General features: G+C 67.2%; 101 protein-coding genes, 2 tRNA genes and 2 pseudogenes (2 of these 105 cut by a window edge). 45 read left to right on the top strand and 60 right to left on the bottom strand.

The genetic code is table 11. The annotated features are described in order from the left end of the window. From ASG43_RS02260 to ASG43_RS02275, 4 genes are all read left to right on the top strand, one after another. A protein-coding gene (locus ASG43_RS02260) for a sigma-54 dependent transcriptional regulator (RefSeq protein ID WP_056499708.1) crosses the window boundary here: on the top strand, nucleotides 1-161 show its end. Its footprint begins 1,360 nt before the window's first position; only the last 161 of its 1,521 coding nucleotides appear in the window; the start codon falls outside the window, past its left edge; its stop codon occupies nucleotides 159-161. Nucleotides 162-370: 209 nt separating this feature from the next. Further along, entirely contained in the window at nucleotides 371-2,077 is a 1,707-nt protein-coding gene (locus tag ASG43_RS02265; protein ID WP_056499710.1) for a DUF882 domain-containing protein, read from the top strand. Nucleotides 2,078-2,750: 673 nt separating this feature from the next. Further along, complete coding sequence (locus ASG43_RS02270; protein ID WP_056499713.1) at nucleotides 2,751-3,179, top strand: MucR family transcriptional regulator; 429 nt, start codon at nucleotides 2,751-2,753, stop codon at nucleotides 3,177-3,179. Nucleotides 3,180-3,505: 326 nt separating this feature from the next. Beyond that, nucleotides 3,506-4,852, top strand: coding sequence for an Nramp family divalent metal transporter (locus ASG43_RS02275; RefSeq protein ID WP_056499715.1), 1,347 nt, complete (start codon nucleotides 3,506-3,508; stop codon nucleotides 4,850-4,852). Between the two features lie 46 nt (nucleotides 4,853-4,898). Here ASG43_RS02275 and ASG43_RS02280 read toward each other — a convergent pair whose 3' ends face one another. Both ASG43_RS02280 and ASG43_RS02285 read right to left on the bottom strand, forming a co-directional pair. Then, complete coding sequence (locus tag ASG43_RS02280; RefSeq protein WP_056499717.1) at nucleotides 4,899-5,153, bottom strand: DUF2312 domain-containing protein; 255 nt, start codon at nucleotides 5,151-5,153, stop codon at nucleotides 4,899-4,901. A 140-nt stretch (nucleotides 5,154-5,293) separates the two neighbouring features. Then, a complete protein-coding gene (locus ASG43_RS02285; protein WP_056499719.1) occupies nucleotides 5,294-5,596 on the bottom strand; it encodes a DUF1244 domain-containing protein in 303 nt (100 codons plus the stop codon). A 128-nt stretch (nucleotides 5,597-5,724) separates the two neighbouring features. Here ASG43_RS02285 and ASG43_RS02290 point away from each other — a divergent pair, with 128 nt between their 5' ends. Continuing rightward, the gene (locus ASG43_RS02290) at nucleotides 5,725-6,681 is read left to right on the top strand and encodes a DMT family transporter (protein WP_056499721.1); all 957 of its coding nucleotides are present in this window, start codon (nucleotides 5,725-5,727) and stop codon (nucleotides 6,679-6,681) included. A 193-nt stretch (nucleotides 6,682-6,874) separates the two neighbouring features. After that, nucleotides 6,875-8,647 carry an outer membrane beta-barrel protein gene (locus tag ASG43_RS02295; protein ID WP_056499723.1) on the top strand — a complete coding sequence of 591 codons (1,773 nt, stop codon included), beginning with the start codon at nucleotides 6,875-6,877 and terminating at the stop codon, nucleotides 8,645-8,647. A gap of 66 nt (nucleotides 8,648-8,713) precedes the next feature. Here ASG43_RS02295 and galU read toward each other — a convergent pair whose 3' ends face one another. After that, complete coding sequence (gene galU, locus ASG43_RS02300) at nucleotides 8,714-9,610, bottom strand: UTP--glucose-1-phosphate uridylyltransferase GalU (protein WP_056499725.1); 897 nt, start codon at nucleotides 9,608-9,610, stop codon at nucleotides 8,714-8,716. Nucleotides 9,611-9,900: 290 nt separating this feature from the next. Here galU and ASG43_RS02305 point away from each other — a divergent pair, with 290 nt between their 5' ends. After that, nucleotides 9,901-11,130, top strand: a complete 1,230-nt coding sequence (locus tag ASG43_RS02305) for a lytic murein transglycosylase (protein WP_056500994.1) — start codon at nucleotides 9,901-9,903, stop codon at nucleotides 11,128-11,130. 7 nt (nucleotides 11,131-11,137) lie between these two features. Beyond that, the gene (locus ASG43_RS02310; protein WP_056499727.1) at nucleotides 11,138-12,715 is read left to right on the top strand and encodes an SGNH family hydrolase; all 1,578 of its coding nucleotides are present in this window, start codon (nucleotides 11,138-11,140) and stop codon (nucleotides 12,713-12,715) included. 129 nt (nucleotides 12,716-12,844) lie between these two features. Here ASG43_RS02310 and ASG43_RS02315 read toward each other — a convergent pair whose 3' ends face one another. Continuing rightward, the gene (locus ASG43_RS02315; RefSeq protein WP_056499730.1) at nucleotides 12,845-14,299 is read right to left on the bottom strand and encodes a glutamate synthase subunit beta; all 1,455 of its coding nucleotides are present in this window, start codon (nucleotides 14,297-14,299) and stop codon (nucleotides 12,845-12,847) included. A 383-nt stretch (nucleotides 14,300-14,682) separates the two neighbouring features. Then, nucleotides 14,683-19,335, bottom strand: a pseudogene (gltB, locus tag ASG43_RS02320) (glutamate synthase large subunit); the annotation flags it as partial. Nucleotides 19,336-19,735: 400 nt separating this feature from the next. Between gltB and ASG43_RS02325 the strand changes: the two are divergent. Together ASG43_RS02325 and ASG43_RS02330 are read left to right on the top strand one after the other, a co-directional pair. Then, the gene (locus ASG43_RS02325) at nucleotides 19,736-20,785 is read left to right on the top strand and encodes a low specificity L-threonine aldolase (protein ID WP_056499734.1); all 1,050 of its coding nucleotides are present in this window, start codon (nucleotides 19,736-19,738) and stop codon (nucleotides 20,783-20,785) included. Between the two features lie 83 nt (nucleotides 20,786-20,868). After that, nucleotides 20,869-21,228: a hypothetical protein gene (locus ASG43_RS02330; RefSeq protein ID WP_056499735.1), complete on the top strand. Its 360-nt coding sequence runs from the start codon at nucleotides 20,869-20,871 to the stop codon at nucleotides 21,226-21,228. A gap of 125 nt (nucleotides 21,229-21,353) precedes the next feature. Here ASG43_RS02330 and ASG43_RS02335 read toward each other — a convergent pair whose 3' ends face one another. Continuing rightward, nucleotides 21,354-21,632 (bottom strand): XRE family transcriptional regulator, encoded by a 279-nt coding sequence (locus tag ASG43_RS02335; protein ID WP_056499737.1) that lies wholly within the window; start codon nucleotides 21,630-21,632, stop codon nucleotides 21,354-21,356. Further along, the gene (locus ASG43_RS21955; RefSeq protein WP_244487973.1) at nucleotides 21,601-21,870 is read right to left on the bottom strand and encodes a BrnT family toxin; all 270 of its coding nucleotides are present in this window, start codon (nucleotides 21,868-21,870) and stop codon (nucleotides 21,601-21,603) included. The genes ASG43_RS02335 and ASG43_RS21955 overlap by 32 nt, the downstream gene beginning before the upstream one ends. Here ASG43_RS21955 and ASG43_RS23035 point away from each other — a divergent pair. Further along, nucleotides 21,775-21,972, top strand: coding sequence for a hypothetical protein (locus tag ASG43_RS23035; protein ID WP_056499740.1), 198 nt, complete (start codon nucleotides 21,775-21,777; stop codon nucleotides 21,970-21,972). The genes ASG43_RS21955 and ASG43_RS23035 overlap by 96 nt on opposite strands. Before the next feature lie 195 nt (nucleotides 21,973-22,167). Here ASG43_RS23035 and ASG43_RS02345 read toward each other — a convergent pair whose 3' ends face one another. Further along, complete coding sequence (locus tag ASG43_RS02345; protein WP_056499741.1) at nucleotides 22,168-22,638, bottom strand: Hsp20 family protein; 471 nt, start codon at nucleotides 22,636-22,638, stop codon at nucleotides 22,168-22,170. 301 nt (nucleotides 22,639-22,939) lie between these two features. On the opposite strand from ASG43_RS02345, the gene ASG43_RS22485 reads away from it, so the two are divergent. Then, nucleotides 22,940-23,437 carry a hypothetical protein gene (locus ASG43_RS22485; RefSeq protein WP_056499743.1) on the top strand — a complete coding sequence of 166 codons (498 nt, stop codon included), beginning with the start codon at nucleotides 22,940-22,942 and terminating at the stop codon, nucleotides 23,435-23,437. Between the two features lie 239 nt (nucleotides 23,438-23,676). Then, nucleotides 23,677-24,648 carry an alpha/beta hydrolase gene (locus ASG43_RS02355; protein ID WP_056499745.1) on the top strand — a complete coding sequence of 324 codons (972 nt, stop codon included), beginning with the start codon at nucleotides 23,677-23,679 and terminating at the stop codon, nucleotides 24,646-24,648. A 13-nt stretch (nucleotides 24,649-24,661) separates the two neighbouring features. Here ASG43_RS02355 and hisN read toward each other — a convergent pair whose 3' ends face one another. Then, nucleotides 24,662-25,438, bottom strand: a complete 777-nt coding sequence (hisN, locus tag ASG43_RS02360; protein WP_056499747.1) for a histidinol-phosphatase — start codon at nucleotides 25,436-25,438, stop codon at nucleotides 24,662-24,664. Between the two features lie 302 nt (nucleotides 25,439-25,740). After that, nucleotides 25,741-26,643, bottom strand: a complete 903-nt coding sequence (locus ASG43_RS02365; protein WP_156386356.1) for an N-formylglutamate amidohydrolase — start codon at nucleotides 26,641-26,643, stop codon at nucleotides 25,741-25,743. Nucleotides 26,644-26,828: 185 nt separating this feature from the next. Here ASG43_RS02365 and ASG43_RS02370 point away from each other — a divergent pair, with 185 nt between their 5' ends. Both ASG43_RS02370 and ASG43_RS02375 read left to right on the top strand, forming a co-directional pair. Next, entirely contained in the window at nucleotides 26,829-27,194 is a 366-nt protein-coding gene (locus ASG43_RS02370) for a response regulator (RefSeq protein ID WP_056499749.1), read from the top strand. 112 nt (nucleotides 27,195-27,306) lie between these two features. Then, a tRNA-Val gene (locus ASG43_RS02375) sits at nucleotides 27,307-27,381 on the top strand. Between the two features lie 679 nt (nucleotides 27,382-28,060). On the opposite strand, the gene ASG43_RS02385 is transcribed toward ASG43_RS02375, so the two are convergent. The 12 genes from ASG43_RS02385 to ASG43_RS02440 form a co-directional block, all read right to left on the bottom strand. Then, a complete protein-coding gene (locus tag ASG43_RS02385) occupies nucleotides 28,061-28,903 on the bottom strand; it encodes a Cof-type HAD-IIB family hydrolase (RefSeq protein ID WP_056499754.1) in 843 nt (280 codons plus the stop codon). Further along, on the bottom strand, nucleotides 28,900-30,372 hold the full coding sequence (gene zwf, locus ASG43_RS02390; protein ID WP_056499756.1) for a glucose-6-phosphate dehydrogenase: 1,473 nt from the start codon (nucleotides 30,370-30,372) through the stop codon (nucleotides 28,900-28,902). Before zwf ends, ASG43_RS02385 begins: the two co-directional genes overlap by 4 nt. Next, nucleotides 30,372-31,367 carry a phosphogluconate dehydrogenase (NAD(+)-dependent, decarboxylating) gene (gnd, locus tag ASG43_RS02395; RefSeq protein ID WP_156386358.1) on the bottom strand — a complete coding sequence of 332 codons (996 nt, stop codon included), beginning with the start codon at nucleotides 31,365-31,367 and terminating at the stop codon, nucleotides 30,372-30,374. Before gnd ends, zwf begins: the two co-directional genes overlap by 1 nt. 47 nt (nucleotides 31,368-31,414) lie before the next feature. Beyond that, nucleotides 31,415-33,517, bottom strand: a complete 2,103-nt coding sequence (gene tkt, locus ASG43_RS02400; RefSeq protein WP_200939465.1) for a transketolase — start codon at nucleotides 33,515-33,517, stop codon at nucleotides 31,415-31,417. 187 nt (nucleotides 33,518-33,704) lie between these two features. Then, nucleotides 33,705-34,934 (bottom strand): amidohydrolase family protein, encoded by a 1,230-nt coding sequence (locus tag ASG43_RS02405; RefSeq protein WP_056499760.1) that lies wholly within the window; start codon nucleotides 34,932-34,934, stop codon nucleotides 33,705-33,707. Continuing rightward, a complete protein-coding gene (locus ASG43_RS02410) occupies nucleotides 34,931-36,469 on the bottom strand; it encodes a gamma-glutamyltransferase (RefSeq protein WP_056500999.1) in 1,539 nt (512 codons plus the stop codon). Before ASG43_RS02410 ends, ASG43_RS02405 begins: the two co-directional genes overlap by 4 nt. Before the next feature lie 160 nt (nucleotides 36,470-36,629). Continuing rightward, on the bottom strand, nucleotides 36,630-36,821 hold the full coding sequence (locus ASG43_RS02415; RefSeq protein ID WP_056499762.1) for a hypothetical protein: 192 nt from the start codon (nucleotides 36,819-36,821) through the stop codon (nucleotides 36,630-36,632). A 212-nt stretch (nucleotides 36,822-37,033) separates the two neighbouring features. Further along, nucleotides 37,034-38,203: a PHB depolymerase family esterase gene (locus ASG43_RS21965; RefSeq protein ID WP_082490627.1), complete on the bottom strand. Its 1,170-nt coding sequence runs from the start codon at nucleotides 38,201-38,203 to the stop codon at nucleotides 37,034-37,036. A 25-nt stretch (nucleotides 38,204-38,228) separates the two neighbouring features. Continuing rightward, nucleotides 38,229-38,645: a hypothetical protein gene (locus ASG43_RS02425; RefSeq protein WP_056499764.1), complete on the bottom strand. Its 417-nt coding sequence runs from the start codon at nucleotides 38,643-38,645 to the stop codon at nucleotides 38,229-38,231. 172 nt (nucleotides 38,646-38,817) lie between these two features. Continuing rightward, the gene (locus ASG43_RS02430) at nucleotides 38,818-39,705 is read right to left on the bottom strand and encodes an NAD(P)-dependent oxidoreductase (RefSeq protein WP_200939452.1); all 888 of its coding nucleotides are present in this window, start codon (nucleotides 39,703-39,705) and stop codon (nucleotides 38,818-38,820) included. 85 nt (nucleotides 39,706-39,790) lie between these two features. After that, the gene (locus ASG43_RS02435; protein WP_056499766.1) at nucleotides 39,791-40,789 is read right to left on the bottom strand and encodes an ABC transporter permease; all 999 of its coding nucleotides are present in this window, start codon (nucleotides 40,787-40,789) and stop codon (nucleotides 39,791-39,793) included. A 47-nt stretch (nucleotides 40,790-40,836) separates the two neighbouring features. After that, entirely contained in the window at nucleotides 40,837-41,577 is a 741-nt protein-coding gene (locus tag ASG43_RS02440; protein ID WP_056499767.1) for an ATP-binding cassette domain-containing protein, read from the bottom strand. Between the two features lie 479 nt (nucleotides 41,578-42,056). On the opposite strand from ASG43_RS02440, the gene ASG43_RS02445 reads away from it, so the two are divergent. The 4 genes and pseudogenes from ASG43_RS02445 (at nucleotide 42,057) to ASG43_RS02460 (ending at nucleotide 46,905) form a co-directional block, all read left to right on the top strand. Continuing rightward, nucleotides 42,057-43,046: a substrate-binding domain-containing protein gene (locus tag ASG43_RS02445; RefSeq protein WP_056499769.1), complete on the top strand. Its 990-nt coding sequence runs from the start codon at nucleotides 42,057-42,059 to the stop codon at nucleotides 43,044-43,046. Nucleotides 43,047-43,227: 181 nt separating this feature from the next. Further along, a pseudogene (locus tag ASG43_RS02450) lies at nucleotides 43,228-43,905 on the top strand (FCD domain-containing protein); the annotation flags it as partial. A 112-nt stretch (nucleotides 43,906-44,017) separates the two neighbouring features. After that, nucleotides 44,018-45,238, top strand: a complete 1,221-nt coding sequence (locus tag ASG43_RS02455) for a mandelate racemase/muconate lactonizing enzyme family protein (RefSeq protein WP_056499773.1) — start codon at nucleotides 44,018-44,020, stop codon at nucleotides 45,236-45,238. A 5-nt stretch (nucleotides 45,239-45,243) separates the two neighbouring features. Further along, nucleotides 45,244-46,905: a GMC family oxidoreductase N-terminal domain-containing protein gene (locus ASG43_RS02460; protein WP_056499774.1), complete on the top strand. Its 1,662-nt coding sequence runs from the start codon at nucleotides 45,244-45,246 to the stop codon at nucleotides 46,903-46,905. Between the two features lie 80 nt (nucleotides 46,906-46,985). On the opposite strand, the gene ASG43_RS02465 is transcribed toward ASG43_RS02460, so the two are convergent. The 4 genes from ASG43_RS02465 to ASG43_RS02480 form a co-directional block, all read right to left on the bottom strand. After that, on the bottom strand, nucleotides 46,986-47,738 hold the full coding sequence (locus ASG43_RS02465; protein WP_056499776.1) for a TIM barrel protein: 753 nt from the start codon (nucleotides 47,736-47,738) through the stop codon (nucleotides 46,986-46,988). Nucleotides 47,739-47,761: 23 nt separating this feature from the next. After that, a complete protein-coding gene (gene otnK / locus ASG43_RS02470) occupies nucleotides 47,762-49,036 on the bottom strand; it encodes a 3-oxo-tetronate kinase (RefSeq protein WP_056499778.1) in 1,275 nt (424 codons plus the stop codon). A 5-nt stretch (nucleotides 49,037-49,041) separates the two neighbouring features. Beyond that, the gene (denD, locus tag ASG43_RS02475; RefSeq protein WP_056499780.1) at nucleotides 49,042-50,031 is read right to left on the bottom strand and encodes a D-erythronate dehydrogenase; all 990 of its coding nucleotides are present in this window, start codon (nucleotides 50,029-50,031) and stop codon (nucleotides 49,042-49,044) included. Nucleotides 50,032-50,110: 79 nt separating this feature from the next. Next, nucleotides 50,111-50,878 (bottom strand): FadR/GntR family transcriptional regulator, encoded by a 768-nt coding sequence (locus tag ASG43_RS02480; protein ID WP_056499781.1) that lies wholly within the window; start codon nucleotides 50,876-50,878, stop codon nucleotides 50,111-50,113. A 279-nt stretch (nucleotides 50,879-51,157) separates the two neighbouring features. Between ASG43_RS02480 and ASG43_RS02485 the strand changes: the two genes are divergently transcribed. Next, nucleotides 51,158-51,349, top strand: a complete 192-nt coding sequence (locus tag ASG43_RS02485; protein ID WP_056499783.1) for a hypothetical protein — start codon at nucleotides 51,158-51,160, stop codon at nucleotides 51,347-51,349. 67 nt (nucleotides 51,350-51,416) lie between these two features. On the opposite strand, the gene ASG43_RS02490 is transcribed toward ASG43_RS02485, so the two are convergent. Together ASG43_RS02490 and ASG43_RS02495 are read right to left on the bottom strand one after the other, a co-directional pair. Further along, a complete protein-coding gene (locus ASG43_RS02490; protein WP_056499785.1) occupies nucleotides 51,417-51,863 on the bottom strand; it encodes a response regulator in 447 nt (148 codons plus the stop codon). Further along, a complete protein-coding gene (locus tag ASG43_RS02495) occupies nucleotides 51,860-52,981 on the bottom strand; it encodes a PAS domain-containing protein (RefSeq protein ID WP_244487952.1) in 1,122 nt (373 codons plus the stop codon). Before ASG43_RS02495 ends, ASG43_RS02490 begins: the two co-directional genes overlap by 4 nt. A gap of 395 nt (nucleotides 52,982-53,376) precedes the next feature. Here ASG43_RS02495 and ASG43_RS22490 point away from each other — a divergent pair, with 395 nt between their 5' ends. The 6 genes from ASG43_RS22490 to ASG43_RS02525 all read left to right on the top strand — a co-directional run bounded on the left by ASG43_RS22490 (nucleotide 53,377) and on the right by ASG43_RS02525 (nucleotide 58,774). After that, entirely contained in the window at nucleotides 53,377-54,009 is a 633-nt protein-coding gene (locus tag ASG43_RS22490) for a CDP-alcohol phosphatidyltransferase family protein (RefSeq protein WP_056499786.1), read from the top strand. Then, on the top strand, nucleotides 54,006-54,632 hold the full coding sequence (locus ASG43_RS22495; protein WP_200939453.1) for a lysophospholipid acyltransferase family protein: 627 nt from the start codon (nucleotides 54,006-54,008) through the stop codon (nucleotides 54,630-54,632). The genes ASG43_RS22490 and ASG43_RS22495 overlap by 4 nt, the downstream gene beginning before the upstream one ends. Nucleotides 54,633-54,662: 30 nt before the next feature. Then, nucleotides 54,663-55,601, top strand: a complete 939-nt coding sequence (locus tag ASG43_RS02510) for a phosphatidate cytidylyltransferase (RefSeq protein WP_056499789.1) — start codon at nucleotides 54,663-54,665, stop codon at nucleotides 55,599-55,601. Between the two features lie 8 nt (nucleotides 55,602-55,609). Beyond that, complete coding sequence (locus ASG43_RS02515; RefSeq protein WP_056499790.1) at nucleotides 55,610-56,140, top strand: hypothetical protein; 531 nt, start codon at nucleotides 55,610-55,612, stop codon at nucleotides 56,138-56,140. A 174-nt stretch (nucleotides 56,141-56,314) separates the two neighbouring features. Continuing rightward, nucleotides 56,315-56,683 carry a DUF6481 family protein gene (locus ASG43_RS02520; protein WP_056499793.1) on the top strand — a complete coding sequence of 123 codons (369 nt, stop codon included), beginning with the start codon at nucleotides 56,315-56,317 and terminating at the stop codon, nucleotides 56,681-56,683. 297 nt (nucleotides 56,684-56,980) lie between these two features. Further along, nucleotides 56,981-58,774 carry a DEAD/DEAH box helicase gene (locus ASG43_RS02525; RefSeq protein WP_056501013.1) on the top strand — a complete coding sequence of 598 codons (1,794 nt, stop codon included), beginning with the start codon at nucleotides 56,981-56,983 and terminating at the stop codon, nucleotides 58,772-58,774. Nucleotides 58,775-58,844: 70 nt separating this feature from the next. Here the strand turns inward: ASG43_RS02525 and ASG43_RS02530 are convergent, their stop codons facing one another. Then, nucleotides 58,845-60,470 carry a peptide chain release factor 3 gene (locus ASG43_RS02530; RefSeq protein WP_082490549.1) on the bottom strand — a complete coding sequence of 542 codons (1,626 nt, stop codon included), beginning with the start codon at nucleotides 60,468-60,470 and terminating at the stop codon, nucleotides 58,845-58,847. A gap of 279 nt (nucleotides 60,471-60,749) precedes the next feature. Between ASG43_RS02530 and ASG43_RS02535 the strand changes: the two genes are divergently transcribed. From ASG43_RS02535 to ASG43_RS02545, 3 genes are all read left to right on the top strand, one after another. Then, complete coding sequence (locus ASG43_RS02535; protein WP_162244659.1) at nucleotides 60,750-61,250, top strand: MarR family winged helix-turn-helix transcriptional regulator; 501 nt, start codon at nucleotides 60,750-60,752, stop codon at nucleotides 61,248-61,250. 132 nt (nucleotides 61,251-61,382) lie between these two features. Beyond that, on the top strand, nucleotides 61,383-63,668 hold the full coding sequence (locus ASG43_RS02540) for a sensor histidine kinase (RefSeq protein WP_056499797.1): 2,286 nt from the start codon (nucleotides 61,383-61,385) through the stop codon (nucleotides 63,666-63,668). Nucleotides 63,669-63,678: 10 nt separating this feature from the next. After that, entirely contained in the window at nucleotides 63,679-64,044 is a 366-nt protein-coding gene (locus tag ASG43_RS02545; protein WP_162244660.1) for a response regulator, read from the top strand. A gap of 33 nt (nucleotides 64,045-64,077) precedes the next feature. Here the strand turns inward: ASG43_RS02545 and ASG43_RS02550 are convergent, their stop codons facing one another. After that, nucleotides 64,078-64,797, bottom strand: a complete 720-nt coding sequence (locus ASG43_RS02550) for an endonuclease/exonuclease/phosphatase family protein (protein ID WP_056499800.1) — start codon at nucleotides 64,795-64,797, stop codon at nucleotides 64,078-64,080. Between the two features lie 10 nt (nucleotides 64,798-64,807). Beyond that, the gene (locus tag ASG43_RS02555) at nucleotides 64,808-66,130 is read right to left on the bottom strand and encodes a homoserine dehydrogenase (RefSeq protein WP_056499802.1); all 1,323 of its coding nucleotides are present in this window, start codon (nucleotides 66,128-66,130) and stop codon (nucleotides 64,808-64,810) included. Between the two features lie 214 nt (nucleotides 66,131-66,344). Here ASG43_RS02555 and ASG43_RS23200 point away from each other — a divergent pair, with 214 nt between their 5' ends. Beyond that, entirely contained in the window at nucleotides 66,345-66,521 is a 177-nt protein-coding gene (locus ASG43_RS23200; protein WP_200939454.1) for a hypothetical protein, read from the top strand. 73 nt (nucleotides 66,522-66,594) lie between these two features. Here ASG43_RS23200 and galE read toward each other — a convergent pair whose 3' ends face one another. Further along, entirely contained in the window at nucleotides 66,595-67,581 is a 987-nt protein-coding gene (gene galE, locus ASG43_RS02560) for a UDP-glucose 4-epimerase GalE (RefSeq protein ID WP_056499805.1), read from the bottom strand. Nucleotides 67,582-67,777: 196 nt separating this feature from the next. Between galE and hemA the strand changes: the two genes are divergently transcribed. After that, the gene (gene hemA / locus ASG43_RS02565; protein WP_056501020.1) at nucleotides 67,778-69,055 is read left to right on the top strand and encodes a 5-aminolevulinate synthase; all 1,278 of its coding nucleotides are present in this window, start codon (nucleotides 67,778-67,780) and stop codon (nucleotides 69,053-69,055) included. Nucleotides 69,056-69,145: 90 nt separating this feature from the next. Here the strand turns inward: hemA and ASG43_RS02570 are convergent, their stop codons facing one another. The 3 genes from ASG43_RS02570 to mscL all read right to left on the bottom strand — a co-directional run bounded on the left by ASG43_RS02570 (nucleotide 69,146) and on the right by mscL (nucleotide 71,965). Continuing rightward, on the bottom strand, nucleotides 69,146-70,189 hold the full coding sequence (locus tag ASG43_RS02570) for an AbrB family transcriptional regulator (RefSeq protein ID WP_056499807.1): 1,044 nt from the start codon (nucleotides 70,187-70,189) through the stop codon (nucleotides 69,146-69,148). 3 nt (nucleotides 70,190-70,192) lie between these two features. Next, nucleotides 70,193-71,359: a pyridoxal phosphate-dependent aminotransferase gene (locus ASG43_RS02575; RefSeq protein WP_056499809.1), complete on the bottom strand. Its 1,167-nt coding sequence runs from the start codon at nucleotides 71,357-71,359 to the stop codon at nucleotides 70,193-70,195. A 135-nt stretch (nucleotides 71,360-71,494) separates the two neighbouring features. Then, nucleotides 71,495-71,965, bottom strand: a complete 471-nt coding sequence (gene mscL / locus ASG43_RS02580; RefSeq protein WP_056499811.1) for a large conductance mechanosensitive channel protein MscL — start codon at nucleotides 71,963-71,965, stop codon at nucleotides 71,495-71,497. A 152-nt stretch (nucleotides 71,966-72,117) separates the two neighbouring features. Here mscL and ASG43_RS02585 point away from each other — a divergent pair, with 152 nt between their 5' ends. After that, nucleotides 72,118-75,594, top strand: a complete 3,477-nt coding sequence (locus ASG43_RS02585) for a PAS domain-containing hybrid sensor histidine kinase/response regulator (protein ID WP_056499813.1) — start codon at nucleotides 72,118-72,120, stop codon at nucleotides 75,592-75,594. 14 nt (nucleotides 75,595-75,608) lie between these two features. Here the strand turns inward: ASG43_RS02585 and ASG43_RS02590 are convergent, their stop codons facing one another. After that, the gene (locus tag ASG43_RS02590) at nucleotides 75,609-76,265 is read right to left on the bottom strand and encodes a response regulator transcription factor (RefSeq protein ID WP_162244675.1); all 657 of its coding nucleotides are present in this window, start codon (nucleotides 76,263-76,265) and stop codon (nucleotides 75,609-75,611) included. A gap of 7 nt (nucleotides 76,266-76,272) precedes the next feature. Further along, complete coding sequence (locus tag ASG43_RS02595; RefSeq protein ID WP_056499818.1) at nucleotides 76,273-76,740, bottom strand: secondary thiamine-phosphate synthase enzyme YjbQ; 468 nt, start codon at nucleotides 76,738-76,740, stop codon at nucleotides 76,273-76,275. A gap of 206 nt (nucleotides 76,741-76,946) precedes the next feature. Here ASG43_RS02595 and ASG43_RS02600 point away from each other — a divergent pair, with 206 nt between their 5' ends. Continuing rightward, nucleotides 76,947-77,960, top strand: a complete 1,014-nt coding sequence (locus tag ASG43_RS02600) for an alpha/beta hydrolase (RefSeq protein WP_056499819.1) — start codon at nucleotides 76,947-76,949, stop codon at nucleotides 77,958-77,960. A gap of 4 nt (nucleotides 77,961-77,964) precedes the next feature. On the opposite strand, the gene ASG43_RS02605 is transcribed toward ASG43_RS02600, so the two are convergent. Next, nucleotides 77,965-78,378, bottom strand: coding sequence for a hypothetical protein (locus tag ASG43_RS02605; protein WP_056499821.1), 414 nt, complete (start codon nucleotides 78,376-78,378; stop codon nucleotides 77,965-77,967). Between the two features lie 131 nt (nucleotides 78,379-78,509). Here ASG43_RS02605 and ASG43_RS02610 point away from each other — a divergent pair, with 131 nt between their 5' ends. Together ASG43_RS02610 and ASG43_RS02615 are read left to right on the top strand one after the other, a co-directional pair. Further along, entirely contained in the window at nucleotides 78,510-78,860 is a 351-nt protein-coding gene (locus ASG43_RS02610; protein ID WP_156386458.1) for a DUF952 domain-containing protein, read from the top strand. Continuing rightward, entirely contained in the window at nucleotides 78,857-79,954 is a 1,098-nt protein-coding gene (locus ASG43_RS02615; RefSeq protein WP_056499825.1) for a quinone-dependent dihydroorotate dehydrogenase, read from the top strand. The genes ASG43_RS02610 and ASG43_RS02615 overlap by 4 nt, the downstream gene beginning before the upstream one ends. Before the next feature lie 6 nt (nucleotides 79,955-79,960). Here ASG43_RS02615 and ASG43_RS02620 read toward each other — a convergent pair whose 3' ends face one another. After that, nucleotides 79,961-81,313: an MATE family efflux transporter gene (locus ASG43_RS02620; RefSeq protein WP_056499827.1), complete on the bottom strand. Its 1,353-nt coding sequence runs from the start codon at nucleotides 81,311-81,313 to the stop codon at nucleotides 79,961-79,963. A 117-nt stretch (nucleotides 81,314-81,430) separates the two neighbouring features. Here ASG43_RS02620 and ASG43_RS02625 point away from each other — a divergent pair, with 117 nt between their 5' ends. Further along, on the top strand, nucleotides 81,431-82,333 hold the full coding sequence (locus ASG43_RS02625) for a histone deacetylase (RefSeq protein WP_056499830.1): 903 nt from the start codon (nucleotides 81,431-81,433) through the stop codon (nucleotides 82,331-82,333). Nucleotides 82,334-82,441: 108 nt separating this feature from the next. Continuing rightward, nucleotides 82,442-83,605: a YihY/virulence factor BrkB family protein gene (locus ASG43_RS02630; protein WP_056499831.1), complete on the top strand. Its 1,164-nt coding sequence runs from the start codon at nucleotides 82,442-82,444 to the stop codon at nucleotides 83,603-83,605. A gap of 6 nt (nucleotides 83,606-83,611) precedes the next feature. Here the strand turns inward: ASG43_RS02630 and ASG43_RS02635 are convergent, their stop codons facing one another. From ASG43_RS02635 to ASG43_RS02645, 3 genes are all read right to left on the bottom strand, one after another. Beyond that, the gene (locus ASG43_RS02635) at nucleotides 83,612-83,887 is read right to left on the bottom strand and encodes a DUF6460 domain-containing protein (protein WP_056499832.1); all 276 of its coding nucleotides are present in this window, start codon (nucleotides 83,885-83,887) and stop codon (nucleotides 83,612-83,614) included. Between the two features lie 118 nt (nucleotides 83,888-84,005). Beyond that, nucleotides 84,006-85,664 carry a cisplatin damage response ATP-dependent DNA ligase gene (locus ASG43_RS02640; protein ID WP_056499834.1) on the bottom strand — a complete coding sequence of 553 codons (1,659 nt, stop codon included), beginning with the start codon at nucleotides 85,662-85,664 and terminating at the stop codon, nucleotides 84,006-84,008. Nucleotides 85,665-85,700: 36 nt separating this feature from the next. Further along, entirely contained in the window at nucleotides 85,701-86,507 is an 807-nt protein-coding gene (locus ASG43_RS02645) for an exonuclease domain-containing protein (RefSeq protein WP_056499836.1), read from the bottom strand. A 161-nt stretch (nucleotides 86,508-86,668) separates the two neighbouring features. Here ASG43_RS02645 and ASG43_RS02650 point away from each other — a divergent pair, with 161 nt between their 5' ends. From ASG43_RS02650 to ASG43_RS02660, 3 genes are all read left to right on the top strand, one after another. Next, nucleotides 86,669-87,634: a nitronate monooxygenase family protein gene (locus tag ASG43_RS02650; RefSeq protein ID WP_056499837.1), complete on the top strand. Its 966-nt coding sequence runs from the start codon at nucleotides 86,669-86,671 to the stop codon at nucleotides 87,632-87,634. An 88-nt stretch (nucleotides 87,635-87,722) separates the two neighbouring features. Continuing rightward, nucleotides 87,723-87,798, top strand: a tRNA-Thr gene (locus ASG43_RS02655). Between the two features lie 537 nt (nucleotides 87,799-88,335). Continuing rightward, nucleotides 88,336-88,551 carry a DUF6719 family protein gene (locus ASG43_RS02660; protein ID WP_156386362.1) on the top strand — a complete coding sequence of 72 codons (216 nt, stop codon included), beginning with the start codon at nucleotides 88,336-88,338 and terminating at the stop codon, nucleotides 88,549-88,551. A gap of 723 nt (nucleotides 88,552-89,274) precedes the next feature. On the opposite strand, the gene ASG43_RS21975 is transcribed toward ASG43_RS02660, so the two are convergent. Continuing rightward, a complete protein-coding gene (locus ASG43_RS21975; RefSeq protein ID WP_082490551.1) occupies nucleotides 89,275-89,451 on the bottom strand; it encodes a DUF2934 domain-containing protein in 177 nt (58 codons plus the stop codon). Nucleotides 89,452-89,532: 81 nt separating this feature from the next. On the opposite strand from ASG43_RS21975, the gene ASG43_RS02665 reads away from it, so the two are divergent. Together ASG43_RS02665 and ASG43_RS02670 are read left to right on the top strand one after the other, a co-directional pair. After that, nucleotides 89,533-89,727 carry a hypothetical protein gene (locus ASG43_RS02665; protein ID WP_056499841.1) on the top strand — a complete coding sequence of 65 codons (195 nt, stop codon included), beginning with the start codon at nucleotides 89,533-89,535 and terminating at the stop codon, nucleotides 89,725-89,727. Nucleotides 89,728-90,307: 580 nt separating this feature from the next. Then, nucleotides 90,308-91,411 (top strand): hypothetical protein, encoded by a 1,104-nt coding sequence (locus ASG43_RS02670; protein WP_056499843.1) that lies wholly within the window; start codon nucleotides 90,308-90,310, stop codon nucleotides 91,409-91,411. 392 nt (nucleotides 91,412-91,803) lie between these two features. On the opposite strand, the gene ASG43_RS02675 is transcribed toward ASG43_RS02670, so the two are convergent. From ASG43_RS02675 to ASG43_RS02695, 5 genes are all read right to left on the bottom strand, one after another. Next, nucleotides 91,804-92,565, bottom strand: a complete 762-nt coding sequence (locus ASG43_RS02675; RefSeq protein WP_056499846.1) for an SDR family oxidoreductase — start codon at nucleotides 92,563-92,565, stop codon at nucleotides 91,804-91,806. Further along, nucleotides 92,562-93,395 carry an ABC transporter permease gene (locus ASG43_RS02680; protein WP_056499848.1) on the bottom strand — a complete coding sequence of 278 codons (834 nt, stop codon included), beginning with the start codon at nucleotides 93,393-93,395 and terminating at the stop codon, nucleotides 92,562-92,564. The genes ASG43_RS02675 and ASG43_RS02680 overlap by 4 nt, the downstream gene beginning before the upstream one ends. Further along, nucleotides 93,395-94,261, bottom strand: coding sequence for an ABC transporter permease (locus ASG43_RS02685; protein WP_056499850.1), 867 nt, complete (start codon nucleotides 94,259-94,261; stop codon nucleotides 93,395-93,397). The genes ASG43_RS02680 and ASG43_RS02685 overlap by 1 nt, the downstream gene beginning before the upstream one ends. Before the next feature lie 76 nt (nucleotides 94,262-94,337). Continuing rightward, complete coding sequence (locus ASG43_RS02690) at nucleotides 94,338-95,498, bottom strand: spermidine/putrescine ABC transporter substrate-binding protein (RefSeq protein ID WP_056499851.1); 1,161 nt, start codon at nucleotides 95,496-95,498, stop codon at nucleotides 94,338-94,340. Between the two features lie 37 nt (nucleotides 95,499-95,535). Next, complete coding sequence (locus ASG43_RS02695; RefSeq protein WP_056499853.1) at nucleotides 95,536-96,621, bottom strand: ABC transporter ATP-binding protein; 1,086 nt, start codon at nucleotides 96,619-96,621, stop codon at nucleotides 95,536-95,538. 163 nt (nucleotides 96,622-96,784) lie between these two features. Here ASG43_RS02695 and ASG43_RS02700 point away from each other — a divergent pair, with 163 nt between their 5' ends. The 3 genes from ASG43_RS02700 to ASG43_RS02710 all read left to right on the top strand — a co-directional run bounded on the left by ASG43_RS02700 (nucleotide 96,785) and on the right by ASG43_RS02710 (nucleotide 101,479). After that, on the top strand, nucleotides 96,785-97,585 hold the full coding sequence (locus ASG43_RS02700) for a helix-turn-helix transcriptional regulator (protein ID WP_056499855.1): 801 nt from the start codon (nucleotides 96,785-96,787) through the stop codon (nucleotides 97,583-97,585). A gap of 397 nt (nucleotides 97,586-97,982) precedes the next feature. Then, nucleotides 97,983-99,242: a pilus assembly protein gene (locus ASG43_RS02705; RefSeq protein WP_082490552.1), complete on the top strand. Its 1,260-nt coding sequence runs from the start codon at nucleotides 97,983-97,985 to the stop codon at nucleotides 99,240-99,242. Between the two features lie 380 nt (nucleotides 99,243-99,622). Beyond that, nucleotides 99,623-101,479, top strand: coding sequence for a pilus assembly protein TadG-related protein (locus ASG43_RS02710; protein WP_056499858.1), 1,857 nt, complete (start codon nucleotides 99,623-99,625; stop codon nucleotides 101,477-101,479). Between the two features lie 66 nt (nucleotides 101,480-101,545). On the opposite strand, the gene ASG43_RS02715 is transcribed toward ASG43_RS02710, so the two are convergent. The 12 genes from ASG43_RS02715 to ASG43_RS02765 form a co-directional block, all read right to left on the bottom strand. Beyond that, on the bottom strand, nucleotides 101,546-101,785 hold the full coding sequence (locus ASG43_RS02715; RefSeq protein WP_056499859.1) for a hypothetical protein: 240 nt from the start codon (nucleotides 101,783-101,785) through the stop codon (nucleotides 101,546-101,548). Nucleotides 101,786-101,886: 101 nt separating this feature from the next. Then, the gene (locus tag ASG43_RS02720; RefSeq protein WP_056499861.1) at nucleotides 101,887-102,594 is read right to left on the bottom strand and encodes a fumarylacetoacetate hydrolase family protein; all 708 of its coding nucleotides are present in this window, start codon (nucleotides 102,592-102,594) and stop codon (nucleotides 101,887-101,889) included. 72 nt (nucleotides 102,595-102,666) lie between these two features. After that, nucleotides 102,667-102,837: a hypothetical protein gene (locus tag ASG43_RS22500; protein WP_156386364.1), complete on the bottom strand. Its 171-nt coding sequence runs from the start codon at nucleotides 102,835-102,837 to the stop codon at nucleotides 102,667-102,669. 13 nt (nucleotides 102,838-102,850) lie between these two features. After that, entirely contained in the window at nucleotides 102,851-103,636 is a 786-nt protein-coding gene (locus ASG43_RS02725) for an SDR family oxidoreductase (RefSeq protein WP_056499863.1), read from the bottom strand. After that, complete coding sequence (locus tag ASG43_RS02730; protein WP_056499866.1) at nucleotides 103,633-104,517, bottom strand: DUF296 domain-containing protein; 885 nt, start codon at nucleotides 104,515-104,517, stop codon at nucleotides 103,633-103,635. The genes ASG43_RS02725 and ASG43_RS02730 overlap by 4 nt, the downstream gene beginning before the upstream one ends. Continuing rightward, the gene (locus ASG43_RS02735) at nucleotides 104,517-106,190 is read right to left on the bottom strand and encodes an acyl-CoA synthetase (RefSeq protein WP_056499870.1); all 1,674 of its coding nucleotides are present in this window, start codon (nucleotides 106,188-106,190) and stop codon (nucleotides 104,517-104,519) included. Before ASG43_RS02735 ends, ASG43_RS02730 begins: the two co-directional genes overlap by 1 nt. Beyond that, nucleotides 106,187-107,356: an acetyl-CoA acetyltransferase gene (locus tag ASG43_RS02740; protein ID WP_056499873.1), complete on the bottom strand. Its 1,170-nt coding sequence runs from the start codon at nucleotides 107,354-107,356 to the stop codon at nucleotides 106,187-106,189. Before ASG43_RS02740 ends, ASG43_RS02735 begins: the two co-directional genes overlap by 4 nt. Nucleotides 107,357-107,453: 97 nt before the next feature. Beyond that, nucleotides 107,454-108,347 (bottom strand): IclR family transcriptional regulator, encoded by an 894-nt coding sequence (locus tag ASG43_RS02745; RefSeq protein WP_082490553.1) that lies wholly within the window; start codon nucleotides 108,345-108,347, stop codon nucleotides 107,454-107,456. Nucleotides 108,348-108,369: 22 nt separating this feature from the next. After that, nucleotides 108,370-109,389: a TRAP transporter substrate-binding protein gene (locus tag ASG43_RS02750; protein ID WP_056499875.1), complete on the bottom strand. Its 1,020-nt coding sequence runs from the start codon at nucleotides 109,387-109,389 to the stop codon at nucleotides 108,370-108,372. A gap of 80 nt (nucleotides 109,390-109,469) precedes the next feature. Next, complete coding sequence (locus ASG43_RS02755) at nucleotides 109,470-111,344, bottom strand: TRAP transporter large permease subunit (protein ID WP_056499877.1); 1,875 nt, start codon at nucleotides 111,342-111,344, stop codon at nucleotides 109,470-109,472. Between the two features lie 341 nt (nucleotides 111,345-111,685). Further along, complete coding sequence (locus tag ASG43_RS02760; RefSeq protein WP_056499879.1) at nucleotides 111,686-112,492, bottom strand: SDR family NAD(P)-dependent oxidoreductase; 807 nt, start codon at nucleotides 112,490-112,492, stop codon at nucleotides 111,686-111,688. Nucleotides 112,493-112,502: 10 nt separating this feature from the next. Next, a protein-coding gene (locus ASG43_RS02765) for a 3-hydroxyisobutyryl-CoA hydrolase (protein WP_156386366.1) crosses the window boundary here: on the bottom strand, nucleotides 112,503-112,707 show its 3' portion. It continues 971 nt past the right edge of the window; only the last 205 of its 1,176 coding nucleotides appear in the window; its start codon lies beyond the right edge, outside the window — the gene reads right to left on this strand; its stop codon occupies nucleotides 112,503-112,505.

Raw genomic sequence — 112,707 nt, forward strand, 5'->3', positions numbered from 1 at the left:
GACTCGCCCTGCAGCGCTACCAAGGCCGCATGAGCGAGGTGGCGCGACGCCTCGGCATAGGGCGGTCGACGCTGTATCGAAAGCTGCGAGCCTATGGATTTCAGGCCGATAGCATCGAGGAGGACGGCGGCGACCCCGCCCCTCCGGAGCCCGATCGTTAGGCCGCTGGCGAAAGTCGCCGGCCTTTTCTTTTGCACGGGAAGAAAAATGGGCTAATCGTCATCTTCGTGCCGCAGTCTCGATGGAGATCAGATCTCGCCTTGCAGGCAGTGCGACTTAACAGTTAAGAGCCTCTTAACCATTCGAGAGCTATTGGTGAAAGGCCGGGATTGACACCCGCCCGAACCGATATTTGAGGGACTAGGACCGGATGATCGGACTGAACGACCTGCTCGGCCGCATGTCGATGCGCGTTGCTTCCGTGGCGGCCCTGGGTCTGCTGTCGTTCACCTTATCGACCGGGAGCGCGGCCGCAGAAACGCGTGTCCTGAAGCTCTACAACCTTCACACCAAGGAGAAGGTCTCGATCGCCTTCAAGAAGGATGGTCGCTACCTTCCGCAGGGTTTGAAGGATCTGAACTGGTTCCTGCGCGACTGGCGCAAGAAGGAGCCGACGCAGATGGACAAGCGCCTTCTCGACCTGATCTGGGAGGCCTACCGCCAGTCCGGTTCGCGCGATTACATCAACGTCATCTGCGGTTATCGCTCCGCCGGCACGAACAACATGTTGCGCTCGCGCTCCTCGGGCGTCGCCAAGGAAAGCCAGCACACGCTCGGCCGCGCCATGGACTTCTTCATCCCGGACGTGCCGCTGAAGAAGATGCGCGAGATCGGTCTTCGCATGGAGGTCGGCGGCGTCGGCTACTACCCGAAATCCGGTTCGCCCTTCGTCCACTTCGATGTCGGAAATGCCCGTCACTGGCCGCGGATGAGCCGCAAGGAACTCGTTGCGGTCTTTCCGAAGGGCAATACGATCCACGTTCCGTCCGACGGCAAGCCGCTGCCGGGCTACGAGCAGGCCTTGGCAGCCTACAAGCAGCGTAAGGGTTCCTCCGCCACGACCATGATGGCGGCAGCATCCTCGAGGGGCGGCGGCAAGACGCTCTTCGCGGCCCTCTTCGGCGGCGGTGCCGACGAGGAAGAGGATGTCGCGAATGTCGAGGTTGCGGCTGCCCAGCGCGCGCCGCGCCCCGAACCGGTCGCGAAGACGCCGGCCAAGGCCGTGGAACCGCCGGTCGCCGTCGCGGCGCTGGTGCCGACCGAAAAGCCCAAGCTCCTTTCGAACGGCGTGCCTCTGCCGATCCGCGATACGTTCGACACGACGGCGCCGACGCCGCCGGCCGCCATCGCAGAGCGCCCGGCCGCCGAGCAGCCGGAGTCCAGCGAGTTCGCCGCTCTCGTGCCGGCGCGCGTTCCGCTGCCGCAATGGGCGCCGCAGCGTGCCGCTCCTGCGGTCATCGCTCCCTCCGTCGCTGTCGCCAGCGTCGCGTCTCCCGCGCAGCGTGACGATGTTTCGGCTCTGATGGCGGCCGTCGAATCGACCTCCGCTGCCCAGGAGATCGCAGCCAGCGCTCCCGCGCAGATGGCCTACGCGGTTCCCACGCCGCGCAGCCGCCCGCCGTTCGAGGCGATCCTGTCGGGCAAGCCGGCGAGCGCCGACGCGATCCGGGACATCGCGAGCGCGAGCGTTCCGATGCCGTCTGAAATGCCGTCGCGTGTTGCTGCAACGACGCCAGCGCCCCATGCGCTCGCCGTCACCCCATCCCAGCGCCCCGTCGCGACCGCCTCTTTGACGCCTCGGACGCAGCCGAAGATCCTGCCCGCGAGCGCTCCGACGGTGGCCAAGGCTGCGGCTCCGCGACAGAACCTTCTCCTGGCGTCGACCGGGTCGGCCAAGCCTCGCGCCGCCAAGCCGGCTGCCCCGCTGGCTGTACCGAAGGGCAAGACAGGCCGCTTCGCCCGCACGTCGCCAGCACCGACCTCGGCTCCCGCTGCCATCGCCGCTGCGGTCGCCCCCAGCCAGGATGCGATCCAGTCGCGCATCGAAATGGCGATGTCGGCCGCGTTCGCCGACTGATCTCGCGGACGTCGCGTCCTCTTTCGATGACCAAGCCTCATGCCGGGACGCGCTCGCCGCTCCCGGCATTTTTGTTGAACCACGAGAACCGTCGAACCCGGATGTGAGCGCGTCCTGCTCATGGGAACGAGATGCGCCTCCGACCATCGGCTTCCCAGGCGGTTTCCGGATCGGCGCGTCGCGCCGCGGCGCTTTTTGAACCTTGGAACGCTCCTCACGGGCCCGCATCCCTGCAAGGCATGTTCGCCGCGATCTTGAATGGGATGTCCTCGATTCCCAATGACCTGCAGTCTCGACGATGCTTGATCTGTCGATCACTTGCGTTTCATCGCCGGTTGGACCAGCGAGCGCATGGAATGATCTCGTTCGACGCTTGAGACAACGAAAATCGAGGTCCGGCGGGAAAGTAGCCTTCAGCAACAAATTGTTATGGACGGCAGACAATTTCGTAAAATCAGGGGCATGCCGGCTTCGGGACCTTGTATATCCCGCACCGCAACTCCCGCTCATCGGTGGAAAATCCACTGACGGGATTGACATTAAGTAGTGGTGTCACAATACCAACTTAACTGCATCGAAAGCAGCAGCCTCATTGCTGAAAACCCAATCATGCATTGCATCGACCACAACGCGTGCGTGAACCCTCCAAGACCTTGAAAAGATTGGATCGAATATGGACCAGATCGATCGGCTCGACGACAGCGAGATGCTGATGGAACTGACCGCGGAAGTCGTTGCAGCTTACGTCAGCAACAATTCCCTGGCCGTGACGGATCTTCCGACCTTGATCACCGAAGTCTACGGCGCGCTCGGGCGCACCCATGTCGGGCCGGCGGCTCCGGTGGCCGAGAAGCCGAAGCCTGCCGTTCCCGTGAAAAAATCGGTCACCGACGATTACATCGTCTGCCTGGAAGACGGAAAGAAGTTCAAGTCGCTGAAGCGGCACCTCATGACCCACTACAACCTGTCGCCCGAGGACTATCGCGACAAGTGGGACCTTCCCGCGGATTATCCGATGGTCGCGCCGAATTATGCGGCGGCGCGGTCGCGGCTCGCCAAGCAGATGGGCCTCGGTCACAAGCGGCGTCGCGGCCGAGCCTGACGCCCTCAGACGATTCGATGCCTTGTAAACCCTCGCCCGCTGGCGGGGGTTTTTTGTTGAGACCGGCACTTCCGCCCCGTTGCGCGAAACGAAGAAGACGCACTCGACGGGACACGGCGGACGGCTCGTCTCGGCTCAAACCTGACCCCTGCGCCGTCGATTTGTCGAAGCTACAAAGTTTGTCACTGGACAACTTTCATGGCCGAGACGTAGGCTCCGTCTCGAACGGGACGCGCGGATCCGAGGTTTCGGGTCGCTTGGATCCCACGACGTCGCGGCACGGGATCGTCGCGGCGGCAGGTCGTGGCGAACGGCAAGGGTTTGAGATGCGAGACGACGGAGCAACGATCGGGACGGAGCGAGGATGGCGACGCTCGCGGGGTGACGGCTCGCTTTCGGACGTCCACCGGTCCGTGAGCGTCGGCGCCGGCGGCCCCAACCTTCGCAAGGCCGCGGCCTTCATGGGTCCAGGTTACCTCGTCGCCGTCGGTTACATGGACCCCGGCAACTGGTCGACCTCGATCGCCGGAGGGTCGAAGTTCGGCTATACGCTCCTCGTCGTCGCGCTCGTCTCGAACATCATGGCGATCGTCCTGCAGTCGCTGTGCGCGCGTCTTGCGATCGCATCCGGCCGCGATCTCGCGCAGGCTTGCCGCGACGCCTATCCCAAGCCTGTCGCCTTCGTCCTCTGGTTCCTGGCCGAAATCGCGATCATCGCGACCGACATCGCCGAGGTGATTGGAACCGCGATCGGCCTCAACCTCATCTTCGGCATCCCGCTCGAGATCGGCGTCATCATCACCGCCCTCGACGTGTTCTTGATCCTCTTCCTGCAGAGGCTGGGCTTTCGCTGGGTGGAGGCGCTGGTCATCACACTGCTCGGCGTCATCGCCGTCTGCTTCGCCGTCCAGATCGTCATGGCGGACCCGAACTGGGGCGACGTCCTTCGGGGTTTCGCACCGACGACGGAGATCGTGACCAATCCCGAGATGCTCTACCTGGCGCTCGGCATCCTCGGCGCGACGGTCATGCCGCACAATCTCTATCTCCATTCCGGGATCGTGCAGACGAGGGCCTTCGGCCGGACGCTTCCGGAGAAGCGACAGGCGCTGACCTTCGCCACGCTGGATTCGACCGTCGCGCTCTGCTTCGCGCTTCTGATCAACGCCTCGATCCTGATCCTCGCCGCCTCCGTCTTCTACACGAGCGGACGCACCGAGGTCGCCGAACTCGGGGAGGCGCATTCAATGCTGGCGCCGCTGCTGGGTCTCGCCATCGCGCCGACGCTGTTCGGCGTGGCGCTCCTGTGCTGCGGCATCAACTCCACCGTGACGGCGACCTTGGCCGGCCAGATCGTCATGGAAGGCTTTCTCGACATCAAGCTCGCGCCCTGGCTTCGCCGGCTCATCACGCGCGGCATCGCCATCGTTCCGGCAGCCGGCGTCACGATCTGGTACGGCGATTCGGGCACGGCCGAGCTTCTGATCTTGACGCAGGTCGTGCTCAGCCTGCAGCTGTCCTTCGCGGTCTTTCCGCTGGTGATGTTCACCTCCAGTCGCGCGAAGATGGGCGACCTCGTCGCGCCGCGATGGCTCATCGCCATCGCGGTGGTCATCGCCGTCGTCATCGCGGCGCTGAACATCAAGCTTCTCTTCGACTTCGTCCTGGGCTGATCGAGCGGGGACGCAAACCGGCGCCGGACCGACGCCCGGCGCCCTGTCACATCATGCCGAGCGCCTGGAGATAAAGCTCGAGGATCGCATCCATCTCGGCGCGTTCGTTCTGGTCCTGCTTGCGGATGGAGACGATCTTGCGCAGCACGCGTGTGTCGTAGCCACGTCCCTTGGCTTCGCCGTATACGTCCTTGATGTCGTCCGCGATCGTCTTCTTCTCTTCCTCCAGGCGCTCGATGCGCTCGATGAAGGCCCGCAGTTCCTCCGCCGCTACGTTCGTCTCGGCGTTAACATCGCTCATGGGTCGTCCTTTGATCTCGTACCCGCCGTCGCACGCCGGACGTCGAGGCTGAGCGTCGACGACGATTCGAAAGCGTCCGACCGCGCAACTAGCAGAAAGCCGCTGCCGTTTGAATGGAGGCCGGATCGGATCGCAACCGGTCAGCCGTGCGGCTTGGAACCTTCGAAGGCGGCCTTGGCCTCCGGCGCCGCTTCGGTCTGGTGCAGCGCGCGCCAGTCGTCGTAAGGCATGCCGTAGACGATTTCGCGCGAGGCGTCCTTCGTCATGGGCTCTCCCGCTTCTTGCGCGGCCTCGCGATACCAGTTGGACAGGCAGTTCCGGCAGAACCCGGCGAGGTTCATGAGATCGATGTTCTGAACGTCGGTCCGCTCGCGCAGATGCTCGACCAGCCGGCGGAACGCCGCCGCCTCGTAGGCGATGCGCGTCTCGTCTGTTCCGTCCATGAGCGGCACTCCTCGTTGCTCTCTCCAAGCCTTTCCGACATATCACGCTCCATCGCCGCCGCTTCAAGCCGTCCCGCGGCGAACGCCGCGTCCAGCGCGACCGGCGGGACCTTCTAGAGATGCCATCCATGAGCCGAGCCGCATCGACCCGGTCGACGACCGCCCTCCCCCTGTCCGCGGCGGGCGCTCTCGCGCTGCTCGTTCTCGGCGCTCTCGCCATGGGCATCTCGCCGGTCTTCGTGCGCCACTCCGACGTCGGCCCCTTCGTCAGCGCCTTCTGGCGCGTGGCGCTCGGCCTGCCCGTTCTCGCCCTCTGGGCCGTTCTGGAACGACCGGTCGCAAGGCCGAAGGGCCAGTCCATGCCCTATGGCGCCGTCGCCCTGGCCGGGCTGTTCTTCACCGCCGATCTGTTCTTCTGGCATCTGGCGATCGTCAACACCTCGATCGCGAACGCCACGTTCTTCGCCTGTCTCGCGCCCGTCTGGGTGGCCATCCTCTCGCCGATCACGCTGGGAGAGGCCGTCGCGCGATCGACCCTCGTCGGCCTCGCCATCTGCGTCCTCGGCGCCGGCCTCCTGATCTTCCATTCCTCCGGACCGGGCGATTCGCGCCTCATCGGCGACCTCTACGGCATCGCGACCTCGTTCTTCTTCGGCCTCTACTTCCTGGCCGCGAGGCGCGCGCGCGGCAGCATCGCGGCCGGTGCGATGACCCTCTCGTCCACCGTCGTGACGACCGCCGGCCTTTTCCTCATCGCCCTTTTCTCCGGCGAGGTCTTCGTCCCCGGCACGCTCTCCGGAGCCGCCAATCTCCTCGCTCTCGGCGTCGTCAGCCATGCCGGAGGACAGGGACTTCTCGCCATGGCGCTGGGCGTTCTCTCGGCGTCCTTCTCCTCGCTGGTGATCTTCATCGAGGCGATCGCCGCCGCTCTCTTCGCCTGGGCGTTCGCGGGTGAGAGCATCGACGCCATGCAGATCGCCGGCGGCCTCCTCGTTCTGGCCGGCGTCTATGTGGCCAGACCGCGGGCCGAGCGACCCGAAACCCCTCCGCGCCCCACCGACGCCCCGCCGAAGACCGAGACGTAAGGGCTGACGGCCCGGACCATCGACCGGGACCGAACGGATGCCGAGCGCTCGGCGGCGCGCCCCCGGCCCGTTCCTTGGAGCGCGTCAGCTTCCCACCATGCTCGCGTCCTAGGGTCCCGCCGAAGGTCTGAGAGGACCAAAGCTTAAGCCCGGTGCCGCGTTGAAAACAGCCCATCGCCTGACAGGCTCCAGATTGCGCCGCGCACGGGCGCTCGGCGTGGCCGGCGCCTGCCTTCTCGCGACCACGGCGGCGATGGCGCAGCAGGCCGATCAAGGCCCCGCCGCACCGGCCGCCCGGCGCGGCATCGAAGGCTCCGGTCTCCGGCTTGGCCTCGGATCGGACCTCACCGACGAGGTTCGGCGTCCCACGGCGTCGGGCCCGAGCAACACGCTGGCGCCGGCTCCCGAGCAGACCTTCTACAAGCCCTTCAGCCGCGGTTCGGAAGACCGGCGCGATGCGGCCGACTCCGGGCGCGACCCGAGCGTCGAGGAGCTCGTCAATCCACCGGACGACGCGGAGCCCGCCTTCGATCTCTTCGAAGGACCGGACGGCGCCCCCGCCCCGCGCAACAATCGCGCCACGCCGCCGGTTCGGGCCGGAGGGGCCTTCGTTGCGCCGGGTGAAGGCCCTCGCCCCGGCTCGCGGACCGACGTCCAGGCGATCCGCGCCAGGGGCGGAACCGCGGAAAGCGATCTGCTGATCGACGTCCAGCGCCGCGGTGTTCCCGCGCTCGACCTCGCATTGCCCGCCAGTCCCTCCACCCTTCGCTCGGGAACGCGCGTCGGCGGCCGGATCAACCTGCCCGTGACCGGGCTCCGGCCGACGGTGCCGCTTGCTGCGGACGATGCCTTCGCGCCGGTGGGCCTCAGAGCCGGCAGCTTCGTTCTCTACTCCACGCTCGACCAGAGCCTCGGCGTCTCCTCGAACCTCAGCCGGGCGCCGAACGGCGCCTCCGGCGCCTTCTCGGAAACGCAGCTGTCCGCCCGCCTTCTGTCGGACTGGTCGCTGCATCAGGCCGAGTTGAACGCGCTCGCATCCTACCGGCGCAATTTCGAAGGCGACGTCGAATCCGAGCCGCTCCTGTCGCTCGACGGTCGCCTGCGTCTCGACGTCGATCGCCTGACGACGGCGACCTTCACCGGCGCCGTCCAGTATCGGCAGGAAGACCCGAGCGAGGTGTCGCCCCTCCAGATCACGTCGGACCGACCCGATATCCTAACCTATTCGGCCGGCGCGAAGCTCGAGCGGGCATTCGGCCGCACCAAGCTCGGCCTCGACGCGACGAGCCTGCGCGAGACCACCTCGAAGGACGATGGCGCCGGCTTCGAGCGGCTCGACGAGAACTACACGACGACGACCGCCGGCCTGCACGCGGGCTACGAGCTGTCTCCCGCGCTCCAGCCCTTCGTCGCGGCCAGCATCGGCAAGCGGGTGTTCGACCAGGAGATCGATCCGATCGGCCGGGACCGGGACTCGTTGATCGAAGCCCTGCGCGGCGGTCTCGCCTTCGATCTCGGCGAGAAATTCCTCGGCGAGATCGGCGCGGGATACGCCTGGAACGTGCCGGACGACGACGCCCTGGAGACCACGGGTTCGCCGACCGTCGACGCGCGCATCGCCTGGTCGCCCCAGCGCGGGACGGACGTCGTCTTTTCCGCCGCCACCACCTTCGATCCCGACACGACGCTCTCCTCGACCTCGACGCTCTATGAGGGCGCGATCGCGGTTCGTCACCGCGTCACGGCACGGACCGACCTGACGGGAACGCTGACGGCCTCCTACCGCGATGCCGACATCCAGCTCGAACGCGAGACGAGCTACGCCGCCGAGGCGGGCTTCGTCCATTGGCTCAACCGGACGCTCGCCTTCACCGGTCTCGTGCGCCACGAACGCCTCGACAGCGAGGCGCCCGGCAGCGACTACGACGCGACCTCCGCCAAGCTCGGACTGCGGCTCCAGCGCTGACGCAGACACAAAAAGGGGCATGGACCTTCGTCCACGCCCCTCCGTCACAACGTCGATTCGCCTCGGTCAGGCCGTCTTGGCAGCCGGCTCCACCGTGTTCAGCAGTTCCTGAAGGTTGCCCATCACCTTGTTGCGGATGTCGGACCGCCAGAGCGCGAAGGCGACGTTCGCCTCGATGAAACCTTCCTTCGAGCCGCAATCGAACGTGCGGCCGGTGAAGTGGTAGCCGTAGAAATCCTGCCGTGCCGCCAGCTTCAGCATGCCGTCCGTCAGCTGGATTTCGTTGCCGGCACCCTTCTCCTGCGTTTCCAGGATGTCGAAGATCTCAGGCTGCAGAATGTAGCGACCGGAGATGAAGAAGTTCGAGGGCGCCTTGTCGGGAGCCGGCTTCTCGACCATGCCGTCGATCTTGAACCCGATGCCGGCATCGGCGCCACGACCGACGATGCCGTACTTGTTGGTCTCGGCGGGATCGCAGGTCTCGACCGAGATGATGTTGCCGCCCGTCTCGTCGTAGAGCTCCACCATCTTCTTGAGGCAGCCCTCTTCGGCCTGCATGATCATGTCCGGCAGCAACAGGGCGAACGGCTCGTTGCCGACGAGCTCGCGCGCGCACCAGACGGCATGGCCGAGACCGAGCGGCGCCTGCTGGCGGGTGAAGCTCGCCGTGCCGGGGCGCGGCTGCAGGGAATCCAGGAGATCGAGTTCGGCCTTCTTGCCGCGCTCGTTCAGCGTTCCCACGAGTTCGACCTGGATGTCGAAATAGTCCTCGATCACACCCTTGTTACGCCCGGTCACGAAGATGAGGTGGTCGATGCCCGCCTGGCGCGCCTCGTCCACCACATACTGGATGACGGGTCGATCGACGACCGTCAGCATTTCCTTCGGGATCGCCTTGGTTGCCGGCAGGAAGCGCGTCCCCAGTCCGGCGACGGGAAACACGGCCTTACGAACTTTCGGCATGCATCTTCTCCAATGGTGGCGCGCGGCCGGTCACGTGGAATTATAACACTCCGCCGGGCAGGCAAAGAGATGCCGTGTTTCCGCCTTGAAATACGTCGACCGTATGAAGAACCGATGGCACGGGAGCGGGGAGCGCGATCGTGGTAAAGGCCGCGTTAAGTTCCTCGCGTTACGGTCGCTCCATCACCATGTCACGGACCGGAAAGATTCCGGAGACGGACCATGCCGAGGTCCACGCGATCGTCATCGCGGATCCCGGCGGTTTCCGGTCCCCAGCAGGAAGGAAGACCATGCGAGCCATTGCCAGCCAGCTGTCCCGACGCGCCGCCGCCGTTTGCCTCGCCGCCGGAGTTCTCGCCGGCTCCTCGCTCCCCGCCTTCGCCGATGCCGGCTTTCGCAATTGGATCGCGACCTTCGAGCAGACGGCGGTCAAGAGCGGCGTCAGCCGCGAGGTCTATCGCGCCGCGTTCGCCGGCGTATCCGAACCCGATCCGGAGGTTTTGGAAAAGGCCCGGTTCCAGCCCGAGTTCAAGGACAAGATCTGGGATTATCTCGACAACCGCGTTCATGAGGAATCCGTCGCGGAAGGCCAGGCCTATCGCGCAAAGCTCAAGCCCTGGCTCGACAAGATCGAGAAGCGCTTCGGCGTGGACCGCGACGTCCTTCTGGCCATCTGGTCGATGGAATCCAATTACGGGCGCATCCTGTCGCGCACGGACGTCGTGAAGAGCGTGCCGCGTTCGCTGGCCACGCTCGCCTATCTCGACAAGAAGCGCGCGAAGTTCGCCCGCTCGCAGCTCATCGCGGCGTTGAAGATCGTACAGGACCGCGACGTCTCGGTCGAAGGGCTGACGGGCTCCTGGGCTGGGGCCATGGGCCACACGCAGTTCATCCCCACGAGCTACCGTCTCTACCGCGCCGACATGGACGGCAACGGTCATGCCGACATCTGGTCGTCGGTTCCGGACGCGCTGGCGACGGCGGCCAATCTCCTCGCCAAGAACGGTTGGCAGAGCGGCCGCACCTGGGGCTACGAGGTCGTGCTGCCCTCGGCGAAGGCCGCCTCGCTCGCCGGCGGCGCCAAGACGGTCGGCCAGTGGTCCAAGCTCGGCCTGCGCCGCGTCGGCGGCCGCGACTTCCCCTCGGCATCCGAGCGCGCGAACCTCTATCTGCCGGCCGGCCCGAACGGTCCCGCCTTCCTGATGACGAAGAACTTCTACGTCCTCAAAGCCTACAACAATGCCGACAAGTACGCGCTGGCCGTCGGACATCTCGCGGACCGCATCGGCGGTGCCGGGACGTTCGCGCAGGATTGGCCGCGGGGCTACAAGCCGCTCTCCATGGAGGAACGCTACGAGGTCCAGCAGCGCCTGACCCATCACGGCCTCTACGACGGCAAGATCGACGGCAAGATCGGCGAAGGTTCCAAAACCGCCATCATGTCCTATCAGAAGCGGGCGGGCGTCGATGCCGACGGCAATGCCTCCAAGGCCTTGCTGGATCTCTTGCGCAGGAACTGAACCGGACATGACGAAGCGGAGCAGCGGCGGCACGACGACACGGCGACGGATACGGCTTCTCCTCGTCCTTCCGCTCGCCGTCGTCATCGGAGCGCCCGAGGTCCCGCTTCTCGGCTCCGTTCGCGTGGCCGCCGCACAGGAGCGGCCGCGCACCATCATGGACATGCTCTTCGGCTCGCCGAGCATCCGTCGCCGGCCGATGCGCGAGATCGATCCGCCGCGCCGCGCCAGCCCCAAGCGCAAGGCCAAGCCGCGCCAGAGCAAGGGGCAGAGCGCCGCGAAGGCTCGCGGCGTGAAGGCGGACCGCTCGACCACGGCGGCCGTCGGAGCGGGCGCCGCCGTCGCCGCGGGCGCGGTCGGGACGGACGACGCGACACCGGTCGAGAAGAAGACCGATGCCAAGACCGTTCTCGTCGTCGGCGATTTCCTGGCCGCTTCGCTCGCCAGCGGCCTCACCGACGCCCTGGCGGGCAATCCCTTCGTTCGCATCGAGAATGTCGCGGACGGCTCGTCCGGCCTGGTCCGCGCCGACCATCTCGATTGGGTCCACAAGATCGGCCCCCTCATCGCGGAGAAGAAGCCGGTCGTCGTGGTCGTGATGATCGGGTCCAACGACCGCCAGCCGATCTCGAACGGCTCCATCACGCTGTCGCCCGGCACCGGCGAATGGGCGGGCGAATATGCTCGCCGCGCCGAATCCCTGGCGAAGGCGATCGAGGAGAGGGACGTTCCGCTCGTCTGGGTCGGCATGCCCTCCTTCAAATACGACCGCATGAGCGCCGACATGGCGACCTTCAACGAAATCTACCGGAAGGCGTCCGGCGGCGTCGGCGGCGAATTCGTCGACGTTTGGGACGGCTTCGTCGATGCGAACGGGGCGTTCAGCTATTCCGGTCCGGACATTTCGGGACAACAGGCGCGGCTGCGCAACGAGGACGGCATCACGATGACGGCGGAGGGCGCGGAGAAGCTGGCCTTCTTCGCCGAGAAGCCCCTCCTCCGGCTGCTCGGGCCCACCGCCTCGATCGGCCCCACGGCGCCCGGGGAGATCGCCTCGGTCCAACCGGCCGTGCGGCCGGCCAACGCCACCTCGGCGCCCCTCGTCGGTCTCAATGATCCCGCCCTCGACGGCGGAGACACGCTGCTGGGCGGATCGCAACCGGTGATCGCATCCGGCGAACCCTCGCCGCGCCAGCAGCTCGTCGTCTCCGGAGAACCGTTGGCGACGCCGATCGGCCGTGCCGACAATTTCAACTGGAGCGGCAAGACGGAAGCCGTGGCCCCGCTGCGCGGGACGGACGACGTGATTTCCCGCGGCAGCGTCGAGCTGCAGGACTTGAAGAAGCAGCAGGGCCTGCAGCCGCCCAAACCCATGCCGAGCCTCGCCGACGCGATCATCGACGACTGGGAAGCGCAGAACGCGGCGCAGGGCAAGCCGTCCGCGTCCGAAGCGGCGGTCCCGCCGCCGGCGGGCGGCGGACCATCCGGCGCGGCGCCGGAACCGTCCGGACGGGCAACGTCGCCCGGGACGGGGCCTGCCCCGTCGAGCGCATCGCCCTTCGCAGCCGACCCGAAGCCCCTCTGATCCCACGACCCGTCCGCGACGCCGCGCGGCGGCGGCGCGATCCGCGACGGTTGCCGCGTTGAAACGCAAGAGGCTCGGCGTTCCGGAGGGACCGCCGAGCCTCTTTCGATGAAACGGAGATCCGTCCGGTCAGCGCGGGAGCGTGGTCGTTCCCATGAGCGAGAGGTCGATCGCGCGCGCGGCCTGACGCCCCTCCCGGATCGCCCAGACGACCAGTGACTGACCGCGACGCACGTCGCCGGCGACGAAGAGCTTGTCGACGGAGGACTTGTAGGTTTCGTCGTCCGCAGCGACGGCGACGTTGCCGCGGCTGTCGGACGTCGTCGCGAGGCGGCTTCCGAGATCGGCGAGAACGCCGGTCTCCATGGGGCCGGCAAAGCCGATGGCGATGAAGGCGAGATCGGCCTTGATGATGAATTCCGTCCCGGGAACGGGCTTGCGCCGCGCGTCGACCTCGGCGCACTTCACGCCGGTCAGGTGACCGTCCTCGCCGGTGAATTCGAGCGTCGCGACCTGGAACTCGCGAATGGCTCCCTCCGCCTGCGACGAGGAGGTGCGCATCTTCGTCGCCCAATAGGGCCAGACTTCGAGCTTGTTCTCGGTCTTGGGCGGCTGCGGCCGGATGTCGAGCTGCGTGACCTTCACGGCGCCCTGGCGAAACGCGGTGCCGACGCAATCGGAGGCCGTATCGCCGCCGCCGACGACGACGACATGCTTGCCGCCCGCCCAGATTTCCTCCGAGGGCCAGCCCGCGCTGTCCACCGGTTCGGCCCCGACGCGCCGGTTCTGCTGCACGAGGTAGGGCATGGCATCGTAGACGCCGGTCAGGCCGCCATGCGGAATTCCGGCATCGCGCGGCTTCTCGGCACCGCCGCAATAGAGCACCGCATCGTAGTCCGCCGTCAACTCGTCGAGCTTGCGATCGACACCGACCTGAACGCCGCAGAAGAAGGTGACGCCCTCGCCCTTCATCTGCTCGACGCGCTTGTCGATCCAGTGCTTCTCCATCTTGAAGTCGGGAATGCCGTAGCGAAGGAGTCCGCCGGGCCGGCTCTCGCGCTCGAAGACATGGACCTCGTGGCCCGCGCGTCCGAGCTGCTGGGCAGCGGCAAGTCCGGCGGGCCCGGAGCCGATCACCGCGACGCGCTTGCCGGACGCGGCCTTGGCGGGCTGAGGCCGGATGAGACCGAGCTTGTAGGCTTTGTCCGCAATCGCCTGCTCGACGGTCTTGATGGCGACCGGCGTGTCCTCGAGATTGAGCGTGCACGCCTCCTCGCAGGGAGCAGGGCAGATGCGTCCGGTGAATTCGGGGAAGTTGTTCGTCGAATGGAGGTTGCGGATCGCGCCCTCCCAGTCGCCGGAATAGACGAGATCGTTCCAATCCGGAATCTGGTTGTGGATCGGGCAGCCCGTCGGGCCATGGCAATAGGGAATGCCGCAATCCATGCAACGCGCCGCCTGCTTGCCGACCTCCTCGTCGGACATGGGCAGGGTGAACTCCCGGAAGTGGCGGATGCGATCCGACGCCGGCTGGTATTTCTGAGTCTGCCGGTCGATCTCGAGGAAGCCCGTCACCTTGCCCATCGTTATCCCACTCGCACTTGTCGCATCGCGACGTTCACGCCTGCCTGCCGGCCAATCCCCGCCTGCAGCGCACAATACGATATTCGGTCGCTCTTAGAAGCGCTCTCGTGTCGCGACGCAAGCGTCCAAGCCCGCTCCCGATCCGCCTCTCATGCGCACCGCTGCGGCCAAGATCGCGCGCAGCGATCCGATCGCGACCGTGCGGATCGACGATCGAGGACGGACATCGGGCCGCCTGTAAAAGGAGGCGAACGCCAAGACCATCCCGAGCATCACGGCTTCGTATCGCAAAAGCCGTTCACCCCGTGGACCGTCGCCGGTACGGCCACGGCTGTGAAAGCCGGGACCGAACCGTGCAGAACCTTACTCGTCCGCATCCGACATCATTCCGCCGCGACGCCCATCCGCATCCGCTCCATCTCCAGCAAGGCTCTGCGGTACTCGACCGGCATCACCTTGACGAACTTGGTGCGGTACTCCGCCCAATGGTCCAGCATGGTCTTGGCGCGCCCCGAACCGGTGTAATGGTGGTGGTTCAGGATGAGCTGGTAGAGCCGTTCGTCGTCATGGCCGGTCATGTCGGAGGAGACGTTGACGCGACCCTTGTGCTGGAGATCGCCGCCATGGTGGTGGAGCTTCTCCAGGAGGTCGTCCTCCTCCGGCACCGGCTCCAGTTCCACCATCGCCATGTTGCAGCGAGCGGCGAAGTCGCCGATCTCGTCGTAGACATAGGCGACGCCGCCGGACATGCCGGCCGCGAAATTGCGGCCGGTGTGGCCGAGAATGACGACGACGCCGCCCGTCATATACTCGCAGCCGTGGTCGCCGACGCCCTCCACGACGGCGATCGCCCCCGAGTTGCGCACCGCGAAGCGCTCGCCCGCAACGCCGCGGAAGTAGCACTCACCGGAGATCGCGCCGTAGAGGACGGTGTTGCCGACGATGATCGATTCCTCCGGCACGATGCGCGTGTTCTCGCGCGGCCGCACGATGATGCGCCCACCCGACAGGCCCTTGCCGACATAGTCGTTGCCCTCTCCGATCAGCTCGAAGGTCACGCCCTTGGCGAGGAACGCGCCGAAGCTCTGCCCGGCCGTGCCGGTCAGCGTCACGGCGATCGTGTCGGTCGCAAGACCCTTGTGCCCGAAACGCTTGGCGACTTCGCCGGACAGCATCGCGCCCGCCGACCGGTCGACGTTCGAGATCGCCGTCTCGATCGAGACCTTCTGGCGTGCCGTCAGCGCCGGTTGGGCCTGCGCGATCAGCCGGCGATCCAGCACGTCCTCGATCGGATGGTTCTGTCGCTCGGTCCAGCGCATCTCGTCCTGCGTCCCCTCCGGCTTGTAGAAGACCTTGGAGAAGTCGAGGCCGCGGGCCTTCCAATGCTCGATCATCGGCTGCTTTTCCAACCGATCGGACTGGCCGATGAGATCGGCGAAGCGGCGAACGCCCATCTCGGCCATGATCATCCGCACCTCTTCCGCGACGTAGAAGAAGAAGTTGATGACGTGCTCCGGCTGGCCCTTGAAGCGCTGGCGCAGCACCGGGTCCTGCGTGGCGACGCCCACCGGACAGGTGTTGAGATGACACTTGCGCATCATGATGCAGCCGGCCGCGATCAGCGGGGCGGTCGAGAAGCCGAACTCGTCGGCCCCGAGCAACGCGCCGACGATGACGTCGCGCCCCGTCTTCAACCCGCCGTCGACCTGCAGCGCCACGCGCGAGCGCAGCCCGTTGAGGACGAGCGTCTGCTGCGTCTCGGCAAGGCCCATCTCCCAGGGAGAGCCGGCATGCTTGATCGAGGTCAGCGGCGAGGCGCCGGTGCCGCCGTCGTAGCCGGCGACGATGATATGGTCCGCACGCGCCTTGGCGACGCCCGCCGCCACCGTTCCGACCCCGACCTCGGAGACCAGCTTGACCGAGATGTCGGCGGCCGGATTGACGTTCTTCAGGTCGTAGATGAGCTGCGCCAGATCCTCGATCGAATAGATGTCGTGATGGGGCGGCGGCGAGATCAGGCCGACGCCCGGCGTGGAATGCCGGGTCTTGGCGATGGTCGCGTCGACCTTGTGGCCGGGCAACTGCCCGCCCTCGCCCGGCTTGGCGCCCTGGCTGACCTTGATCTGCAGCATGTCGCCGTTGACGAGATACTCGGTCGTCACGCCGAAGCGGCCCGACGCCACCTGCTTGATCGCGGAACGCTCGGGGTTCGGCGAACCGTCGGCGAGCGGCTGGAAGCGATCCGGCTCCTCGCCGCCCTCGCCGGTGTTGGACTTGCCGCCGATCCGGTTCATCGCGACGGCGAGCGTGGCATGGGCCTCGCGCGAGATCGAGCCGAAGGACATGGCGCCGGTGCAGAAGCGCCGGACGATGTCGACCGCCGGCTCCACCTCGTCCAGCGGCACCGGCGACAGGCCGACCTCTTCGGCGAGCTTGATGTGGAACAGGCCGCGGATCGCCGACTGCTCGACGGTCGAGCGGTTCACGAGCTTGGAATATTCCTGGAACTTCTCCCAGGAATTGCCGCGCACGGCGTGCTGCAGCGTCGCCACCGCGTCCGGCGACCAGAGATGCGCCTCGCCGCGGATGCGGTAGACGTATTCACCGCCGACCTCCAGCGAGCGCGCCAGGACCGGGTCGTCGGAGAAGGCGAGGCGATGGCGCTCGGCGGTCTCGCGCGCGACCTCCTCCAGTCCCACGCCCTCGATCGTGGTCGCCGTGCCGGTGAAGTAGCGCTGGACGAAGTCGGACTTCAGACCCACCGCGTCGAAGATCTGTGCGCCGCAATAGGACTGGTAGGTCGAGATGCCCATCTTGGACATGACCTTCAGGAGACCCTTGCCCACCGACTTGATGTAGCGCCCGACGAGTTCCTTCTCGTCCACCTCCGGCGGGAATTCCCGGCGGCGATGCATGTCGATCAGCGTGTCGAAGGCGAGATAGGGGTTGATCGCCTCCGCGCCGTAGCCGGCGAGACAGGCGAAGTGATGCACCTCGCGCGGCTCCCCCGATTCCACGACGAGACCGGCGGCCGTGCGCATGCCCTTGCGGATGAGATGATGATGCACGGCCGCGCAGGCCAAGAGCGCCGGGATCGGGATGCGGTCCGGCCCGACCTGCCGGTCAGAGAGGATGATGATGTTGTAGCCGCCGACCACCGCCGCCTCCGCGCGCTCGCAGAGCCGCTCCAGCGCGCCGACCATTCCGGCCGCGCCCTGCTCGGACGGATAGGTTGTGTCGATCGTCTTGGTGTCGAACCGGTCCTCGGTGTGGCCGATCGTGCGGATCTTCTCGAGATCGCCGTTCGTCAGGATCGGCTGGCGGACCTCCAGGCGCTTGCGGCGCGAGGACCCTTCGAGATCGAAGATGTTCGGCCGCGGCCCGATGAAGGAGACGAGCGACATGACCAGTTCCTCGCGGATCGGGTCGATGGCGGGGTTCGTCACCTGGGCGAAGTTCTGCTTGAAATAGGTGTAGAGCAGCTTGGAGCGGGACGACATGGCCGAGATCGGCGTGTCCGTTCCCATCGAGCCGATCGCCTCCTGGCCGGTGGTCGCCATCGGCGCCATCAGCGTGCGGGTGTCCTCGATCGAGTAGCCGAAGGCCTGCTGACGGTCGAGCAACGTGACGTCGGCGCGCGCGGCGCGCGGCGCCACGGGCTTCAGGTCCTCGAGGATCAGCTGCGTGTTGCGCAGCCATTCCTTGTAGGGATTGGCCGTCGCGATGCTGCTCTTGACCTCCTCGTCGGAAACGATGCGGCCCTTCTCGAGATCGATCAGGAGCATGCGGCCCGGCTGCAGGCGCCACTTCTTGACGATGCGCTCTTCCGGCACGTCGAGCGTGCCCGCTTCGGATGCGAGGATCACCAGGTCGTCGTCGGTCACGACGTAGCGCGCGGGCCGGAGGCCGTTGCGGTCGAGCGTCGCGCCGATCTGGCGACCGTCGGTGAAGCAGACGGAGGCCGGCCCGTCCCACGGCTCCATCATCGCGGCGTGATACTCGTAGAAAGCCTTCTGCTCGGGACGCATCTGCGCGTTGCCCGACCAGGCCTCCGGGATCAGCATCATCATGGCATGGGCCAGCGGATAGCCGCCCTCGGTCAGCAGCTCCAGCGCGTTGTCGAAACAGGCCGTGTCCGACTGGCCCTCGTAGGAGATCGGCCAGAGCTTGGAAATGTCGTTGCCGAAGAGCTCGCTGTCGACGCTCGCCTGGCGCGCCGCCATCCAGTTGACGTTGCCGCGCAGCGTGTTGATCTCGCCGTTGTGGGCGACCATCCGGTAGGGATGGGCGAGCTTCCAGGACGGAAACGTGTTGGTCGAGAAGCGCTGGTGGACGAGCGCGAGCGCCGAGGCGAAGCGCGGGTCCTTCAGGTCCTGATAGTAGTCGCCCAGCTGATAGGCGAGGAACATGCCCTTGTAGACGATGGTCCGAGCCGACATCGAGACGATGTAGAAGTCGAGATCCTGCTTGTTGCCGCGCGAATAGATGCGCGAGGACACCACCTTGCGGATGATGTAGAGCTTGCGCTCGAAATCGTCCTCGCTGGCGATGCCGGGCGAGCGCGCGACGAAGACCTGCCGGTGCACCGGCTCGGTCGCGACGATCTCCGGCGCCTGCGACAAGGAGCCGTTGTAGACCGGCACGTCGCGCCAGCCGAGGACGCTCTGCCCCTCCTCCGCGACGATCGTGTCGAACAGCGTCTCGAACTCGGCGCGCTGGCCGGCATCCTGCGGCATGAAGATGTGCGCGACACCGTACTGGCCGGGCACGGGCAAGGCGACGCCCTTGGCCGCCATCTCCGCCTCGAAGAAGGCGTGCGGAATCTGGACGAGCATGCCCGCGCCGTCGCCCATCAGCGGATCCGCGCCGACGGCGCCGCGATGGGTGAGGTTCTGCAGGATGGTCAGGCCCTTCTCGACGATCGAGTGGGACTTCTCGTTCTTCATATGGGCGATGAAGCCGACGCCGCAGCCATCGTGCTCGTTGCGCGGATCGTAGAGCCCCTGGCGTTCGGGCAGGCGGCGGGCGCGCGCTTTGGTCGCGATCGGGCCGGTGGCGGGGGCCGCGATCTCGGCGGTCTCGTTGGATGGCGTCAGCTTCGTCATCGCTTCATCTCCCGTCAGAAGACCCGCCGTCCTGGATGTTCCAGAGGGGCGGCCCGTCGTCTTATCATGTCCGTATCGGTCCGGCCGGTCCGAATCAGCCCGAGGCATCGCGCCGGTATCGCGGACGAATCGGCCCTTCGGCCCATCCGCGCACAAGACGCCTCGCTCCCGGTCGTCTCGAAGAGACCCGAGATAGGGCAGCATTACTGTCCTATCTTTCGGACGATGCCAGAAGTCGCGCGAGTTCGCAAGGCGGCGGCGACATCCGCGCGCCGGTCGCGAGGCATCCGGCCCGCTTGTTCTCGGCACGGGCAGGGTTTAACCCATGCCCATGATCTTCGCCTCCGACAACTGGTCCGGCCCGCATCCGGCCATCACCGCCGCCCTTGCCGAGCACGGCGCGGGCATGGCGTCCGCCTACGGTTCCTCCACCCTCGACAAGACCGTGGAACGACGCTTCGACGAGATCTTCGAGCGCGAGGTCGCCGTCTTTTTCGTCGGCACCGGCACGGCCGCCAACTCTTTGTCCTTCGCCGCGGTCAATCGTCCGGGCGGCGTCGTGCTCTGCCACCGCGAGGCGCATGTCGTGGAGGACGAATGCGGCGCGCCGGAATTCTTCACCCACGGCGCGCGCATGGCCCCCGTCGACGGCGCGGACGGCCTGATCGATCCGGTCAATCTCGCGCGCGAACTGAAGCGCTTCAACCCTGATTTCGTCCATGCCGGCCAGCCGATGGCCGTCACCGTCAGCCAGCCGGGCGAGGCCGGCACGATCTATCCGACCGAGACGCTCGACGCCATCGCCGCCATCGCCCACCGCCACGACCTCTCGCTGCACATGGACGGCGCGAGATTCGCCAACGCGCTGGTGGCGACCGGCCTGTCGCCGGCCGAGATGACCTGGAAGCGCGGGGTCGACATCCTGTCCTTCGGCGCCACCAAGAACGGCTGCTGGTGCGCCGAGGCCGTGATCTTCTTCGACCCGGAGAAGGCGCGGCAGTTTCCCTATATCCGCAAGCGCGGCGCCCAGCTCTTCTCCAAGACGCGCTTCGTCGCGGCGCAGTTCATGGCCTATTTCGAGAACGGCCTCTGGCTCGACCTCGCCGCCCATTCCAACGCCATGGCCGATCGCCTCCGCGCCGGCCTCGACGCCTCCAACCACGCAAGGCAGGCTTGGCCGACCCGCACCAACGAGGTCTTCGCCATCATCGAGAAGGACCGCGCGGCGGAGCTTCGGGCCAAGGGCGCCGTCTTCTACGACTGGAACGCCCCGCACGCGCTGCACGACCTCACCGCCGAGAACGAGACGCTGGTTCGGCTGGTGGCGAGCTGGTCGACGGGCGAAGACGACGTCGACCGGTTCGTGGAACTGATGCGCTAAGAACGGAGGACGCCGGCGCATCGCTGCCGAGAAGGATGGGTCGGCATTTTCGACCGAGGCCACGCACTTTGCGGGTTGATCGATTGTCACGGCTTGTCATCATCGGAAACAGCGGCTCGGGCAAGAGCACTCTGGCAAAGGCTCTCGGCGATGCCTTCCAACTTCCGGTGCATGAATTGGATCTCATTCACTGGCTGGACGGCGGGATCAGGCGAGATCAAAGCGCTGCGAAATCCATGGTCTCGGATTGCGCCGGGGGGGAAAGCTGGATCATCGAGGGCGTCTTCGGATGGCTTGCCGAAATGGCGCTACCCCGCGCAACGGCCCTCGTCTGGACGGACCTGGCATGGAGCGAGTGCCATGACGGGTTGCTTCGTCGCGGGATCCGGCGCGGCATGACGCCGGGCGATCAGCACGAACTGATCGATTGGGCCGGAGGCTAATGGAAACGGTCGACCTCCTCGTCCTTCGATGGCCACGAAAAGCTCTTCCACGGCTTCGAAGGCACGAAACTGAGGCTTCGGACGCGACCGGACGTGACAGGACTGATGTCGGCACGCGCTGAAGGTCAGGCGACGATCGAGGCGACCATGTCGGGGTGGCGTGCGATGACGCGAACATAGGCGATCGCGAAATCCGGGGCAGACGTCCTGGCCTGCTCCCAGTCGCGCAAGGTCCCGATGGGCACCTTGAACCTTCCGGCGAACTCGGCCTGGGAAAGACCCAGCCCGATCCGCGCGGTTCGGATCAGACGCGCCTTTCGACCTCGGTCCAGGCCGTCTGCCGATACGTCGAAATCCTCGGGATCCGCGGGATCAGACGCCAGAACGATAGGCTCGGTCTTCACCTGGATTGCTCCTCCTGACGGATATGAAACGAGGCAGATCGGACCGCCACGTGAAAACGGCCGTGTAGAGCTTGCCTTCGACCAACCCCACGACCTTGAACCGATCCTCCCGATCCGTTGAGCGGATCGAAGCTAGGACGAGATGTTCGATATCTTCGAAGATGCGGTCGCCGAAGATCAGGGGCAACCCGTGACGCTCTCGATTGACGGCATCCTTGGCTGGATCGAACCGCTCCACCATGCGGCGATCATACGGATTCTCCGTACCCGCGCAAGAGTGCCGGTTCGTCAGTGCCGGTTCGTCGCGAAAGGGAAATCGCTCTGGACTTTCATCCAGTGAACGACGAGCGCCCCCTCTCAGCCTCGTCATCCTCGAGCGCCGCGCGAGGATGACGATGCGGAAGGGTCGGTGTCCTCGTAAAGCCGGGTTTGCTCACTGGAGTTTTCGAAGCGATTGCGCTGGTCTTCGCGACATCCCGAACGAAAGCGGCGCCCCGAAGGGCGCCGTCGCACTCACATCCAGGCCGTCGGCCGATCAGGCCACGTTCGCCTCGATCTGGCGCGCGTTGGCGTTGTCCGCCACGGCGATGTCGATCTTGCGGGGCTTCATCGCCTCGGGGATGACCCGGACGAGGTCGATGTGAAGGAGGCCGTTCTTGAGGCTCGCGCCCTTGACCTCGACATGGTCGGCGAGCTGGAACCGGCGCTCGAAGGAGCGGCCGGCAATGCCGCGATAGAGCACCTCGCTCTCTTGGCCGTCCGCCTTCTCGTCGACCTTCTCGCCCTTGACCGCCAGCACGGTCTCGCGGCTTTCGATCGAGAGTTCGGTCTCGGCGAAGCCCGCGACCGCGAGGGTCACGCGATAGGCGTTCTCGCCGGTGCGCTCGATGTTGTAGGGCGGGTAGGACTGAGCGTTTTCGGGCTGGCTCAACTGGTCGAGCTTGGCGAAGAGGCGGTCGAAGCCGACGGTGGAGCGGTAGAGCGGAGCGAAATCGATGGCACGCATGGTATGTTCTCCTTGAGAAGCAACATGGTTTTGCGACGTGGCGCCAGACCTTTTGGCTCCCCGATAGAAGGGCGAACCGGCCGGGCAAGCGGCCCCTTTCGGCGACCGCAAACGACATTTGGTGAGGGGGATTTCGCCCTTCAAGCCGCGATCGCAAGCCGGCTCCCTATTTTTCCGAACCGCGATGGGACGCCGGGCTCCATCGCTGAACGCGGGATGAACATGCCCTTCCGTCATCGTTCATCCCGCCGGGGCTAGGGTCGCCTCATGGTTCGAGGGAACCGCTGAGGAGACCACTTCGATGACGCCCGCCCGCCTCGCTCTCGCATCGCTTGCCGCCGTCCTGACCATCACCGGAACCGCCGCGGCCGGCGGTCGTCACGAGGGCGACGTCGTCATCGTCCGCTCCCTCGACGCGGGGCGCGACGGTGGATGGCGCGCCGGGCGCTTCGACGACGACATCATGCCCGAACGCCGGCTCGTGCGCCGCCTGATGCGCCAGGGCTTCGTCGAGATCGAGGACATCGACCTGCGCCGCGACCGCTACATCGTCCGCGCCGTGCGTCCGAACGGCGCGCTCGTTCGCCTGGCGGTGGATGCCTATGACGGTGAGATTCTCGCCCGCGAACGCATCGGCTGGGTCCGGGACCGCGCCCCGCGCGGTCCCCGGGCGGACTATGGGCGCGGGCCGGACGGCCGCGACGTCGGCGACCGCGACCACGGTCGCGCTCCCCCGCCCCCGCGCGACGGCATCGAATTCGACTTCGGCGGCGGCTCGGTCGGCATCTACACCCGCTGATGTCCGCCGGGGCGACCATCGTCCCGGAACGATCACCGTCCCGGGGGAACCCGGGACACGACATCGGCTGCGGCGTTCCGTCCCTTCCGCCGCGGCCGTCGGGCCGGGAGTCCGTCGAAGGGCTCCCGGCTCAAGGCTTTCCATCGCTCCAACGGTTGCGGCGGATCGCCGTTGACGTCATGGGAACGAAGGCGGCTTAAGGTCCGTCGGGCGCGACGGGCGCGCGGATCTGATCGACGATGAACGAAACGCTGGACCGGACGGGTCTGATTGAGACGCCGGGCAATCCGCTGCCGGAGGGGATCGTCTGCGGCAAGGTGACGACGCCCGACCGCGTGCGCCTGCGCTACGCGGTCAGCCCGGCCCGACACCTGAAGACGCGCGGCACGGTGATTCTTCTCCAGGGCCGCAACGAGACGATCGAGAAGTATTTCGAGACGATCGGCGATCTCACCGCCCTTGGCTACATGGTCGCGACGTTCGACTGGCGCGGACAGGGCGGCTCCGACCGGCTCCTGCGCCGCAGCCGGCTCGGCCATGTCCCCCGCTTCGAGGCCTATGTGGACGATCTCGAGACGATCTTCCGCGAGGTGGTTCTGCCGGACTGTCGCGGCCCCTTCGCCGTTCTGGCCCATTCCATGGGCGGCGCGGTCGCCATGCTCGGCGCTCCTCGCCTTCTCAACCGCGTCGAGCGCATCGTCGCGGCGGCGCCCCTCATCTCGCTGCCCGAAACCGGACCCGACCCGCGACGTCTGGAAATCGGCACCACCTTCCTGCGCTACACGGGGCTCGGCCGCCTGCCCATGCCCTCGCCCCATCGCGCCAAGGGCCTTCCGACGGTCGACACGAGCCTGCTCACGAGCGACGCGCGCCGTCTCCAGCGCAATCTGGCCTTGATGGAGGCGGCGCCCCAGCTCTTCGTCGGCAATCCGACGGCCGGCTGGCTCAACGCGGCGACGACGACCATGCGTCTCCTCGACGATTCCGACGTCATCGCCAAGCTGCAGGTGCCGACGCTCTTCGTGACGGCGGGCGCGGATCGCATCGTGTCCTCGGCAGCCGCCGAGCGGCTGGCCTGGCGGATGCGCTCGGGCCATTCGATCACGCTGCCGGGCGCACGGCACGAAATCCTGCAGGAGGCAGACCGCTACCGCGAACCCTTTCTCGCCGCCTTCGACGCCTTTGCCGGCGGCGCGCTGCCGCTGGAGTAGAGGCGGCGCGGCGTCAGCCGTTGAGAATGGCCATCGCCGCGGCGTGAAGCTCGGGCGTCGCGGCCGCGATCACGTCGCCGCCGCGCTCGGCCCGCTCGCCGGAGAAGGTCGTCACGATCCCGCCGGCCTGCTCGATGATCGGGATCAGCGCCACGATGTCGTAGGGCTTGAGGCCCGGCTCGATCACGAGATCGACCTGTCCCGCGGCGAGCATGGCGAAGGCGTAGCAGTCGGTGCCGAACCGCGTCAGCCTCGCTTGGCTCTCCAGAACTTCGAACCGCTCAAGACGCGATCCCGTGAAGAGTCGCGGCGTCGTCGTGAAGACCGTCGCGGCGGAAAGCGCCGTCACCGGCCGCACCGCCAGACGCCGCAGTCCGCCGGGCCCGTCGCTCCAGGCCGCCGTGCCGTCCGCCCAGAAACGCTCGCCGATATAGGGCTGCGACAGGATCCCGATCCGCGCGATGCCATCCACGGTCAATCCGATCAGCGTGCCCCAGAGCGGCATGCCGGAGATGAAGGACCGCGTGCCGTCGATCGGGTCGATGACCCATTGCAGGGCTCCCTCGCCGGAAATGCCGAACTCCTCGCCGAGGATGGAATGGCTCGGATAGTCTGCCGCGATCAGCGCGCGTATCGCCGTCTCGGCGGCGCGATCGGCTTCGGTCACGGGATCGAAGGCATCGACGAGCTTGTTGTCGACCACCCCGTTCATGCGAAACCGCGGCAGGGTCTCGGCGGCCGCCCTCTCGGCGAGGCGCAAGAGGAAGTTCGCGTCCGGCAGGGCGTTCATCGATGATCTCCTGAGAGGGCACGCCGATCGGGCGCCTCCTCCTAATCCCGCGGTGGCGTCGGCGCAACGCAACGACGCGCCGCGCTGGATCCGGCTTTCGGATCCGGAGACACAGAAATACTTACTTGTTCGCTTAAATCATATTTGTTGACAGATCTTCGCACCGCACATAGTTTTTGCATTGCGGCAGGTCACTCCTGCCGCCGCCCTTCCCGGGGCGTTTCCTCCCTAGACTCAGACCGCGCTGCCCCAACAGTGCGGTTTTTTTTCGCCTGTCGGCGTGGGAGAGAACCGGCATCGGTCTATTCGGCAGCCGCCGCGAACCCGAAATCCGCACCGATGGCCGCTGCGAGTTCCGTCACGAAGGACGCGAGGTCGGCGCGCACGCGATCGAAATTGTCGGTCGGCACGTATCGGCGCTCGTCCGAATAAAGACCGCGATTGATTTCGATCTGGACGGCGTGGAGGCCCAGGGCCGGCTTGCCGTATCGCTCGGTGATGTAGCCGCCGGCATAGGGCTTGTTGCGCGTGACGTCGTAGCCGAGGCGCGACAGCGAGGTGACGACCTGCGCGACGATTCGGCCGGACGCGCTGGTTCCGAACCGGTCCCCGACGACGATGTCGGGCCGCCGGCCGCCAGGCAGCGCCCGCACGGTCGACGGCATGGAATGACAGTCCAGCAGGAGCGCGATGCCGAATCGATCCCGCGTCGCCTGGATCAGTCCTTCGAGGCAGGCGTGAAACGGCTTGTAGATCCTGTCGATCCGGTCGAGCCCCTCCGCGACGGACAGGCGCGCGCGGTAGATGTCCTCCTTCTCCGCGACGATTCGCGGGATCGTCCCGAGCCCGCCCGCCACGCGCACGGAGGCGACATTGGCAAAGACCGGCAGGTCGGCGTCGAACATCTTGGGGTCGAGCTCGTAGGGCTCGCGGTTGACGTCGAGAAAGGCGCGGGGAAAGCGCGCATAGAGGAGCGGCGCACCGAACGCGGGAACGAAGTCGAAGAGCTGATCGACGAAGAGATCCTCAGAGCGGCGGATCGCATCCGGCGAAAGACGCGTCGCCGCCATGAAATCAGAGGGATAGACCCGGCCGCTGTGCGGCGAGGAGAAGACGATCGGCAGATGCTGCACCGGCGGCCGAAGGATCTCGAAGGCAGGGCATGCGCCCGCCGAGGTCTGGAGCGTCGGTATCGTTTCGGACAAAGCGGGCCCTTCACGGTCTCAAGCATCATGGCCGGTCTGGCGGCATCCTTGAAAATATGTCTTGGATGGCCTGCCGTCACTCATTCGTTTTAGAATTTGTCAGAGGGATCTGGTAGAAGAGACGGCGTGCAACATCGAACAGGCCGCCGAGACACGTCGCCGCGGCGCTTAGGGACCTCAAGCGAATGTCCAAGATCCTGCTTGCCGAAGACGACAACGACATGCGGCGCTTCCTCGCCAAGGCACTGGAAAAGGCCGGCTACGAGGTCACGGCCTACGACAATGGCGGCAGCGCCTACGAGCGTTTGCGCGAAGAGCCCTTCTCGCTGCTGCTGACCGACATCGTGATGCCCGAGATGGACGGAATCGAACTGGCCCGCCGCGCCACCGAACTCGACCCGGATCTCAAGGTGATGTTCATCACCGGCTTCGCCGCCGTGGCCCTCAATCCCGATTCCAAGGCTCCCAAGGACGCCAAGATCCTGTCCAAGCCGTTCCACCTGCGCGAGCTGGTCGAGGAAGTCGGCAAGATGCTGGAACAGGCCGCCTGATCTTTCACGCAAGGCGCGGTCGTCCACAGGCCAAATGAGGTCGCTTGCGACTTCTTCTCGAAGGGCACTTGACGGCCGCTCGGGTCCTGTGGTCTACCCCGCTTCGTCGGATGGGCGTGTAGCTCAGCGGGAGAGCACTACGTTGACATCGTAGGGGTCACAGGTTCAATCCCTGTCACGCCCACCATCCTTATCAAGGGCTTAGCTGGAAACGGCTAAGCCCTTTTTCGTGGTCGGTGCCAGATGGTGTCGTCCGGTGGTGCGAGGGAACCGGACCGGGTTTGCCGGAGGCTTCCACACGTCAGCCTGTGGAGCCAGGACGGGCAAGGCGACGGAGACACATCCGCCCGAGGGACGCGAACCCTCCGTGCGGATCGTGCTGGACCTTCACGGCAAGCCCGCCTCGCCATGGGCGGCGATCGGCTCGGCGGCGCCGAAGATCGGATGCAGGGGCTCGACGCTTCGCGGGCGGGTCCGCCAAGCGGAGTGCGGGCAGCGCCTCGAGCCGGCAGGACGAGCGAAGAGCGATGCAGGGGCTGATCGGCGAATCCGGACGCGGGCGATCGGCGCGATTCGGCGGGTGGCCTCAAGCCGGGGCTCCTCGATCGTGCTGGCGCCGATGGGATCGAGCGGGCCTCGTCCCTGCATCCATCGCAGGGCGTCCACCGGGGCGACGATGTCATCCGCGGAACCGCCCATGCGAAGGTGACGATCGCCCCTCGCCCCATGCCCGGATGCTCCCGGTTGTGGTCGACGGATCGGCGGGGACGGTCGGCGTCGCGTCGAAGGATCCCGGCGCCACCGTCGCGACCGGCCGCGCAACCCGGTTCGACCGAACCGGCGCGCCGCGTCGTCCGCTCGTCGCTTCAGTTTCGCGACGAAACGATGCGGTCGAGGAAAGCCGCGACGCCGTCCGCCGAATTCGACAGCGTGGCGGCGTGGGCTTCGGCCTTCACCTCGACCGGAGCCTGGCCCATCGCGACAGCGAGGCCGGCGATGCGAAACATCGGCACGTCGTTCGGCATGTCCCCGAGAACCGCGACGGCGGACAGCGGCACGTCGAAGGCCCCGGCGAGTTGCCGGACGCCGTGCCCCTTGTCCGTCGCCGGTGCCGTCGCATCGAGGTAGTAAGGCTGTGATTTCGCGATCGTCGCGCGCTGTCCGAAGCGCGCGATCAGGATCGCTTCCGCCCGCTCCAGCCGCTCGGGATCGTCGCAGACGCCCTGAACCTTGTCGGCTCGACCCAGCCAGCGGCCGAAGTCCTCGGCGAGGACGGGCTCCTGGGCCGCCGCGACGATCTCCTGGCGGATGTGCGGCATGTCCAGCCTGCGGGTCATCCACCGGCCGTCCGCGAAGAGCCAGACCGGGATGTCGAGACCGTCATAGGCCTCGACGATGCCGCGTGCGACGTCCTCGTCCAGATGATGCGCCTCGACGATCGCCCCGCCCGGCCGGAAGATCGTCGCACCGTTGAAGGCGCCGACGGGGGTCTCGAGCGACAGGGTCTCGATCAATGCGGCGAGGCCGCTCGGCGGTCGCGCGCTGATCAGCGTGAAGCCGATGCCGACCGCCCGCAGCCGGGCCACGGCCTCGACCGTGGCGGGCGCGAGCGACTTGTCCGGCCGCACCAGCGTGCCGTCGATGTCGGACACGACGAGACGGATCGCGGCGAGCCGGCTCTCGTCGAGGCCTGCGCAAGAGCGGATCATCCCAGCCGATGCCATGCGCGGCCCTCGCGGCCGATCAGGCGATCGGCCCCGGCCGGTCCGGCACCACCCGCCTCGTAGGTCTCCACCTCGCCGCCGGACACCCATCCCTCGAGAAAGGGCTGCACCGCGGCCCAGCCGCTTTCGATCATGTCGGCCCGCTGGAACAGCGTCTGGTCGCCGACGAGCATGTCGTAGAGGAGGGTTTCGTAGCCCGTGGAACGTCCGACCTTGAACCGGTCCGCATAGGAAAATGCGAGATCGACGGGGACGATGTCGATCCGTGGCCCCGGCTTCTTCGCCGAGAGGCTGAGCGACAGACCTTCGTCGGGCTGGATCTGGATCGTCATGATGTTCGGCGGGAGGCGGCTCGCCGCCGTATCGTGGAAGAGCGCGTAGGGCGCCGGCTTGAAGGCGACGACGATCTCCGTGTCGCGGGCCGACAGGCGCTTGCCCGTGCGCAGAAAGAACGGCACGCCGGCCCAGCGCCAATTGTCGACATAAAGCTTCAGCGCGACATAGGTCTCGGTCGAGCCAGCGGGATCGACATTCGGCTCCGCATCGTAGGCCACGACCTCCGTCTCGCCGCTGCGGCCGGTTCCGTAGCGTCCGCGGGCGGAGTACTGTTCCGCCTCGTGCGGCTTCACCCGCCGGATGGCCTCGATCACCTTCGCCTTTTCCGTGCGGATCGCCTCCGCGCCGAATGAATTCGGTGGCTCCATCCCGATCGCGGCGAGCAACTGGAACAGATGGTTCGGCACCATGTCGCGCAGCGCGCCCGTGGCGTCGTAATAGCTTCCCCGCTTCTCCACGCCCACCGTTTCGGCGGCCGTGATCTGGACATGATCGATGTAGCGGTGGTTCCAGACGGCTTCGAGCAGGTTGTTGGCGAAACGCGTCACCATGATGTTCTGGACCGTTTCCTTGCCGAGGAAGTGGTCGATCCGGTAGATCTGCGTCTCGTCCGCCACCGCGAGAAGCCGGGCGTTCAGCGCCCGGGCGCTGGCGAGATCGTGCCCGAAGGGCTTCTCGATGCAGATGCGGCGGAAGGCGCCGTCCCGCTCTTCGAGGAGCCCGGCTCTACCGAGCCGCTCCGCGATCTCGCCGAAGAACTTCGGCGCGACGGCGAGATAGAAGCCGGCGGACCCGTGACCGATGTCGGCGAGCTTCGCTCCCACGGCCGCATAGGTCGCGTCGTCGAGGAAGTCGCCCTCGACGTAATGAATCCGCGACTGGAGATCAGACCAGGCCGGGCCGCACTCCTGGCAGAACTCACCGAGCGTCTCTCGCAACCTGAGATCGTCGCCGGGCTCGAAGGAGACGCCGAGAATGGTGAAGTCTCGGGCGAGCAACCCGTCGCGCATCAGGTTGGCGAGCGAGGGCACGAGCAGGCGGCGCGTCAGGTCGCCCGTCGCGCCGAAGATCACGAGCGTCGCGGAAGGGGCGGTCCCCTCGTCGGACACGGCGAACATTATTGCGGGATCTCGACATGCCCGCCGAAGCCGAAGCGCATCGCCGACAGGAGCCGGTCGGCATAGGAATGTTCCTCCCGCGACCGGTAGCGGGCATAGAGAGCGGCCGAAAGGACGTTGACCGGAACCGCCTGCTCCATCGCGGCATGGATCGTCCAGCGTCCCTCGCCGCTATCGGCGACGCGGCCGGAAAACTGCTCCAGCGACGGGTCCGACACCAGCGCCTCCGCGGTGAGATCGAGGAGCCAGGAGGAGACGACGCTGCCGCGCCGCCAGACCTCCGCGATGTCCCGAAGGTCGAGATCGAAGCGCTCGTCCTGCGGGAGCGCATCCGAATTCTTCGTCTTCAGGACGTCGAAGCCTTCCGCATAGGCCTGCATCAGCCCGTATTCGATGCCGTTGTGGACCATTTTCACGAAATGTCCGGAGCCGGCGGGACCGGTGTGGATGTAGCCGCGCTCGGCCCGGTCGTCGGCGACGTCGCGTCCGCGCGTCGGCTGCACGTCGCCCCGGCCGGGCGCGAGGCAGTCGAAGATCGGATCAAGCCGGCGCACCGTCTCGTCCTCGCCCCCGATCATCATGCAATAGCCGCGCTCCAGCCCCCACACGCCGCCGGACGTGCCGACATCGACGTAGTGAAGCCCCTTGTCGGCCAGAAGCTTGGCGCGACGGATGTCGTCCTTGTAGAACGTGTTGCCGCCGTCGATGACGACGTCGCCGGGTGCCGCGATCTGGACGAGGCGCTGGATCGTCGCCTCCGTCGGATCGCCCGCCGGCAGCATGACCCAGAAGATCCGCGGCGCGGCGAGCGCTCCGGCCATCGATTCCAAGGCGTCGACGCCGGTCATGCCCTCGCCGGAGAGAAGCGCGACGGCGTCCGGCGAACGGTCGAAGACGACGCAGTCATGCCCGCCCCGCGCCAGACGGCGCGCGATGTTGGCGCCCATGCGCCCCAGCCCGATGATCCCGATCTGCATGGAAGATGCCCTTTCCATTGATGCCGGAGACGGCGGGGCAGGCCCGCCGCCGCGGATGTCCGAGGTTACGCCTGGCCTTGCGCGGCCCGCGCCGCGATCTGCTCGCGGGCGAGCTTGACGACGTTGTCCGCGGTGAAGCCGTATTTCGCCTGGAGCTTGGCGATCGGCGCGGAGGCGCCAAAGGTCGACATGGTGACGCTCGCGCCCTTCGCGCCGACATAGCGGTCCCAGCCGAGCGAGCCGGCCTGCTCCACCGCGACGCGGGCCATGATCTCCGGCGGCAGGACCGTGTCGCGGTAGGCCGCGTCCTGCTTCTCGAACAGGTGCCAGGACGGCATCGAGACGACGCGCGATCGCACGCCCTCGGCCACCAGCCGCTCATGCGCCTCGAGGCAGAGCGAAATCTCCGATCCGGTTCCGATCAGGATCACCTCCGGCGTCTCGTCCTGGGCGCCCGCCAGAACGTAGGCGCCGCGGACCAAACCGGATGCCGCCGCATAGGTCGAGCGGTCGATGGTCGGCAGCGGCTGGCGCGAGAGGATCAGCGCGGAGGGCTCGTGCGTCTGGCCCATCGCCACCTTCCAGGCCTCCGCCGTCTCGTTGGCGTCGGCCGGCCGGATCGTGTTCAGCCCGGGAATGGCGCGCAGGCTCGCCAGTTGCTCGATCGGCTGATGGGTCGGCCCGTCCTCGCCGACGCCGATCGAATCATGGGTGAACACGAAGACGACGGGAATCTCCATGATGGCGGCCAGCCGGATCGGCGGGCGCATGTAATCGGAGAAGACGAGGAAGGTCGCGGTGTAGGGGCGAAGATAGGACAGCGCCATGCCGTTGGCGATCGAGCCCATCGCATGCTCGCGGATGCCGAAATGCAGATTTCGGCCGCCATAGTTGTCGCCACCGAAGGAGCCGGCCCCTTCGAAGGTCAGCAGCGTCTTCGTCGAGGGCGCGAGGTCCGCCGATCCGCCGGTCACGTAGGCGACCCGCTCGGCGATGGCGTTCAGCACCTTGCCGCCGGCATCACGCGAGGCGACCCCCTTGGCATCGGCCTCGAAGCTCGGAATTGCGGCGTCCCAACCCGCAGGGAGCTTGCCCTGCCGCATCGCCTCGATCTCGGCGCCGAGTTCGGGATGAGCCTCGGTATAGGCGGCATAGCTCGCCTCCCAGGCCTTTCTGAGCTCCCGGCCCCGGTCCGCGACCGCGCCGTGGACGAAGTCGGCGACGCCATCCGGCACGTGGAAGCTCTGGTCTTCCGGCCAGCCATAGGCGCGCTTGGCGCCCTTCACGTCCTCGGCGTCGAAGGCCTCGCCATGCGCCTTGGCCGTGCCCTGCTGCTTCTGGAGTCCATAGCCGATGATGCTGTCGACGACGATCAGCGTCGGCCTGTCGTCGGTGCGGCGGAACGCCTCGAACGCCTGGCCGATCGCGGCGGCGTCGTTGGCGTCGGACACATGGATCGTGTTCCAGCCGTAGCCGCGGAATCGTTCGGCGACGTTTTCCGAGAAGGCGAGTTCGGTCGAGCCCTCGATCGAGACGCGGTTGTTGTCGTAGAGCCAGCAGAGGTTGGATAGCTTGAGATGCCCGGCGAGCGATGCGGCCTCGCCCGACACGCCTTCCATCAAATCGCCGTCGCCGCAGAACACGTAGACGTCGTGATCGAAAAGGGTCGTGCCTCCCACATTGTAGCGCGCCGCCAGGTGACGCTCGGCGATCGCCATGCCGACGGAGGTCGCGCAGCCCTGACCCAGCGGGCCGGTCGTCGTCTCGACGCCCGTCGTCATCCGATATTCGGGATGGCCGGGCGTCTTGGAGTCCAGCTGTCGGAAGGCCTTGATGTCGTCGAGCGACACGGCGGGCTTTCCGGTCGGCTTCCCGTCCGCGTCGATCTCCCGGACGCCCGCGAGATGGAGGAGACCATAGAGAAGCATGGAGCCGTGGCCGACGGACAGAACGAAACGGTCGCGGTTCGGCCAGTCCGGCCGGTCCGGATCGTAGCGCAGGTGCTTCGTCCAGAGTTCGACGCCGGCTGGCGCGAGGCCGAGCGGTGCGCCGACATGTCCGGAATGCGCGTTCAGCACCGCGTCGGGCGTCAATGTCCGAATGGTATTGACCGCCAGCGTTTCGACGGAACCTCCGCCTGGCCGTGTGTCGTTGCCTGTTGCGCTCATCATCGTGCCCTCCGTTCGCAAGGCCAAATAGGCGCAGCACCGACGATGGCGATGGCGAAAAACGAAGGTTTCAATCGATTTGAACGGTGGTAAGGCTGGCTTGCTTGACCGCATCGGTCATCCAAATGCCGGATGCGCCGCTCGTGGAGGTCGCAAGACGGCATGCCGGCGCAAGCGCTCCGGGCTTCTAGGAGCGAAGAAGGCGGGGACGTCCGGCTTCGAACGTCTTCACCCCCGCTTTCCATCCGCGCACCGCCCGCGCAACGGTCCGCACGGCATCAGCGGGTCCTGCAGCGTCGAGCAACACGATGTCCGCAGGTCCCCCGATCCGACATCCGTGCCCGGCGCCGAGAAGCGTCGCGGCGGTCGAGCCGACCATGTCGAAGATGGCGGCCATCTCCTCCTCGCGCGACAGCTGCAGGACGTTGGCATAAAGGTTGGCCATCCGGATCAGCGACGCATCGCCGAACGGCGTGAACGGGTTGAGGATGTTGTTGCTGGCGATCGACGTCACCGCACCCTCGGCCGCGATCCGATGGGCCGGCGCGATTCCGCGCGGCACGAGCCGGTCCGATCCCCGGCCGTTCAGGAAGAGATCGGTCGCGGGAAGCACGGTCAGCGCGATGCCGGTGCGGGCGAGGCGCCGGCCGATCGCGGCGACCTTGTCCGGGGCCATGGCGGAGAGGTTCGTGACGTGGCCGATGGAGACACGGCCGGCCCAGCCGCGCCGTCGCGTCTCCTCGATCACGGCGGGAAGGTTCGTGCTGGCGGGATCGAGGTCGAAGTCGAGGTGGAAATCCACCGCCGTGCCGTGGCGTTCGGCGAGATCGAAGATGTCGGCGATGTGCCGGCGCGGCTCGGGATCGGTATAGGGGCAGCCGCCGACGAGATCGGCACCGCGCGACAGGGCCTCGTCCAGCATACCGATCGTCTCCGGCTCGTTCGTCAGTCCCTCCTGCACGAAGGCCGCGATGTCGATGTCGATGGCGAAGGCATAGTCCCGCTTCACCCGGAGGATCGCCTCGAAAGACCGGAACCCCGCGCGCGGATCGATCTCGACGAAGGTCCGCATCCGGTTGGTGCCGTGGAGGATCGCCGCCTCGACGACGGCGGAGGCGCGGCGGTAGACGTCGGCCTCCTCGAACCCGGCCTTGGCCCGCGCCGTCTCGCGCACCGCCTCGCTGAGCGTGCCTTCGCAAAGGGTGCAGCGGCCGAGAATGCCGGCCTTGTCGAGATGGATATGCGTCTCCACGAAGCCGGAAAAGGCAAAGCAACCCTCCCCGTCGGCCTCATCGGTCGCCTCGCAGCGAAGGTTCGGGCCGATCGCCGCGATCCGGCCGCCTGCGATGGCGATGTCCTGCAGGTCCTCGCCGACGACAAGGCGGACATCGCGCAGGAGAAGATCGAACCTCGTCATGATCCAACCCCGATCGCGCAGCCGTCGCTGCGTGGATCGTGCGCACCCGCGATCGATCCGTCCGCCGCGATGTGGATGATGCCGGCCTGTCCCCCGAGCGGGCTGAAGGACTCGATGGTCGAAATGTCGTGCCCTCGGGCGGCAAGATCGCGAACCACGGTCGCGCCGGCATTCGCTTCGATCTTCAGCGTGTCGCGGCTGTCGGAAAACGTTCGGCCGAGCAGGAAACGCGGCTGGGAGAGCGCCGCGAGCGGATCGAGCCCGCGGTCGATGATGAGGCTGAGAAGGAGCGAAAGGGTCTGCGGCTGGCCGTCGGCGCCTTGCGTTCCGTAAAGGAGAGAGGGCCGGCCGTTGCGCAGCGCGATGCCGGGATTGAGCGTGTAGAACGGCCGCTTGCCCGGCTGCAGCGCGTTGGCGCTTCCCCGGTCGAGACTGAAGGCCGCGCCGCGATTGTGCCAGAGGATCCCGGTATCGCCCACGAGCCAGCCGCTGCCCCAGTCGAAATAGGTGCTCTGCAGCATCGAGACGCAGCGCCCCTTGGCATCGACCGCGCCGAGGAAAGCGGTGTCGCCTGTCTGGAATCGATGCGGCCAGGATGTCGCTCGCGCCGGATCGATCGCCGCTGCCTTCATCGCAAGACGGATCGGATCCAGACATTCGGCAGGCGACACGGTTTCGAAATCGGGATCGCCGATCCCCCCGCGGTCGAGAAAGGCCTGCTTCACCGCCTCGACGAGCCGATGATAGAGGTCCGCGCCCTCGATCCCGGCGGGAGACGGTCCGAGTTCCCGCAGGATGCCCATGATGGCGAGCGTCGTCACCCCTTGGGTCGGCGGCGGCGGCGCTAGCAGCCGGTGATCTCGATAGGCGAGCGAGAGCGGCGGCCCTTCGCGGGTGCGCGTCCGAGCGAGGTCGCGGGCGGTCAGCGGAGAGCCCGCCGCGGCAAGGCCCTTGGCGAGGCTCGCCGCGAGTTCGCCCTCATAGGCGTCGCGAGCGCCGTTCCTCGCGATCTGGTCCAGCGAGCGGGCGAGCGCGGGCTGGCGTTGAAGACCACGCGCGACGAAGGTCTGCGAGAAGCCGGGCCAATCCGCGGCTTCGCGCGCGCGAAACCCGTGCCAGAACGCCTGCGACGAACTGGCGTCGAAGCCGTCCGCGGCCAGCGATATCGCGTCGTCGAGGAGCGCCGGCAGCGTCAGGCGTCCCGCCCATCGCGCCGCGGAATGCTCGAGGACACATCGCCAGCTGTCGACGAGGCCGGCGCCGGTCAGCATGGACAGCGGGCCGCGCACGGAAATCGCCTCGTCCGCGCCGAAATCCGGCAGCATCTCGGCCGCCTGCCCGATGCCGAGGAAGCAGGTCGCCGCCCCATCGCCATCCGCCACGAGCCAGACGGCGTCGCCCCCGAGTCCGCAGAAATGCGGGTAGACCACCGACAGGACGGCGCCAGCCGCGACCACGGCCTCGATCGCCGTCCCGCCCGCTTGCAAGACCTTGGCGCCGGCTTCGCTCGCCAGGACATGCGGCGTGGTCACCATGGCGCGCGTGGACGTCGCGGCGAAAGGACGGGAGGTCTTCGAAGTCAAAATCTCGTTCCGCCAGCATGGATGATCCGCCGACCGAACGTCCGCGACCCCGGATCATCTTCGACGATGACGAGCGCAAGCGCCAGACGGATGGCTCCGGCCGTCCGGCTCTTCAGTGCTGGGTCGACAAGGCTGCCGTCTGCGACGGCCAGACCGTCTCAGCGGCGGCCTGCGAGGGTTCAGGCCTCGCCGTCGATGCCGACGAGGCATGCTGCGGCACGAAGGTCAGAAAGCCCACCATCGCGATGGCGCCGAGGAAGGCTGCCCAGTCGCAACAGGCCGTGATCGTGCGTCTCGTCGTCATGCCGTCCCCTCTCCGCGCAGCCCGAAGGCGACGTCTGGACCGTACTATCTACTCTTTCGATAGACGGTTGAAGGAACGGAAGACCCCTTGCGGCGTCCTTTGCGCAAAATCCGTCGCGCGGTTGTCGATTTCGAGAACGATCCGGTGCGTTTCTGCGCGGATCAGGGTTTCGGGACCGGCACCGGCCCTCCCGGCCCCACGCGACCGCGCCGTCACGACCGGCCGTGGTTCTCCAGAAAGAAGCGCAGCATTTCCCGAGAGGCATCGGGACCGGCGGGATCGCTATGACTGCCGGCCGCGTCGCCGCCCGACCAGGCATGGCCGAGACCGTCGATCCGCCAATATTCCAGCGCCGCGCCACCGCCGCCGCCGGTTGGTCGCGTGAGCCGCGTGTAGGAGCGACCGCCGGCACTGCCGGACTTGACGACGTCCTTGGCGGTGCCGGCCGACGCCGCGCCGGCGACGGCCTCGCCGTTGGCCGGATGCACGGTCCGGTCGCCGTCCCCATGCACCACGATCAGCCGCGGGCCCCTGCCTGCAGGCACCGCGGCCGGCGGGACCCTGCCGCTCCGCATGACCGACAGCGCCGATCCGACATCGCTGGCCGCCCCATGCGGCAGGCCGGAATGGACGCCGACGGCGGCGAAGAGTTCGGGATAGGTGGCCCCGAGGACCGCCGCCATCGCTCCACCCGCCGACAGTCCGGCGACGAAGACGCGGTCGGCGTCCACCGAATGCGCGGACGCGATCTCCGACACGATCCCGGCGAGAATGGCGGGCTCCCCCTCGCCCCTTCGCTGGTGCGAGGGATCGAACCAGTTCCAGCAACGCTGGACGTTCGCGCCCTGCGGCTGCTCTGGATAGGCGACGAGAATGCCCGCCTCCTCGGCCAGCGCGTTCATGCGGGTTCCCCGCGCGAAGTCCTCGGGATTCTGCGTGCAGCCGTGCAGCATCACGAGCAGCGGACGGGGTCCGTCCGGCAGCGCCGCCGGCACGTAGAGCCGGTAGGCGCGCGAGCCCGCCGGCCCCGCATGGACGTGGCTCTCGAACCGTGCGCCCTCCGGCGCGACAGGCGGCTCCGTGCGGCCCGCCGGGGGCGGCGTGAAGCGCGGCCGCCCGGCCAGGATGGGCGCGAGCTTTTCGGCAAGGGCAGCCGTCAGGCCCGCGGGACCCGCCGCACGCCGCGTCGCCTTCGCCGCATCCGTCGTCGTGCTCTCCGCCGTGCCCTCGATCGTCGGACCCCTATGGGACGAGGATCCCGGCGCTGGCGCGGATCGCCCCTGGCCGAGCGCTTCGAGAATCGTGGACGTCGCCTTGCCGAGCTGCTGGCTGGAGACGAGAGCGCGAGCGTCGCGCATCAGATCGGAATAGGTCTTCGTCATGGCCATGTTCCCTCGGGCGATGCCGTCAGCGGATGCGGTCGGACAAGGCCGCCTTGAGTTCACGGCTCGCCTGGAGCGCACCGAGAACGGTGATGGAGCCGATCGCCGAGCGGGCGAGTTCGACCGAGACATCCTCGTCGATGGTGACGAGGCCGAGAACGCGAATGTCGAGGCGCCGACCGGAATCGCGAGCCGCTTCCAGATCCGCGCGTCCAAAGCGCCGAAGCCCCAGATCGAGGGACAGGTGATCGGCGGATTTGCGCAGACGGTCGTCATGGATGTCCAGCTGACGCCGGATGGCGGTCCGGATGAAATCGCTCCGATTGGCGAAGAAGCCCTCGCGCACCAGAAGATCGATGCCGCCCAGATCGACATAGCCGAGATTCAGCGTGAGCTTCTCCGAGTCGGCACAACGCTCCTGAAGCGCGGATTTGCGAGGCATGAGAACTCCAAATACCATCCACTTGGATGATAGGTGGTTCATGCTGCACTGCAGCACAAGAGGGTAATGCGAAAAGGGCCGAAGCGTTGCCGCTCCGGCCCTCTTTCTTCCCGTCGTCACCGCGTGTGGCGAAACCGAGCGATCGGAACGCCGACCCTCGGCTACAGCGCTCTCAGACGTATTGGCGCCAATCGTGCTCCTCGCGGAACCCCAGCATCTCCCGGATCTTCCGGTTCGACAGCGGCGCTTCCCGCTCGCCCATCTCGCGCGTCACCGGAATGTTCGGACAGTGTTTGGCCAGGAACTCGGCCGTCGGCATGTCCGCCGTGATCGTGTCGTTCGTCGCGTTGAAGATCTGGAAGCCGAGACCGTCGGTCTCGATGCAGCGATGCACCATCTGCCCGAGATCGCGCGCGTCGATGTAGCTCCAGGCATTGCGTTTGCGCGACATCGGGTCCGCCATGAAGCCGGGGAACATGCCGTATTCGTGCGGCTCGATCACGTTGCCGATGCGCAGAGCATAGATGTCTGCGCCCGAGCGCATCGCGAAGGCGCGGGCGGTCTTCTCGTTCAGAAGCTTCGACAGGCCGTAGCTGTCCATCGGGTCGCTGTCGTAGGTCTCGTCCAGCGGGAACGAGTGGAAGTCCTTGTCGCCTTCCGCGAAGCAGACGCCGTAGGTCGTCTCAGAGGAGGCGATCACGATCTTCTTCACACCGAGCTTCACCGCCGCCTCGATGACGTTGTAGGTGCCGACCGTGTTGATGCGGAACGTCTCGTTGTCCGGTTTGATGAGGACGCGCGGCACCGCCGCGAAATGAATCACGGCGTCGGGCGCGGCCGGCAGACGGCCGGCATCGTAGCCCTCGAAGCCGAAATGCGTCGACAGCGCGTTGAACATCTGACCGCTGTCGGCGATGTCGGCATAAAGCGTGTTGACGCCGGGAACGTCGATCGGGGCGAGATCGACGTTGAGCACCGTGTGGCCCTGGTCGACGAGATACCGCACCGCGTGGCGGCCGGCCTTGCCGGACCCGCCGGTGAAGACGATTCGCTTGCTCATGATGATGATGGTGTCCCTGCTGGATGCAGCGAGCGGCGAACGCCGTCCCGCGCGAATGTTCATGGGAAAGGTCGTCGACCCCGCCTCAGTTCCGCGAACGGAGCGTCCGGACGCGGTCGAAGAGCACGGCGAGGATGATCGCGCCGCCGATGAAGGTGCCCTGCCAGAACGCGTTGATGCCGAGCAGCCCGAGGCTGTTGCGGATCACCTCGATGAGCGCGGCGCCGACGATCGCACCCGCCGCCGTGCCGATCCCGCCGACGAGGTTGGCGCCGCCGATGACCGAGGCCGCGATCACCTGCAGTTCCATCCCCGTGCCGATATTGGTGGTCACGGCGCCGAGCCAGCCGGTCTGGATGATTCCGGCGATGCCGGCCGAGAGCGACGAGATCATGTAGACCGCGACCTTGATCGGCTTCACCGGAACGCCGGTGAGGGTGGCGGCGTGCTCGTTGCCGCCGATGGCGAAGACGTAGCGGCCGAACCGCGTCCAGCGCAGGACATAGGCGGTGATGAGCGCGAGGACGATCATGTAGATGACGGGATTGGCGATCCCGAAGACATACGCGCCGCCGCCGAGCGAAAGCAGCGTCTGGTGATCCGGCCCGAACTCGAAGACGACCGTGTTGTTGGAGGCGACCATGGCGAGGCTGCGCGCCACCGACAGCATGCCGAGCGTCACCACGAAGGGCGGAAAGCCGAGATAGGCGATCAGCACGCCGTTGAACGCGCCGACGGCCAGCGCGGTCGCGAGCGAGGCAGCGATGCCGGTGCCGATTCCGTAGCCGGCATGCATGGTGACCGCGAGCACCATCGAACAGAGGCAGAGCGTCGAGCCGACGGAGAGGTCGATCCCGCCGGAGATGATGACGACCGTCATCCCGAGCGCGACGATGGCGACGAAGGTGACGTTGCGGGTGATGTTGTAGAGGTTCTTCGTCGTGGCGAAGCTGTCGGTCGCGAACGAGAGGAAGAGACAGGCGCCGAGCACGGCGAGGAGCACCCAGAAGGTCTGGCTCCCCACCTGCGCCGACAGCCAGCTCCGCTCGCGCTGTTGGATGGTCTGGTCGAGGGTAGTGGACATCCGTGCCGTCCTTGGGTTCCGAGCCGCCGCGTCCGGCGGCGTTTGCGTCAGGCTTCCTGGATGGCGCCGGTGATGAGGCCGGTGACCTCTTCCGGCGAACTCGCGTCGATCCGCTTGTCCGCCACCTTGCGCCCGCGCCGCATCACGATCACGCGGTCGGCCACATCGAAGACGTCCGGCATCCGGTGGCTGATGAGCACGACGGTGATGCCCTGGTCGCGCAGCCGTCGGATGAGGTTCAGCACCTCCGCGACCTGGCGCACGGAGATCGCCGCGGTCGGCTCGTCCATGAGCACGATCTTGGCGTCGGACAGGCGCGTGCGCGCGATCGCGACGGCCTGGCGCTGGCCGCCCGACATCTGGCGGACGAGATCGCGGGGCCGCGTTTCGGATTTGAGCTCGGCGAAGAGTTCGCCGGCGCGGGCATACATCCGACCGTAGTCGAGGATGCGGAACGGGAAGAACCCGCGTCGCAGCTCCCGCCCGAGGAACACGTTCGCCGCCGCGGTCAGATTGTTGCAGAGCGCGAGATCCTGGTGAACGATCTCGATTCCGTGCCGGCGCGCTTCGACCGGCTTGTTCATGACGAGCTCCTGCCCGTCCATCCGGATCGCCCCTTCGCTCGGCCTGAAATTGCCGGCGATCATCTTGGCGAGGGTCGACTTTCCCGCCCCGTTGTCGCCCATCAGGCCGACGACCTCGCCCGCCTCCAGCGAGAAGGACACGTCGTTCAGCGCCTGGATGGCGCCGAAATGCTTGGAAACCCGGTCGAGTTCGAGAACCGCCAACGCCTATGCCTCCCGTCCGCGCGCAGCTCTGCCTCGACCGGACGACGCGCCGGACATGGTCGCAAAACTGCGAGCGGTTCCTCCCTGCCCCGGTTTTGTCCGGGTTGTGACGCCATCTGCGCAAACCGTATAGGGAGCGTCAATCCGCTCCGTCGGTAGAACCGTTGTATAACCGGACAAATTCATTGACCGCGTGAAGCGCTGCAGCATAGCTTCCTATCCAGAAAGCGAAGTTGGAAACGCGAACCGCGACGTTGCCTCGAGCGTGCCCCGCATCGGGATCCGCACGAGAGGCCGACGGTCTTCGGCGAGGTCCTCCGAGCCTTCGCAGAGAACGGGACTGGAGATCGCCCGACCGGCGCCTCAAGATCCTGTCAGTGCCGACCCGACCACAAGGCCAAGCAGAACAAGCCGCAAGAGTCGGGACCGGCCCGCAACGAGCGACGCGTCCGTGTCGCTGCATTCCTGGGAGGAACATCGTGAAGAAACTATCGCTTCTATTGACCGCCGCCGTGCTGGCGCTGGGCGCCGGTCCGGCCCTCGCCAAAAAGCAGCTCGTGATCGTGGTGAAGGGTCTCGACAACCCCTTCTTCGAGGCGATCAACCAGGGTTGCCAGAAGTGGAATTCGGAAAACGCATCGTCCGAATACGAATGCTTCTACACGGGTCCCGCCTCGACATCGGACGAGGCCGGCGAGGCGCAGATCGTGCAGGACATGCTCGGCAAGGCCGACACGGTCGCCATGGCGATCTCGCCCTCCAATGCCAAGCTGATCGCGCAGACGCTGAAGACCGCGGCGCCGACCATCCCGATCATGACGCTCGACGCCGATCTCGCGGCCGACGATGCGGCTTTGCGCAAGACCTATCTCGGCACCGACAATTATCTCCTCGGCCAGAAGCTCGGCGAATACATCAAGGAAGCCAAGCCGAACGGCGGCAAGGTCTGCACGATCCAGGGCAATCCCGGCGCCGACAACATCCTGCGCCGCGCGCAGGGCACGCGTGACGCCCTCAGCGGGCAGAAGGGCATCGCGGCCCTCGCCGGCGAAGGCGGCTGGACGGAAGTCTCGGGTTGCCCGGTCTTCACCAATGACGACGGCACGGTCGGCGTCCAGGCGATGACCGACATCCTCGCCGCCAACCCCGACCTCGACGCCTTCGCGATCGAAGGCGGCTGGCCGCTCTTCGGCGCGCCGCAGCCCTATCGCGATCTGTTCAGGCCGCTTGCCGACCGCATCGCGAAGGGCGACTTCGTGGTGGCCGCCGCCGATACGATCGGCGACGAGGTCGCCATCGCGCGCGAGGGCCTCGTCAACGTGCTCGTCGGCCAGCGCCCCTTCGAGATGGGATACAAGGCGCCCGGCGTGATGATCGACCTCATCGAGGGCAAGCCCGTCGAGGACCCGGTCTTCACCGGTCTCGACATCTGTACGAAGGATACAGTCGACACCTGCATCCAGAAGTAGATATTTTTAAGCGCGCCCTGCATCTGTGGGGCGCGTCTCTTCATTGTCCGGTAAATGTCGGGCCATGAAATCCAGGATCATCAAAAGGCGATCGATGCTCAACCGTCTGCCAAACCCGGAACCAATGTCCAGGATGGAATCCGTGCCGTGCCCGCACCTCGCGCGGGGGAACCACAACGGAATCTCGCAGGAAATCGGATTGCGGATCGTTCGCGGCGATCACCCGCCGGGATCGATCCTGCCGAACGAGGCGCAATGGGCGGAGATGTTCCACGCCAGTCGCTCCGTCGTGCGCGAAGCCTTGAAGATGCTGACGGCCAAGGGGCTCATCGCATCCAAGCCGAAGGTCGGGAGCCGCGTCGAGCCGCGCCAGAGGTGGAACCTGCTCGACCGGGACGTGCTCGCCTGGTACGCCGCGGGCCCGGACCAGACGTTCATGCAGATGGTTCAGGAGCTGCGCAAGATGATCGAGCCGGAGGCGAGCGCCTTCGCCGCCGCCCGCCGCAGCGCCGAGGAAGCGGATGCCATCACGCGGGCCTGCCGCGACATGGCCTGCGCGCGCAACGTCTCCGACCGCATCGCTGCGGATGCCCGGTTCCATCTTTCGATCCTGGCGGCATCGGGGAACGACCTCCTCGTGCCGCTCGGCCCGACGATCGAGATCGCGCTGAACCAGTTCATCGGCAAGATCACGCGCATGGACGACGGAATCCGGGAGAACCAGGAGATGCACGATGCGATCGAGCGTGCGATCCGGCTGCGGCGACCGGAAGCTGCGCGGCGCGCGTCGCGCATGCTCCTTCAGAGCACCGACGTCTTCATCCAGCGCGAAGCCTCCATGGCTGAAGCGCGCGCCTGACGGCATCCTTTTCCCGGGGTTGCGCAACGGAACGTCGCATTCAGGCGGGACGACCCACTCGTCCACTGGCGAGATGGACGCTCCGACAACGAACTGCGCACGAGGGCGTTGAATGAAGATCGCGTCTCTTCAAACCCATGTCGTCGCGGTTCCTCCTCCCCATCTCGGCGGCATGTACTGGATCCTCGTCCGCGTGGAGACGGCCTGCGGCATCGAGGGCGTCGGCGAGATCTATGCGACGGCCTTCCACCCCACGGCACTGCTGCCGCTCATCGACGACGTCTTCGAGCGTCACCTTCTCGGCCACGATCCGCACGACATCGAGCGCTTCTGGCGGGCCGCCTATTCCAGCGGCTTCACGCAGCGCCCGGACCCGACGATGATGGGCATCGTCTCCGGCCTCGAGATCGCCTGCTGGGACATCATCGGCAAGGCGGCGGGCAAGCCCGTCCACGCGCTGATCGGCGGCCTCGTCCATGAGCGCCTGAGAGCCTACACCTACCTCTACCCCGTGGGCGCCGACGGCGCCTACGACTACGACGATCCCGATCTCGCCGCCTCCTGCGCGGCCGACATGGTCGAACGCATGGGCTTCACGGCGGTGAAGTTCGATCCGGCCGGTCCCTACACCGCCTATTCCGGCCATCATCTGTCGCTCGGCGTCATGGATCGCTGCGAGACGTTCTGCCGGAAGATCCGCGAGGCCGTCGGCTCGCGGGCCGATCTCCTCTTCGGCACGCATGGCCAGATGGTGCCCTCCTCCGCCATCCGGCTCGCCCGGCGCCTCGAAGCCTACGATCCCCTGTGGCTGGAGGAGCCCGTCCCGCCCGGCCAGGAAGAGGCGATGGCGCGCGTCTCCGGCAAGACCTCCATTCCCGTCTCGACCGGCGAGCGGCTCACCACGAAATACGAGTTCCAGCGGGTTCTCCAGACGGGGGCCGCCTCGATCCTCCAGATGAACGTCGCGCGGGTCGGCGGCATTCTGGAGGCCAAGAAAATCGCCGGAATGGCGGAGGCCTTCTATGCGGAGATCGCGCCCCATCTCTACAACGGACCGGTCGGCGCCGCCGCCTCCATCCAGCTCGCGGCCGCCTCGCCGAACTTCCTCATCCACGAAGCCATCCTCGACTTCTCCGGCTTCCATGCCGAGATCCTGAAGGAGAAGCTCGTCTTCGAGGACGGCTATCTCATCCCGTCCCGCGAACCCGGCCTCGGCATCACCCTCGATCTCGACGCCATCGCGCGCCACAGCCCCTACGACGGCGAGCGGCTGCACCTGCAGATGGCCCCCCGGCCTGCGGACGTGAAGGACTTCGCCCCGGCGAAGGGTTGAACGACATGGCGGAAGATCGGCAGAGCTTCGATTACGTCGTCGTCGGTTCCGGCTCGGCCGGATCGATCGTGGCGAGCCGCCTGTCCGAAGACGGGCGGTACAGCGTCTGCATCGTCGAGGCCGGCGGGTCGGACCGCTCGATCTGGCTGAAGATCCCGGTCGGCTATGCCCGGAGCTACTACGATCCCGCCGTCAACTGGATGTATCGCACCGAACCGGAAGCCGAGCTCGGCGGCCGGCGCATCTACGCGCCGCGGGGCAAGGTTCGCGGCGGATCCGGCGCGATCAACGCGATGATCTTCGTGCGCGGGGCGGCGAGCGACTTCGACGATTGGCGGGCCGCCGGCAGTCCAGGCTGGGGCTTCGATGACGTTCTGCCGGTCTTCAAGCGGCTGGAGCGGCACGCCGGCGGCGCCTCCGCCCATCATGGCGACCGCGGTCCGATCGGCGTGACGCCGATGCGCGGCGAGACCCATCCCGTCTGCGACGCCTTTCTCGACGCCTGCGCCGAGCTGCAGCTGCCGGCGACGCCGGACTTCAACGGCGCATCGATCGAGGGCGCGGGGATCTACGACGTGAACACGCGTCGCGGCCTGCGCTCCTCGTCCGGCGCCGAATATCTGCGCCCGGCCCTCGGGCGCGCCAATGTCGAGATCCTCGACCATGCCCGAGCGGCGCGCGTCGTCCTCGATTCGGAGCGACGCGCGACGGGCGTCGAGATCCTCCGAGGCGGAAAGCGCATCGTGGTGGAGGCGCGGCGCGAGGTGATCGTCTGCGCCGGCGCCGTCGATACGCCGAAGCTCCTCCAATTGTCCGGCATCGGCGACGGCGCGGCGCTCGCCGGCCTGGGCATCGCCGTTCGTCACGACCTGCCTGCCGTCGGTCGCAACCTCCAGGACCATCTCTGCGCGAGCCTCTACTACCGCTCCAAGGTTCCGACCCTCAACGGCGACTTCTCAGGCCTTCTCGGTCAGGCCCGGCTCGCGCTCCGCTACCTCCTGACGCGCAAGGGTCCGTTCGCGATGAGCGTGAACCAGGCCGGGGGCTTCTTCCGCGGCCGTCCGTCCGAGCCGCGCGAGAATATCCAGCTCTACTTCAATCCCCTCTCCTACCGCATTCCCGACGATCCCGGGGCCGGGCTGAAGGCCGAACCCTATCCGGGCTTCCTGCTCGCCTTCAACGCCTGCCGGCCGACCAGCCGGGGCACGGTGACGATCGCATCGCCCGACATCGAGGCGGCCCCCGAGATCCGCCCGAACTATCTGACGACGCAGACCGACCGGGACGAGGCGATCCAGGGGAGCCGGCTCGCCCGCCGGATCATGGACATGCCGGCGCTGCGCGCGATCACCGCCGAGGAGATGCCGCCCTCCGCCGGCGCATCGAGCGACGACGAGCTGCTGGCCTATTTCCGGGAGAATTGCGGGTCGATCTATCATCTCTGCGGTTCAGCAGGGATGGGGCCGGACGCATCGACATCCGTCGTCGACGCGCGTCTTCGCGTTCATGGCGTCGATGCGCTGCGCATCGTCGACGCCTCCATCTTCCCCACCATCACCGCCGGCAACATCAATGCGCCGACCATGATGGTCGCGGAAAAGGGAGCGGCGATGATCCTGGAGGACGCGCGCGCCGACCGGCGCCCGCGCCCGGTCGCGGCGCGATAGGCGAACGTCCGGCGCCGTCGGCCGATCGAGGACCCAGAGGCTCAGGAGTTCAGGAACTCGGGGGTCCGCGGCTCAACAGCTCAACGGAAAGCGTTCATCCAGCCGAGTCCGGCTTCGGTCGACGCGCGCGGCCGGTACTCCGCGCCGATCGGTCCCGGCCAGTCCAGCATCGGCAGAAGGCGATCGAAGGCGACCTCCCCCTCGTCCGGCTCCGCCCGCGAGGGAACGGCGGCGAACTGCACGTGTCCGATCCGGTCGCGGTGACGCTCGAAGCGGCGGAGCAGATCGCCGCCCATGATCTGCTGGTGATAGCAGTCGAACATGATCCGGACCTCGGTCCGGCCGAGCGTTTCGAGGATCGCGGCGGCCTCTTCGACCGTCTGGTGGAAGTAGGACGGGGCATCGCGGGCGTTGAGCGGCTCGATCAGCACCGTCATGCCGTACTTGCCCCCGAGATCGGCGGCATAGGCGAGGTTCTCCTGGAAGCTCTGCGCCGCGCCCTCGACCCCGCGCGAGGCGCCCGCCATGACGTGGACGGCCGAAGCACCGATCTCGGCGCCGTAGTCGAAGGCTTCGTCGATCGCCGCGCGCGCCTCCGACTCGCGGCCGGGCAGCGCGGACAGGCCGTTCTCGCCCTCGCGCCCGCGCCGCGTGTTGAGGCCGAGCATGGGAAGGCCCGTCTCCTCCAGCGCCTGCCGCACCTCCTCGGCCGGGATGTCGTAGGGCCAGTGGCACTCCACCGCGTCGAAGCCCGCAGCCTTCGCCGCGCGGATCGCGTCCGGCAGGGCGCGATCCTTCCACAGGAAGCCGAGATTGGCGGACAGTCGGATCATCCGTGTTCCTCCTTGCGAAGCGGTCATGACGTGACCGTTCCCGTTCCGACGCCAGGGCCGGCGCCGAGAACATCGAGCGCGGTCTCGAAGAAATCCTCGTCGCCGAAATTTCCCGATTTCAGGGTCAGCCAGAGCGGTCGATCCGCCGCCTTCACGGCGGGCACGCCCGGTGCGATCTCCGGACCGATCTGGAGCGCGACGAGGCCGAGCCCTTCGACCACCGCGCCCGACGTCTCCCCGCCGGCGACGACGAGGCGGGCGATGCCCCGTTGGGTCAACTGTCGCGCGAGATCCGCGAAGAATCCCTCGATCCGCGACGCGACCACCTCGCGACCGTGCCTCTCCTGCGCGGCCTTCACCACGGCGGGCTCGGCCGACGTGTAGACGAGCGGCGTGTCGCCACCTGCGCTGAGCACCCAGTCCGCCACGGTTTCGGCGCGGGTCTCGCCGGAGATGAGTTCGTCCGCCTTGATTTCCAGGGCGGCATGGTGCTCGCGATAGCGCGCGACCTGGGCGCGGGTCATGGTCGAGCAGGATCCCGACAGGATCGCCGCCGGCCCGGCCGAGCCGGTGAAGGCGGCGGCATCGCGCCGGTCGGCGCCGAAGATGCGGGGCAGGCCGATCGCGATGCCGGACCCGCCGGTGATGAGGCTGAAATCGCGGCAAGCCTCCCCGAGCGCCACGAGATCCTCGTCGCGCAAGGCGTCGGCGACCATGACCGGCCGGCCGGCCGCGACTTCGCTCTCCATCGCCGCCCGGATCGCCGCCGGTCCGGCGAAGACGGCGCGCGCTGGGATATGGCCGACACCTCGGCGGGTCTGGGGCTTCAGCCAGCGCCGAAGGTCGGGATCGGTCATCGGCGTCAGCGGATGGTTCTCCATCCCGCTTTCGCTGAGCAGCCGGTCGCCGACGAAGAGGTGCCCCTGATAGATCGAGCGCCCCGTCGCGGGAAAGGCGGGACAGACGATCGTGCGGTCCGCACCCAGCCGCTCCATCAAGGCGTCGATCACCGGTCCGATATTGCCCTCGGGCGTGGAATCGAAGGTCGAGCAATATTTGAACAGAAACTGCCGGCAGCCCTGGCGCTCCAGCCAGTCCGCTGCCTTCAGCGAGAGTTCCACCGCCGCCGCGACCGGAATCGTGCGCGATTTCAGAGCGACGATCCCCGCTTCCACCGTGGGATCGGCCGGCTGATCCGGCACGCCGCAATATTGCGTCACCCGGAGCCCGCCCTTGGCCAGCGTGTTGGCAAGGTCCGAGGAGCCGGTGAAGTCGTCGCCGATGCAGCCCAAAAGCATCGCCGTCAGACCTTGGCCCGGCCGCCCATCTCGTCCTCGAGATGCGCCTTGATGATCTCGTCGAAGGATGTCTCGGCGACGAAGCCGAGGTCGCGGGCGCGGCGGCCCTCGATATCGGTCGCCCAGCCGCCGACGATCCGGATGATGGTCGGATCGGGCTCGCGGCGAATGAGCTTCACCGCCTTTTCGCCGACGATCCGGCCGAGCGCGGCGATCTCGTCGCCGACCGTGGCGGACAGTCCGGGAAGGCTGATGTTGCGGCGGGGACCGATGACGGAAAGGTCCATGGTCCCGGCATGGAGGAAGAAGCCGATCGCGGCGCGCGGCGAGGCGAAATAGTGGCGCACGTCCTCCGAGACCGGCAGGACGGCCTCCTCGCCGGCGATCGGCTCGCGAAGGATGTTGGAGAAGAAGCCCGAAGCCGCCTTGTTCGGCTTGCCCGGACGGATGCAGATCGTCGGCAGGCGAAGGCCGATGCCGTCGAAGAAGCCGCGCCGCGTGTAATCGGCGAGCAGCAGTTCGCCGATCGCCTTCTGGGTTCCGTAGCTCGTCAGCGGCGTCAGGGCGAAATCGTCCGGGATCTGCGCCGGGAACGGCGCGCCGAAAACCGCGATCGAGGACGCGAAGACGACGCGCGGCGTGTAGCCGGACGCGGCATGCTCGGCACGGATCGCCTCGAAGAGATCGCGCGTGCCGTCGAGATTGATACTGTAGCCCTTCTCGAAATCGGCCTCGGCCTCGCCGGACACGATGGCCGCGAGATGGAAGATGACGTCGGGCCGGCCCGCCACGAGCGGCTTCGCGGCGCCGGGTGCGGAAATGTCGATCGCCTGCGTCGAGACGTTCGAGATGCGCCCGGCCGGCACCTGCGGCGCAATCACGTCGACGAGAACCATCTCGTCCACGGCCGTTTCACCAAGTCCGCCGTCTGCCGAGATGCGCTCGGCGAGCTTGCGGCCGATCATGCCGGCAGCGCCGATGATGAGAATCTTCATGTCGTCTTCCTCCGTCTGTTCAGGTGCGGCCGGCGCGTCCGGCGCGAAGGCTCGGCCTCCGTCGTCTCGGCCGCGGTCGTCACGGTCCCTGCTGTTCCAATGCCCCTTCCGGCCCTCGGCCGGATGGCCTGAGAATGCTGAGGGTCGTCTGGTAGATGCGGTCGATGTGGATCTCGAACGTCGCGACGACGCCCGCGCGATCCCGTCGTTCCAGCGCGCTCACGATGCGCTGATGATCGCCGAAGCTGCGCTCGATGGCGCCGGGCTCCGAGACCGCCTTGCGGCGATGCTCCATCATGTAGGCATAGAGATCGCCCACGAAGTCGGCGAGGACCGGATTGCCCGAGGCGCGGTAGATCGCCTGGTGGAACTCCCGGTCGATGATGATGAAGCGGACGGGATCGTCGAGCGCGAAGCGCTGGGCTTCTAGCGAGTCGCGCAGGATCGCGAGCGTCTCGTCGTCGATCCGCTCGGCCGCGTCGCCGACGACGGTCCGCTCGACGAGAAGCCGGGCGGCGTGGATATCGTCGATCCCGTAGCTGTTGATGAGGCGGGGTTCGCGCAGCTGCTTGAATTCGGGGCCGAGATCATCCGACACGACGCGCGTGCGGGCGCCCTGGACCACTGCGAGAAGGCCCTTGGCCGACAGGATCTGGATGCCCCCGCGCACCGATTCGCGGCTGACGCGCAGCGCCACCGCCAGATCACGCTCGCTCGGCAGATCGTCGCCGATCTTGAGCAGGCCGGACGCGATGAGATTGGCGATCTTCTGCGCGACGACGTCCCGGATGTTGCGTCGCACGATCGCCTCGCGAAGCTCGGGCGCGTTTTCGAGGACAAAGTTCATCGGGGTCACGCAAATTGATCAACTGGTTCGACCAGCATGCCAGTGACCATTCCACGCCCCGTCCCCAGCTGTCAAGGACGAGCGGATCTGCTCCTTCGCCGGCCGTGACGCGGCGGGGCGCGAGGTTCCGGATCCCGGCTGCGCCGCGCTTCGTCGCAGATCGGCGACAACGCGTCGCCGGAACCTCGAAGCCCCGAGGCGGCTTTCTGCCCACGAAGGCCGGGCCCCAACAGCGAGCCCGAACGACAAGCCCGAACGACGAGCCAAGGGAGCGACCGCATGTCGGACACCAGGAAACCCGATCTTCTCGACAACATGATCCAGCGCACGGACAATGCCTTCCAGGGCGTTGCCGACGACGAGAGCCTGATCGGACGCGATCTCCCCGAGGAGGATGAGGAGATCGACGAACGCGACCTCGACGAGATCGACCGGCCGGTCCCTCGCTCCCGGGATCCCAAGACCCTCTGACGTTGGAGAGCCGTGTGCCTTTCGGGTCGCACGGCTCTTCCCCCTTCCCCTTCGACGATGGAGCGCTTCAGTTCTGCCAGTTCGTGCGGTAGTGCGGCGCGAGCGAGAGACCGGCGGGCGGCTCGTCGGAGGGCGGCGGCGCCAGAACGCCTTCCTGCAGGTAACGTAGCGTTCCCACCAGCCTTGCATGGGTGAAGGGCTTGGCCAGTACGCCGATCGCCCCGCGATAGTCCGGCTGGACCATCGCGGGATTGGCGGTGATGAAGATGAAGTTCGTCTGCCCCTGCATCACCATATGGTCGGCGACATCGATGCCGCTGGTGCCGTTGAGGAGATGGATGTCGAGAAAGACGAGGTCCGCATCGACGGCATCCACCATCGAGATCGCCTCCTCCGCCGACGTCGCCCAGCCCGCGACGACATGGCCCTCGTCCTCCACCGTGGCCTCGATATCCATCGCGATCAGACCTTCGTCCTCCACGATGAGGACGCGCAACGGACGCAGGTCGCTCATGGCCGCGACGCCGCGGAATGGCTCGGAAACCGGATCGTCGCGCGCGTCCCCGGCGCGGCATCGGATAGGGTGAGCGATCCCCGGATCTGTCGGACGAGCGACTGCACGAGCCGATGACCGAAGGTCGACCGCCGCGAGTCCGGCTGGGCCGGCAGTCCGACGCCGTCGTCCTCCACTGTGAGCGTCGCCTCGCCGTCCGCGCTGCGCATCGTCACCCGGATGCGTCCGTTGCAGCGCCCGTCGGGAAAGGCGTGCTTCAAGGCGTTCGTCAGGAGTTCGTTGACGAGCAAGGCCAGCGGGGAGGCGCTCGGGGCGGCCACCTCCACCGGTTCGAGATCGAGGTCGAGCTGGACGCGCGACTGCCCCGTGGAATCCACCAGTCCGACCGAAATCTCCGAGATGAAGTCGCTGAGACTGAACGTCGCGATGTCCTTGGATTCGTAGAGCCGGCGATGGACGGCTCCGAGCGTTTCGACACGGGCCAGTGTCGCCACGAGGGAGGTCTTCACGTCGTCGCTACCGGAAAAGCGCGCCTGATTGCGGATCATCGCGGCGACCATCTGGAGATTGTTCTTCACGCGGTGATCGACCTCGTGGAGCAGCATCGTCTTCTGGGCGAGCGCGGCCTCGAGCTCGGCCGTCCGGTCTCGAACCGCGCGCTCGAAGAACTCACGTCCTTCGAGGGCCGCGAGTTCGCGCTCCTTGCGGTCCGTGACGTCGAATTGCGAGGCGAAGAAGAACTGCAACTCGCCCGCATCGGTGAAGACCGGGCTGATATAGAGCGCGTTCCAGAACGGCTGGCCGTCCTTCTTGTAGTTCAGGAGTTCGACCGAGACGTCGGTCCGCGCCTCGATCGCGATCCGGACGAGCCCGATATCCCCTTGGTCCGTGTCTTCGCCCTGCAGGAAGCGGCAATTGCGGCCGAGCACTTCCTCGCGCCCGTAGCCGGTGAGGTCGCAGAAGGCGTCGTTGCAGAAGACGATCGGATTGTCCTTCTGCCGAGGATCCGTGATGATCATCGGCATGCGCGTCGCGCGGACGGCAGCGGCGAACGGATCGCCCCGCCCCTGTTCCGCATGAAGGCGATCGGTCAGTTCGACGGCGTCGGTGCGCTCCAAAACTCAACTCCACGATCGAACCGCAACCCTGCAGCCTCTGCGCAGGCGAACGCCGATCCATCGGCTTTATCGAGACGCAACCGCCCGCATGAGGTTCCGGAGTCGGCTAAATTGTCGGACTTTACAACCGGATTCTTCGGTGACGAGGACGGCTGCGCAAAACTACGAAGGCGGGAAGAAGAGGACGGGACCATCGCCGACGTCGGCGGCGACGCGAAATCCAGCCGGAGGCCCCGAACGACCGCGAAGACGCAGGCGGGCTGCGGCGCTGCGGCTCCCGTCGTCCACGCCGCCGTCGCGCTTCGGCATTGTCATCGCAGCCGAAACGTCTACACGAGGACGACCGACACCCCTCGATGCCGGAACGGCACGAGGGTCCGCGAGGGAGGCGTCACATGACGGCGAAGGGAGAGCGGCGCCCGTTGGCGTCGCGGCAGACCCGCTGGGCGGCAGCGCTCCTGCGCACCCTCCTCGCGACACCCGTCACGGCCAACGCCCTGTCGTTGATCGGCATCCTCTTCGCGGTCCTGGCCGGCCTCGCCCTCGCCGCGGCGCCGGCCCGCCCCTGGCTCTATCTCCTGGCGGCGCTCGGGGTTCAGCTTCGGCTTCTCTGCAACATGATGGACGGCCTCGTCGCCGTCGAAGGCGGTCGGGGCTCGGCCGTCGGGGCGCTCTACAACGAAGCGCCGGACCGGCTGGAGGACACGGCGATCCTCGTCGGCTTCGGCTATGCCGCGGCTTGGCCGGAACTCGGCTTCGTCGCGGCGATCCTCGCGGTCTTCACGGCCTATGTCCGCATGCTCGGTGGCGCGCTCGGCCTGCCGCAGGACTTCCGCGGCCCGATGGCCAAGCCCCACCGCATGGCCGCGGTCACGCTCGGCTGCATCCTCGCGGCGCTGGAGGCGTGGATCTTCGGCACGTCCCATGCGCTCCGCGCGATCCTCGCCATCGTCGTCGCGGGCACCGCCTGGACGGGACTGCGCCGGCTGATCGTCCTCGGCCGGCTCCTTCGGGAGCGCGCGCCGTGATCGCGGCCGCGCTCGCCCGAACCGCCCTCATCGCGGCCACCCGCTTCCTCGTCGGCGGCCACGCGCGCTGGGTCGGCGCCGAACCGAGTTCGCGCCAGCGGATCTACTTCGCCAATCACGGCAGCCATCTCGACACGATCATGCTCTGGGCCGCCCTGCCGCCTCCGCTGCGAAGCCGGACGCACCCCGTCGCCGCCGCCGACTACTGGGGCAAGACCGCCGGCCGGCGCTTCGTGGCGCTCGACGTGCTCGGCTGCGTGCTGATCGACCGGCAGCGGGCGACGCCCGAAGCCGACCCCCTGGCCCCGGTCGAGGCCCGCCTGGCGACGGGCGGCTCGCTGATCCTCTTTCCCGAGGGCACGCGCGGCACCGAAGCCCTGCCCGGCCCGTTCAAGGCGGGGCTCCACCGCCTCGCCGCCGCCCATCCCGAGGTCGAGCTGGTCCCGGTCTATCTCGACAATCTCGCAAGGGCCTTCCCGAAGGGCGCCTATCTGCCGGCCCCGATCAGTTGCAGCGCGCGCTTCGGGGCGCCGATCGCGCTGCGCCCCGGCGAAGACCGCGGCGCTTTCCTGGAGCGGGCGCGAGCGGCGGTCGCGGCCCTCGCCGGTCCCGCTGTCTCCTGATGCCGCCTTTACCGAACCGGACGACCGCGCATGGATAGAACCGCCGTCATTCTCTTCCTCGGCGTCGGCTCCATTCTTGCCTTCGCCTCGATCCTCGGCGCGATGCTGAAGCGGCGCGCGTCGAGCGACGGCGCCCGCGCGACGGTCGAGAACCTGAACCAGCGGGTGAAGGCCTGGTGGGTCATGGTCGCGATCTTCGGCCTCGCCTTCGCGTTCGGGCAGACGGTGACGCTGATCCTCTTCGCGCTGACGTCCTTCTATTGCCTGCGCGAGTTCGTCACGCTGACGCCGACGCGGCCGGCCGACCATCGCTCGATCGCCGCGGCCTTCTACCTGTTCATCCCGCTGCAATACTATCTCGTCGGCATCGACTGGCTCTCGCTCTTCTCGATCACCATTCCCGTCTACGCCTTCCTGATCCTGCCCGTCCTGTCGGTGCTGGCCGGCGAGACCGAGAACTTTCTGCAGCGAACGGCCAAGATCCAGTGGGGCCTCATGCTGACGGTCTATTGCATCAGCCATGCCCCGGCGCTGCTGATGCTGGACATTCCGGGCTTCGAGGGGCGCAACTTCCTGCTCCTCTTCTTCCTCATCGCCGTCGTCCAGTTGTCGGACGTGCTTCAATATGTGTTCGGAAAGCTCTTCGGACGCCGGAAGGTCGCGCCGAGCGTCAGCCCCTCCAAGACATGGGAGGGTCTCGTCGGCGGCGCCCTCAGCGCGACGGCCATCGGCGCTGCCCTGTTCTGGATCACGCCCTTCGCGCCGTGGCAGGCCGCTCTTCTCGCCTTCGCCATCGTCCTTGCCGGCTTCTGCGGCGGGCTCGTCCTGTCCGCCATCAAGCGTTCGCTTGGCGCCAAGGACTGGGGCACGATGATCGAGGGGCACGGCGGGGCTCTCGACCGGATGGATTCCGTGACCTATGCCGCGCCGATCTTCTTCCATCTCGTCAACTACTACTTCGCGCTCTGATCCCCCGCATGGCGATCGCCGCGCTCTGGGGGCTCGCCGAAGCGACCCTGTTCGTCATCGTCGCCGATGTCTGGATCGGCTTCGTCGCGCTGGAGCGCGGCTGGCGCGCCGGGCTGAAAGCCGCGGTCGCCGCCTCGCTCGGCGCGGCTCTCGGCGGGCTCGCGATGATGCTCTGGTCCCGGTCCGATCCCGGCGGCGTCCAACGCGTGCTCGCCGCCCTCCCCGCCATCGACGGGGCGATGGTGCGGGACGTCGCCGAACGTTATGAAGCGGGCGGTCTCGGCGCCGCCTTCACCGGCTCGTTCTCCGGCATTCCCTACAAGCTCTACGCGGCGGCGGCCGGCGCATCGGGCACGCCGATCGCCGCCTTCGTGCTGTTGACGCCGCTCATCCGCCTGCCGCGGTTCTGTCTCGTCGCGATCGTGGCCGGTCTGGCGGGAGGCGTCCTGCGGGGCCGACGGTCGCGTGCCGCGTCGCGATCGCTCTACGCCGCTTTCTGGTCGGTCTTCTACATCGCCTATTTCAGCGTCATGCCGTGATGCGCATGGGAGCAATGCGCCCTCTTCCTTGACCTTTTGCCGCAAGGGGAATAAGCGAAGGGCTCTCGTGACAGCATGCGACGAGCGGCGCATCCTGCGACGCTTTTCCGGCTTGAACGAGCCTGGGAGGCGGTGATCTCCCCGTTCCCCTCCTTCAAGCGGTATACACAAGCATTGAGCACGCCCAAGGACAACGACTTCGCCGAGCGTCGCAAGACGGCCATCGAGGCCAGGAAGGCGCTTCTGGAAAAGTTCAAGGCCAAGCCTGACGAGAACGATCCCGCAGTGCAGGCCAAGATCGCCGAGCGCAAGGCGATCGCGGAGGCGCGCGAGGCGCGCGCCGAGCAGAAGCGCATCGAGGCCGCCGAGAAGGCCGAGCAGGAGCGCCTGCGCCAGGAGCAGCTGGAACAGGACCGCCTCGCCGAGGAGGCTCGCAAGAAGGCCGAGGCCGATGCGCACATCACGCGCCTTCTGGCCGACGAAGCCGAGCGAAAAGCCGCCCGCGACGCCCGCTACGCCGCGCGCAAGCAGCGCAAGAAGTAAGTCCGGCGCCCTCGACGGGGCGCCGCATCGACCGACGACGAGCGATGGGAACGCGGTGCGCTTCGACCACGAGCGCTTCGCGTCTTCGCCATGGAGCAAACAAAGGGTCCGGAAGGGCGCTGACAAGCTCCGACCGATTGAACCCTGGCATGCATGTCGCCGCGATCCTCGACGGATCCTTCGACCCATGCCGTTCGCCTGCGGGATGCTCCCGAGGCGCTTGCCTCCACCGGTCTGACCGAGGCCGGCTTTGGCCGGGCCGTTCGTGTGCGACCGCTTTTCCGAAGGATTGCCGCCGTGCCGTTTCGCCCGACTCATCCCGCCCTCGAACGGGCCCTCGCCGCCCGGAACTATGCCGACCCGACGCCCGTGCAGGACGCGGTTCTGGATCCCAACACCGAAGGCCGCGACCTTCTCGTTTCCGCCCAGACCGGCTCCGGCAAGACCGTCGCCTACGGCCTCGCGGTCGCCAAGACGCTGCTCGGCGATGCCGAGCGCTTCGAGGAGGCCGGCGCTCCGCTGGCGCTCGTCGTCGCGCCGACCCGCGAACTCGCGCTGCAGGTCCACCGCGAATTCGAATGGCTCTATGCCGAAACGGGCGCACGCATCGTCACCTGCGTCGGCGGCATGGACCCCCGCGCCGAGCAGAAGAAGCTCCAGGCCGGCGCGCACATCGTGGTCGGCACGCCCGGTCGCCTGCGCGACCATCTGGAACGCGGCCGCCTGCAGATCGGTGGCCTTCGCGCCGTCATCCTCGACGAGGCCGACGAGATGCTCGACCTCGGTTTCCGCGAGGATCTCGAATTCATGCTGGAGGCGACGCCGGAAAGCCGTCGCACCCTCCTCTTTTCCGCCACGCTCCCGAAGGCCATCAACGCGATGGCAAAGCGCTACCAGCGCGACGCCCTGCGCATCGAGGCGACGCGCGGAGCCACCGGCCATGTCGACATCGAATACCGCGCGATCCGCATCGCGCCGAACGAGGTCGAGCACGCCGTCGTCAACATGATCCGCTTCACCGAGGCGCCGAGCGCGATCGTCTTCTGCAACACGCGCGAGGCCGTTCGTCACCTGCATTCCGGGCTCCTCGAGCGCGGCTTCTCGGCCGTCGCCCTGTCCGGAGAACTCGGCCAGAACGAGCGCAATGCGGCCATGCAGTCGCTGCGCGACGGGCGGGCGCGCGTTTGCGTGGCGACCGACGTCGCCGCCCGCGGCATCGATCTGCCGAGCCTCGGCCTCGTCATCCATGCCGAGCTCCCGAACGACGCCGAGACCCTGCAGCACCGCTCCGGCCGCACGGGCCGCGCCGGTCGCAAAGGCGTCTCGGTGCTGCTCGTGCCGATCTCGCGCCGCAAGAAGGCCGAGCGGCTGCTCGCCGAGGCGCGCATCACGCCGACCTGGGGCGGCGCTCCGACCGCCGACGACATTCGCCGGCTCGACGAGGAACGGCTGCTCTCCGACCCGATTCTGACGCAGGAGAACGGCGAGGAGGACATCGCCGTCGCCAAGGCGCTTCTGGAGCGCCACTCGGCCGAGGATCTCGCCGCCGCGCTCGCCCGCGTCTGGCGCTCGCATCTGCCCGCGCCGGAAGACGTCTACGATCCCGGCTTCGGCCGCGACACGCGTCCGGTCAAGGACTACGCCGAAAGCCAGGATCGCGGCAGCCGCAAGGAGCGCGACGCCTCGCGCGGCGGTCCGACCGGCGCGACCGTCTGGTTCCAAATGGATATCGGCCGGCGCAACAATGCCGACCCCAAATGGCTGCTTCCGCTGATCTGCCGTCGCGGCAAGGTCACGCGCTCGGAGATCGGCGCGATCCGCATCTTCGACCGGGAGACGAAGTTCGAGATTTCCGAGGATGCCGCCAAGCGCTTCATCGCGAGCGCGGAAGGCACGGACGGCGACGACATCACCATCACGCTCGCCCCCGAATCCTCCGGCGGGGACTTCGCGGCGCCCGCGACCGGCAAGCCCCGCCCCCGCAAGCCCTTCGTCAAGCGCGATGGTCCTGCCACGGGTGCGGCGCCCCGGCCGGCCGGCGGCGACAAGGCCTATGCCAAGCCACGCCGGCCGAAGAAGCCGCAGGCCTGATCGATCGCTCCACGTTTCCAGAAGAAGGCCCGGTCATCCCCGGGCCTTCTTCATTCGGGCAGCGAAATGCTCAGTGCCGCTCCTTCGTGGTGGCGAAGCGCACGGCCGGATAGTTCTTCTGCGCGTAGCCGAGCTCCCAGGAATTGCGGGCGAGAAAGACCGGGCGATCCTCCCGGTCCCGCGCGAGATCGCCCTGGTTCGACTTCACGAAGCGTTCGAGTTCGGCCGGATCGTCGCTGTCCACCCAGCGCGCGGTGTCGAAGGCCGAGTTTTCCAGCATCACCTCGACGCCGTACTCGTTGACGAGCCGCGACTGCAGCACTTCCAGCTGCAGCGCGCCGACGACGCCGACGAGCCAGGCCGCGCCGACGACGGGCCGGAACACCTGCACGACGCCCTCTTCCGCCAGATCGTTCAGAGCCTTGGCGAGCTGCTTGGTCTTCATGGCATCGGGCAGGCGCACGCGGCGGATCAACTCCGGCGCGAAGCTCGGAATGCCCGTCACGTTGAACTCCGAGCCCTCGGTCAGGGTATCGCCGACCGAGAGCGTGCCGTGATTCGGAATGCCGACGATGTCGCCGGCCACCGCCTCGTCGGCGATCTCGCGCTCGCGGGCGAAGAAGAACATCGGGCTCGACACCTTCATGTCCTTGGCGGTCCGCACGTTGCGCAGCCGCATGCCGCGCTTGAAGACCCCCGACGTCAGCCGCACGAAGGCGATGCGGTCGCGGTGGTTGGGATCCATGTTGGCCTGGATCTTCAGGACGAAGCCCGACACCTCCGGGTCCGAGGGCTGGATCGGTGCGGGATTGGCCGGCTGGGGCAGCGGCGAGGGTGCGAATCGGCAGACGGTTTCGAGGAGATCGCGCACGCCGACCTCCCGCATCGCCGAGCCGAACACGACCGGCGTCATGTGACCCTCCCGGTAGGAGGCGAGATCGAAGGCCGGCAGCGACATCCGCGCGATCTCCATCCCTTCGATCGAGGGCGCGAAGACCGGGTCGTCCTTCAGGCGGGGATCGGCCATGAAGGCGTCGAGATCGGCATAGTCCTCGCGCGCGCGGTTGCTCCGCGTCAGCGTCACCGGCCCGTCGTTCAGCGTGACGATGCCCTTGAAGTCGGTGCCCATGCCCATCGGCCAGGTCAGCGGCGTCGCGTCGAGCGCCAGCGACGACATGATCTCGTCCAGCGTCTCCAGCGGATCGCGGCCTTCGCGATCGATCTTGTTGACGAAGGTGATGATCGGAATGTCGCGAAGGCGGCAGACCTCGAAGAGCTTGAGCGTCTGCGCCTCGATGCCCTTGGCGGCGTCGATCACCATGATGGCGGAATCGACGGCGGTGAGGGTTCGGTAGGTATCTTCCGAGAAATCGGCGTGACCCGGCGTGTCCAGAAGGTTGAGGACCAAGCCGTCGTACTCAAATGTCATCACGGAGGAGGAAATCGAAATGCCGCGCTTCTGCTCGATCTCCATCCAGTCGGACCGCGTCCGCCGGCGCTCGCCGCGCTCCTTGACCTGTCCCGCCAGTCGAATGGCGCCGCTTTCGAAGAGAAGCTTTTCCGTCAGCGTCGTCTTGCCGGCATCGGGATGCGAGATGATGGCGAAGGTTCGACGGCGCGTGTGGCCGGAACCGAGGTCGAAGAGGCCATCGTCGATGCGCCCGGCACCGGTGCCACCATCCAGCAGATCGCTCATGAGTTTCCGTCTCGTCGAAGGCCGCGCGTGTCCGGCATGCCTGCTACGATTCGCGCGATCGCGCCGGTCTGCAGGCCGCGGCCGATGGGCTCATATCGTCCGGAACGGGTCCCGGCGCAAGTGTGGGACCCCATCGCCGCGACGGCAGCAAGATAATGTCAGGTTGCCGAACGTTTCGCGGATTGACACGCGGGACGGTTTCCTCCCCTTCTTGAATGCAATGGTCTGTCACTTTTGCGTCAACGGCGGACATGCCGGAACGATCGTGTGGGAGGTTCCTTGAAGCCCGAGGCCATTTCAGCAGCAGCACTGGCAAGCCTTCTCGAGCAGGTGGCCCGCCGCATTCACAGCCAGGGCTATGCCTCGGACCTCTTTCCGGCCCAGTGGGCTGCGATCCGCTATCTCGCATCGGCGCCTCCGCAGCTTCGCACCGCGATCGACCTGGCGCGGTTCCAGGGCCTGGCGTCCGGCGCCGTGGCGCGGACGGTTCGCACGCTCATCACGAAGGGCTTGCTGATCAAGCTGGGAACGATCGGCCGCGGCCGGGCGGAACAGCTCGAACTGACGGCGCTTGGCCGCAGGATCCTCGCTGACGATCCATTGAAATCGGTGGCGCTCGCCCTGGAGGTGCTGCCGGCGACGGATCGCGAAGCGCTCGCCAACGGCCTCGAGATCGCCATCCGGGCGACGATGCCGGGCCTGGCCGAGCCCGACCTTTCGGAGGACGAGGAAGCCGCCGGTTCGAGATCGGGGGCAGAGGCCAGCATCGGCGTGCCTTGAAGAGAGGACACGGCGCTCCGACGCCCTGACGGCACGAGCCGGGGCGGTCCGGGATGGGATATCGACCGTCCGGCCGATGCGCTAGAGATCGGGCGGTGTGATCCGTCTCCGACATGGGAGTGCCGACCGACGATGCGCCGGCTGAGCTGCCTCGTTCTTGTTCTCCTGGCGGTGCTGGCGCTGTCGTCCTGCTCGCACGGGGACGGTGGCTCGGCTTTCGTCTCCCGGAGCGAGATCGCGACCTTCGTCGACGTCGCCGGCGTGCTCAGCTCCGACGAGGTCGACGCGCGACGGGTCGAACTGTTCGAGCCGGATCGCTCCTTCGCGACGCGTTTCACCCCATTGGCGTCGACGAGCACGCAGATCTGGATGCGGATCGACGCGGACGTGTTCCATGCGCTGCCGGAGAGCAGCCTCGTCGAACCCGTCATCCTGATGTTCGACGACAACCGGGTCCGCGAGGCCGAGTTCCACGCCATCGGCCCCGGCGGGCGTCAGAGCCAGACGTGGCAGAAGTTCAGCCGAACCGAGGCCGGACGAGGAACGGGCTTTCGCTACCCGGTCTTCCTCCTGAACCCCGTGCTGCTCGATCAAGCCCGGTTCTACCTCTCCATCCGGACGGATGCCCCGATCCGCGGCAACCTGCGCATCGCCGACTTCCAGGGATTCGCGGCCTTCTACGACCGGGGCACGCGCCTTCTCACGCTGCTGCTGGGGGTGCGAATCGCGGTCTTCGCCTACATCCTCGCCCTCGGGCTTTTCCTGAAGAGCCGCACCAATCTCTGGCTGGCGGCCCTGGTCGGCACCGGACTTCTCCAGGTCTCCGTCGAAAACGGCTTCTTCCAGGCCACGGTGCCCTTCGGCGGGGACGACCTGACGCGGTCTCTCGTCCTCGGCTCGCTCTTTGCCACCTACGTGACCCTCATCGGCTTCACGACGCGCTTCCTGCGCCTCCACGTCCGGGCTCCCCGCATCTTCGCCGCGGCGATCCTCTTCACGAAGTTCCTCGTGGCCCTGACCGTCGTCGCTCTCGTCGACGGCTTTGCCGACGCCGGCATCATGAGCATCGTGGTCCCCTATGCGCGGCTCGCGGTTCTCCTCTTCACGATCGTCGCGATCGCGGCGGCGCTGCAGCGAGGGCCACGGCGCGCGCTCAGCTTCTTCCTCGCCTGGCTTCCCGTCATGGGCGCCGTCGGTCTGCGCGTGCTGCAGGATTTCACGCCGCAATGGGCGCCGGCGGCCATCTCCTACGAAGCGACCATCATCGGGATCACCCTATCGCTCACCCTCTTCGCGATCCTCTCCTCCATGGATGTGCAGCGTCGCGAGTTTCGGCTGAAGGCGAACATCCGTCAGAACGTCGAACGCTTCAAAGCCTTCGCGGAGATTGGAACGGACGCGTCCTGGGAGGTCGACGCGCACGGACGGCTGTCCTTCTTCGCCGGTCGCTCGTCACCCCTGCCCCGGCTTCGGCTGGGCGAGCCCTTCGCCGACCTGATCGAGAGGGTCAGCTCGCCCGAGGCCACCGCGCCCGTTCGCGCGGCGATCGAGGGGAACGTTCCCTTCGACAATGTCAGGCTCCGGCTGACGGCGCCCCGCGACGAGGAGCGGTGGATCAGTCTCAGCGGCCGGCCAATTCCGCCGCTGCTCGGCGAGCGGATGCGAAGTTCCGTCTATCGCGGCCTCATCCGGGACGTGTCCGAAGAGGTGGAGCGGGAAGGACGGCGCATGATGGAGCAACAGGTCTTCGCCCTCGGCCAGCTCGCCGGCAGCGTGGCGCACGAGATCAACAACCTCATCCATCCCATCCTGAACCTCACCAAGCGGCTGCGCTCGCGTCACAAGCCGGACACCGATCCGGAAGGCGGCCGGATGCTCGACCTCATCGAGCTGTCGAGCCGACAGGCCGCCAAGGTCGTCTCGGAGCTGCTTCAAACGATGCGTGGAGATCGCGTCATGGAGGTCGAGCGGCCCCTGTCCACGGCCTTGAACCAGGCGCTCGATGCGATCCGGCCGGCCCTGCCGTCGAGCGTGGGCATCGAACTCCACGGGGAGGATGGCGATGGACCGTTGGTGCGGGTCGGCGACATGTTGCAGGTGCTGGGCAATCTCGTCTCCAACGCCGTCCACGCGATGGATGGCCAGGGCGCGATCCACATCGAATTGTCCAAGCTCGAGCGCGGCATGAAGATGACCGTCTCGGACAACGGCCATGGCATGGAGGAGCGGGTGCGCCTGCGCGCGCTTCAGCCTTTCTTCAGCACGAAGACCGATGGTAAGGGCACCGGCGTCGGTCTTTACATCGTGCAACGGATTGTCAGCGATTATAAGGGTTGGGTCGCCATCGACTCCGCGCCCGGCGAAGGCACGAGTGTGACCATCTACATACCTGATCCCGGAGGCCCCGATGCAGACTGAAGGAACGCCCGTGAGGGCCCTTGTCGTGGACGACATCCTGATGGTGCGCGAATCCCTGTCGATCGCGCTGGAAAGCGCCGGCTTCTCCGTTGCCGTGGCGTCGAACGGCCGCGAGGCGCTCGAGAGGCTGGCCGAAGAGCCTTTCGATGTCCTGGTGACCGACATGTGGATGCCCGAAGTCGACGGCCTGAAGCTCCTGAAGGAGATCCGGGGTCGGTTTCCCGGCATGCGCGTCTTCGGCGTGACGGGCGGCGGTCCGCGGCTGACCATCGAGGCCATGACGTCCCTGGCGGAAATCTGGGGCGCGGAAAAGGTCTTCCTGAAACCCTTCGACGAGGACGAACTGGTGGCGGCCATCCGCGGGACGCGGGCTTGAGCGAGGCGTCGGCGCGCGACAGGCCGCGCGGCTTCAGCCGAGCTCGACCGGGGGCCAGCGCAGATCGGCCGTGACGGCGAGATGGTCGGACCAGAAGCGCGATGCCTCGTCGCGGTCGACGCTCTCGACCGAGATGTCGCGCGATGCGTAGAAGCGGTCCATCCGGGCCAAGGGTCGGCTCGCGGGCCAGGTCCGGGGAATCAGCCGCACGGGCAGCGAGGCGCCGAGGACGGCGTCCACCGGGCCTGACGCGCGCCATTCGTTGAGATCGCCGAGAACCAAGGTCGGCCCTTGCGTCTCGCCGGCCCATTCGGCCAGCTCCGCCGCCTGACGGCGACGATCCCGGCCGATCAGCCCGAGATGGGCGGAGAGGACGCGCAAGGAGCCGATCGGCGTCCGGATCACCGCATCGATCGCCATCCGCGCCTCGAAGCGGCCGCCGGACAACCGGCGCACGGCCGAACGCTCGATCGGCCATCGGCTCCACAGGAGATGGCCGTAATCGCGGCGGGGGCGCAGGATGGTGCGCGCTTCCACGATGTTCGGGCCGAGCCCCTCCGCGAAACGCTCGAAGGCATGCTCCTTTCGGCCGAACTGCGCGCGACCGTCGATTTCCTGCAAGGCCACGATGTCCGACCCCGCCCGTCCGATCGCCGCCAGGACCCGCTCGGGATCGCAGGATCGGTCGGCCCCGACGCAGCCGTGAACGTTCCAGCTGGTGACGCGGACCGCGCGATGCCCGTCGGACGTCATGGCATCGAGATCATGCCAGGAACCGCTGGTCCGCCCGATCGAGATCGGCCCGGATGCGCGTGACGACCAGCGACGCGTCGGCCGTGCAGTTCGCGTGGGTCAGGAGCTCGCCGGCCTTGATCGGCCGCGACGCCCGGGCCTTCTCGGCGAGCCCGAGCGGCAGGGCCCGTGCCTCGCGACCCTCCTGCCAGACCATGGCATGGCCGCGGTAATCGGCCTGCCCGATCCGCCCCAGGATCTCGCCCGCCTCGATGTTCCGCTTGGCGATCGCGCCGCATTCGGCGACCGGCCGATCCACCGGCTCCATGTCCGGCCGCCGGTACATCACCGCGCGCACCGCCGAGAGCGGCGTTTCGAGCGAGGTCAGATGGAAGGGCCGGATCAGGGAAAAGCAGGGGCCCGGGCCGACCTTGAGATCGGCCATCCGCTCGATCGCCCGCTCGTGGCGCGGCTTGACCACGCAGAAGACGCCGGGCGCGACGCCCGTGCCGATCGTGTAGTCGACGCGGCCGGGCGCGGAGAGAATCCCGCCGTCGGCCTTCGAGCAGAGGACCTGCGCCAAGGTCTCCCGCGTGACGTTCGGACCATGCATGCCGGCGACGTCGGGAACGAGGCCCGTGCAATTGGCGATGGCGGTCATCTCGACCATGGTCTTGGAGCCGTCGATGAATTCGACGAGCATGCGCGCGTTCATGTTGCGGCGGCGCGCCTCCTCCTCGTAGTCGTCGGGCACGGCGTTGAAGTCGAGCGGGTTGTTCTTGCCCTTGCCGGCCGCGACGATCTCCATGCCGAGACTCTGCGCGAAGGCGATGAGCTCCAGCGTCGAGGCGGGTTCGTCGCCGGCGGAGCCGGTGTAGACGACGCCGGCGCGCCGCGCTTCGGCGGCGAGGTGCCGGCCGACGGTGATGTCCGCCTCCACGTTCAGCATCACGATGTGCTTGCCGTTGCGGATCGCATCCAGCGCGAGCGTCGTCCCGACCTCGGGGCTCCCGGTCGCATCCACGATAACGTCGATGCGCCCGGCCGCGCAGAGATCGGCGATGTCGTCGGTGACGGCGATGCCGCCTGCTTCGATCACGCGGTCGACCGCCGAAGCGCCGCTCGCGATCCGTCCATGGCCCTCGGCATGACCGGCCATCGCGATCGCCTCCATCGGGCGCGTCGGCCGGCTGGCGGCAATGGCGCCGATGCGAACGCCCGTCATCAGCGCCGCCTGGACGACGATGTCGGTTCCCATCTGGCCGGCACCGGCGAGGCCGATCGTGATCGGGCCCTTGGCCTCGGTGTAGGCGGCGAGCTCGGCGGCGAAACCGACGCGGTCGATCGTGGTCATCTCATGTCCTGGCGGCTGGTGCCGCCGAGCGGCCGATCCTCGAAGTTTCGGCTCTATCTACCATTCCCCGCACGCTTGGGAAGGCATCGGACGCGCACTGCGACGCGGAAGCGGGCGGTTTTCGACTGGACGGAGCGACCGGTCCGCGCTTTGGCTGACGGCGGCGCCAAGCCGGACCGGTCCCGGCGGACCGACGGATCGATGGGGGAGCGAGATGGCGGACAGGACGAGAGGCGAGATCGCGGCGGAGGCCCGCCGTCTTCGAGCGGAAGAGGCCTTGAAGGCCAATCTCAGGCGACGCAAGGAGCAGGCCCGCGCCCGCCGGGCCGACAGCGCCTCGCCCGAAACGGCCGCGGAGGGACCGGAGCCGGGCGAGGCGAACAAAGCCTGAGACGCCTCAACCTGCCGGTCGTCGACGATGGGCGCAGGCGGAAGACGGGCGCGCGGCGACCGGCTTTGCAGCGTCAGGCGTTGCGGCGCATCAGATGGCGTTCCCAGGCCAGCGCGTGCTCGACGATCGTCGGGAGATCGTCGAGCTGCGGCGTCCAGCCGAGCTCGGCCCGCGCCTTGGAACTGTCGGCGACGATGCTGGGCGGGTCGCCCGCCCGTCGCGGGGATTCCCGGACCGGGAAGGCGACCGCGGAGACCTCGCGCACCGTGTCCAGCACCTCGCGGACGGAGAGACCCCGCCCGTAGCCGACATTGGCGACGATGCTCTTGCCCCCGCCACGCAGATGATCGAGCGCCTTCAGATGCGCCGCAGCGAGATCGGTCACGTGGATGTAGTCGCGGATCGCCGTTCCGTCGCTCGTCGGATAGTCCGTGCCGAAGATCTCGACCCCCTCGCGCTTGCCGAGCGCGGCTTCGACGGCGACCTTGATGAGATGCGTGGCGCCGCGCGTCGACTGGCCGGACCGGCCGCCGGGATCGGCGCCCGCGACGTTGAAGTAGCGCAGGGCCGCATAGCTGAAGTCGTGGGCGAAGGCCGCATCCTCCAGCATCATCTCGCTCATGAGCTTGGAGCGACCGTAGGGCGAGATCGGCAGGAGCGGCCGGTCCTCGGTCACCGGCTCGGCGCCGGTCACGCCGTAGGTCGCGGCCGTGGATGAGAAGATGAAGTTCTTCACGCCACCCTTCACCGCGCTCTCGATGAGATCCCGCGTTTTCGAGGTGTTGTTGCGGTAGTAGCCGAGAGGGTCGGCGACCGATTCCGGCACGACGATCGACCCGGCGAAATGGACGATCGCATCGATCCCGTGCCGCTCAATGAGGCCGGCGACCAGATCGCCGTCGGCGATGTCGCCGCGCACGAGCTCCGCCGAGGGAGAGACCAGCCAGTCGAACCCCGTGACGAGATTGTCGAGGACCACGACGGTCTCGCCGCGATCGGTGAGCGCCAGCACCATGTGGCTGCCGATATAGCCGGCGCCGCCGGTGACGAGGACGGTCAACGCGCGCCTCCTGCGCCCAGATGGTTCAAAGCCATGTCGTCACTCCTTTAGCGATGCCGCCGGCGACGGCGGCCTTTGGTTTCGCGGGGGGCACCGGCGAGCGGCGCTCATCCGGAGCTTGGACAATTCGTCCCAACCCCGGCGTAGACTTCATCCTTCCGGGCTTTTAGAACCATTCCGGAAGGAGTCGTCCATGATCGATTACCAAGGTCACTTCGAATCCGCGATCGAGGCGCTGCATTCGGAAAAGCGATATCGCGTCTTCGCGGATCTCGAAAGGATAGCCGGGCGTTTTCCGGCCGCCATCTGGCGGAACGGTGACGAAGCCCGCGAAATCACCGTCTGGTGCTCGAACGATTATCTGGGCATGGGGCAGCATGAAAGCGTCGTCGCCGCGATGACATCGACCGTCGCCGCGCTCGGTTCGGGCGCCGGCGGCACGCGCAACATCTCCGGCACCAGTCACCCGCTCGTCGAGCTGGAGCGCGAGCTCGCCGACCTCCACGGCAAGGAAGCCGCCCTCGTCTTCACCTCGGGCTTCGTGTCGAACGAGGCCTCGATCTCGACGATCGCCAAGCTCCTGCCGGACTGCCTGATCCTCTCGGACGAGCTGAATCACGCCTCGATGATCGAGGGTGTCCGCAAGTCCGGCGCGCGCAAGCAGGTGTTCCGGCACAACGACGTCGCGCATCTGGAAGAGCTTCTCAAGGCCGCCGGCCGCGAGCGTCCCAAGCTGATCGTCTTCGAGAGCGTCTATTCGATGGACGGCGATATCGCGCCGATCGCGGAGATCGTCGCGCTCGCGGAACGCTACAACGCCATGACCTATATCGACGAGGTCCATGCCGTCGGCATGTACGGGCCACGCGGCGGCGGGATCGCCGAACGCGACGGTCTCGCCCACCGGATCGACGTGATCGAGGGAACGCTCGCCAAGGCCTTCGGCGTGCTCGGCGGCTACATCGCCGGCACCAAGGCCGTGGTCGACGCGGTTCGCTCCTACGCGCCGGGCTTCATCTTCACCACCGCCCTCCCCCCGGCGCTCGCCGCGGCCGCGACGGCTTCGATCCGCCACCTCAAGGCGAGTCAGGTCGAGCGCGAAGGCCAGCAGCGGCAGGCCGCGCGCGCCAAGGCGGTCTTCGCGGAAGCGGGCCTGCCCGTGATGACATCGCAGACGCACATCGTGCCGATGCATGTCGGCGATCCCGACCTGTGCAAGCGGGCGAGCGACCACCTCCTCGAGGTTCACGGGATCTACATCCAGCCGATCAACTATCCGACGGTTCCGCGCGGCACGGAACGCCTGCGCATCACGCCGACGCCGCTGCACGACGACGCGCTCATCGACAGGCTCTGCGAGGCTCTGGTCGAGACCTTCGAGGCGGTCGGCATTCCCCTCGCGGGAGAGCGACCCGCCCATGCGGCCCGCACGGCGAGAATCACGCCGCTCGTGGTCTCGCAGGCCGGCGGTTGAACGAAGGCTCGGCGACCTCGTCGCCGAGCCTTTCTGGGATCCCCCTTCGGCTCGCCGGGCGCGGTTCCGGCCGCCGCCTCTCAGTGTCGGTCACCCGCGATCGACGCGCCGAAAACGTCGGGCGACGATCGGGATGGCCACCGCCAGCGCGATGAACCGGACGACGTGATGGGCCGCGACATAGGCGGGATCCTGGTCGAACTGGAAGGCGAGGACCGTCAGCGCCTCCAGCGCGCCTGGCGCGTAGGCGAGGACCACCTTGCCGACATCGATGTCGAGGAGCCACGTGCAGAGCGCGGCGGCCGCGCCGGACAGGCCGAGCCCGATCGCGAAGGCGCCGAGCGAGGCGGGCAGAAGCTCGACCATCGCCCGCCGATTTTCCGCCTTCAAGCGCCCGCCGATCACCGCGCCGAGAACGACCAGAGCGGGGAGCGAGATCGCGGGTGGAACGCCGACGGGCGCGAGCGCGCTCGCGTGGAGAACGGCGCTGACGATCAGCGCGCCGAGAAGAAGGCCGCCGGGAAGACGCGAGACATGGCCGAGGATCGCGCCGCCGAGACATAGAACGAGCAGAAGCCCGTATTGCATCGGCGTGCCGTCGAGCCCGCGCGAGATTGGAACGACGTCGTCGCCGCTTTCGAGCCAGCCGAGCACCGGCACGAGCACGCCGAGCAGAAGAAGCAGGCGCAGGCTCTGGACGACGATGACCCGCGTCATGTCCGCCCGCGTTTCGCTCGCCGCCGCGACCACGAAGGACATCGCGCCGGGCACGGAGGCGAAGAGCGCCGTTTCACGGTTCCAGCCGAAGACGCCGCGCAAGAACGCATAGGTCGCGGCGACGACGGCGACGACCCCGGCCATCTGGAGGGCGAAGGAAGCCGGCCAGAGCGCAATCTGGTCCAAGACCTCGGGCGTGACGCCCGCGCCCGACTGGACACCGAGGATGAAGAAGGTCGCGTTGCGGAGCGCGTCCGGCACGTGGGTGCGCAGGCCGGCAAGGCTCGCGGCGGAGACGGCGACAGCCGAGCCGAGGAGCCAGGCGACGGGAAGACCGAGCAGAGACGCCAGCGCGCCGCCGGCGGCCCCGACGGCGAGCGTCGCCGCCAGCCAGGGCAGCGCGTTGCCAGCCGCCACGACTCAGAGCCGCCCGATCCAGGCGGCGAGCCGCTCGGCCGCGATCTCCACCTCGTCGATGCGGCGGTGGAAGCAGGCGCGCAGGAACCCGTCGCCCGCCGGACCGAAGGCGGTGCCGGGTGCGAGGCCGACGCCCGTCTCGTCGACGATCCGAAAGGCCGCGGCCCGCGAGTCCTCGATCCCGTCGATGGCGAAGAACGAGTAGAAGGCCCCCGCGGGCGGCGCGACGCGCACGCGGTTCGTCGCGGCGAGCGCCCTCGTCCAGAGATCCCGGGCGCGGTGCGCGCGCTCCACCTGCTCGTCGACGAACGATTCCCCTTCGTCCAGCGCGACGATCGCTCCCCGCTGCAGGAAGGCGGCGACGCCCGAACTCGAATATTGGATGAGGTTCTCGATGACGTCGCCGAGGACGGCAGGCGCTTCGATCCACCCGACCCGCCATCCCGTCATGGCCCAGTTCTTGGAGAAGGAATTGACGAAGAGGATCGCGTCCTCGGCCTCCATGACGTCGTGGAAGGACGGCGCGCGCCGCCCGGCATAGTAGAAGCGGCTGTAGATCTCGTCGGCGATGACGACGATGCCGGCCGCGCGGGCGAGATCGAGGATCGTGCGCAGCGTGGCCTCGTCGGCGGTCCAGCCCGTCGGATTGGACGGCGTGTTGACGAAGAGCGCCTTCGTCCTCGGGCCGATCGCGGCCTTCAGCCGGTCGAGATCGAGCTGCCAGCCGGCCTCCGCCCATTCGAGCGAGACCTCGCGCGGCACGCCGCCCGCCAGCGCCAGCGCCGCCTCGAAGTTCGGCCAGGCCGGGCCGATGAAGACGATCTCGTCGCCGGCGCCCGCCACGGCCGAGATCGCGATCTGGATCGCCTGCATCCCCGACTGCGTGACGAAGAACCGCTCGGGGACCTCCGGAATGCCGTAGAGGCGCGCGGCGTAGCGGGCGATGGCCTGGCGAAGCTCGGGTATGCCGCGTTGCCAGGTGTAGAAGGTCTCTCCCGCGGCGAGCGCCGTCGCGGTCGCCGCGCTGATGAAGGCCGGCGTCGGCAGGTCGCCTTCCCCGGTCCAGAGCGGGATCAGCCCCTCGCGTCCCCGCGCATAGTTCATGATGGCGACGATGCCGCTTTCCGGCGCGGCGAGCGCTTCGCGGCGCAGGCGATCGAGATGGGTCATGACGGGTTGCCTGGATCGGGGAGAACGAGGGGCTTCGAGATCACCCCCGCATCGACCCTCCCGCGCGCCCCGTCAAGACAGGTCCCGGCCGTCGGCCGGATGGGCTCGACGGCGCGAACGCCGTCGTTCCGCCGCTCAGCTCGGGTCGCTGAAACTGCCGAACCGGGCCGGCTCGCGCCGGGCCTCGGCCCGCTGGCTCGCCAGGAGATCCCGGATTTCCTCGAGAAGCTTCTGTTCGGCGGGAATGTCGGCGGCGGCCGTCGGCTTGGCCTCCTCTTTGCGCTTCAGCCGGTTCATGCCCTTCACGATCATGAAGAGCACGAAGGCGACGATCATGAAATTGATGAGGAGCGTGAAGAAGTTGCCATAGGCGAGAACCGCACCCTGCTCGCGCGCGGTGGCAAGGCTCGCCGAATTGACGCCCGCGGTCAGGCCGAAGAACTTGTTGGTGAAATCGACGCCGCCGGTGAGGAGGCCGACGATCGGCATGATGATGTCGGCGACGAGCGACTGCACGAGGCCCGAGAAGGCGGCGCCGATGATGATGCCGATGGCGAGATCGACCATGTTGCCCTTGAGGGCGAATTCCTTGAACTCCTTGAGCATGCCGCCACTCCCCCATACCGTGCGCCGTCCGCCTGCGGACCATCCGCGACATTGGGACGATTTTGCCCCCGCAGCGCAAGCGTCGCGGGCGCGGCCCCGGGCTTTTTGCACATGCGACTGGACGCGGCGGCCGGGCATGGCGAGGATGCGCCATGCAGAGCTGGATCATCGGCGCGGCGGCGGTCGCCTATCTCCTCATTCTCTTCGCCGTCGCCCATCTCGGCGACCGACGGACCGGCGCGCGTTCGTCCTCCGCCGGCCGCCCGGGGGTCTATGCCCTCAGCCTCGCCGTCTACTGCACGTCTTGGACCTTCTTCGGCTCGGTCGGCGTCGCCGCCCGCGACGGCTTCGCCTTCCTCGCGATCTATTGCGGGCCGATCGTCGTCTTCGTCGTGGCGACGCCGCTGCTCGAACGGATCATCGCGCTCGCCAAGGCCGAGAAGATCACGACGATCGCCGACTTCATCGGCTCGCGCTACGGCAAGAGCACATCGGTCGCGGCGATCGCGGCCGTCATCGCGCTGATCGGCGCCGTGCCCTACATCGCGCTGCAGCTGAAGGCGGTGTCGTCGAGCGTGGCGACCATCGCCCATTACAGGCCCGGCACGATCGGCACGCCGCCCTTCTTCGGCGACATCGCGCTCTACGTCGCCCTGGCGCTGGGCGCGTTCGCGATCCTCTTCGGGACGCGTCATGCCGACGCGACCGAGCACCAGAACGGGCTGGTCCTCGCGATCGCATTGGAATCGATCGTCAAGCTCGCGGCCTTCCTCGCGGTGGGACTCTGGGTGACCTTCTCCCTCTTCGGTCCGGCGGAACTCTGGCGGCAGGCGTTCGATAGTCCGGAGATCGCAGCGGCCTTTTCCGGCGGTCTCGACGGGCGCTTCGTCGCCTCGGCCATCCTCAGCGCCTTCGCGATCGTGCTGCTGCCGCGCCAGTTCCACGTCACGGTCGTCGAGAACCGCACGCGCGCCGAGATCCGTCGGGCGCGCTGGCTGTTTCCGCTCTATCTCGTCGCGATCAATCTCTTCGTCCTGCCGGTGGCGGCGGCGGGGCTGATCCGGCTCGGACCCGGCGCGGAAGCCGATTTCTTCGTCCTCGCCCTGCCGCTCTCGGCCGGACACGACATTCTCTCGCTCGTCGCCTTCATCGGCGGCCTGTCGGCGGCCACCGCCATGGTGATCGTCGCCTGCGTCGCCCTTTCGATCATGATCTCGAACGATCTCGTCTTGCCGCTTCTGCTGCAGCAATCGCAGCCGGCCTCCGAAGCCGACGCGACGCGGCTGATCCTGAAGATCCGGCGCTCGGCGATTCTCTCGATCGTGCTGCTCGGCTATCTCTATCACCGGCTGACGGGCGGCGGCTCGGCACTGGCTTCGATCGGCCTTCTCTCCTTCGCCGCGATCGCCCAGTTCGCACCGTCCGTCTTTCTCGGTCTTCTCTGGAAGGGCGCCAATGCCCGCGGCGCGAAGGCGGGGCTTCTGTCCGGCATCGGCGCCTGGGCCTACACGCTGCTCTTGCCCGCGATCCTGCCCGGCTCGGCCTTCGTGGAATCCGGCCCCTTGGGCTGGAACGCGCTGCGCCCCGAAGCCCTTCTCGGTCTTGATCTCGATCCGCTGATGCACGGTGTCTTCGTCAGCCTCGCCCTCAATGCGGCCGCCCTCGTCGTCGGCTCCCTGACGCGCGCGTCGAGCCCGCGCGAGCGCATCCAGGCCTCGATCTTCGTGCGGCCCGACGGCGCGGGGCCCACCGCCTTCCGTCGCTCGCGCGCCGACGTGACGGTCGGCGAGCTGAAGGCGACGATCGCCCGCTATCTCGGCCAGGAACGCACCGAGCGCTCGTTCCAGACGTTGGAAGCCGACGAGCGGCGAACGTTCGACGATGCGACGGAGGCCGATGCACGGGTGATCGGCTTCTCCGAGCAATTGCTCGGCTCGGCCATCGGCTCGGCCTCCTCGCGCCTTGTCCTGTCGCTCCTTCTGCAGCGCCACAAAGGCTCCAGCCGCTCCGCGATCCGCCTCCTCGACGATGCATCCGAGGCACTCCAATACAATCGCGACATCCTGCGCATCGCCCTCGACCAGGTGGACCAGGGCCTCGCCGTCTTCGACGTCGATCTGCGGCTCACCGTCTGGAACCGCCAGCTGCGCGACCTTCTCGACCTCGCGCCGCAATTCGGACAGGTCGGAACGCCCCTGACCGCCATTCTCGGCCAGCTTCGGGCTCATGGAGAGATCGACGAGGCGGAATTGCATCGGAGCTTCGAAGTCCTGACGCAGGCGCCGGCCCTTCGGCAGATCTCGCTCATGACATCCGAGAGGGTCATCGAAATCCGCACCAACGCCATGCCCGGCGGCGGTCTCGTCCTCACCGTCTCCGACATGACCGAACGCGTGCGCCGCGCAGCGGCCCTTCGCGACGTCAACGAGACGCTGGAGGAACGCGTGCGCCAGCGCACGGCCGAGCTCGTGCGCGCCAACGACGCGCTGGGCGAAGCCCGCCGCATCGCCGAAGCCGCCAATCTCGGCAAGACGCGGTTCCTCGCCGCCGCCGGACACGACATCCTGCAGCCGCTCAACGCCGCGCGCCTCTATGCGGCCGCCCTCCAGGAGCGGCATGCGACGCTGCCCGGCGCGGGGCTCGCCGCCAACATCAACTCCTCAATCGAATCGGTCGAGGCGATCCTCGGCGCCGTCCTCGACATTTCGCGCCTCGATGCCGGTGGAATGACGTCGAGGCCGGAGGACGTTCCGCTCCAGCCACTCCTGTCGATGATCGAGACCGACCTGGCGCCTCTGGCGCTCGCCAAGGGCGTCCGCCTGCGTTTCGTGCCGACCACCGCCACGGTGCGCTCCGACCGCAATCTCCTCCGGCGGCTCCTGCAGAACCTCGTCTCCAACGCCGTGAAATATACGAAGGAGGGCAAGGTCGTGGTCGGCGTCCGGCGCGACCGGGACAACGGCACCGTCGACATTTCCGTCGTCGACAGCGGCATCGGCATTCCCGGCGACCAGCTGGAGACGATCTTCCAGGAGTTCATCCGGCTCGACGAGGGCACGCGCACCGCCGATGGGCTCGGCCTCGGCCTGTCCATCGTCGACCGGATCGCCCGCGTCCTCGATCATCCGGTCTCGGTCACGTCCGAGCACGGCAGGGGAACGCGCTTCCGCGTGACCTTGCCGAAGGTCAGCTCCCGGCCGGCGTCCCCTGCTCGCGCGCCGACCACCCACGTCCACCGCGCGCTGCGGCTCGACGGAATGCGCGTGCTCGTCGTCGACAACGAGGCCGCCATCCGCTCGGGCATGCAGGTGCTCCTCACCGGCTGGAACTGCCGCGTCGACCTCGCGGCCTCGCCGGCGGAGGCGATGGAACGCGCCTGCGCCGCCTCGCTCGACATCGTTCTCGTCGACTATCACCTCGGCGAGGCGAACGGCGTCGATGTCGTCGCGGAGCTGCGCCGCCGGATCGACCCCGGTCTTCCCGCCATTCTCATCACGGCGGACCGGTCCGCGGCCCTGCGCGAGACCGCCGCCGCCGCCGGCATCGATCTCCTGACCAAGCCCGTCAAACCCGCGTCGCTCCGCGCCGCGATGGCGCAGGGTCGTGGGCGGCGCGTCGCGGCGGAGTAAGTCCGCCGTCGGCCTCAGGTCGCCGAACCGTCCCGACCGGCGTTGAGGCGCGACAGCCGGATCACCGCCTGGGTGCGCGAGTCCACGCCGAGCTTGCCGAGAACGGCGGAGACGTGGGCCTTGATCGTGGCTTCCGAAATGCCGAGCTCGTAGGCGATCTGCTTGTTGAGGAGCCCCTTGCCGAGCATCGTGAGGACACGGGTCTGCTGCGGCGTCAACGTGCGCATCCGACCGATCAGCTCCGCCACCTCCGGATCGCTCTCCCCGTCGGGCAGGATATGCGGCGGAAGATGCACGTCGCCGCCGAGAATGCTGGCGATGGCCGCGCGGATCTCCTCGAAGCCGGAGCTCTTCGGAATGAAACCGGAGGCGCCGAGATCGAGCGCGTGGCGGATCAGCCGTCCGTCCTCGCTGCCCGAGACGATGGCGACGGGAATGCCGGCATGTTCGGCGCGCAGGAGCGCCAGGCCCGAAAGTCCGTCCGAGCCCGGCATGGCGAGATCGAGCAAAAGAAGATCGGCTTCCTGATACCGGGCCAGCGCCGCGACCGCCTCGTCGAAATCCTTGGCTTCGACGATCTGGTGCTCGCCGGGCAGCGAGGACAGGATTTCCCGCAGCGCCCCGCGAAACAGCGGATGATCGTCGGCGACGATGAAGGTGTGGCTCATCAGGGATCCTTCATCGGCGGACGGGCGCAGGCGTCGGCGCGACGCTGGCGCCCGGAGGCCCGGTCCGGGTTCCCGAATAATGTAGCACGACCTCGCGCGTGTGCGGTCGTGCGCGATGCTCCACGACGAAGAGTCCCTGCCAGGTGCCGAGCATCAACTGGCCGCGCAGGACCGGGATCGACAGGCTCGTCGAGGTCACGGCCGCCTTGATATGCGCCGGCATGTCGTCCGGCCCCTCGATGGAATGGCGATAGATCGGCCCGGCGGGCGCGAGCCTGTCCAGCGCATCCAGGAAGTCCGCCTGCACGTCGGGATCGGCATTCTCCTGGATCACCAGCGAGGCGGACGTGTGCCGGATGAAGGCCGTGAGGAGGCCGTCGGCGGCTTCGAACGTCTTCAGGCGTTCGGCGACGGCCGCGGAGATGTCCAGCATGGACCGTCCCTTGGTTCGGATCGCCAATGTCTCGATGAACTGCATCAACCCTCGCGGCTTCCCGTCCCCTTCGGAGACCTGCGGGCGCCAGGTTCGACCGGCGGCGCTCCGCGCCGGTTCTCTCATGTCGCCGCGCGAAACCGCAATGGCGAGCGCGGCCGATCACGCGTCCTTAATCAGGTCGCAATGTCGCGCGCTTGATCAGCCGGCCACGAATCGACGCAGCCGGGCGTCGCGGAGGAGGGCTGGCCATGCGCAGACTGACGATCGATCCCGCCGTCTTCGACCTATCGCGCGCCGAGCCCGAACTGATCGCGACCAATGCCGACATCATTGCGATGCAGAAGGCCAAGCCCAGCCCGTGGTCGCTGCCGATCGAGGCCGTGCGGCAGGCGCGACGGGATGGCCGCGGCACGTTTCCGGCCGTCGCCCCCGATCCGGAGGCGGACACCATCCACCTCGAGGGCCCGTCCGGTCACGCGATCCCGGTCCGCGTCTTCCGCCCCTCGGGCGCGCCGCCGCGAGGCACCTATCTCCACATCCACGGCGGCGGCTGGGTGTTCGGGGCGGCCTCGGAAGCCGATCCGGCGCTTCGCCGCCTCTGCCAGCAGACGGGACTGGCCGTCGCCTCCGTCGATTATCGCCTCGCCCCGGAACACCCTTTTCCCGCGGGGCCCGACGATTGCGAGGCGGCGGCGCTGGCGCTGGTCGAAGGACGACTCGCGGGTCTGCCGACCGGCTTCCTGGCGATCGGCGGCGAGTCGGCGGGCGCGCATCTGTCCGTGCTGACGCTCGTTCGCCTGCGCGACCGTCACGGACTGACGCCCTTCGCCGCGGCCAATCTCAATGCGGGCTGCTTCGATCTCTCGCTGACGCCGAGCGTCCGGGCCTGGGGCGAGGAGCGCCTCGTCCTCAACACCGAGGACGTCGCCGCCTTCGTCGAGCGGTTCCTGCCGGCGGGAACCGATCCGCGCTCGCCCGACGTCTCGCCGCTCTACGCCAACCTCAAGGGTCTGCCCCCGGCGCTCTTCACCGCGGGAACCTGCGATCTCCTCCTCGACGACACGCTCTTCATGGCGCAGCGCTGGCAGGCCGCGGGCAACGAGACCGAGATCTCGCTGCACAATGCCGGCTGCCACGTCTTCCAGGCCTTTCCGTCCGCCGCGTCCGTCCGGTCCATGGCCGAGATGGAGACCTTCATCCGCCGTCGCATCGGCGAACACGCGGCAGTGCGGACCGCGCCGGTCGCACCCCAGGAGGCCTGACGCCTTACGTCCGGTTCGGCTCCGGCGAGGACGGGGCCGGCTCTGCGCCCTCGAACTCCCGCGCGACGTCGCCGAACGCCCGGAAGACGCGCTTCATCCGGTCGAGAGCCTTGTCGAACTCCTCGTCCTCGCGTCCGGCGACGGGTGGCGGCGGCACGACCGAACCGGAGGACGGGCCGGACGGCGAGACGGCGACCGGGCCGCGCGGCGCTGCGTCGGGGTCGCAGACCATGCGGGCGGGATCGACCCGACAGATCGTGATCTCGCCGGTCGCCGTGTCGAGCTTGGCGAGGCCGCCCTCGACGGGCTGGAACTGGTAGCGGCCGGGCGCCGGCTCGCCGCCGGGCGCCGTCTGCGCGAGGACCGGAGCGGCGCTGCAGAGGGCGGCCAGCAAGAGAATGGCGGCTTCTGTCTTCATCGGGCATTCCTCCGGTGTTATGGATCGTCGCGAACGGGAAACGACGGCGTACCCGATGTTTAGCACCCGATTTCGGCGAGAATGGTGCCGCGGTGGACGCCGAGCGAAGGACGGGAACGGGCATGACGGCCATGAGCAGCGAACCGATCTACAAGATCGCGCCCCGGGCGCTCTGGGAGGAGGCCGAGTCGACGAAACGTTTCGAGGGCGCCCCGATCGATCGGGCCGATGGCTACATCCACCTGTCGACCGCGGCGCAGGTGCGCGAGACCGCCGCCAAGCATTTCGCCGGCGCGACCGATCTCGTCCTGATCGGCGTCGATCCCGCCCGGCTCGGCGATGCGCTGAAATGGGAGCCCTCCCGCGGCGGACAGCTCTTTCCCCATCTCTACGGGCCGCTGGCGCTGGAGGCGGTGCTCTTCGCCGAAGCGCTTCCGGTCGGACCCTCGGGCTTTCACATCTTCCCCGCCAGCATCCGATGATCCCCTTCTACCGGCTCGCCCGGCCGCTCCTCTTTCAGATGGACGCGGAAAAGGCCCATGGGCTTTCGGTGGAGGCGCTGAAGCGCGGGATCGTCCCGCGCGTCGACGTGCCGATCGACCATCGCCTGCGCGTCACCGTCGCGGGACTGTCGCTGCCCAATCCGCTGGGCCTTGCCGCTGGCTACGACAAGAACGCGGAGGTGCCTGACGCCGCGCTTCGTCTCGGCTTCGGTTTCGCGGAGGTGGGAACGCTGACGCCGCTGCCGCAGATGGGCAATCCACGGCCGCGCGTCTTCCGCCTGCCGGAGGCCGGCGCCGTCATCAACCGCCTCGGCTTCAACAACGAAGGCCACGCCACCGCCCTCGCCCGGCTGGAGACGCGCCGCCGCAAGCCCGGCATCGTCGGCGTCAATGTCGGCGCCAACAAGGATTCGGCCGACCGCATCAAGGACTATGTCGACGGCGTCTCGCTCTTTGAGTCGCTGGCGAGCTATCTCACGATCAACATCTCCTCGCCGAACACGCCCGGCCTTCGCCAACTCCAGACGGGCGAGGATCTCGACCGCCTGCTCGCGGCCGTCGTCGCGGCCCGCAACGGCTGCGCCGCCATCGCCGCGACGGGGAAGAAGCCGATCTTCCTGAAGGTCGCGCCCGACCTTTCGCGCGATGACATCAAAGAGATCGCGCATGCCGCCGCGACGCACGGGATCGACGGACTGATCGTCTCCAACACGACCCTCTCGCGGAACGGGCTGTCCGAAACGCTCGCCCATCGCAACGAGGCCGGCGGCCTCTCCGGCCGGCCGCTCTTCCGGCGCGCCACTTGGACGCTCGCCGCCTTCCGGCGTGCGCTCGGCCCCGATATCGCCCTTATCGGCGTCGGCGGCGTCGAGGATGCGCGGACCGCCATGGCCAAGATCGAGGCCGGCGCCGATCTCGTCCAGCTCTACACGGGCCTCGTCTACGGCGGGCCTCGACTGCCCGTCCGCATCCTCAACGGCCTGCGCGAGATCCTCGACCTCGAAGGCGTCTCCTCGATCAAGGAGATGCGCTGCCGCACGACCGACAAGGTGCTCGCCGCCGGCCCGGAATAACGCCTCTCAAATGCCGAACGTCGCGCGGCGCCGCGCGGGCAGCGCGACGAGCAGCGTCACGCCGCGCAGCGACAGGAACAGCTGGAACGCGAACCAGAGGCCGTGATTGCCGAAACGCGGCGTCACGGCATAGGCGATGACGGCGAAGGCGAGGGTCGAGACGAGCATCATGTTGCGCATCGCCGCCGTCCAGGTCGCGCCGATGAAGACGCCGTCCATGAGGAAGGCGAGCGCGCCCGAGAGGCAGGCGAGCGCCGCCCAGCCGAGATAGGGCGCCGCCGCGTCCCGGATCGCGGCATCGGTGGTGAGCAGCGCCACGACGGTGCTTCCCGTGGCGAGGAACAGGACGGTCAGCGCGGCGCTGAGCAAGAGACCCCAGAGGAGGCTGAGCCTCACCGCCTGGTCGAAGGCCGGCCGCCAGCGTGCGCCGACCGCGCGCCCGACGAGCTGTTCGGAGGCGTTGGCGAGCCCGTCGAGGAAATAGCCGCCGACCATGAAGAGCGTCAGGAGCACGCCGTTCGCCGCCAGCGTCAGCGCGCCGAAGCCCGCGCCGATGCGCGTGAAGAGCGTGTAGCCGGCAAGGAGGCAGAAGGACCGGATCATGATATCCCGGTTGACGCCGATCATCGCGCCGAAGGCCGCCGCGTCGAGGATCCGCGCCCGGCTCGGCCGCGCGCCCCGGGCGAAGCGCCGCGTGACGAGGAGGAGGCCGAGGACGCAGCCGACGGCCTCGCCCGTCGCCGTGCCGATGGCCACGCCCGCGATGCCGCCCTCAAGGACAAGGCCGAAGAGGACGGAGAAGACGATGTTCGCGCCGTTGATCGCCAGCTGAAGCAGGAGACCCAGCCGCGCCTCTCCCCGGCCGAGCACGCTGCCGAGAACCGCGAAGTTGAGGAGCGACAGCGGTGCGGCCAGCATGCGCCAGAAGACATAGATCCGTGTCGCCTCGGCGACGCCCGGCTCGGGTGCGATCGCGAGAAGCCCGAGCTCGACCACCAAAGGCTCTGCCAGGATCAGCGCAAAGCCGATCCCCAGCGCCAGGAGCGCCGCCCGCCAGAAGACCGCCTGCATCTCCGTCTCGTCGCCCGCGCCGAAAGCCTGGGCGGTGAGGCCGGTCGTGCCGGAGCGCACGAAATTGAAGGTGAGGAAGGCGAAATCGAAGACGAGCGCCCCGACGACGAGCCCCGCCAGCATCTGGGCATCGCCGACGCGTCCGATCACCGCGGTGTCCGTGATGCCGAGAAGCGGCTGCGTAAGGAAGGCGAGCGTCATGGGAATCGCGATCCGCAGCACGTCGCGGTTCGTCACGTCGAAGGGGCGCACCGTCCGCCCGTTCGCCGACGCGTCGAGATCGCTCATGCCAGACCCATACCCGATGTTCTCTTCTTGTTCCCGCCTCGCCAGGAGTGACATCACGGCCGGCCGCTGGCAAGCCCCGATCGTCGCAACCCGGCGCGCGCGCCTTATCTCGCCCACATGAGCCTTTCCATCGTCCACCATCCCGCCTTCGATGCGCAGTTCGACCGGAAGCATCGCTTCCCCATGTCGAAATTCTCGAAGATCGCGGAGATCCTCGTCGCCGACGGCTTGGTCGGGCCCAACGGCTTTCACCTGCCGGTTCCCGCGCATCCGGAATGGCTGCGCCTCGCCCATGCGCCGGATTATGTGGACGCCGTCCTGGAGCAGCGTGTTGCGCCGGCCGTGGAAAAGGCGATCGGCTTTCCCGTCGACGAACGCGTGTCGATGCGCTCGCGCTGCGCCACCGGCGGCACGGTGCTGGCGGCGCGGCTCGCGCTGGCCGAGGGAATCGCCTGCAACACGGCGGGCGGCAGTCACCATGCCGCGCGCGAGGGGGGCGCGGGCTTCTCGGTCTTCAACGACGTCGCCGTCGCGGCCCATGTCATGCTCGCGGAGGGTGCGGCGCGGCGCGTCCTCGTCTTCGACTGCGACGTGCACCAGGGCGACGGCACGGCCCGCATCTTCGCCGGCGATGCCCGCGTCTTCACGCTTTCGATCCACGCCGCCCGGAACTACCCCGAGATCAAGCCGCCGTCCGACCTCGACATCCCGCTCCCCGACGGCGTCGGCGACGCCGCCTATCTCGCGGTCCTGCCCTTCGCGCTGGAGACGAGCTTCGCCGATGCACGGCCCGACCTCGTCTTCTACAATGCGGGCGTCGATCCTCACGAGGCCGACCGGCTCGGACGCCTGAAACTGACCGACGAGGGTCTCGCCGAACGCGACCGCCGCGTGATCGGCTTCTTCCGGGAGCGCGACATCCCCGTCGCCTGCGTCATCGGCGGCGGCTATTCGCGCGACGTGGACGCCCTGTCGCGGCGGCACACGATCATCCATCGCGTCGCGGCCGAATTCGGCTGACGGGCGTTCCGATCCGTTGGCGGCTGCACGGAAAGCGGCGGAAGCGAGGCAACCCTTCGCGTCCCGCCCCATTCACCCCTGAAGCGTGAAAAGCAGCGAGCCCGAGCCATGTCCTCAACCCGAACCAGACCGACCAGCGGACCGGGAGCGTCCCGTCATCCCCGGGGGCGTCACGCGGACGGACCGGGCGAGATCCCGGCCAAGGGCTGGACCGAGGTCCTCTGGCGCGTCTACGACGAGATCAACAAGGACCGCGTCATGCTGATCGCGGCCGGCGTCACCTACTACATCCTCCTCGCCTTCGTACCCGGCCTCACGGCCTTCCTCTCGCTCTACGGCCTCGTCGCCGATCCCGCGACGGTCGCCGAGCATGTGGGCGATCTGCAGGGCCTCGTTCCCGGCGGAGCCCTCGACATCCTGAACGAACAGCTGACGCGCCTGGCGAGCGAGGGCGAAACCACCCTCGGCCTGACGCTGCTGATCTCGGTCGCCATCGCGCTGTGGAGCGCCAATGCCGGCATCAAGGCGCTCTTCGAGGCGATGAACATCGCCTATGACGAGGTCGAGACGCGATCCTTCCTGAAGCTGAACGCCGTCTCGCTCCTCTTCACGTTCGGCGCCATCGTGATGATGGGCCTGATGCTCGGCGTCGTCATCGTCCTGCCGACCGTCCTGTCCTTCATCGGGCTCGGGGAAGGAACGGAATGGCTCCTGCGCATCGCGGGCTTCGTGGCGCTTCTTCTCGTCCTCTCGCTCGGCATTGCCGCGCTCTATCGCTGGGGTCCCGATCGCGCGAGCCCGAAATGGCGCTGGATCACGCCGGGCGCCATCCTCGCGCTGCTGGCGACGATCGTCGTCTCCGCCCTCTTCTCCTGGTATGCCGCCAATTTCGGTTCCTACAATGCGACCTACGGCTCGCTCGGCGCGCTGATCGGCTTCATGACCTGGATCTGGCTCACCTCGATCCTCCTCATCGTCGGCGGCGAGCTGAATTCGGAACTGGAGCATCAGACGGCGCGCGACTCCACGACCGGGGCCGAACGTCCGCTCGGATCGCGTGGCGCGATCATGGCCGACACGGTCGCGGGACTCGACGAGACGGCGGCTGCGGACAGCGGTCTTTCCGGGCAGGAGCATCGCCGGGGCCGGCGCGAGGGTCGGATCGAGGGGCGCCGGGAGGGCGTCGCATGGGGCACGCTCGTCGTCGCGGTTCCCGCGGCGCTGCTCCTCACCGTCCTCCAGCGCCGCGCCGAGAAGAGCGGGCGCTGGTAGGCCGTCTCAGCGCGTGCCGCGCCCCATCTTCAGGAAGCGCGAGATGAGGAAGACCGGAATGACGATCGCCGCGCCGAGAAGGAAGTAATCCGTCGCGCGCTGGAAGGAGCCGAACAGGCTGAACCAGACCCAGCGGACGAAATCCTCAATCGCGAACCAGACGTCGCGCGGGCTCCAGTCGAGCCACGAGAGGACGACGCCGACGATCAACGACAGGATCACCAGCCGGATCACCACCGAAAGCGGCGAGCCGCCGAGAAAACTGTCGATACGCCCGGCCATGCGAAGCTCCTTCCATGAGATCGTCGCGGCAGGAGGTGGGCGATCGCGTCCCGTTGCACAAGCCTCTGAACGTTCGGAGCGCCCCGTTTCGGATTTGGACGCGCTGCGGCGACCGTCTTCACCCCTCGCCGAGCATCGCCTGCAGGGTCTCGATCCGGTCGGCCTCGAAGGCGGGCTTGTCCCAGCGCAGGCGCGAGATCCGGGGAAAGCGCATGGCGACGCCGGACTTGTGTCGCGTCGAGCGCTGCAGCCCCTCGAAGGCGACCTCCAGCACCAGACCATGGTCGGGCTCGGCCCGCACCGAGCGCACCGGGCCGAAGCGCTGGATCGTGTTGTCGCGGATGTATTTGTCGAGGAGCTTCAGCTCCTCGTCGGTGAAGCCGAAATAGGCCTTGCCGACCGGCACCAGTTCCGGCTGGTCCGCCTCGCCCGCCCAGACGCCGAACGTGTAGTCCGAATAGAAGCTCGACCGCTTGCCGTGCCCGCGCTGCGCGTACATGAGGACGGCGTCGATGAGATGCGGGTCCTGCTTCCACTTGAACCAGGGCCCCTTCGGCCGGCCCGGCACGTAAGGACTGTCCCAGCGCTTCAGCATCACGCCTTCGATCACGGGATGGGGCGGGTCGACACGCAGGGCGCCGAGATCCTCGAAGCTGTCGAAGGGCACGAAGGGCGAAATGTCGAACCGCGTGGGGTCGAGCCCTGACACGAAGCCGTTCAGCCGCTCGCGCCGCTCCCGGAAGGGCAGCGCGCGAAGATCGTCCCGTCCGTCCTGCAGGAGATCGTAGGTCCGCAGGAACACCGGATGCTTGTCCATGACGGCGGTCGAGACCGCCTTGCGGTTCAACCTCTGCTGAAGGTCGGAGAACGTGCCGACGACGATGTCGTCTCCCGGCGGCCCCCGATGCGGCATCACCGTCGCCCGCCCCTTCGCGGCCGGGCGCGCGACGAGAAGCTCGCCGTCCAGCGAGCCCTCGTAGTCCATGGAAGCGAGGAGATCGGGAAAGGCGGCGCTGATGTCGTCGCCGGTACGGGAGTAGAGGCGGCGCACGCCCCGCTCCACCGTCGCCTGAACGCGGATGCCGTCCCACTTCCATTCCGCGGCATAGTCCTGCGGCACGATGCGCGCGTGGTCCGGCGGCTCCAGCGGCTGGGAGAGCATGACCGGGCGGAACGGTGAGGCCGCCGCCGAGACGGGCTTCTCCGCCCGCCCCTCCAGCCAGGCGAAGAGCTCCAGATACGGCACCGCCAGTCCGTGCCAGAGCTCCTCGATCTCGGTGATGTCCTTGCCGCCGAAATCCGCCAGGGCCTGCTTGGCGAGACGCGAGGACACGCCGATGCGCATCGCGCCGGTCACGAGCTTCAGGAGCGCATAGCGCCCGGAGGAGTCCAGCCGGTCGAGCCAGGCCTCGACCAGCTTCGGCCCCTCCGCCCGCGTCGCCGCATCGAGCTTGGCGATCACCTCATCGAGCGTCGGCGGATCCGTTTCGCGATCTCCATCGTGCGGCGCCGGCCAGACGAGCGCGATCGTCTCGGCGAGATCGCCGACATAATCGTAGGAATAGCCGAACAGAACCTCGTCCATGCGATCGGCCATCAGCGCGCGCAGCATGGCGGGCTTCACCGATCGGATGTCGAGCCCGCCCGTGATCGCGGCCAGCGCATAGCCGCGCTCGGGGTCGGGCACGTCCCGGAAGTGATCCGCCATCAGGCGGAGCTTGCCGTTGCGGGACGGCGTCAGGGTGAGGCGGTCGAGAAGTTCGGCGAAGGGCTGCATGGGTTCCGGTGCGCGGCGGAAGGCCGCCAACCCAACCTAGAGCGAAGCCGCCGCAGGAAGAGGCCGCGCCCCGCGAATCGTCTGCCGTGCGAGATGATGCCGCGCGGTGAAGACCGCATCGGCGTCCATGCCGGGCTCCGCGACGATCCATTCCAGATAGTCGGGAGGCACCTCGGCGAGCGGCACGCCCTTGTGCTTTCCAAAGCGCAGGCGGGCGAGAAGCGCCGGCTGCTTGGTCACGCGCTCCGCCCGGTCGAGAAAGTCCTCGACATCGCGGCAGCGCGGCATCAGCACCTCCGCGATGCGCCGAAGGAGGACGGCGGTGGCCAGCGCATCGTAGAGCGCGCGGTGCGGATGTAGCCCCGCCATCATCGGCCGAACCTCGGTGAGATCGAGCGGCACGTATTTGACGAGGCTCTGCAGGCCGTGCGCCCGCACGTCGGGAAAGGCCCGCAGCGCGAGCTTGTGCGTGCAGAGCCAGCGACCGGCGAGCCGGAGGCGCGGCCGGTCGAAATCGGAGCGCTGCGCGGCATAGGCAGGGGCGCCGGCGAACGGCTCCACCGCTTCGGCGAAGGGCGGCGCGCCCGCCAGCATCTCGTCCGAAATCTGGTGGACGCGCCGCGCATGCGGATTGATCTCGGCCCCGCCGGGGTCGCAGAGCGTCTGCATCGGATGGAAGATCGCGCCGGTCGCGAGGTCGAGATCGACCGAGCCGATCTCGATCACCGCATCGTCCTCGAACCGCTGTCCCGCCGTTTCCGTGTCGATGACGCGCACGAGCGTCGGCACGGGTTCGGCAAACAGCGAGGGCGTCGTCGGGAAAAACGGAAAAAGATCGGACATCACGCGCAAAAATCGTTCCTCCGTCGACGCTTGGCAAGTCCTTCCCGCGCGCCGATGGTCGCGCTCCCCAGGCCCTTGCGCAAAGCCGGCTTGATCCGCGCCCGCGATCCCGCTACGCAGGATGTCGAATTGACGTAAACGTCAAAATTTGGAGCATCGGCATGGCCCTTCCCGCGCACCTCGCGAATCGCCTGCGCATTCCCGTCATCGCCGCGCCGCTCTTCATCATCTCCCATCCCCCGCTGGTGATCGCGCAGTGCAAGGCGGGGATCGTCGGCTCCTTTCCCGCGCTCAACGCCCGGCCCGCCGCGCAGCTGGACGACTGGCTCTACGAGATCGAGGAAGCGCTGGCCGCGCACGACCGCGACCATCCGGAAAGCCCGTCCGCGCCCTTCGCCGTGAACCAGATCGTGCACAAGTCGAACGACCGGCTGCAGGCCGATCTCGAGGTCTGCGTGCGGCACAAGGTGCCCATCGTCATCACATCGCTGGGTGCCGTGCCCGAGGTGAACGAGGCCGTGCACTCTTACGGCGGCATCGTTCTCCACGACGTCATCAACGACCGTTTCGCCAAAAGCGCGATCCGGAAGGGTGCGGATGGCCTGATTGCGGTGGCGACCGGGGCCGGCGGCCATGCCGGAACGCTCTCGCCCTTCGCGCTCGTCTCCGAGATCCGCCAGTGGTTCGACGGGCCGCTCTTCCTGTCGGGCGCGATCGCGACCGGCGACGCGGTTCTCGCGGCCGAGGCCATGGGCGCGGACGGGGGCTATATCGGCTCGGCCTTCATCGCCACCGAAGAGGCGCGCGCCGTCGATGCCTACAAGGAGGGCATCGTCGCCGGCAGGGCCTCCGACATCGTCTACACCAACCTCTTCACGGGCATCCACGGCAATTACCTGAAGGCCTCGATCGAGGCCGCCGGTCTCGATCCCGACCGTCTGCCGGAAAGCGATCCCTCCGCGATGGATTTCGGCGGCTCCAAGGCCGCCAAGGCGTGGAAGGACATCTGGGGTTCCGGCCAGGGCATCGGCTCGGTCGCCTCCGTTCTGCCCGCCGCAGCCCTCGTCGATCGTCTGGCCGAGGAATACGCGGCCGCCCGCCGCCGTCTCCTCGCGCAAGCTTCGTGACGCTGTCCCGTCGATTTGCGCTTGAACCTCGAGCGGTTTGAGTCTATCAGAGCCCTCGTCCGCCGAAGCAGCGCTTCGACACGGGCAGGCCGCTTTAGCTCAGCCGGTAGAGCACATCATTCGTAATGATGGGGTCAGGTGTTCGAGTCACCTAAGCGGCACCATTTCTCTCAACGACTTAGCCTCGTTTTCAGGCCCTCTCGTGTGAGGGTTTGTGAGGCTTGTGAGGTTTTAGCCCTCACACGGCTTCGCGATGCCCTCTCACAGGCCGCTCGCCCAGACGAACAACGCATCGACCCGTTCGGCGGGTATGCCCATGGTCATGACCATCGGGGGGTCGCGCTCGCCGGTGGCCGATGGCTCCTATTCGATCCAGGCTTCGCTGAGCGCGCCCCTTCAAGTGACACGGCGCGCAGGATCAAATTGTGCGTGCTCCACAGGCGTGGATGCACTTCGAAAGCCCCTTCGACCCAGAGGTGACACCGCCCTCCTTTGAAGGACGGGCGGCGGCTACCTCAAGTGGGTGAGGCGCGCGTGCTCCATGCATGGCATACTCTTCGATCAGCCTGTCCAGATCCCCAAACAATACTTTCTATAAACTCGATTGAGCAACGGTTTTGCTGTCATTTTACCGAACGGCACCTTGCGATCGGCGGCGGATCATGATGGCAATGACCTGCACTTATCGTAAGGGGACAGACATGATGCGAATTGCACTGATCGCCGCCTCCGGCTTTTTGCTGGTTGGGTGTCAATCCACGCCGATGACGTCAGAGCCTGCCTCCGGGACGCTCGCCTATGGCAGCAAGGTCCTGGTGGATGACGGCACCTGCCCGGAAGGGCAGATCAAGCAGATCACCGGCGGCAACGGCGGCAAGATCGGTCGGAAGCGAGAGTGCATCGCCAAGACCATGTGATCAGGGGTTGATGCGTTGCCCGTCTCGCACGACGCGAGGCGGGCTTCTTCGTGTCAACCGCTCCTAAGAATGCCTCGGCATTCGAGCCGCTCGCAGGCTCGACTCGACGGATGGCATCGAGGCCCGATCGGACCTCTTCGTCCTGGACGGCGTTCCCGGCCATGTTCGGACCGAGTTCGAGGAACCGTCGATCGAGAGGATCGATGGCGATGAGAACGGGCCGGAGTTCATCACCACGGCCGTGCAGGACTGGATCACGGCCGGTGGAGCCGAGACCGCGGACATCGCACCCGCTGGCCCATGGAAGAGCGGTTCTGTCGAGAGCCTCAACGCCCGCCGTGGCAACGAACTCCTCGATAGCGAGATCCTTGACAGCCGGCGCCTTACGCAGGTGATCATCGACAGCGGACGGCGGCACGACAAGACGGTCCGGCCGCCGCCAGCTTTCGATACGCATCGAACGGCTACCAACCGCCCGCACCAGACGTCGTCGTGCCACCTTTGCCGCGTGGCCGGCGACGCTCACCCGGCCTGCTCCGACGGCCAAGCTCCCGCTGGTGCAAGGGCCGATTCGGAACCGACGTTCCAACCGGACCTTTCAGTTTGGGTCGATCACTCGGCCGGCCCGGAAACGCTGTCGGCCAGAACGGGAACGAGGAGACCGCGCATGAAGGCCGTCCTTGAAGCGACCAGCAAACCCTTGCCGCAGGTGACGCCGGGTCTTCACCGCGCGATGATCCGCCCGTCCCGGTAGCGCTCCTGATCTCCTTCCAGGTGCCCTTCGATCTCGGCCGCGGCTTGCGCCCAGAACTCGTGCTCGCGCCCCAGCGGACGACCGGCCTTCTCCCAAAGCAAATAGGCGCGTTCGCGGACGATCGGTGTCGTATCTGTCACTGACATTGATGTTATCCCTGCCATGTTCGGAACCGTTGCGGGAGCGGTTCGCTCTGTCTTGATATGGCGGGGTGACAGGAGACGACCATGCGGACGATCGGTTGGGGTGACGTGAATCACATGCGGGACACAGGCGCCGCGCTGGTCGAGAACGAGATCGTGGCGATCAACGGCGAGAACATCGCGAAGTGGATGGACGATCCGGACGGTCGCTTCGAGGTGCGCGCCGCGAATGGAAACGGCGAGCCCGCATCGCTCGGAAGGTTCTGTCCAAGCCTTTGACGGCAAAACGCCCCCACGGAGGCCATCGGGAACGCAGGGTTCATCGCTCTGGCTGCTAAGACCCCTCCCCCTCCCTGCAAGGCAGCGGAAGGGTCAGCGGCGACGTCCGTCCCGGACGTTTGGCAAAAGCCTCCGCGGTGTGCGGCCGACGGGCTCCGCATGTCGATGATCGCAACGTACCGTCCGGATGCTTTCCGGCCTACCGGGGAGCGCGACATGGCCGGGGCAAAGTCGACGATGAGAATGCCCATGTTCGCCGCAGCCCCTCCGTCGGCCGAACGGAACACATCGCGACAACAACACGTCGGCCGCAATGTCCTCCTCCGGTGAACGCCCGGTCACGATGGCAGGACCGACAGATGACCGTCAGCGGCATAGCTGCCATAGCTGGGTCATACCGTCCCCAACGGCAGCCGCGAAAACGAAGGCGACACGGCGCGGACGGGAATGGATTGACCTTCGACAACTCGATTGACGCTGCGAAAACTGGTTTGCAGCCGGCGTTAAATATGCAATTTTTACGCGCGCGACCGAACGTTTGCAATTCGGAAGGCCGCCGGAGCCCATTGGGAGAGTTCGCATGGAAACGCGCCTCGTCGACAGCGTAACGCCATCTTTCGTGAACACCCTGTATGATCGATTCAACGATGGATCTGTCTACTGGAACGGCCTTTCCGCCCCTCGCAATACACCTGGGCTCTACTACCTATCGACGGATGTGACGATCGGATACATCAACTCGAAAACCGACACCGACATCTACAAGATACCCGTCGGCTTCGGGGCCAATGACCTTCGCGGCGGTTATAAGGACCTGTATTTCGCGGCGGAGCTTTGGTCGGGTGGTGACGTCGTCAGCTTGAACACGCGGGGGTTCAACTCCGGCGTCGACATACAAATCATGACGCCGTACAGCTACAACAGCGACCCTGCCCGGACCATCTCTGCCAACACTGAGATCGCGCTGCCCAACAACGATCCCTTTTACGATCGCGCCGTCGCGTTGAGCCGGCCGAACGACGGTATCGACGTCTTCGCCGTCGCGTACGCACCGACGGGCGCTGCGGGCGAAAATTGGGTTTCGATTTCCGCGGCTTCGATACCCGGCGCCGCCTCCCCGATCCGCAAGTACGCGATTGCGGACACGCCTGACGAAGCGTTCAATGCGGTCAAATTCTTCGAGCCCCTGGCGCTTCGTGCCGTAGAAGGCTCGCCAGCCGGAAACCCCGTCGGTGGGCCGTCGGAGTTCGGCGACGTTTTTCGGTTCTATAACAAAGCCAATGGCACGCACTTCTATACCGCCAGCGTGGTAGAGCGGAACAACATTCAGCAGAGCATGCCGGACTTCGTGTATGAAGGAAACGCGTTCGATACGAACGCCACGGCCGCCAACGGCGCGCCTGTCTATCGGTTCTTGAACAAGGACACCGGCGTTTACTTCTATACGATCAAGACCGCCGAGCGCGATAGTATCATCAGCAACCTGAAAAATTACCAGTTCGAGGGCGAAGCTTACAAAGCCTATACGACCGCTGGTGCAGGTCGCGAGGAACTTCACAGATTTTTTAATACGCAAACCGGCGCGCACTTCTACACGGCTGAAGATGCCGAACAGCAGCAGATCATTCGAACGCTGCCACAGATGCGCTACGAAGGCATCGCGTATTACGTCGAGTTAGACTAGGAACAGCCAAAGCGTGTCCGCCACCACGCGGGCACCCTTCACGCATCGCCTCGCGGCTCCGACGGCCCACCACAGACGTGGACGCCGCGGCACCATCCAGTGCCGGGGAGGAGGTGGGTCCAGCGAAGGCAGGTTCCGGGAACGCATTCGTCCACGATGAGGCGGCGAAGTCGCCGGCGCCCCGGATGCCGGCATCTTTCCGCGACGCAAAGGGGCGCGCGATCCCTATCGGTTTCTTCGGGACGACCGTCGGAGACGGCGAGCCGCCCGCGTCTGCAGCGACAGCGCAGAACGATGGCTTTCGGGAACCCGGCGTGATGCAGGAGGTCCGAGCGCCGTCTCGACCAGGCATCTGCGCGCGATGCGGGCCGGAGGATCGCGCCGGGATCTGGTCAGACGACCGTCTCCCCACCATCGACCACCAGGATCTGCCCCGTCATGTAGGAGGATCGGTCGGAGACGAGGAACAGGATGGGTTCCGCGATCTCGGACACGTCGGCCCAGCGACCGAGGGGGACGCGGTCGCGGATATAGGTTTCGATGGAGGGACGCCCGCCCATCTGCGCGACGAAGGGATCGTTGAAGGGCGTGTCCACCCACCCCGGGCAGAGCGCGTTGACGCGGATGCCGAAGCGGCCGTAGTCGCCCGCCATCTGCCGCGTCATCGCGATCACGGCGTGCTTGCTCGTCGTGTAGGCGATCATCTCGCGATCGTAGAGCACGCCGGAGGATGAGGACGTGTTGAGAATGACGCCCGTCCCGCGGCTGCGCATGGCCGGCATCACAAGGCGGGCTGCCAGGAAATGGGAGCGGACGTTGAGGTGCCAGGAGCGGTCGAAGCCCTCGATCGAAACGCCTTCCAGGTCCCCCGAAACCTGCGCGCCCGCATGATTGTGGAGGATGTCGATCCGGCCATGGCGGTTCAGGACGTCGGCGACCATCGATCGGAGCGCCTCGTCGTCCGTCACGTCGAGAACGGCCGCCTCCGCCCGCCCTCCGCTTGCTGCGATCAAGCCGGTCGTCTCCTCGGCGGCGGCCCTGTCGCGGTCCACGACCACGACGACGGCACCTTCGCGCGCCAGGATGATGGCTCCGGCCCGGCCGATGCCGGAGCCGGAGCCGGTGACGATGGCGATGCGGTCCTGGAGGATCATGGTGCTTGCGGTCCGAGAGCTTGGGCAGGCTGCCGCTCTCGCAGGAGAAAGCGGGCGACGACGATGAGGAGAAGGGAAGCCACCAGCACCATCGTTGCGACGGCGTTGATCTCGGGCGTCACCCCCCTGCGAATGGAGGCGAAGACGTAGATCGGCAGGGTCGTGTTCGAGCCGGCGACGAAGAAGGCGATGATGAAGTCGTCGAACGAGAAGGTGAAGGCGAGCAGGAAGCCGGCGAGGATCGACGGCAGGATCTGTGGCAGGACGACCTCGCGGAACGTGGTGAGGGGCGTCGCATAGAGATCGGCCGAAGCCTCCACGATGTCGCGTCCAAGGCCCGCGATGCGCGCCTTCACGATCATGGTGACGAGCGCCATCGAGAACAGTCCATGAGCGGCAATGATCGAGCCGAAGCCGAGGCCGAGGCGCGGCGGGCTCTCGTCTGGCCAGAGCGAGGCGATCAGCGGGTTCACGAAGCCGAACAGCGTCACGAGCGCCACCAGCGTGGCGATCCCGATCACGACGCCCGGCACGACGATCGCGGCGGCGAGGAGACCGTCGAACAGCGTGCGGGTCCTCGGTCCGAGCCGTTGCAGCCCCATGGCCGCCATGGTCCCGAAGACGGCGGCGAGAGTGGCGCTGGTCAGGGCGATGACGACGCTGTTCAGCAGCGCCTCGATGAGAAACGCGTTGGACAGGGCGCGGCCATACCATTGGAACGAGAAGCCGTCGAACTGGCTCGCGCTCCGCCCGGAGTTGAACGAGAACAAGACGACGAGTGCGATCGGTGCGTAGAGAAAGGCGTAGACCGCGAGGAGAAGCGCGCGCATCAGACGAGATCCACCTGCCGCGCGCCCGACACTCGCCAAGCGATCCGCATCGCAACGGCAAGCACCACGACCACGACAGCGACGAGGGTGACGGCGATGGCCGACCCGAAGGGCCAGTTGCGCGATTGGAGAAAGAGATCGACGAGGGCGTTGCCGATGAAGAAGACCTTGCCGCCGCCCAGCAGCTGCGGGATCAGGTACTCTCCGAGAAGCAGGATGGTCACGAGCGCGACCCCCGTCATCACGCCCGGCAGCGACAGGGGCAGCGTGATCTTGAAGAAGGTCGACAACGGTCGCGCACCGAGGTCGGCGGAAGCCTCGATCAGCCGCCGGTCGAGCTTCTCGAGGCTCACATAGATGGGCATGATCATCAGGGGCAGGTAGCCGTAGACGATGCCGAGGAGCACCGCGCCCGGCGTGTTCAGGAGGCGCACCTTCTCGATCCCGACGAGGTCGAGAAGGCTGGGCAGTCCCCGTGCGCCGAGGATGTACATCCAGGCATAGGTGCGCACGAGGAGGCTGGTCCAGAAGGGGACGACGATCAGCGAGACGAGCACGAGACGGTGGCGCGGATCGGCGCGGACGGCGAGGTAATAGGCGACGGGATAGGCGAGGAGGAGGCAGAGAAAGGCCCCTGCCGGCGCCAGCATCAGCGTGTTCCAGAAGGCCGCGGCGCGGGCCGGGAGGTTGGCGAAGTGTTCGAGGGTGAAGGCGGCTTGGTAGCCACCCTCCGGCGCGCGTTCGCCGACGGCGAAGATCAGCATCGCGATGAACGGAAGGACGAGGAAGATCGTCAGCCACAGCGCAGCCGGCGCCATCAGCGTCGCTGTCACAAGGCTTCGTTTCGTGCCGTCGGAAAGACCCATGCCACTCCCGTTCCGAGCCGCCGGGCGCAAGACCGCCCGGTGACCCTTCCATCTTGCGCGTGAAGCGATCCCCCGCTCAGGCCGCCTTGAACCGCGCCATGACCTCCGCTCGGGCCGGATCGGTCAACGTCACCGCGGCGCCGAATTCGAACGGCGTCAGTGCGGCTTCGTCCGGATAGACGATCCTGTTGGCGGTCACCTCCGCCGGGAGAAGCGCGATGACGCGGCTGTCCGTCGTCGGCGCACCGTTGGCGATATGCTCCTTCACGGCATTCGCCGGATCGAGGAAGAAGTTCAGGAGCGCGTAGCTGGCCTCCTTGTTCTGCGCGCTGGAGGGAATGGCGTAGAAGTCGGTCCAGATCTCGCCGCCATCCTTGCCGAGCACGAACTCGATCTCGGGCATGTCGCGGTGGAGCTGGGCGCCGTCGTTCGTCCAGCACATCGCCATCCAGGCGTCCGTCGAGCGCATGGAGGGCTGGTAGTCGCTGTTGATCGCGAAGAGATGCGGCTTCACGGCGACGAGCAGTTCTTCGGCCTTGGCGAGCTCTTCGGGTGCGATCGAGTTGAACGAATAGCCGAGGGCGACGAGGGCGCTGCCGATGGTGGTGAGCTGGTAGTCGTGAACCATGGCGCGGCCATCCGCCTCGTTCGCCGCCGCATCGAAGAACTCCTTCCAGCTCGTCACCGGCGTCTTCATCTCGCCCGTGTTGATCGCGATGCCCGTGGTGCCCCAGTTCTTCGGCAGGGCGAAGGTCTTTCCCTCGATGGTGCCTTCGTTGGTGAAGCGCTCGGACTGGCTCTTCCGGTCGAAGTTCGGAACCTTGGAGAGGTCGAGCGCATCGATGAGACCGAGCTTGGCATAGGTCGAGATGGTGTAGTTCGTCGGAACGAAGAGGTCCCAGCCGGCTCCGCCGGCCTGGAGCTTGGCGAGCATCTCTTCGTTGGAACCGAAGACGTTGACTTCGACGGCGACGCCGGTCGCCTGCTTGAAAGCCTCGAAGGTCGCGGGGTCGTGGTAGTTCGGCCAGGTCGCGAGGGACATGCGCGAGCCGAGATCCTTCGCCCGGGCCGGAGCACCGAAGGGCGAGGACCCGTTGCCGAGAACCGCCGCCGCAAGGCCGAGACCGGTTACGCCGAGGAAGTGGCGACGGGTCACGGAGCCGCGCTTCAGGCGCATGAACTCCTCGGTCAGGCGCTGCGGCGTGATCGGCGGAACCAGCTTATTCCAATGCGTCATCTAACGTTTCCTTGTTGTTCCCAAGCCATCGCCATCGTCAGACCGGAAAGAGGTGCGCCGCCTTCGGATCGAAGGACAGGAGGACGGCCTCGCCGGGCTCGATCAGTTCGACCCCCGCGGAGCCGCCGCGCTCGGCCGTGACCAGCACGTCGCCGAGACCCGTCACCGAGACCGCGTATTCCGTCGCGGAGCCGAGGAAGATGCGGTGGGTCACCGTGCCTTGGACGTCGTCCGTGCCCGGCTTCGATCCTCGCCAGATGCGGATCGCCTCGGGCCGCACCGCCAGCACGGCCTTGCCGGACGAAGGCGCCCGGCCCGCAGGCCCCGCCTCGAAGGTCTGGCCGTTCGCGAGAACGAGGGTGCCGTTCGTCTCCAACCGCGCATCGAACCGGTTGGTCTTGCCGACGAAGTCCGCGACGAAGAGATCGGCGGGTTGGTCGTAGATCGCCTGGGGCGGCGCGATCTGCCGGATGCGGCCCTCGCTCATCACGCAGACGAGGTCGCTCATCGACAGCGCCTCCTCCTGGTCGTGCGTGACGAGAACGAAGGTGATGCCGAGATCGCGTTGGAGCGACTGGAGCTCGAACTGCATCGCAGTGCGCAGTTTCTTGTCGAGAGCGGCCAGCGGCTCGTCGAGAAGGAGGACCGAGGGTTTGTTGACGAGGGCGCGGGCGAGCGCCACGCGCTGTTGCTGCCCGCCGGACATCTCGTGGATCCGCCGCTTGGCGAAGCTCCCGAGGCGAACCATCTCCAGAGCCTGCGCGACCTGCCGCGCGATCTCGGCCGACCCGATCTTCGGGCGCATCTGTCGAAGCCCGTAGGCGACGTTCGTCTCGACGTCGAAATGCGGAAAGAGGGCGTATTGCTGGAAGACCATGTTGACCGGCCGGCGATAGGGCGGCACGCCGTTCATCAGCCGCCCGTCGATGAACACCTCGCCGGCGCTCGGCTGCTCGAAGCCGCCGATCATGCGAAGGCAGGTCGTCTTGCCGCATCCGGACGGCCCCAGCAGCGCCACGAAGGCACCCTTCGGAATCGCGAGGTCAAGGTCGGACACGGCGACGACCTTGCCGTAGCTTTTGGTCACGGCCCGGAATTCGATATCGTTCGTCGGAACGGACACCCTTGCTCCCCGCGATCTATGCCCAGCGCTGTCGGGAATGGTAGGCGCGTCTGCTTCGCGGGATGTATACCCCGAAAGAGGTACTTTTCTTCGATTGTCGCGTCGCAGGGTGTATACCGCTTGGGCATCCCGCTCAGACGATCGCCCGAGGCCCCTCATCGTCATGGCACCTGATTTCGACACGCTGTTCCAGGCGGCCGCCCGCGGTCTCCAGGCTGTGCTGCCCGCCGAGGACCAGGATCTCGGGCGCATCCTGCAGGCGCTGCTCGGGTCGCTGTCGCAATTCGATGAGGTCGTGGTCTTCGCCTATCGCGGCAAGGACCGGCCGATCGAGCTCTTCAGCACGTTTGCTCCCGAGGAATACGCCGTCTTCGTCTCTTTGTACCAGGCGGGGCCCTATCTGCTCGATCCGTTCTACCATCAGGCCCTGGCGATGAGACCCGGCGCCTGGCGCATGCGCGAGCTCGCGCCCGACCGCTTCTTCTCCAGCGAGTATCGGCGAACCTACTACGTTCAGACCGGGCTTGCGGAGGAACTCGGCTACTTCGTGCCGTGCGGCGGGGGCATCTCGGTGGTCCTGTCCCTGATGCGCAAGGAACGAAGCGGCACGTTCGCGGATCGGGAATTCGCTCTCCTGCGCACGGCCGAACCGCTGGTCAGGGCCCTCGTCCAGCGTTCCTGGGGGGATCTGTCGCCCCGCTTCGACCGGGAGGCTCACGGCAAGCGGCTGCGCCGCTCTCCGCTGCGCTCGACCGATCAGGTCTGGGACGCCATGAACCTGACGAAGCGCGAAGCGGCCATCGTCGAACTCGTGCTGCAGGGACACTCCTCCGAGTCCATCGGCCTTCGGTTGGGGATTTCGACGGGGACGGTGAAGGTCCATCGCCGGAACGTCTACCGCAAGCTCGGCATCACCTCCCAGACGCAGCTCATGTCGATCTATCTGCGCGGTCTGTCCCACTAGATTCCGAGCCAAATCTCGGACGGCGCGGCTCGGCAGCGTTTTTCCTGCACCGCTTCGTCCACGATCCTGCCGGCATCGGACGCAACCGCGCTGCTGCGACCCTCGCATGCGGAACCGCATCTCGACCCTCGAGGCAAGCCAAGCTCCTGGTGCGACGCCCCCCTACCCCGCCGAACACAAGGCCGCCGAAGAAAGGAGCCGATGGGACCGCATCAACAACAACGAGAACGACCTGAGAAATGAATTCAACCACCGGGTGAGATGAAGGTGGAATGTGACCGGGACCCGCCGCCTCAATGCAAATCCATCAGTTTTTCTATATAAAATCTGATATAAATCTCGTTTAATTTTTAATTCATCGTCCTGTTGTTGAGTAAAATGAACAGGAACAAAAAAGATGCTTCTCTTATCATATGTAATAAGACTTTTATATAGTATAGTTCGCTTTGCAAAGGCGCGATCAGGAAACTTCGCCGTCATGAGTGCCCTGTCCACCCTGCCGCTCGTGCTCACCATGGGCGGGATGATCGATATCGCGCAGCAGTACAAGGCGAGGTCCAAGCTGCAATCCGCGGCCGACAGCGCCATCATCGCGGCATCTCGCTCAGCCCCGGGCGCCTCCATCGACGACATGAACCGGAACGCAAAGATTTTCTTAGAAGCAAACTACGGAACGGGCGCCCAAGGCACCGTCAAGAAAGTCGGCGACCAGATCGTCTACAATATATCGGCGACCGTTCCGTACAACTTTCTCACGATTTTCGGGATGAAAGCCTCCCGTATCTCCGTCAACTCGACAGCCGAAGCCGCCGGCGCGGATATGGACATCGTTCTGATCCTGGATAACTCCTTGTCGATGATCGGCGACAAGAGAATCGTAGAGCTCAGAAAGGCGGCCAACCAATTCATCAGCACGATCGAAGCGATGAAGTCCAACGTGCAGATCGCGATCATACCCTTCGACAACACGGTCTTTGCGGGTCCCGGCATCGTTTCGCAATTCAACAGCATCTCGGAGCGATCATCCGTCCAGAGGGACGGGAAATCGGGTCCGGCTCCCTCGTCGAAATCACAACTGGAGGAAGAGCGCGACGTGAGCAGCGGAGTCTGGTCCGGATGCATCGAGGATCGGTCGATGGATTACGACACCAACGGCATTCCTGCCGATATCACCAACAAGAGGACTCTCTACCCGCGCAAACGCTGTGACGACAACAAGCTTCAATCCGTCTTTCCGCTTTCCAAAGACTACAAGGCAGCAAGATCCCTCATCGATCGAATGAAGCCCAACGGCCTGACGAACAACGTCATCGGATTGCAATGGGCGATGGAGGCCTTCACGCCGCAAGCCCCCCTCACGGGGAGCAATCCTCGTGCAAAACGCATCGCGATGCTGATGACGGACGGAGAAAACACGAACTCTCGGTGGGATGGATTGGGATCGCGCATCGACGCGCGAATGCGGATCGCATGCAAGGCGTTGAAGGACGCGGACGTGATCCTCTACACGATCAACCTTATGGAGGGAGACCAGAAACTTCTCAGAGACTGTGCGACGTCGCCGGACTACTTCTTCGACATCGACTTGGCCAGTCAGTTGACATCCGTTTTCCAGCAGATCTCGAAGCGGCTAGCGGTGTTGCGCATCGTCCATTAGCCTCGTCCCGCCGGATGGCTCGCCCGCTTGACCGTCTTCCGTTCCGCTTGAAAGGGCGGCGGGCTCCGTATCTCGCGCGCATCGCGTCGTCGTCCGAGGGTCGACCACGACCTGAACCTGGGCGACCGCGATCCGGCGCCCCCCTTCGTCCGTCTCTGGACACGATCCATCGTCATCGCGTCCGTTCCAAGAACGCGAAGAGGCGCTCTGTCTGCCTGTCTGCCTGTCTGCCTGTGGAGCATCGCCGGCGAGCGACGGAAGCAGCAGCCCTGCCGTGGCGACACGTCGAAATGCGCGAAAGTTTGAGGATGACAATCAGGAGGCGATTAACAATCACTGGATAGACTGCCGATCAGTGCTCCTTAGCGTGCAGGTCGGACATGCCCTTCGCCGGACAGAATCGTTTCAAGCGAAGCCTTCGTGCCTTCGCCGGCGCGACGCATGGCAATTTCGTGGTCATCGGCGCCCTCACCGCGGTACCGCTGGTGTTCATGACGGGAGCGATGATCGATCTGTCGCTGCTCTATCGCGACCAGCGGCTGGTGCAGGCCGCGCTCGACGCCGCGGCGCTCGCGGCCGCGCAGCAATCCTCGTCGCAGTCGGATCCGAAGGTGATCGAAGCGACCGCCCGCACCTTCTTCAACGCCAACACGGCATCCCTGTCCCGCACGACCGCGACCATGAGCTACGAGGGCCTGTCCTGGAACAGCGACCACGAACGCACCATCAGGATCAGCTCCTGCTCGACCTACGATCCCTTCTTCCTGACCGGCTATGGACTTTCGGCCAAGGGCATCGAGGGATCGGCCTGTTCCACCGCGGAAAGCGTGGTCGCGATCAGCAACACGACCGTCGAGGTCGCGATGGTGCTGGACACGTCGGGCTCGATGAACGACGCACCCGCCGCGGGCGGCTCGGCCAAGATCGTGACGCTGCGCGCTCAGGCGTCGAAGGCCGTCCAGAGCCTCTTCGGATCGGCGGCAAAGACCGGAGACGACGACCCCGTCCGGGTCGCGGTCGTCCCGTTTTCCGGCGCCGTCAACATCGGCCCGCAATATTTGAACGAGTGGTGGATGGATCCCAAGGGCCTGTCGACCATCCACAACGAGAACCTGGACTGGTCGTCCTACACGACGTTGCTAGGCGTGCCCCGCGCCCTGAGGAATCCGCTCTATCCGACACGGAACGCCTATGTCGACGCGCTGAACCCGCTTCGATCCCTGTCGCGCCAGGACATCTACGCGCAGTTCGCCAAGACCTATCCCAAATACGCCTTCAAGGGCTGCGCGGAAGCGCGCGTCGATCCCTATGGCACCAACGATACGGAGCCATCCGAGGCCAACCCCGACACGTTGTTCGTCCCCTATTTCGCGCCGGACGAAGGTGACGACCTCAAGAAGGGTTGGGTGAACTCCTACCTCAAGGACAGCGACGCATCGAAATTCGAAACGCGACTGCGGGACGTGAACAAGTATTATTCGGCAACGATCTTTCCCACCAATTCGATCGGCGCGAACAACTCGTACAGCCCGAGCTACATCTGCGACTCCAATCCGCTGCAGCCCCTCAGCGGCAGCGCGTCGACCACCCTGTCGACGGTCTCCAAGCTCGTCGCCACGGGTTCGACCAATGTCGATCAGGGTGTCGGCTGGGGCTGGCGCGTCCTCTCCAGGCGTCAGCCCTTCACCGACGGGCGGGCATCCGGCGACGAGGACAACATCAAGGCGATGATCGTCATGACGGATGGCGAGAACACCTATTACCAAGACAACCAGAACACCACGAACAAGAACCTGACCGCCTTCGGCTCCTACGGTTTCGCCGCAACGGAGCGGATCTTCGACCACGCGACGAACGCCTCGAAGACCAAGAACAATGCGAACTACACCTCCGCCATCGACGCGAGGACCTCCATCGTCTGCGCGAACGCCAAGAACGACGGGCGCATCGCGCTTCGCGATTCGAGCGGTCAGCCGGTCGTCGACGGCTCCGGCGCGGTGATGCGGGACGGGATCATCATCTACACGATCGCCTTCGACATCCCGCTCTCCAGCAAGGCGCGCGTCGACGCCCTCCTGAAGGGCTGCGCCTCCTACAAGCTGAGCGACCTGCGCGACACCGCCAAGCCTTATGCGAGCAAGGGGAAGTATTTCTACAGCGCCAGCAACGACAAGGAACTCGACGCGGCCTTCGCCGACATCATGGCCTCGCTGTCGAAGACCCGCATCACCCGCTGATCCCGGACGGTCGGGACGAAGCGGCGCGCGGCGGACGGATGGCGCCGCCGGCGATGGAGCGGGATCTCAGCGCGTCTTCGCCGCGCCGCCGAACAGGCTGCGGACGGTCTGTGACGATCGGCTCGCCTGCACCGGTGGCGCGCTCGCCACGACGGGACCATCGGAGGGACCGACGATCTGCGTCAGGACATCGGCGACGTCCGCCGCAGGCCAGCCGTTCGCGATCGCCGCCTCCGCGAGGACGGAGAGCGACGACAGATCCGGTGTCGCGAGATCCGGATTGGCGTCACGTCTGGAATGGGTCATCGAATGCAGGCTCTCGAACGGGACATGGACGGCTTCATAACAGATCGGATCGACCGATGTCGCGGGGTCGCCACGCCCCGCGCTTCGGCATGCCGTCGGCCTCAGACGACACGGGTTCGCAATTCCCCGACGCCGGCCACCGTGCCGACCAGTTCGTCGCCCCGCGCGACCGCGCCGACGCCCGCCGGCGTTCCCGAGAAGATGAGATCGCCCGCGCGCAGCTCGAACAGGCCGGAGAGATGGGCGATCATGTCCGGGATCTTCCAGATCATCTGGTTGAGATCGCCGCTCTGGCGCAACTGGCCGTTGACCCTGAGTTCGATCGCGCCCGCCGCGATGTCCCCGACGTCGGAGGCCGGAACGATCGCGGTGCAGGGCGCGGAGGCCTCGAAGGCCTTCCCCGTTTCCCAGGGGCGGCCCATCCTCTTCGCCTCGCCCTGGAGGTCCCGCCGGGTCATGTCGAGCCCGACGGCATAGCCGAAGACGTGCTCCATCGCCGCTTCCGGCGCGATGTCCTGGCCGCCCTTGGAGAGCGCGACCACAAGTTCGATCTCGTGATGGACGTCGCGGGATGCGGGCGGGTACGGAAAATCACGTCCGGACAGCACCAGCGTGTCCGGGTTCTTCTGGAAGAAGAAGGGCGGCTCGCGATCGGGATCGTGGCCCATCTCGACGGCGTGGTCGGCGAAGTTCCGGCCGACGCAATAGATCCGATGCACGGGAAAGAGCTTCGACGTCCCGCGGATGGGAAGGGTCGGCACTGGCGCGGGCGCGAAGACGTAAGGGTCGCTCGTGTCGGCGATGGTCATGTCACATGGTCCTGGTGATGCCGGGTGCAGCGGCGGCGCGTTTCTGGAAACGGGAGGGGACGGCGCGCGGGATCAGCGCTTGTCGTCCCCCAGCACTTTGCGGCGGGCCGAGGCCTTGCGGTTGGCGCGGTCGATGCGCGCATCCTTGTCGCGCTCCGCCTGGAGCCGCGCCGCCTTCAGCCGCGCGGATTTCTCCTGGAGCGTTTCGGGAACGCCCGCTCCCGGCTTGTCGTCGCCCGTCATCGCGCGTTCTCCCTCAGGCCATCAACCCCGCCGCGGTGAAGCCACCGTCGACGGACAGGATCTGGCCCGTCACATAGGAGGATTGGTCGGGATCGGCGAGGAAGGCGATGGCGCCGGCGATCTCCTCCGGCGTGCCGTAGCGGCGCATCGGGACGGTGCGGTCCCATTCGGCGCGCGTCTGCGCCGTGTGGAACTCGCGCACCATCGGCGTCTCGATCGGCCCCGGCGCGACGGCGTTGACGCGGATCGACTGCTCGGCGAGTTCCACCGCCATGATCTTCGTCAGCGTGACGAGCGCGCCCTTCGAGGCCCCGTAGGCGGAGCGCCCGACATTGCCCATGATGCCGGAAACCGACGCGATGTGCACGATCGAGCCGCCGCCGGAAGCGGCGAGCAGCGGCGCGAGCGCCTGGCTGAGCGCGAAGGCACCGACGACGTTGATCTCGTAGATCCTGCGGAACATCTCGGTCGTCGTGTCGGCGAAGCGCGCGTTGGCGCCGATGCCGGCACTGTTCACGAGCGCGCGCAGCGGCGCGACGTGGCCGGAGCAGAGCTCGGCGAGCCGCGCGATGGCGCCCTCGTCGGTGACGTCGAGCGGATGGAGGACGAGGCGCTCGGAGCCCTCGATCCTCTCCTCGCCCAGACGGCGGAGCGCGTCCGCGTCGCGATCGGCGGCGACGACATGCCAGCCGGCGGCCAGAAGCCGTCGCGTGGCCGAAAGTCCGATCCCCGAGCCCGCGCCGGTGACGACGACGCTGCGGCTTGGCGAGGGACCTGCGGATGGCTGGGGATCGGTCATGCCGGCTCCTCTGGAAATGGCTCGACGAGGACGAGTTCGAAGGTTACGCCGACGGGATTGTCGCCCGGCCGCAACCGTCCCCGGTGGATCGCGCCGTCGATGTCGACCACCGCGACGTCGAGCGTCGCGACAGGTCCGTCCGGACCCGACGCGACGACGCCGTGTTCGATGGCGATCTCCGTCGCAAGGCACGACACCCGCCTTCCGTCCTCGAAGACCACCTCGTTGATCGAGCCGATCCCGTGGATCTCCGCCGCCCCGACGCCGTGTCGCCGGCAAGCCGCCGCGATGGCGCCCGCGACGTCCTCGTGCGGGCGCAACCGAAGGAAGAGCCCTCGGCGATCGACGGGACGCGACGGCGCGGCGGCGGTGAGACCGAGCGGCGAGAAGAGCGTGAAGGCCGTCTCGGCGTCGGGCGTCGCGTCGAAGAGCGCGGTGCGGCTCGCATGACCGGAGACCGCGACGGGCTCGGTCAGCACGCTGTCGAGCGGCAGCATGTGGCCCATGCGCACCGTGCCGTCGGCCTCCCATGTCCCATGGCAATGGAGGAACGGGACGCCGTCGCGCCGACCGACGATCGCGGTGCCTTCGATCAGGCGCGCGCCGCCCGCCGGCGCGATGGTCGCGCTGTACCAGGCGGCGTGCTCGCCATCGGTCGAGAGCGCGGGAAGGACGTAGCGATAGGGATCGCAGGCCCCGCCCGACAAGCGCAGGACCCCGCCGGCAAGGCCGCGCTCGGAGAAGAACGCCGCCACCGCCTCCATCACGCTCGTGCCGGCGGGAAGATGCCCTTCCACGGCGACGAGATCGGTCTCGACGGCCTCGATCCGGGTCACGGCCTCGGGACCGGGATGCGCCAACCGCCGGAGCGCGCCCGCCATCAGGCCGACCGCCGCAGCGTGGGATCGCCGTCCCCCGTGAGATCGCCGCGCCGATCGAGCTCCTCCCGGATCATCTTCTTGGTGATCTTGCCATAGGCCGACTTCGGCAGTGCATCCCAGAAGAGGAAGCGCTTCGGCAGCTTGTAGCGGGCCATCCGTCCCTCGAGATGCGCGGCGAGTTCGGCCTCAGAGACGGCCGCGCCCGCATGGGCGACGCAGACCGCGACGCCGACCTCGCCCCAGAGGGGATCGGGCACGCCGAGCACGGCGACCTCGCTGATCCCCGCATGGGTCAGGATCTTTTCCTCGATCTCGCGGGGATAGACGTTGGAGCCGCCGGATATGTACATATCCGAAGCGCGTCCGGTGATGTAGAGGAAGCCCGCCTCGTCGCGGTGGCCGAGATCGCCGGTGCGGAACCAGCCGTTGCGGAAGGCCTTGGCGTTGGCCTCGGGGTTGTCGTAGTAGCCCGCGAAGACCGCCGGCCCGATGCAGCAGATTTCGCCGGTCTCGAAGGCGCCGACCTCCTCGCCCGCCTCGTTCTGGATCTGCACCTCCATGCCGGTGCGGTCGGTGCCGCAGGTGCCGATGCGCACGCCCGCCCCGTCCTCGGCCGAATGGAGCGCGGGTGCGAGGGCGGTGATGTTGCCGGTGACCTCGCCGAGGCCGAAATACTGGACGAGCACGGGGCCGAGAACCCGGAGGGCCCGCTTCTGGTCCTCCCGATACATCGGCGCGCCGGCATAGATCACGTAGCGCAGCGAGGAATGGTCGTAGGCATCGACGGCGGGGTGCTCGACCAGCATCTTCAGGATGGTCGGAACGGTGAACATGTTGGTGACGCGCCACGTCTCCACGAGCCGCCAGGCCGCCTCGATGTCGAAGCGCTCGGTCGGCAGGAGGATCGTCGTCGCCCCGCGCGCGACCTGCGTCAGCTGATGGACGCCCGCCCCGTGCGACAGGGGCGCGACGACGAGCGATGCGTCGGCCGAGGTCGTGCCGGGCATCAGGTCGCCGAGATGGTTGTTGATGACGAAGGCCATCTGGCCATGCGTCAGGACGGACGCTTTCGGCCGGCCGGTCGTGCCGGAGGTGAAGAAGAACCAGCAGGGATCGTCGCGGCCGACGGCGGCCTCGACGGCGCGGATCGCGCGGTGCTCCTCGACGATCGCATCGTAGGACGGGCCGAACGCGGCCTCGCCGATCACGATCGTGAAGGCGAGATCGGCGCAGTCGCGTCGGCAGGCCTCGGCATGGTTCGGGAAGGCGGCGTTGCAGATGAGGCCCGTCGCGCCGCTGGCCTTGGCGAGATAGGCGACCTCGTCCGGCGTCTGACGGAAGTTCGTCGGCACCCAGACCGCGCCCACCCGGAAGCAGGCGAACATGGACTCGAACATCTGGTTGCAGTTCTGCGACTGGACGAGGATGCGATCGCCCTTTCGAACACCGAAGCGCGTCTGCAGCGCCGCCGCCATGGCGTCGACGCGGGCCTCGAACTCGGCCCAGGACCAGACGCGCTCGCCCCAGACGAAGGCCGGGCGCTCCGGCTCACGGCGAGCGGCCTGCGCCACGAAGCGCGAAAGATTCATGACGCGGGTCGAGATCGGCGCGACGCCGCCCTCGGGATCGCGGCCTTCTGCACGAAAGCCGCCGGAATCCGGAAGGTCCGTCATTTCGTGCGCTCCAGGATCGAGCAATAGTTGGCGACGGCAGCCCCGCCCATGTTGAAGACGCCGGCCAGTCGGGCATCGGGCACTTGCATGTCGCCGGCCTCGCCGCAGAGCTGCATCGCGGCCATGACATGCATCGAGACGCCGGTCGCGCCGATCGGATGCCCTTTCGACTTCAGGCCGCCGGACGGATTGACCGGCAGGCGCCCGCCCTTGGCGGTGATCCCTTCGCGCACGACCTTGTAGCCTTCGCCGGCTCTGGCGAGGCCCATCGCCTCGTATTCGATGAGCTCGGCGATGGTGAAGCAGTCGTGCGTCTCGACGAGATCGAGATCGTCCAGCGACAGTCCGGCCATGCCGAGCGCGCCGCTCCAGGCCCGCCGCGCGCCTTCGAAGGCGGTCGGATCGCGCCGGGACAAAGCGAGGATGTCGTTGGCCTGCGAGCGCGCGCGGAAGGCCACGGCGCGCTTCATCTGCGCGGCGGTCTCGGCATCCGCGACGACGAGCGCCGCGGCCCCGTCGGAAACGAGCGAACAGTCGGTTCTGCGCAGGGGAGCGGCGACGTAGGGGTTCTTCTCCGACACCGTGTTGCAGAAGTCGGTCGACAGATCCTTCTGCATGTGGGCGAAGGGGTTGGAGAGCCCGTTCCGGTGGTTCTTGGAGGCGATCATGGCGAGCTCCTCGGACCGGTCGCCGTATCGCTGGAAGTAACCGCCCGCGATCCGTCCGAACAGGCCGGCGAAGCCGCCCTCCACGTCCGCCTCCTCCTCGCGGAAGGAGGCGCTGAGGAGGATCTCCCCGGTCTCCTTGGTCGGCAGCGCCGTCATCTTCTCGGCTCCGACGACCAGCGCGATGCGCCCGCGCCCCGCCGCGATGAAGTCGAGCGCGGCATAGAGCGCGGCCGAACCGGTGGCGCAGGCATTCTCCAGCCGCACGGCCGGCGTGTGGTCGAAGCCGCCCGATCCCATGGCGACGAGCGCGCCCTGGAAATCCTGCCGGGAGAAGCCGTTGTTGTAGACGCCGACGAAGATCCCGTCGACGTCCCGCGCCTCGATGCCGGCATGGTCCAGCGCGGGACCGACGACCTCGGCCATCAGTTCCAGCGTCGAAGGCGCCTCGGACTTGCCGAACTTGCTGTGAGCCCAGCCGACGATCTCAGCCTCTGCCATCGTGTCGTTCCTTCGAAGAGTGCGATCGAAAATGGTTGCGATCGGCACCGGCGCGAGACACGCGCCGGTGCGGTGGTCGGACGAGCCCTCGGCCGCCTCACGCCCGCGCGGGCGAGCCTCTCGTGGCGCGGGCCCTCTCCACCGGCCGGACGTTCGGGTCCGGCGAAGCCTGCGCGGCGAAGAGCCGGGCGAGCCTCGCCTCCACCCGCGCGACCTCCTCGCCGATGAGGGCGGCCAGTTCGACCTGCCGTTCCGGCCGGAGCCGGCTGTCGATCGCCGCGATCGACAGCGCGCCGGCGAGCCGCCCGTCGGGAAAGCGGATCGCCCTGCCGATGCCCCAGGAGCTCGCGACGACATGGCCGGGATTGAGGGCGAAACCGGACGTGCGGGTTCGGGCGACGTCCGCGCGCAGGAGCGCGAGGGAATAGGCGGGATAGCGGGCGCCGAGCGCGGGTTCGATGCGCTCCAGCACCGCTTCGACCTCGGCATCGGGCAGCGCCGAGAGCATGGCGAGCGATCCCGCGCCGACGCCGAGCGGATGCTGGTCGCCGGCGAGAAGCGCATGGGTGCGAACGGGATGCGTGCCCTCCTCCCGCTGGAGGCAGACCGCGTAGTCGTCCCGCCGCATCGAGAGGAAGCTCGTATCCGCGGAGACCGCGGACAGACGCCGGAGGCTTTCGCCGGCCATGTCGAGAAGGCCGTGGCGCCGGGACGCGAGCTGCCCGAGCACATAGAGCTCCCCGCCGAGGAAGTAGCGGCGCGAGACCTCGTCCTGCTCGACCAGCCGCGCCCGGATCAGCGCCATGAGGAGCCGCCGCGCGGTCGGCTTGTTGAGGCCGCTGTCGGCGACGACCTCGCCGAGCGTCGTGCCGCGATCGGCACCGCGCCCGACGAGCGACAGGAGGCGGAGCGCCCGCTCGACGGCCTGCGCGCCCGAACCGGCGAGCGCGCCGTCCTTCAGCTCCGCCGCGAGATCGCTACCGCCGTCCATCCGCTGGCTCTCCCTGTCCGCGTCAGCTCAAGGAGCGGCCGACGGCGGACTCGAGAATCGCCCAGGCCTCGTCGCCGTACTTGCCCTTCCACTCCGAATAGAAGCCGGCGGAGCGGAGCTTTTCCTGGAAAGGCTCTGCATCCGGCGTGTTGAAGGACATGCCATGGCCTTCGAGCTCGCCGCGCAGGGTCTCGTTCAGCGACTCCACGTCCTGGCGCTGCAGCATGGCGGCGGCGTTGAAGTTCGTCTCGACGATCTGCTGCAGGTCTTCCGGCAGCGCCTGCCAGGCGCGACGGTTCTTCAGAATCCAGAAGCCGTCCCACATGTGGTTCGTCATCGAGACGAACTTCTGAACCTCGAAGAGCTTGTGCGTGGAGAGGATCGCGAGCGGGTTCTCCTGCCCGTCGACGACGCCGGTCTGGAGCGCGGTGTAGACCTCCGCGAAGTTGATCGAGGCCGGAGCCGAACCGAAGGCCGAGAACATCGAGGTCCAGAGCGGGCTGACGGGAACGCGGATCTTGAAGTTCTCGAGATCGGCCGGCGAGCCGATCGGCCCCTTGGAGGACGAGACCTGGCGGAAGCCGTTCTCCCAGATCTTCTCCATGGTAAGGAGACCCTTCTTCTCGATCTCGGCCCGGACATAGGCGCCGAGCGCGCCGTCCATGGCCGGCCAGACCTTGGAATGATCGGGGAAGGCGAAGCCGATGCCGGACAGCGAGGCGTTCGGCACGAAGGTGGAGAGGATGATCGGCGAGAGCGAGAAGAATTCGACGCCGCCCGAGCGGACCTGGCTGAGGACGTCCGTGTCCGCGCCGAGCTGGCTGGACGGGAAGATCTGGATCGCGACGCGGCCCGAGGACTGTTCCAGGATCTTGTCCACCGCCTCCTTGGCGCGCACGTTCATCGGATGCGACAGCGCCTGGTTGTTGGCGAACTTGTAGTTGAACTCGGCGGCATGGGCCGGCCGCGTGCGGATCGCGAAGGTGGTCGCGATGCCGGCGGCGGCCGATCCGAGAAGGAGCGAGCGGCGATTGAAAGTCATGTCGGGTTTCCTCCGGGGGGTCTGAACGTTGGTTTTTCTTGTCGTTGCGGCAGGCTTCGGCTCGTCGGGCTCGGGGGTCCTCAGAGCAGGAAGGTCGAAAGCGCAGGCACGAAGGCGATGATGAAGAGGCCGACGAGAAGCGCGCCGATATAGGGCCAGATCGCGCGCATCACCTCGTCGGGCGAGCCGTTGCCGATCTTGCAGGCGATGTAGAAGCCGATGCCGATCGGCGGCGCCATCATGCCGATGTTCATCGCCGTCACCGCGACCATGGAATAGTGGATGTCGTTGATCCCGAGGCTCCGCGCGACGGGAAAGAGGATCGGCGCCATGAGGACGATCGCGGGCAGGCCCTCGAGCACGCAGCCGAGCACGAGGAAGATCGCCATCGAGACGAGCATGAAGCTCACCCAGCCGCCGGGAAGGCCCTGCACGGCGGCGACGAGGCTTCCCGCGAAACCCGATTGGGTCAGCGCCCAGGCCATGGCCGAGGCGGTGCCGAGGATGAGAAGGATCGCGCCGGACAGCGCGGCGGTTTCGACCAGCATCGACCACATGCGCCGGGGCTGGATGCCGCCATAGACGATGATGCCGACGACGATCGCATAGAGAACGGCGATGGTGGAGACCTCGGTCGCCGTGGCGACGCCCCCGCCGACCGCCGAGCGGATCAGGAAGGGCAGGACGAGCGCGGGCGCGGCGACGACGAGCGCCTTTGCGATCGTGGCGAACGGCGCGCGGCGCACGTCGTCCATCCGCTCGCGCGTCGCCTTCCAACGCGCCAGAAGCGCCAGCACGACGAGAAGCAGCATCGCGATCACGAAGCCGGAGGTGAAGAGCCCCGCGATCGAGACGCCCGCCGCCGAACCGAGGACGATGAGCACGATCGAGGGCGGCACCGTGTCGGCCATGGCCGCGCCGGTGGCGAGCAGCGCCACCATTTCCTTCGGCTTGTGCCCGCGCCGCTTCATCTCGGGAAAGAGCGCCGGCGCGACCGTCGCCATGTCCGAGACCTTCGAGCCGGAAATGCCGGAGACGAGGAAGAGGGATCCGAGGAGGACGTAGGACATGCCCGCCTTCACGTGACCGAAGAGCGAGGCCAGGAACTCGACGATCGCCCGCCCCATGCCGGTGGCGTCGAGGACGCAGCCGAGCAGCACGAAGATCGGCACCGACAGGAGCACGATCGAGGACATGCCCTCGTCCATCCGCCCGATCATCACCATGGTCGGCACCGAGGTCGCGAAGGTGAGATAGCCGAGCGTCCCGAGCCCGAAGCAGAAGGCGATCGGCACGCCCATCGCGAGAAGAAGCCCGACGACGCCGACGAGAAAGACGACGAGGCTCCAGTTGCCCATCGCGACGAGAAGCGGCGAGGCCAGCCAGAAGAGCCCGACGCAGACGGCCGTGGCGAGAAGCGACCCCACGACCACCGAGGCCCGGGCGCCGCGAAATGCCGTGACGAGCGCCATGACCAGCATCAGGAGCACGCCGATCGGCAGCGCCGAAGCGCGGTAGCTCAACGGGATGTTCAGCGCCGCGGAGGTCACGTAGCCCTCCTCCGACGCGTATTCGTAGGCCGGCATCAGCATGGCGCCGAGAAAGGCCGCGACGAGGAAGAGACCGAACGTTCCGACGAAGCCGCGCAGGCGCTCGGGCAGGAGATTGAAGAACAGCGTGAGGCGCAGATGCTCGCCCCGGTCGATCGCCATGGCGGAGCCCAGCATGGCAAGCCAGAGGAAGGAGATCGAGGAGACCTCGTCGATCCAGATGATCGGCAGCGAGAAGACGTAGCGCGACACGACGCCGGCGAGCAGAAGCCCGATGATCCCGACGAGCAGCAGTGCCGCGGCGATCTCGACCGGCAGCATCCACCGCGAGCGCGAATGCGACGCCGCACCGTCGAGACCGGCGGTCAGGGGGTCGAGTTCGGCGACGTCGTGGACGAGGGTCATGTGCTTCCAGCCTCCCGAGGAGCGCCGTCGCATGCTCGATGCGGGACGCGGCACGATCGGGAGAATCGGACGGCAGGACGACCGCTCGCGACGACGAGCTGCCCGTCACGGCCTCTCATCGCTCCTCCCGGTGGTGGATGGATCCAGGTCCACCACCTGTCGCGGCGGTCCATTGGATGGATCTCTGATGCCGTCGACGCCGTCGTCACTACCGCAAGAAAACGGATCCTCGCAAGTGTAAGCGTTGCTTGCGGTCGAATTATTGTCGATCTCGATCCACATCGTGGACCTGGAATCGTGCCCGTCGTCTGGTCGCCGGTCCTGATTTCCGATCGAAGAGCTCAGCCGGGCAGGCTGCCCGACACGGTCACATGCAAGCCCCCGTCGACCGGCAGTTCGATGCCCGTGATGTACTTGGCTTCGTCCGAGGCGAGGAAGACCGAGGCCCATGCGATGTCCCAGCCGTCGCCCTGGCGCTTCATGGGTGAAAGCGCGTCGCGCTTGGCCCGCATCTCGTCGGCCGAGCCGTAATAGCCGGCGATCTGGCTGGTGATGTGCGGCGTGTCCATCACGCCGGGCAGGATGGCGTTCGCCCGGATGCCCTTGCCCGCATATTCCACCGCGACGGCGCGGGTGAAGTGGTTCAGCGCGGCCTTCGACGCATAGTAGGAGACATAGGGGTAGCCGGTCCAACGGATGGACGCGAGCGAGGAGATGTTGACGATCGCCCCCTTGCCCTGGCGTTCCATGATGGGCAAAACCGCCTTGCAGGCGAGGAAGACGCTGGTGAGGTTGACGTCCATCACGCGGCGCCAACTCTCCTCGGTCGCCTCGGCCGCGCCGCCGGGCAGGTTGATGCCGACATTGTTGTGGAGGACGTCGATCCGTCCGAACCGTTCCATCGTGGCGGCGACGACCGCCGCGATCTCGGCGGCGACCGTGACGTCGGCGGAGAGAGCGAGGCCCTCGCCGCCCTCGGCCTCGATGACGGCGAGCGTCGCCTCGGCGGCGGCGAGCTTGATGTCGACGCAGACGACCTTGCCGCCCTCGCGGGCATAGGCCACGGCCGCGGCCTTGCCGTTGCCCCAGCCCTCCGCGACCGAGCCGGCGCCGAGCACGAGCACGACCTTGTTCTTCATGCGATCCATGGTGGATCTCCTAGTGATGGGCGGGCGGACGATCCGCTCTCGCGAAGACGGGATCGGGCGTTCCGGCGATCGGCGAGAGAACCCGGTCGATGTCGAGATCGGCGGCGCCGTCCCCAGCCGAGGGCCAGCGCGGCCGGCGATCCTTGTCGATCACGGCGGCGCGAACGCCCTCGTAGAAATCCTCGACCGTCAGGCAGTGGCAGGCGGCGCGGAAC

Origin of the sequence: Aureimonas sp. Leaf454 (assembly GCF_001424685.1) — a bacterium.
Classification (GTDB): domain Bacteria; phylum Pseudomonadota; class Alphaproteobacteria; order Rhizobiales; family Rhizobiaceae; genus Plantimonas.

Excerpts from the sequence above, each read along its gene's own strand:
- ASG43_RS02465 (WP_056499776.1), bottom strand. The coding sequence starts at position 47,738 with ATGATCCGACTGTCCGCCAATCTCGGCTTCCTGTGGAAGGATCGCGCC.
- ASG43_RS02710 (WP_056499858.1), top strand. The coding sequence starts at position 99,623 with ATGCCCTTCGCCGGACAGAATCGTTTCAAGCGAAGCCTTCGTGCCTTC.
- ASG43_RS02270 (WP_056499713.1), top strand. The coding sequence starts at position 2,751 with ATGGACCAGATCGATCGGCTCGACGACAGCGAGATGCTGATGGAACTG.
- ASG43_RS02510 (WP_056499789.1), top strand. The coding sequence starts at position 54,663 with ATGGATAGAACCGCCGTCATTCTCTTCCTCGGCGTCGGCTCCATTCTT.
- ASG43_RS02515 (WP_056499790.1), top strand. The coding sequence starts at position 55,610 with ATGGCGATCGCCGCGCTCTGGGGGCTCGCCGAAGCGACCCTGTTCGTC.
- ASG43_RS02705 (WP_082490552.1), top strand. The coding sequence starts at position 97,983 with ATGCTTCTCTTATCATATGTAATAAGACTTTTATATAGTATAGTTCGC.
- ASG43_RS02685 (WP_056499850.1), bottom strand. The coding sequence starts at position 94,261 with ATGGGTCTTTCCGACGGCACGAAACGAAGCCTTGTGACAGCGACGCTG.
- ASG43_RS02690 (WP_056499851.1), bottom strand. The coding sequence starts at position 95,498 with ATGACGCATTGGAATAAGCTGGTTCCGCCGATCACGCCGCAGCGCCTG.
- zwf (WP_056499756.1), bottom strand. The coding sequence starts at position 30,372 with ATGTTCGCCGTGTCCGACGAGGGGACCGCCCCTTCCGCGACGCTCGTG.
- ASG43_RS02490 (WP_056499785.1), bottom strand. The coding sequence starts at position 51,863 with ATGAGCGACCTGCGTCCGTTGCGCGTCCTCATCGTGGAGGACGAAGGT.
- ASG43_RS02600 (WP_056499819.1), top strand. The coding sequence starts at position 76,947 with ATGCGCAGACTGACGATCGATCCCGCCGTCTTCGACCTATCGCGCGCC.
- ASG43_RS02575 (WP_056499809.1), bottom strand. The coding sequence starts at position 71,359 with ATGACCCATCTCGATCGCCTGCGCCGCGAAGCGCTCGCCGCGCCGGAA.
- ASG43_RS02315 (WP_056499730.1), bottom strand. The coding sequence starts at position 14,299 with ATGGGCAAGGTGACGGGCTTCCTCGAGATCGACCGGCAGACTCAGAAA.
- ASG43_RS02735 (WP_056499870.1), bottom strand. The coding sequence starts at position 106,190 with ATGACGGACCTTCCGGATTCCGGCGGCTTTCGTGCAGAAGGCCGCGAT.
- ASG43_RS02720 (WP_056499861.1), bottom strand. The coding sequence starts at position 102,594 with ATGACCATCGCCGACACGAGCGACCCTTACGTCTTCGCGCCCGCGCCA.
- ASG43_RS02725 (WP_056499863.1), bottom strand. The coding sequence starts at position 103,636 with ATGACCGATCCCCAGCCATCCGCAGGTCCCTCGCCAAGCCGCAGCGTC.
- ASG43_RS02555 (WP_056499802.1), bottom strand. The coding sequence starts at position 66,130 with ATGACCACGATCGACCGCGTCGGTTTCGCCGCCGAGCTCGCCGCCTAC.
- ASG43_RS02370 (WP_056499749.1), top strand. The coding sequence starts at position 26,829 with ATGTCCAAGATCCTGCTTGCCGAAGACGACAACGACATGCGGCGCTTC.
- ASG43_RS02660 (WP_156386362.1), top strand. The coding sequence starts at position 88,336 with ATGATGCGAATTGCACTGATCGCCGCCTCCGGCTTTTTGCTGGTTGGG.
- denD (WP_056499780.1), bottom strand. The coding sequence starts at position 50,031 with ATGAAGATTCTCATCATCGGCGCTGCCGGCATGATCGGCCGCAAGCTC.
- ASG43_RS02485 (WP_056499783.1), top strand. The coding sequence starts at position 51,158 with ATGTCGGACACCAGGAAACCCGATCTTCTCGACAACATGATCCAGCGC.
- ASG43_RS02740 (WP_056499873.1), bottom strand. The coding sequence starts at position 107,356 with ATGGCAGAGGCTGAGATCGTCGGCTGGGCTCACAGCAAGTTCGGCAAG.
- galU (WP_056499725.1), bottom strand. The coding sequence starts at position 9,610 with ATGCCGAAAGTTCGTAAGGCCGTGTTTCCCGTCGCCGGACTGGGGACG.
- gnd (WP_156386358.1), bottom strand. The coding sequence starts at position 31,367 with ATGGAAAGGGCATCTTCCATGCAGATCGGGATCATCGGGCTGGGGCGC.
- ASG43_RS02665 (WP_056499841.1), top strand. The coding sequence starts at position 89,533 with ATGCGGACGATCGGTTGGGGTGACGTGAATCACATGCGGGACACAGGC.
- ASG43_RS02640 (WP_056499834.1), bottom strand. The coding sequence starts at position 85,664 with ATGCAGCCCTTCGCCGAACTTCTCGACCGCCTCACCCTGACGCCGTCC.
- ASG43_RS02745 (WP_082490553.1), bottom strand. The coding sequence starts at position 108,347 with ATGGACGGCGGTAGCGATCTCGCGGCGGAGCTGAAGGACGGCGCGCTC.
- ASG43_RS02730 (WP_056499866.1), bottom strand. The coding sequence starts at position 104,517 with ATGGCGGGCGCGCTCCGGCGGTTGGCGCATCCCGGTCCCGAGGCCGTG.
- ASG43_RS02430 (WP_200939452.1), bottom strand. The coding sequence starts at position 39,705 with ATGAGCAAGCGAATCGTCTTCACCGGCGGGTCCGGCAAGGCCGGCCGC.
- ASG43_RS02755 (WP_056499877.1), bottom strand. The coding sequence starts at position 111,344 with ATGACCCTCGTCCACGACGTCGCCGAACTCGACCCCCTGACCGCCGGT.
- ASG43_RS02585 (WP_056499813.1), top strand. The coding sequence starts at position 72,118 with ATGCAGAGCTGGATCATCGGCGCGGCGGCGGTCGCCTATCTCCTCATT.
- ASG43_RS21975 (WP_082490551.1), bottom strand. The coding sequence starts at position 89,451 with ATGTCAGTGACAGATACGACACCGATCGTCCGCGAACGCGCCTATTTG.
- ASG43_RS02410 (WP_056500999.1), bottom strand. The coding sequence starts at position 36,469 with ATGGTGACCACGCCGCATGTCCTGGCGAGCGAAGCCGGCGCCAAGGTC.
- ASG43_RS02635 (WP_056499832.1), bottom strand. The coding sequence starts at position 83,887 with ATGGCCGGGCGTATCGACAGTTTTCTCGGCGGCTCGCCGCTTTCGGTG.
- ASG43_RS02480 (WP_056499781.1), bottom strand. The coding sequence starts at position 50,878 with ATGAACTTTGTCCTCGAAAACGCGCCCGAGCTTCGCGAGGCGATCGTG.
- ASG43_RS02645 (WP_056499836.1), bottom strand. The coding sequence starts at position 86,507 with ATGTCCGATCTTTTTCCGTTTTTCCCGACGACGCCCTCGCTGTTTGCC.
- ASG43_RS02265 (WP_056499710.1), top strand. The coding sequence starts at position 371 with ATGATCGGACTGAACGACCTGCTCGGCCGCATGTCGATGCGCGTTGCT.
- ASG43_RS02670 (WP_056499843.1), top strand. The coding sequence starts at position 90,308 with ATGGAAACGCGCCTCGTCGACAGCGTAACGCCATCTTTCGTGAACACC.
- ASG43_RS02750 (WP_056499875.1), bottom strand. The coding sequence starts at position 109,389 with ATGACTTTCAATCGCCGCTCGCTCCTTCTCGGATCGGCCGCCGCCGGC.
- ASG43_RS02625 (WP_056499830.1), top strand. The coding sequence starts at position 81,431 with ATGAGCCTTTCCATCGTCCACCATCCCGCCTTCGATGCGCAGTTCGAC.
- ASG43_RS02620 (WP_056499827.1), bottom strand. The coding sequence starts at position 81,313 with ATGAGCGATCTCGACGCGTCGGCGAACGGGCGGACGGTGCGCCCCTTC.
- tkt (WP_200939465.1), bottom strand. The coding sequence starts at position 33,517 with ATGAGCGCAACAGGCAACGACACACGGCCAGGCGGAGGTTCCGTCGAA.
- ASG43_RS02305 (WP_056500994.1), top strand. The coding sequence starts at position 9,901 with ATGCGAGCCATTGCCAGCCAGCTGTCCCGACGCGCCGCCGCCGTTTGC.
- ASG43_RS02345 (WP_056499741.1), bottom strand. The coding sequence starts at position 22,638 with ATGCGTGCCATCGATTTCGCTCCGCTCTACCGCTCCACCGTCGGCTTC.
- ASG43_RS02550 (WP_056499800.1), bottom strand. The coding sequence starts at position 64,797 with ATGACGTCCGACGGGCATCGCGCGGTCCGCGTCACCAGCTGGAACGTT.
- ASG43_RS23035 (WP_056499740.1), top strand. The coding sequence starts at position 21,775 with ATGTTCGATATCTTCGAAGATGCGGTCGCCGAAGATCAGGGGCAACCC.
- ASG43_RS02530 (WP_082490549.1), bottom strand. The coding sequence starts at position 60,470 with ATGAGCGATCTGCTGGATGGTGGCACCGGTGCCGGGCGCATCGACGAT.
- ASG43_RS02675 (WP_056499846.1), bottom strand. The coding sequence starts at position 92,565 with ATGATCCTCCAGGACCGCATCGCCATCGTCACCGGCTCCGGCTCCGGC.
- hisN (WP_056499747.1), bottom strand. The coding sequence starts at position 25,438 with ATGAACGCCCTGCCGGACGCGAACTTCCTCTTGCGCCTCGCCGAGAGG.
- ASG43_RS22490 (WP_056499786.1), top strand. The coding sequence starts at position 53,377 with ATGACGGCGAAGGGAGAGCGGCGCCCGTTGGCGTCGCGGCAGACCCGC.
- ASG43_RS02285 (WP_056499719.1), bottom strand. The coding sequence starts at position 5,596 with ATGGACGGAACAGACGAGACGCGCATCGCCTACGAGGCGGCGGCGTTC.
- ASG43_RS22500 (WP_156386364.1), bottom strand. The coding sequence starts at position 102,837 with ATGACGGGCGACGACAAGCCGGGAGCGGGCGTTCCCGAAACGCTCCAG.
- ASG43_RS02680 (WP_056499848.1), bottom strand. The coding sequence starts at position 93,395 with ATGCGCGCGCTTCTCCTCGCGGTCTACGCCTTTCTCTACGCACCGATC.
- ASG43_RS02325 (WP_056499734.1), top strand. The coding sequence starts at position 19,736 with ATGATCTTCGCCTCCGACAACTGGTCCGGCCCGCATCCGGCCATCACC.
- ASG43_RS02760 (WP_056499879.1), bottom strand. The coding sequence starts at position 112,492 with ATGGATCGCATGAAGAACAAGGTCGTGCTCGTGCTCGGCGCCGGCTCG.
- ASG43_RS02355 (WP_056499745.1), top strand. The coding sequence starts at position 23,677 with ATGAACGAAACGCTGGACCGGACGGGTCTGATTGAGACGCCGGGCAAT.
- ASG43_RS21965 (WP_082490627.1), bottom strand. The coding sequence starts at position 38,203 with ATGACGAAGACCTATTCCGATCTGATGCGCGACGCTCGCGCTCTCGTC.
- ASG43_RS02310 (WP_056499727.1), top strand. The coding sequence starts at position 11,138 with ATGACGAAGCGGAGCAGCGGCGGCACGACGACACGGCGACGGATACGG.
- ASG43_RS02715 (WP_056499859.1), bottom strand. The coding sequence starts at position 101,785 with ATGACCCATTCCAGACGTGACGCCAATCCGGATCTCGCGACACCGGAT.
- ASG43_RS22485 (WP_056499743.1), top strand. The coding sequence starts at position 22,940 with ATGACGCCCGCCCGCCTCGCTCTCGCATCGCTTGCCGCCGTCCTGACC.
- ASG43_RS02630 (WP_056499831.1), top strand. The coding sequence starts at position 82,442 with ATGTCCTCAACCCGAACCAGACCGACCAGCGGACCGGGAGCGTCCCGT.
- mscL (WP_056499811.1), bottom strand. The coding sequence starts at position 71,965 with ATGCTCAAGGAGTTCAAGGAATTCGCCCTCAAGGGCAACATGGTCGAT.
- ASG43_RS02435 (WP_056499766.1), bottom strand. The coding sequence starts at position 40,789 with ATGTCCACTACCCTCGACCAGACCATCCAACAGCGCGAGCGGAGCTGG.
- ASG43_RS02650 (WP_056499837.1), top strand. The coding sequence starts at position 86,669 with ATGGCCCTTCCCGCGCACCTCGCGAATCGCCTGCGCATTCCCGTCATC.
- ASG43_RS02605 (WP_056499821.1), bottom strand. The coding sequence starts at position 78,378 with ATGAAGACAGAAGCCGCCATTCTCTTGCTGGCCGCCCTCTGCAGCGCC.
- ASG43_RS02280 (WP_056499717.1), bottom strand. The coding sequence starts at position 5,153 with ATGAGCGATGTTAACGCCGAGACGAACGTAGCGGCGGAGGAACTGCGG.
- ASG43_RS02455 (WP_056499773.1), top strand. The coding sequence starts at position 44,018 with ATGAAGATCGCGTCTCTTCAAACCCATGTCGTCGCGGTTCCTCCTCCC.
- ASG43_RS23200 (WP_200939454.1), top strand. The coding sequence starts at position 66,345 with ATGGCGGACAGGACGAGAGGCGAGATCGCGGCGGAGGCCCGCCGTCTT.
- ASG43_RS02415 (WP_056499762.1), bottom strand. The coding sequence starts at position 36,821 with ATGACGACGAGACGCACGATCACGGCCTGTTGCGACTGGGCAGCCTTC.
- ASG43_RS02700 (WP_056499855.1), top strand. The coding sequence starts at position 96,785 with ATGGCACCTGATTTCGACACGCTGTTCCAGGCGGCCGCCCGCGGTCTC.
- ASG43_RS02425 (WP_056499764.1), bottom strand. The coding sequence starts at position 38,645 with ATGCCTCGCAAATCCGCGCTTCAGGAGCGTTGTGCCGACTCGGAGAAG.
- ASG43_RS02540 (WP_056499797.1), top strand. The coding sequence starts at position 61,383 with ATGCGCCGGCTGAGCTGCCTCGTTCTTGTTCTCCTGGCGGTGCTGGCG.
- otnK (WP_056499778.1), bottom strand. The coding sequence starts at position 49,036 with ATGCTTTTGGGCTGCATCGGCGACGACTTCACCGGCTCCTCGGACCTT.
- ASG43_RS02275 (WP_056499715.1), top strand. The coding sequence starts at position 3,506 with ATGCGAGACGACGGAGCAACGATCGGGACGGAGCGAGGATGGCGACGC.
- ASG43_RS02610 (WP_156386458.1), top strand. The coding sequence starts at position 78,510 with ATGAGCAGCGAACCGATCTACAAGATCGCGCCCCGGGCGCTCTGGGAG.
- ASG43_RS02290 (WP_056499721.1), top strand. The coding sequence starts at position 5,725 with ATGAGCCGAGCCGCATCGACCCGGTCGACGACCGCCCTCCCCCTGTCC.
- ASG43_RS02595 (WP_056499818.1), bottom strand. The coding sequence starts at position 76,740 with ATGCAGTTCATCGAGACATTGGCGATCCGAACCAAGGGACGGTCCATG.
- ASG43_RS02385 (WP_056499754.1), bottom strand. The coding sequence starts at position 28,903 with ATGATCCGCTCTTGCGCAGGCCTCGACGAGAGCCGGCTCGCCGCGATC.
- ASG43_RS02460 (WP_056499774.1), top strand. The coding sequence starts at position 45,244 with ATGGCGGAAGATCGGCAGAGCTTCGATTACGTCGTCGTCGGTTCCGGC.
- ASG43_RS02615 (WP_056499825.1), top strand. The coding sequence starts at position 78,857 with ATGATCCCCTTCTACCGGCTCGCCCGGCCGCTCCTCTTTCAGATGGAC.
- ASG43_RS02405 (WP_056499760.1), bottom strand. The coding sequence starts at position 34,934 with ATGACGAGGTTCGATCTTCTCCTGCGCGATGTCCGCCTTGTCGTCGGC.